This is a genomic window from Paraneptunicella aestuarii (assembly GCF_019900845.1).
GTDB classification, from domain to species: Bacteria; Pseudomonadota; Gammaproteobacteria; order Enterobacterales; family Alteromonadaceae; genus Paraneptunicella; species Paraneptunicella aestuarii.
The window spans coordinates 173,015-288,357 of sequence record NZ_CP074570.1; the positions used below are offsets into that span (position 1 = coordinate 173,015).

A 115,343-nucleotide genomic window follows, 5' to 3' on the forward strand; every position below is an offset into this window, starting at 1 on the left:
TGATATAACTACTCTTGTCATAATTTGCACGATATGAACTTAAGATTGTCATCAACATCATGTAGACTCGTGATTTTTGTACATACCTCATACTAGTTGGAGTGGAGCAGTGATTAACAGGTTGTTTGGGGTCGAGGGCTCTTTTTCTTTTATGCGCTTTTCCGGTTTAGGTTTTTCATTACTGAGCTTATTTACGTTTCCTGTATTGGCAGACGAGACTAGTGCTGCCGTGTTTCAAGATGCTCCCATTGAAATGAAAAGCATTTGGGTAAAAAACAGCGAAGGTAAGGTGGTTGAAGATCCGCAAACTTCTGCCTTGGTGTATTGGCGTGGACGTATTCTGAGTATTGGTGATGGTAGTGCTCGTCATGCCATGCGTTTGCAACTATTGCCTATTGATCCTGCTACCGCGCAGATGTCTGATGAAACGATTTCTCTGGTTCAATCTAAAGAAGTGAAAAATGGCTGTTTTAGCGGTTATCTTTCCTATGGCCCTGATTTGGAAGCGGTTGCGGCAGATCCTGATAATGACAAAGTCTTTATCATCGCAACTGAAGACGCTTATCGTTTTACTCTGAAAGACGAGTGTTTTAGAAAGTACGGTAATACTGGTTCTACTGTTCACCCTACCTTGTTGTTGCGTGCTGAATTGGTGTCAGACACCAAAGCCATGATTACGCATGTTAAGGCGGTGCGTTTTCCAAAAGAATACAAGGTGGGTAATTCACCGAATGATGGTATTGAAGGGCTGGTATTTGGCGCTGGACGAACCCTTTATTTGGGGTTGGAAAAAGATACCAAGGGTAAAGCGCGAGTGTTTGAAGTTAATGTAGATAAAGACTTCTGGAACCGTGATGAAATGGCGGTTGTTGCCGACAGCAAGCTATTAATGCCTGAGATCAACGATGGTGGAAACCATCCAATTAATGCTTTGGCTTATTATCCTACCAGCGACAAAGATGGGTTCTTATTCGCTGCTGCCCGGAACGATAATCAAATCTGGATTTTAGACACGGCGCGTAAAAAGCCGACGACTGTGGTGAAGATGGAATTTTTGGCTCAGTCGCTGGATGATGCTTGTCCTTCCTGGGAGAAGATGAATAACTACTCTATTGAAGGTATGACCTTTATTGATAATACCTTGTACATGATTAATGATCCCTGGAAAGTGAACTACCAAAAAAACGCTACCTGTAAAGCGATGGAGCCTTACTACAAGGCGATGGCGCCGTTGTTGACTCATGTTGATGTTTTGCCTGAGTGGGTGAGTCGCTAAGTGGATTGGCGTCATCCTGAACTTGTTTCAGGATCTTGATTTGCCTATGTGGAGTTAAGAAAGATGCTGAAATAAATTCAGCATGACGAACTCTATCCAGTGCATAGAAACCCCTCCCAACTTCCCTTAATAAGGGGAAGGTCGGGATGGGGTTCATGATTTTCTTACACTCTAACTAGAAAGTATAAGCGCCACGGATGTAGAACAGTCTACCTCTAGGGTCGTGGTGTTTAGGGTCGTAGCTAAAGTTTGCTGCGTCGTATAGCGCTGGTGGCTCTTCATCAAACAGGTTGATAAATCCAACTGTAATCTCCGCTAAATCATCGCCTAATTCCATGTTGTAACGGTACTGCACGTCAACAGGCATAAAGCTGTCGATTTTGTTCGTCAAACCTGTGGATTCAGGTACTACACGCGTGTTGGTGTAGCTGGATACATAGTTCACGCGGGCATAGATACTGTGGCGATCGTTTTGCCATTGCAACGATACATTACCTTTGGTTTCCGGCATGGAGCGAGCAAAGTTATTGTGGTTGAATAAGCCGGCTACGTCTGTATTCACGCCATTGAGCGGGATCTCGTATTTCAGGATATGCGCAATGTTGGTAGAAAGTTCCAACGAGCCACCGGCTAAATCCCACTCGTAGCTGGCTTCAAAATCGATACCGCTGGCGTCGATGGTTTCAGCGTTGAAATAGTTGGTGTACAAGCCTGCCAATTCACTGGTTGGGTCGTTCGGGTCAAGACGAATAATGTCTGATCCATCCGGGTCTGCGAGTAATTTGCCGTTGGCATCTTCAATGGTGATAACGTCTTTGTAATCCACACGCCAGTAATCCAAACGGGTTTGTAATGAATCACCATTCCAGACTACACCCAGGTTGTAGTTGGTGGCTTCTTCCGGTTTTAGATCCAGGCTACCGTTTTGTGTTTCGCGAATAAACAACGTGCCCCCACGAGGGATGATTTGACCGTTTTCATCACGTACAAAGTCGCCGTTAGTGTCCAGAACGAAGTCTTGCACGCCTTTGGTGTTTACGTTTTGCGCGTAAAACTGTGCCAGTGAAGGTTCACGGAATGATGTGCTGACAGAAGCGCGCACAATCATCTCGTCGGTCATTTTATAGCGCAGGGCTAATTTGGGGTCGAAGCTGCTGGCTGTATCCAATTCTTCGTAGCGAACGGCGATGTTTACGTCGAAGCCTTCTGCTACAGGCATCTCAGCTTCGGCAAAAGCCGCGTAGGCTTGGCGCGATTCATCAACCACATTCACGCCGCCCAGAAACAGAAAATCATTAGCGATGGGATTGCCGTTGGCGTCGTAATGAAGCTCGGAAATATCGTCTGGATCGACTTCATAGGTTTCGCGACGAATTTGAGCGCCTACTGCGAAGCTGGCTGTGCCTGCGCCCATTTCCATTAAGTCGCCACTGATCACACCATCCCAAACCAATAAGCTGGTAGAGGTTTCAGAGGAGAAAGCGGTTTTTGCCCATTCTTGAACCAACAGGTTGTCGCTGTCGAGAGGATCAAAGGGATTGTAGAGCAAGTCACCAGATTCTCCACCCATGCCAAGTACGGCCAAATCCAGCTTGGAAGGTGATAGATCTGGCTGTGTGATTTTGTAGTCGTTACCGCTGTAGGCAATAGAGGTTTGCCACTCTAAATCACCAGCCGTTAAGCCTTTTAATGCAGCTTCAACGCGCCATGTGTTGTTTTCCCTTGGTGCTGGTAAGGTGGTGCTTGGATCCAGGAATGGGTAAGGGCGGCCTAGCCAAACCACATCTGTGCCAAATGGGTTGTCTGGATGATCGGCAGAAACCGTTGGGAAGGTCAGGTTTGGATAGGATGGTACGGTGTAGTTATCCAGTACATCGTAGTCGGTGTACATACCCGTTACTGTCAAATCCATATTGTCGAATTCAGAATTAACCGAAACGTAAAACTGCTCGCGCTCTTCTTCGTTCACCACGTTGTAGTGCAAACCGTATTGGTAGCCACAGCGTGAGCCGTTAGGTTGAGGAAGTATGATCCCGCCAAAAGATTCACAGTTGGGTGCTGCCACGTTTTCACCGGCAGTGTATGAACCTGCATAAGGGCCGTCTGCAACGGTGACGGCTTCTGGTATTGAAAAGCTGCTTCCCAGGCTGCTAATCGCACGATTAACCAGTTCGGGACGCTCTCTGGAGTTCAGGTTGCTGCGTCGTAATAGGGTTCCAGCTAGTACAACATGAGTGCTGTTGCCAACGTCAAAGCCGCCTAAGACGCTCAGATTTTTGTCTTGCTGGCTGTCGCTGGTGGTGGTTTGCCACGAGCCTTCAACGCGAATGCCATCGAAGGACTTGCGGGTCATGAAGTTCACAACGCCCGCCACTGCGTCGGAACCGTAGGTGGCAGCCGCACCTTCTTTCAGAATATCGACTTGTTGTAAGGCGATGGCGGGAATTGAGCCTGTATCAACAAAGACACTGCCGTCTTGTGCTTTCGCGCCGCTAATGGTTTGGCGTTTGCCGTTAATAAGAACTAATGTGGATGAAAGCCCTAATCCACGTAAGTTCACGTTCGATGTACCCTGACTATAAAAACTGGTGAACGTGTCCGGTCGGTTCTCAGCACCGCTACTCACGGAGATTTGACTCACGATTTCGGAAACGTCATATGCGCCCAGATTTTTGATTTCGCTAGCATCGAAGATGGAGACTGGATTTGCTTCCGAGGTTTCAGAACCTTTTACGTAGCTTCCTGTTACTCGAATTTGTTCGACTCTATCTTCTTCTGCGGATTGCCCCAAAGCGGCAGGTGCAACGGCAATCGCCGTAGTGCCCAATGCCACAGCGACCGCATGACGAATTGATTTCATTGTTTTACCTATTCTTGTTAAGCCATATATAAGTGAAATTGTTGGTAGATATGCCGTAAATATTTACCGGTGACGTTTATATATAACTGGGCGTGGCTCGGGAATAGTACTTTAGTGCTGCTAATGTATAGCGTAAGTAAATACTTATCTTACACGTTTAATCCTGTTGTGTAGGTTTTATAGGGGATGCGAGCCTTTTCCTATGTGCTTCTGATGAATGTGAAGGGATTTTGCTTCTTTTTCATTTTTAAGTCGCCATTTTTAGGTAACAATGAAGGTATGTTCTGGAAGATATCAACAAAATTATGCTGTATATGCGCCGAATCTTTGTATTTTTAAGCTTTTCTCTTTTACTTGCTGCATCGACAAGTTTTGCCGAAGAGTATTTTCCGAGTCGATTCGAATGGCAGACGATATCACCTGCTCAAGCAGGGTTTAATCCTGAAAAACTGGAACAAGCCAAGCAGTTGTCTATTTCAAAGACGGTTGTAGAACCGCAAGATTTGAATCAGGTATTGCTCGATAACTATACTCCCAAAGAGCCGAATTACCGTGTGTTGGGGCCTACTGTACCAAGGAAAACGCCAGCCGGTATGGTACTAAAGAATGGTAAGGTGCTGACTTCCTGGGGTGATACCCAACGTGTTGATATGACTTTTAGTGTGGTGAAGAGCTATTTGTCCACGTTGGTGGCGATTGCGTTGCGCGATGGGCTTATTAAGGATGTTCATGACCCTGTGGTTAATTATGTACGGGATGGCAAGTTCGACAGCGGGAAAAACCGTGCCATTACCTGGCATCACCTAATGCAACAAACTTCAGATTGGCAGGGGACTTTGTGGGATACGCCTGATTGGGCTGACCGCCCGGTAGGGAAGTCATTAGAAGAATGGCAAAACAGAGAACTTTACCCAGCGGGAACCCACTTTAAATACAATGATGTTAGAGTAAACTTGCTGGCTTACGCGCTCTTGCAAGTCTTCCGTGAACCCTTACCACAAGTGTTACGCCGAGAAGTGATGGATAAGATAGGTGCGTCTAACACTTGGCGCTGGCATGGCTACCATAATTCCTGGATTGAATTAGATGGTCAGAAGATGCAGTCGGTTTCAGGTGGTGGTCACTTTGGCGGTGGCATGTTTATTAGTGCCGAAGATCAAGCGCGTTTTGGTTTGTTATTTTTGCGACATGGTAAGGTGGGAGATAAGCAGGTGATACCTGCTGACTGGGTTGAGAAAATCACAGTGCCTACCGAGGTTCGTCCTGATTATGGTTACATGTGGTGGTTGAACACTAACAAACGAATTAGCAAGGCTCCAAAAACGGCTTACTTTGCAACTGGGTTCGGTGGCAACTATATTTATGTCGATGATACAAACGACTTAGTCATTGTGTTGCGCTGGATACCTGAAATGGCGGATGTGATAAATGCATTCCTGGATGCTCAGGTTGTTGCGTTAAAATGAAATAAATCCATATGATTTTGTATCGGTGGGCACTATAATAGCGCCCTTTTTTATGTGTGCATACTTATGCACATTTTACTCTGATTATATGCGTCCTGATTGTATTGTTGGTTGGGGGTGGAGAATAAGCTTATGACGGATTGGTCTATTGCAGATGCGGAGAAACTCTATCGCGTAAAGCGCTGGGGTGGTGGGTATTTTGAAATCGGTGAAAATGGCAACTTGCAAATCACCCCGGATCCCACTAATCCCAATGTCAGGATAGATTTCAAAGCAATTCTGGAAGAGATTAAAGAAGAAGGCATTCAGATGCCTATCGTGGTGCGTTTCCACGATATTTTGCGCTCTCAGGTTGTTAGCCTTAATAAAACTTTCCGACGTAAGATGGATGAGGCTGGGTACAAAGCTTCATACATGGGTGTATACCCAATCAAAGTCAATCAGATGCGTGAAGTGGTTGAAGAGGTAGTTGATGCTGGCGAACCCTTTAACTTTGGCTTGGAAGCCGGCTCTAAAGCAGAATTACTGACCGTATTGGCATACAACACTAATGCTGAGTCTCTGACCATTCTCAATGGCTACAAAGACGAAGAGTTTATGCGCCTTGCGTTAATGGGACGCAAGATGGGACGTAAGATCATTGTCGTTATCGAAAAGTTCTCTGAATTACTGACCTTGACCAAATTGTCTAAACAGATCGGTGTTGAGCCGCTAATTGGTATTCGTGCCAAGATGTTTGTGAAAGGAAAAGGGCGTTGGGAAGGTTCTGGCGGCGACAAAGCCAAGTTTGGTCTTTCCACTTCTGAAATTATCAGCGCGGTTAATTTTCTGAATGAAAACAACATGGGGCACTGCCTCAAGCTGTTGCATTTCCATATTGGTAGCCAGTTGACCGATATTCGTGCTGTTAAAGATGCTGTGACCGAAGGTGCTCGAATTTACTCAGAACTGCATCATTTGGGCGCCAAGCTGGAGTACGTTGATGTTGGCGGTGGTTTGGGTATCGATTATGACGGTAGCCATTCAACCAGTGAATCTTCTCGTAACTACACCATGGAAGAGTATGTGGGTGACATTGTGTACGGCATGATGGAGCTGTGCGATATGGAAGATGTTCCTCACCCAATACTGGTGAGTGAAAGTGGGCGCGCACTTACTGCACATCACAGCTGTGTTGTGACCGAAGTGGTGAGTGAGATTAAACCGAACTATCAATCATTTGATACTTCTCCTGGTGAAGATGACCACTTAATCGTGAATAATATTCGTGATTTGGCGCAGAATCTGGATAGATACCCCAACTCGCAAGAAGTGTATAACGATGCCAGCGATTGGAAAGAACAAGCCATTAATGCATTCAAACTGAATGTATTGTCGTTGGGTGAGTTGGCGAAGGTTGAGACCCTATACTGGCAAATACTGAAGCAATTAGATAAGCGTCAGTTGAATGTTGATGTGAACGCGGATCTGATGTGGGAATTGGAAGAGCAATTAGCCTCTCAGTATTTGGGGAATTTCTCTGTGTTTCAGTCGGCCGCCGATACCTGGGCTATCGATCAGATATTGCCAGTTGTACCTCTAACACGATTAAACGAGAAGCCGACCATTAACTGTTCATTGGTTGATATTACCTGTGACAGTGACGGTAAAATTGATAATTTCATCGGTGATGGCGAGATCAGTAAAACCATTCCGATGCATCCATTGAAAGAGGATGAGCAATACTATATTGGCTTGTTCCTGACAGGTGCTTATCAAGACGTAATGGGTGATATGCATAACCTGTTTGGCCGTTTGAACGAAGTGCATATATACAGTTACGACGACGATCCGGAAGATTTCTACATCGAGGAAGTGGTCGCGGGCTCTTCGGTGAGTAATGTGTTGTCGATAATGCAATACAATCCTAATGCGATGGCACAAGACGTGAAGCGCATGATTGATAAGTGTATTGCCAATGGTCAAATCAAGCCGCGTGAAGGGGTTAAATGGATCGACTTCTACGAGGATTGCTTGAAGGGCTATACCTATTTGAAGACTAATTCGAAAGGCTCGTTGTCGGTTGAGTGATCTGATTTAGATATGCTTTAACGTCGGCCGCATGGAAGCGGCTGTGAAGCCTCAAGAGTGATTTATAGCAAGTCTCATTTTCTACTTTTCTCTTTCTTGATCCGCTTAATCTTTAATCTATTTCATCGAAATTTCATTAAATTAAATCAATATGCTCAATGTTTAGCCAATTATTTTGGTCATTTCCTAATGCGTGTGCTACATTTTGCAACGGTAATTTTTTGGGTCGCTATTTTCCAAGAGTAGAATAGCGTTGCTGAGAGGAATTCATAATGAAACTAATTATCGATGCTTTGTTAGGTGGAATGTATCTCGCTTCTACAGAATCACAAGGCAACGTTACTCAGGTCAAAGAAAGTTGCGATACCCCCATTTGTTTTCAATGTATTGAGCAAATCAAAGCCTATTTTCATGAGCATTCTTTCGATGAAGTCATCTTGAGAGAAGACTCTCTCATCGATGAACTTATGGGTTTTTCTTCTTCTGAACAGCAAACGGTAACAACATTAAATTGGTAGCTGTTTTTCTGGTTTAATTTTTCACCGTCCGATTCTATTTAGATTAAATAAATAAAAAAAGCCCCGAAACAAGAAATTGAATCGGGGCTTTCTGTATTTGGATAACTTCTATAGCAATTGATTTTATGCTGCTGGCTTATGCTCGAAAGAGCTTTCTTCCTTAGCGTCAGACAACAAATTTAAATCGAAGTCGTATTCATCAACACGTACTGCAACTTTGCGTTTTTCGTTGTAGTCAGTCACGGCTGCAACTTCTGTTGAATCCAAATCACCACGTTTTTGTAATTCAACCAACATGTCGTCGAAGCTGGTTGCTGGTGCAACTGGGTTGCTGCGTAAAGTCTTCTGAATCTTGTTCAAGATAGGCAGCACTTTATGCTTGGCTTCAAACGCTTGAGTATTGATGTCGTAGCCATCGCCTTCAGTAGCTTTAACCAGATGAGAAATTTGCGCTTTGAACGCGTTATTTTCCATGCTGGCTTCTGCCAATTGGCGCACCAAATCGTCAGAGACACCTGTTGTAGCGTTGCTGTAACGCTTGGTGATAAGACGCATCAGGCCACGAGCAGCAGAGTTCGGGAAGTTATCAACGAAGTCTGCTTGAGCTTTTTCGCACTGCTGTAGAGCCCATGCTACACCGTACTCGAAGTAAGGTTTGGCTTGATCTCTGATGCTTGCATCAACTTTTTGCTCGTAGTAACGAATCGCTGCCATTGTCATGTACATGTAGCTCATCATGTCACCCAAGCGAGCAGACAGCATTTCAGCTTTCTTCAAGTTTCCGCCCAGTACACCTAACGCAAGGTCTGCCATAGTCGCCAGGTTAGCTGACAACTTGCTCATACGCTTCTCGTAAGGTCTTACTTCAGCCAGTTTAGAGCTTTGCTTGCGGAACATTGGCAAGTAGCTTTGGAACAAGCTGCGGAAACCATTTGCAACGCCGTAATTAACGGTTTTCATCAATACGCTGTTGAACTTGGAATCGGCACCTTTTTCGTCACTGTGAATGAGTTCAACCATATCTTTCAGGTATGGGTGACAACGCATTGCGCCTTGACCGAAAATCATCAAGCTGCGAGTCAGGATGTTCGCACCTTCTACCGTGATAGCGATTGGCTGTGCCTTATAAGCGCTCGCCAGGGTGTTTTGAGGACCCATTTGAATCGCTTTACCACCTTGAATATCCATCGCAGAGATTAATACATCGCGACCTAATTCAGTAATGTGGTATTTAGCCATTGCTGTAATAACTGAAGGTTTCAAGCCTAAGCCCAAGCCTTCAGTGGTTAGAACACGCATTGACTCAAGCAGGAAGGTTTTGCCAGCCATGTCAGCCAGTTTTTCCTGAATACCTTCAAAACGACCAATTGGAACACCAAATTGTTCACGAACAAATGAGTATTCAACCGCTGATTTCAGTGCGGCTTGTGCTGTTGCTGTACCCATTGCTGGAAGAGAGATACCACGACCAGCACCAAGACAGGCAACCAACATTTGCCAACCACGACCAATGTTTTTCTGACCGCCGATGATGAAGTCCATAGGAATAAAGACGTTTTTACCGCGTGTAGTACCGTTGTAGAAACGAACATCCATAGGATTATGGCGGTTGCCCAATTCAACACCTGGGTGTGATTTAGGGATTAAAGCACAGGTGATACCCAGTTCAACTTTGTCGCCAATCAGACCTTGAGGGTCGAATACTTTAAACGCCAAACCAAGTACAGTAGCAATAGGGGCTAGAGTGATGTAACGCTTGTCCCAGCTTACTGACAAGCCGATAACCTCTTTACCTTCCCACATGCCTTTGGTAACGATACCTGCATCTGGAATTGCACCCGCATCTGAACCTGCGTCAGGCCCAGTTAGTGCGAAACAAGGAATATCTTGACCAACAGCAAGCTTAGGCAGCCAATATTGTTGTTGCTCTGGCGTACCATAATGCATCAGCAATTCACCTGGGCCCAATGAGTTGGGAACCATAACGGTGACCGCAACCGTACTGCTTTTGGATGCCAACAAAGACACAATAGTCGAGTTTGCATAAGGACTGAATTCCAAACCACCGAAGGCTTTAGGAATAATCAATGCAAAGAATTTGTTGGCTGATAGAAAATCAAGAATATGTTGAGGAATATGAGTCTGGTGTTGCAACTCATAATCATCAACCATATCGATAACCTTTTGCACAGGGCCATCGATGAAAGCTTGTTCCTCGGCGGTAAGTGTTGCTGCCGGGATATTACGTAAACCAGCCATATCTGGCTTACCTTGATAAATAGAAGCTTCTAACCAAATATCACCGGCGTCTAAGGCTTCTTGCTCAGTGATTGAAATAGGAGGTAGTACTTTCTTTAAACTCTTACGTATGCTCATAATATTAACTCATCCGACATCCGACCAGTTGGTGTAAGTATGATTCAAACGCGCGTTTTGATCAAAACTTTTAACAACTTTTTTACTAATTTGTTTGAAAATTCAATAAAAACAAATGGTTATTAAGGTTAAAAATTTTCGTGAAATGATACGTTTTTGCTTGTTTCGACTTGAAAAGTGTTGTGTGGAGATGTTTATATATTAAGCGTTTTATCTCTTTTCCGATAAAAATAGCTCTCATAAGGTTCGTGTTTTGGTGATGTTGAAATAATGAAAGTTGCAAATCCACAAGGTAAAGGTTTGGTTGCTGTCTTCAAGGATTGGCATGCGCCTATTGTCATTGAGGAGCAGCGCGACCTTTCTACATTGGTAAAAGACTATCTGTTGTCCTTAATGGTGTTGTCAGCCAAATTCAAATTTCGCCCGGTGAGAGATAAAGAGTATTACCTGTATTTAAAGAGGGGCGAACTCATCATGACCCTGATTGAGCCTGAAAAGTCCGGTGAACGTTTCGGCAAATATGTTGGTAGCTGTTATATAAAGCCAGAGCTTACCTGGGGGCTTGAGTTTTCCGAATTATCTAAAACAGACCCTGACATTCAAGATTACATTCAAAGCTTCTACAGGGGGTTTGAGGATCACCACGGCCAGAATGTCGACTTGCTCTCCCTTCTGCCTTTCTTTGAAGAATCTCTGCCTTTTTATGCACGCATGTATGCCAATGGCTTGGCAAAGAGTATTGAACAGGGAATGGTGAGCTTGGGGATGGGGAAAATAAAAGCTAATTTATTATTGAATAACTCTGAAAGTCTGCAATTTATCTTACCTCATAAGGGATGATAATTCGTACGAAAAAAGCTATATGTGCAACCATCATTTTTTACAAAAAAGATACATTATCAACATTTTTGTAAAAATTTAAGTTGGGATGTGTATCCTAATTAATTTCTTAAAATATCGAATGATTCCAATTTTAGATCCTTTTATTGACCGGATATTAGGTTTTTTATCCTAATTTTTCGTTTTTTTAAATTTGATCGAAATTTGTGCTTGCCCAACGCGAAAGTCTTATGTTATTTCTAAAAAGGTAACGAACAAACGAGATATTCTTTTCATGCAATTAGCCCACGTCACAAAACGCATTTTGAAAGCAAACGCTGCTCGCGTCGTGCTCGTGGTACTCGTGGTGATTATTAGCTCACTGCGGGGACGGCTATTGGCATGAACGAGTAGGTCAGAATAGCGAAACCCCCGCACGAAAGTCCGGGGGTTTTTTCGTTTTAGGGCTCCAAAAATTTTAAACATCGGTGTTAAGGGCACTCAGCAGTAATGAACGGCGCACAATACATATTGAAGTTTCTAGAGCAGCAAAAGATTAAATCGATCTTTGGCTACCCGGGTGGTGCGATCATGCCGTTGTATGATGCGTTACTGGACTCAACCGTTGAGCATTATCTTGCCAGACATGAGCAAGGTGCAGCGTTCTCGGCAATTGGCCATGCCAGAGCAACGAATCAGGTCGGTGTTTGCGTTGGTACGTCAGGGCCTGGTGCTACCAATTTGCTAACCTGTATGGCTGATGCCAAGTTAGATTCCATTCCCTTATTGATTTTAACCGGACAGGTGGCGACTTCTGCGATGGGTTCCGATGCCTTTCAGGAAGTTGACGTGCTGGGATTGTCTTTGAGCATCTGCAAGCATAGCGAATTGGTAACAGACATTGCTGATTTACCCAATGCATTGGAAGAGTGCTTCCGATTAACTACCGATGGACGCCCTGGCCCAGTATTACTGGATTTACCAAAAGATGTTTTGTTAGCGGAAGTGCCCGAGGTACTTCTTGAAGCCAAGAAAACCGTTGAAATGTCCTTAATTACTAGTCATTCCGACGAAGTAAAGGCTATCAATAATCTGCTACAACAAGCCCGCAAGCCATTGCTTTATGTTGGTGGTGGAATTGGCATGGCTGGGGCAACGCATGAGTTGAATGCGTTTATTGAAAAATCGGGTATCCCGTCTGTTGCTACATTGAAAGGTTTGGGCTGCGTTGCTTCTGCACATCCTGGGTATTTAGGTATGTTGGGCATGCATGGTTGGCCTGCTGCCAATATTGCTGTTCAAGAGTGTGATGTATTGTTGGTGGTCGGTGCGAGATTAGACGACCGTGCTACCGGTAAATTGGCTGAGTTTGCCCCTCACGCCAAAGTTGTACATATCGACATTGATGAAGCCGAGTTGGATAAGCGCAGAATCGCTGAAATTGCTTTGCAAGCAAATATAAAAGAGATCCTGCCCTTATTAACAACCAATTTGGATATTCAGCCATGGAGCGATGAGCTTCAAGCGTTGAAAGCTGAGAAAGCTTATTCTTATAGTGATTTTTCTGAGCATGGACGACCTGACGCACCTTCGGTATTGCACTATTTGAGCGAGTCATTGCCGGAAGATAACGTTGTGGCTTGTGATGTTGGTCAACATCAGATGTGGGTTGCCCAACATATGACTTTCCGTCGTCCTGTTGATCATTTAAGTAGTGGTGGATTGGGCACAATGGGCTTTGGTCTGCCAAGTGCTATCGGAGCTCAGGTAGCGAGACCAGAGTCTACAGTAGTAACAATATGTGGTGATGGCTCATTCATGATGAATGTTCAGGAGCTTGCCACATTAAGACGTTACCAATTACCGGTAAAAATTGTGGTAATGGACAACCAGCGTCTGGGCATGGTGAAGCAATGGCAAGAGCTATTCCATGAAGAGCGCTACAGCGAAACGGATTTGTCCTGTAACCCACCTTTCAGCGATCTGGCTAAGGTCTTTGGTCTGGAAGCTCGGGTGCTGGAAGACAATGCTGATACCAAAGAGGCATTGGACTGGTTATTACAAACAGAAGGGCCAGCGTTACTACATGTTCGCCTGGATGAACAACAAAACGTTTGGCCCATCGTGCCGCCAAATACAGCAAATCACAAAATGTGGGAGCAACCATCATGCACAGCTTGAAACTAGAGGTATACAACAAACCAGCAATACTAGAACGTGTTTTACAAATTATCCGCTATCGCGGTTATAATCTGATCAGTCTACAAGTTATCCCCGATGGGATGGATATGTTGACAGTCTTGATCACAATTGATGGTATGCAACCTGTTAGCAAACTAACCAATCAGCTAAATAAGTTGTATGATCTGGCGCGCATTATTAATTTGAACCTGGCACAACCAGAAGAAACAACACAACAAAAAGCTTTCCAAACAGCTTAACGCGATTTTTAGAACATCTCATTGCGAGTTGTTGTGTTGCCAGGCGGTATAAAATAGGAACAAAAATGGCTAAGAAACTCGCTGACTTAATTTGGTTTAACGGTGAAATCATTCCTTGGGAAAAGGCGACTGTGCACGTCATGACTCACGCGATTCACTACGGTTCATCAGTATTTGAAGGCATTCGCGCCTACAACACGCCTGACAGAGGTACATGTGTATTTCGTCTGGATGAACATAACCGACGTTTATTGGATTCTGCGAAGATTTATCGCATGACCATTCCATACACGTTGGAGCAAATTAACGACGCTACTAAAGAAATTATTCGTAGTAACAAACTGGAATCTGCTTATATCCGCCCAATCGCTTACTACGGCGATATTGGTATGGGTTTACAAGTTCCTTTTGGCACTGAAACTGATTTGGCAATTGCTGCATTCCCATGGGGCGCTTATTTAGGTGCAGAAGCGTTGGAAAACGGCGTTGATGCAGGTGTTTCTTCCTGGAATCGCCTGGCTGCCAACACTATGCCAACAGGCGCTAAAGCAGGTGGTAACTACCTGTCTTCTCAATTAATTTCTATGGAAGCGCGTCGCCATGGTTATGGTGAAGGTATTGCTTTGGATGTAAATGGCTACGTGAGCGAAGGTGCTGGCGAGAACCTGTTTATTATCCGTAACGGTGTGGTATCAACAACACCAAAAACAGCGGCGATTTTGCCAGGTATTACTCGTGATACCTGTATCACACTAATGAAAGACATGGGATTGGAAATCAGAGAAGAGAATATTCCAAGAGAAGCTCTATATCTGGCTGATGAAATCTTCATGTGTGGTACAGCCGCAGAAGTAACACCAGTACGCAGTGTTGACGGCATTAAAGTTGGCTCTGGTAAACGCGGCAAGATCACAGAGCAAGTACAAAGCACATTCTTTGGCTTGTTCAACGGTAAAACCGAAGATAAATGGGGTTGGTTAACGCCTGTAGAATGAAAGGGTTGAGACTCTATTATTGAGTGTTCGCACTTGCTCTATTCTATATTTACCTCATTAAAGGCTTATTGGCAGCACAGAAAAGATACTCTTCTTGACTGTGCTGTTGTGCTTCCTCGTGCGCTCAAATGCACAGTTGCAGTAACTAAGTCCAATTCACAATTAAAACAGTACGGCTTTTAGAATTATTGTTCTTCTAGCCGTATGGCTACTAACAATTATTTATTAAAGGTGTACTACAGTGGCAAGAAAACTCCGATCAGCTACTACTACTCATGGTCGAAACATGGCTGGTGCTCGTGCTTTATGGCGTGCAACGGGTGTAACTGATAATGATTTTGGCAAGCCCATCATTGCTGTAGCCAACTCCTTTACCCAATTTGTTCCTGGTCATGTGCATTTAAAAGACATGGGGCAACTGGTTGCAAGGCAGATCGAAAAGGCCGGTGGTATCGCAAAAGAATTCAATACTATCGCAGTGGATGATGGCATCGCGATGGGTCATAGCGGTATGTTATATAGCTTGCCTTCTCGTGAACTGATTGCGGATTCGGTTGAATACATGGTGAATGCGCATTGTGCTGACGCTATCGTATGTATCTCTAACTGCGACAAGATCACACCGGGAATGCTAATGGCTTCCATGCGTTTAAATATTCCGGTGATTTTTGTCTCGGGTGGGCCAATGGAAGCCGGTAAAACCAAGCTTTCCGACCAGATCATCAAGCTCGATTTGGTTGATGCCATGGTTGCCGCTGCCGACAGTTCAGTCAGTCAGGAAGATGCCGATCAAATTGAGCGATCTGCATGCCCAACCTGTGGTTCCTGTTCTGGCATGTTCACAGCGAATTCCATGAACTGCTTAACCGAAGCGTTAGGTTTGTCTCTTCCTGGAAATGGCTCTCTTGTTGCCACTCATGCTGATAGAGAAAAGTTGTTCTTAAAAGCGGGCGAGCAAATTGTTGAGCTGTGTAAGCGCTATTACGAACAGGAAGACGATAGTGTTTTGCCACGCAATATTGCTAATTTCAAAGCGTTTGAAAATGCCATGAGCCTGGATATTGCTATGGGTGGATCGACCAACACAGTTCTACATTTGCTAGCCGCTGCCGCTGAAGGCGAAGTGCCATTCACTATGCAAGACATTGATCGCCTTTCTCGCAAAGTGCCTCATTTATGTAAAGTGGCACCGTCGACCAACAAATACCATATGGAAGATGTACATCGTGCGGGGGGGGTTATTGGCATCCTGAATGAATTAGACAAAGCTGGATTACTGCATTCGGACACGAACCATGTTCTTGGAAGTTCATTAAAGAAGGTGCTTACTGATTGGGATGTACTTGAAAATTCAAATGACGGTGCGCGTACATTTTTTCAAGCTGGGCCTGCAGGAATTCGTACCACACAGGCATTCAGCCAGGATTGCCGTTACGACAGTGCCGATATCGACCGTGAAAATGGTTGTATTCGCAGTAAAGAATTTGCCTATAGCCAAGACGGTGGATTGGCCGTGCTATTCGGTAACATCGCTGAAAATGGTTGTATCGTTAAAACGGCTGGGGTGGATGAATCCATTCTGAAATTCAATGGTTCAGCCAAAGTCTTTGAAAGCCAGGAAGATGCCGTTAACGGCATTTTGAACGACGAAGTGAAAGCGGGCGACGCCGTTATTATCCGTTATGAAGGACCTAAAGGTGGCCCGGGAATGCAAGAAATGTTGTATCCCACTTCGTACCTGAAATCGAAAGGATTAGGTAAAGCTTGTGCTTTGATTACCGATGGACGCTTCTCTGGTGGCACATCGGGGTTGTCTATTGGACATTGTTCTCCCGAAGCGGCTTCTGGTGGCGCTTTGGCCTTGGTTAAAGATGGCGACCCCATCGAAATTGATATTCCTAATCGTAGTATTAATTTGATGCTTTCAGAGCAGGAATTGGCTGAGCGCCGTGAAGCGATGAACAACAGCGACAAGCCGTGGCAGCCTGCTACTCGGGTTCGTCCCGTTTCAACGGCTCTGAAAACTTATGCATTGTTGGCGACCAGTGCTGATAAAGGCGCAGTAAGAGATACCAGTAAACTGGAAGGTTAGACCCCTGAGGTAGCATATTAATGAGCAATGTAACCGAGTTTGAATATTTACAGAAAATCCTCAGGTCGCCGGTATACGATGTCGCTGTGAATAGCGACTTCGTAAAGCTAAACCGATTTTCGGAAAGCATGGGCAATGAGGTGTGGCTGAAACGTGAAGATCAGCAGCCCGTTAAATCATTCAAATTACGTGGAGCCTACAATCGAATTAGTCAGCTATCGCAAGCTCAGTTAGATGCTGGAGTCGTTGCAGCTTCTGCGGGTAATCATGCTCAAGGCGTTGCTTATTCCGCAGCTCGCAAAGGCATTAAGGCGACTATCGTGATGCCGGAAACCACGCCGGATATTAAGGTGGAAGCGGTTCGAAATTTTGGTGGTGATAACGTCAAAATCGTCCTGTTTGGCAGTAACTTTGATGCTGCCAATGCCAAGGCTTATGAGCTGGCCAAAGAGCAAGGACTGACCATGATCCCGCCTTTTGATAATGACGATGTTATTGCGGGACAAGGCACGATTGGTAAAGAGATTCTGGAGAAAAACCCGGATCTGGATATTTTATTTATTGCCGTTGGTGGTGGTGGTTTGGCCGCTGGCATTGCCACCTATGTCAAAGCCATTCGTCCTGATATTAAAGTGGTTGCTGTGGAAGCCGAAGATTCGGCTTGCCTGAAAGCCGCGTTGGAAGCCGGGCAGCCTGTTGATTTGCCTTCGGTTGGTATTTTCGCTGATGGTGTTGCGGTAAAACGCATAGGTGAAGAGCCTTTTCGACTTTGTCAGCAGTACGTTGACGAAGTGATTACAGTGAATTCCGATGAGATTTGCGCAGCGATTAAAGACATTTTCGATGACACCCGTGTGATAGCTGAACCTGCGGGAGCCTTGTCGATAGCTGCTATTCGCAAATATGTACGTGAAAACGACATCAAAGGGAAAAAGCTGGCGGGGATTTTGTGTGGTGCCAATATCAACTTCCACACATTGCGCTATGTATCAGAGCGTTGTGAATTAGGTGAGCAAAAAGAAGCGGTTTTTGCGGTGAAGATCCCGGAGCAAAAAGGCTCGTTCAAAAAGTTCTGCAAAATTTTGGGTGGTCGTTCCATTACCGAGTTTAATTATCGTTTTGCCAGTGATCGTAATGCGCACGTGTTTGTGGGCATTAAGTTACGAGAAGGGCTCAGTGAATTTAAACAATTAACTGACGCTTTGGAAGCGAACGGTTATCAGTGGTTTGACTTGTCCAATAATGAAATTGCCAAACTGCACGTAAGATATATGGTTGGTGGGCGCCCGCCAACATTGTTGAATGAACATATCTATTCCTTTGAGTTTCCAGAATCACCCGGTGCGTTATTGCGCTTTTTGGAAACCTTGGGCGATCGTTGGAATATCACACTATTTCATTATCGGAATCATGGTGCGGCACAAGGATTGGTATTGGCGGGGTTTGATATTCCGGACTTAGATCAGCAAGAATTTAATCAGTATTTGGAAAAATTATCGGGATATCTCTATCAGGAGCAGACAGATAACCCTGCGTATAAATTCTTCTTATCTGATTTAAACGGTGTGTTTTAATCGATTTTAATAAACATGGGAGTGACTGATGTTCTGGAAGAAGAAAGTCACTCGTTAGAAGAACAATTAGTTTTTAAACGAAATAGCAAAGGTTAAGAAGTAACAAGCCTGGTTAAATTAATATTAGCTGGAGCTTAAAGCTGTTGAGGTAGTAAGTATGAGTTTTGAGCTTTGGGTGACGTTTACACTGGCGACCTTGGTGATTCTGATGATTCCAGGGCCAACTATTATTTTGGTTGTCAGTAAGGCAATGCAGAATGGCTATCGTTCGGTAATGCCTTTGGTTGCCGGTGTGGTACTTGGTGATTTTGTTGCAATGACGCTATCACTACTTGGGCTAGGCGCTATCATGGCAACGTCAGCCACATTATTTTTAGTTTTCAAATGGTTGGGTGCTTTGTACCTGTTGTATTTAGGCTACAAATTATGGAAGACTCCCATTGAAGTAAACCCGGATGTTGTGAGCAAGAATAATGAATCTTCTTTTAAATTATTCCAGCATTCGTTTTGGGTCACTATGTTAAACCCCAAGAGCATCGCGTTCTTCGTGGCCTTTCTACCTCAATTTATACAGCCAGAGCATCCGGCCATTACACAAGTTATAGTGTTGGGCGGAACGTTTTTGGCACTGTCTATCGTTAGTGCGGGATTATATGGATTATTTGCCGGTAAACTGGCGACTAAAATTAAGCGAGCTGGTGTTCGACGCTGGTTTAACCGAATCGGCGCTTCTTCATTGATTGGCGCTGGAGTATTAACAGCAACAATGCAGCGCACTGCTTAGTAGCATTAAGGATCATCATCGAAGATGTAATGTGTGCCAACCGAAGCTGGATTGGTTGGCACGGAATTCAATTTTATCTGTAGGTTAGGCTTTAGGCTGGTTAACCTGTTTTTCTAACTCTTCTACACGCGCTTCCAAAGCTTCCAGTTTCTCTCGGGTGCGTTGCAAAACCATGGTTTGAACATCGAACTCTTCGCGGCTAACAAAATCCAAACGGCTTAGTTGTGACTGTAAAACTTGTTTGACCTTGCTTTCCACGCCTTCAGCCATTGTTTTAACGCCCGGAGGAATGCTATCTGCTACCTGTTTCGCCAGTTCTTCCAATTTTTTTGGTTCCAACATAGATAAAATCTCTTAATCTTTATGAGCCATGCCCGGATTGCTACTATTCCAAGGCTACTAATTTTACGTGTGATATTGGTTTCAGAGTCTAGCAAAAAACCAGGCTCAACAAAATTGATTGAAGCTGAATTGATTGCACTACTGTTTGTGGCAAGTTACAGGTAAAATCGCGCGTCCTAATGAAAGGGGTCTTATGAAACTTAATCCCAAACAGAACGAAGCTGTGAATTACATTTCTGGGCCATGCTTGGTATTGGCGGGCGCGGGGAGTGGTAAAACGCGTGTTATCACTAACAAAATTGCCCATCTTGTACAAAATTGTGATGTTCCTGCTCGCACTATTGTGGCTGTAACCTTTACCAATAAAGCTGCGCGTGAAATGAAAGAACGTGTTGCCGCTACCATGGGTAAGAAGGAAGCGCGTGGACTAAAAGTTTCTACCTTTCATACCTTGGGTTTGAACATCATCAAAAAAGAAGTGAAATCCTTGGGCTTGAAAGCCGGTTTTTCGTTATTCGATGATAGGGACAGCGTTGATCTGATTAAGGATCTCGCTGGAGATGAATTTGGTGACGATAAAGATCAGATTTCTATTCTGCAAAGCACAATTTCTAATTGGAAAAACGATCTGTTACTGCCTCAGCATGTCATTAATCAAACGCGAGATCCTCAGCAGCAGCTCTATGCCAGTATCTATGAAAAATATCAGCAGCATTTGAGATCTTATAATGCACTGGATTTTGATGATCTGATTTTAATGCCCACATTGTTGTTTAAAACCAATGAAGAAGTCAGGCAGCGTTGGCAGAATCGAATTCGCTATATTCTGGTAGACGAATATCAGGATACTAATACCAGTCAGTATGAGCTTATCCGTTTACTTGTGGGTGAAAGAGCGCGTTTTACCGTGGTTGGCGATGATGATCAGTCTATCTATTCCTGGCGTGGCGCTCGTCCGCAAAACCTGGCTTTGTTAAAAGAACACTACCCATCATTACGTTTGATTAAGTTAGAGCAGAATTACCGTTCTTCCGGGCGAATCCTGCACTGTGCCAATATTCTGATTGAAAACAATCCCCACGTTTTTGATAAGAAGCTTTTCTCTGAACTGGGTTACGGTGAGCAACTTCGAGTGCTGGAATGTAAATCGGAAGAGCACGAAGTTGAGCGAGTGGTCGCAGAATTGCTGGCGCATAAGTTCATGAACGGTAGTAGCTACGGAGATTATGCGATTCTTTATCGTGGTAATCACCAATCTCGCACCTTTGAAAAAGCGCTGACGCAAAACAAGATCCCGTACAAAATCAGCGGTGGCATGTCATTCTTCGGGCGTACCGAAGTGAAAGACATCATGGCTTATTTGCGATTGTTGGTGAATCAGGATGACGATACCGCCTTGTTACGTGTGATTAATACCCCTAGTCGCGGTATTGGGCGTGTGACATTAGAGAAAATCGGCGGATTAGCGCACCACTTGGAATGCTCCATGTTTGAAGCGGCATTGTCAGATCATATTAACCATGTGCTGAGTGGAAAAGCGCTAGATGCGGTCAAGGAATTTGGGCGTTGGATGGTTGAGCTTTCTGATAATGCTCAGCGAGGGGATACTGTTGCCGCTATTCGTGATTTGATTAAAACCAGCCGTTACGAAGAATGGCTGTACGAGACAAGTAGTAGCCCGAAAGCGGCTGAAATGGCGATGGCAAACATCAGTACGCTGTTTGGCTGGGTCAATGGCATGTTGGAAGGCAGCGATTTAGATCCGCCCATGACCTTGCAAGAAGTCGTCAACCGCTTGATGTTACGCGACATGATGGAAAAAGGGGAAAGTGAAGAGGATGTTGAAGCCGTGCAATTGATGACCTTGCATGCTTCAAAGGGGCTGGAATTCCCTTATGTTTTCATGGTGGGTATGGAAGAAGGCTTGCTTCCGCATCAAGCCAGTATCGATGAAGACAATATCGAAGAAGAGCGTCGCTTAGCCTATGTCGGTATTACCCGGGCACAACGAGAATTGTATTTCAGTTTCGCCAAAGAACGCCGCCAGTATGGAGAATTGATCCGTACTGAACCAAGTCGTTTCCTGTATGAATTACCTCAAGATGATTTGTCCTGGGAGCAGAAGCGTAAAAAGGACAGTAAGGAAGTGCGACAGAAGAAGGCTGAAATCGGGATCGCTAATCTTAGGAATATTTTGAAAGATTAGAGTCTATTTAATCTGAACTATGCCGATGCAGGGATGAATTCGGCGTCATCATAAGCTTCGCTTTCCACAGGAAGATGTTCGGCTTCCGCCAAAAACTTACCTTGTCCAAAACGGCAGTTAGCCGCTATCAGTGCTTTGCATTGCTCGTCATTTTCAATACCGTTGGCAATAACTTCAAAGCCAAAATGTTCTGAAATTTGCTGTACAGATTGAATGATTTTCAGGTTTTCGATACTGGCTGGCAGTGAACGTACAAATTTTCTGTCTATTTTGACGTAATCGAACGGGAAGGTGCACAGTGAATTTAACGAAGCCATACCATTACCGAAGTTGTCCAGTACCAGCGTCACGCCAGCTTCTTTCAGCTGCTGAACTGCTGCAAGCACCTGTTGAGATTTGCGATTGATATGTGTTTCGTCTATTTCTAACACCAGTTTTTCTGGATCAATGCCAGCATCAACAATGCGCTCAACAAGTTGGCTGACTTGCTTCGCCTGGATCAGATGATTGATCGATAAGTTAATGGCAACACGATGATTACGTTCCTCTCCCCCCGCATCTTTCCATACACGTAGCATCTGACAGGCTCGCTCAATCATGAAACGATCGATTTCCATTGTCATGCCAATATGTTCTGCTACACGCCAGAATTGTTCACGCTTGATTTTACCCAAAGTGGAATGTTGCCAGCGAACATAACATTCGAGATAAATAGGCTTATTGGTCGCCATATCGACAATGGGCTGGAAATAACAATCAAAGCTGCGAGTTTTCAGTGTCCGTCGGAACTCATTTTCCAGTTCCAGTTCTTCCAGTAAGCGTTCACGCATACTCTGGTCGAACATCACGTAACGACCACGTCCCATAGACTTGGCTTGGTACATGGCTGCATCGGCATCCCGAATGAGTTCACCAGCGTTTTTATACCAAGGTTCGATAAAGGCAATACCGATGCTACCGCCGGAATACATTTCTGTACTATCCAGACAGAATGCTTCACTCATGGCTTCGAGGATGCGTGATGCGACTTCTTCGGCATCTTCCTCGTTGTCAAAATTGTCGAGTAAGATAACGAATTCATCACCGCCCAAGCGAGCCAAAAGATCGTGGCCTCGAATGCAGCGAGCTATACGTTTACTGACTTCAATCAGGAACTTGTCACCTGCTTGATGGCCCAATGTGTCGTTAATCAGCTTGAAGCGATCCAGATCGATAAACAGGACGGCGAATTTGTTCTTGGGATAGCGTTTTTTGTTTGCGATGGCTAATTCAACCCGGCTGGTGAAAAGTGCCCGGTTGGGTAATCCTGTCAGGGTATCGTGATGAGCGTCGTGGATTAGCTTCAGCTCAATGTGCTTTCTTTCTTCAATCTGTTCTTTCAAGCTGGCATTGGCGCGGTGCAGCTCGTCGGTTCGCTCTTTGACTTTTTCTGCCAAATGCAGGTTATAAGCCTGAATGGATTCTTGAGCATGTTTTCGTTCCAGCGCTACCGCAATGTGGTGGGAGATATATCTCAGTAATTCCAAATCTCGTGGTTGATATTTGTATTTGTCATCGTAGGATTGAATTCCCACAACGCCAGACACTTCACCGTCTACAACTAAAGGTGTTCCTACCCAATAATTCCTTTCTTTCTCCATGCGCATGGCTACATCTCGATCAAGCTCGCCAGCATCGGCCAATTCAGTGGCTCGAACCGGGCCTATAAGTTCAGCTCGACCATGTCGAAGTACATATTCGGTGAGTCCTCGTCCTAAAGGCCGGGATTCAGCAGAAGCATTATTTTCGTCGTAGAAATATGGGAAATTCAGCATTCCCTTATTTTGATCCAGCGTTGCAATATAACAGTTTGGAGCATGAACCAAGCGCGCGAGGATCATGTGCAGGTTTGCATAGAAGTTTTCCATATCGCCATCAACTGAGGCTGAAAGCTCGGAAATTTCAAACAGTGCCTGTTGCAGATCTTCAATCTTTTGGCGTTCTTGAATTTCTTCCTGCAACTCGTCGTTAATTTGTCGTAATTGCTTGGTGCGTTCACGAATGGTTCGCTCAGTTAATTCACGGTTTTTAACTCTGTCTACCGAAGTCACAATGTGTTGCGACACGAATTGCAACACTTCCAAATCTTCTTCGCTGTAGCGAACCGATTCGTCATAACTTTGCACGACCATCGCACCGATGCATTTACTGCCTCGCTTTAACGGTACGCCTAACCAGTCTACTGAGGTTGTACCCAGGTCTGCGGCACCGACCTGCCTTTTTTTGTCTTCGTAATTTTCTTTGGTGAGGAAGAGGGGTTCACCAGTGGTAAGAACGTGCCCGGTAAAGCCTTTTTTCAGCTGTGAGGCTGGGATTTCATTGACTGTTAGCTCGTCAAACTCATCAACGAAATAAACAATATCTACCAGATCAGAGACTTCGTCATAGAAGGCGACGTAGAAGTTTTTGGCGTCCATGAAGCCACCGATAATTTCATGGAGAGCAGAGTACAGGCGTGGCAATTCGCTAACCGAGCTTGCTAACTCGGAAATTTGGAATAGAGCTTTTTGGATCAGCTCTTTCCGTTTGTACTTATCGGTGATCTGCTGTAACTGTGGAACAAGTTCCCGCAATTCCTCTTCGGAAAGTACTCCAGCAGGTATTTCTGTTGCCATATTACAAAAACGTTATACTCAAAAAATCGCCACTACAGCATTATACATAAACTACAACTAACAAAAAGGCTACATAAATGTAGCCTTTCGTGAAAGATCACGTAGTTTATCCACTTCTTACTACTAAATTGATTCCTTTCAAATACTTAAATCTTAGTTATATTCAAGCATATAATCGATCGCAGCTTTAATTTCGTCTTCGCTACAATCTGAACAAGCACCCATAGGTGGCATTGCATTAAAACCTTTCAATGCGTGCTCTAGTAGTTTATCTAAACCACGAGCATCTATACGAGGTTGCCATTCGGCTTTGCTAAAAGAAAGAGGTGCGCCAAGTGCTTTACTAGCGTGACAGCCAACACAGGAAGATTGATAAACTTGTTGACCAGTACGTGCGCCACCAGAACCTGCCGCCGCCGCACCTTTAACATGTACTTGTCCAACTGGTTTAATTCGATCAATCATCGCTTGATTATCATCAGCTGCAAATGCTGAACCTAAACCAATACCCGCTGCTACTAACATCAACACTAATTTTTTCACATTTCTCTCCAAATGAGGGTGCGCGTAGATATGTTAAATTTTTAGGGGCAAGATTATAACGCCTTATTGCCCCGTAACAAGAAATTAATCAGAAAATAAGCGATCTTGAACGGTCGTTACTTTCCATCTTTCGCGTTATATTTTGAAGTGTAAAAATATATTTACCATTTTTTCGTAAAAACAACATCTTTCCGTGCAGCAAAACTTTCAAAAATATCTACAGTAAGGAGTTGAGAATTTGCCGTCCGTTGTTCGTCGGCAGGTGTCGGGAACAATAAAATTCTCATGTAACACATTCAAAAAATGTTAAAGAGGACACGGAATATGGCTAACCACTATCATGGTTTAGCGCCCTTTAAAGGGCTAGAATTGCTACAGAGTTTTAATGACAGTGAACCCGGTCGCTTCGCGAGGCTTCTGCCAGAATTACCCCCACTCTATGTCAACCCACTTACGCTACATAAAATTGGTGAGGCCAATGGTGTGATGGAAGATAGAGGGCTACCTAATTTATCCAAAACAGTAGAGCTGGGACTTATCTTTTTTGGCCAGTTTATCGATCACGATATTACGCTGGACGACAGTTCATCTCTAAGTTCAAACAATGTCCCTTCTAAAGTCGATAATGTCAGAACGCCTACACTGGATCTGGATTCTGTTTATGGTGAAGGACCTGAAGCAAGTCCTTACTTATACAAAGACGGCTTATATTTGTTAACCGGTGCAGACTACGCTGGCAATTTTACCGATGAGCAATGGCTGAGACTGGCAGCGAAAGATTTGCCACGTAACCCGCTGGGTACAGCTATCATTGGTGATCCGCGAAATGATGAAAACCGCGTTATTTCTCAAATGCAGCTTGGCTTCTTGCGCTTTCACAACGCGGTTGTTGATAGCCTTAAAGATAGACCGGGTGCGCCAACGGGTTCTAAATTGTTTGAAGACGCTCGCCGAGTCGCAACCTGGCACTACCAGTGGGTAGTTCTGAATCACTTCTTGCGCACCATTTGTGGTGACTGGATCGTGGACGACATTTTGGCAAATGGGCGCAAGATCTATGTGCCTGAATACGAAGCTGATGGTGATGTTGAACCTTTCATTCCCATTGAGTTTGCGACTGCTGCCTATCGTTTCGGACATAGCATGATCGTGGAAAAATTCCGTGTTCAGCAGGGCGAAGATCAATTCCCATTGTTTGGAGACCGCTATGGTAATGGTTTCACTCCTTTGCCAAATTTGCGTGCTGTTGTGGACTGGGAAACCTTGCTGGATAGCGGTAACGGTGATTTTGAGCGTGCAGGTCAGCTAGACACCAAACTTGCCAGCACATTGCTTAACTTGCCATTCTTGCCTGCAGAACTTCCGGCTTTTGAACGTTCATTGGCAACAAGAAACTTGTTAAGAGCGCAAAGCTTCTTAATCCCTTCCGGTGAGCAAGTGGCTAACTTGATGATCCAGTATGGTGCAAAAGAAATCACATCCGAGATGATCGAGCATGTTAGTGAAGCTGCAAAAAGATTGGGCGATCTGGATAAAGGCACACCATTATGGTTGTACTTGTTGCAAGAAGGCCAAACGATTGGTCGCATGAATAATGATGGTAAATTCGAGAGAGGAGAAGGTTTAGGCCCTGTAGGAGCTCGATTTGTCGCTGAAACCATTATTGGCCTGATGGAATTGGATGATCGTTCTTTCCTTGGCACAAATCGTAACTGGTCACCAATGGATTCTCATGACAAGTTGGGGCCCAATGGCGTGACTAACTTGTATGATTTGCTGACTTTTGGCGATAACTAAGAAGCTTTTTAGCTTTTAACCAGGCTGCCGGGAGATTCCGGTGGCCTTTCTCTTTTCTGATTTTATACAAATGCATTCATAATCCTCCCTGCATATTCGCTAAGCTGGAATAAAAACTGGGCGATGAAGATATTATTCACTTTATTAAATATGAAGGTATGCTGCAAAGACCCACTGCCAGGAAGTATTTAAGAGGAGAAATTAACATGCGAATTTTATTAGTAATAATAGGCTTATTATTCACAGTCAGCTCTTTCGCACATCATGATGACATTGTAGGTGAAGGGCTTGAACATGAACTTTTCCACGCGTTGTTATGGCTAGTGGTTGCTGTGGCGTTATATAAAGGTATTCGGTGGTTACAGCAGAATAGAGACCGTTAAATCACTACAGCTCTCTGTCTATTTTTACACCCTATTGATGTGCGGTGAGTGTTAGGCACTCATCTATGAACCTATCCGGTATTAATGGTTGATGTCACCTTGGGACATCAGTATGATAAGCGCCGCTTCATACCTACGGTATATCCTACATTTAACCACCCGTAGCTCAGCTGGATAGAGCGCACCCCTCCGGAGGGTGAGGCCAGAGGTTCGAATCCTCTCGGGTGGGCCATTAAGCCTGTATACAAATTTTGGTTTACATAAGATTCCAAATCTAATAAGAATTATTTTTATTTAGATTTGATTCTGGCTGCTAACCTTATATAGAATCAGCGACTACAGTGTCTGTTGTTTGTTTAAACGGGTACGCGTCGTCTTGCGAAAGACCTTAACAACCCCATTTATCAAATTATTCAGATGCCATGCCTTGTCTTAGGCAATTTTGCGGATCACCTGTTAGAAGGTGTGCCTTTCAACAGGAGGTAAACAGCCTCCTTTGAGAGAGTTTCACAACCCAATGCAAGAGCATATTTCTATGACAGTGTGGGATTTACCCAAGAAGACCAGTGCTTATGTTAGCCACATTAGTGATCATTTAGAGATGGTCGTGGTGAGTCGTCTTCAGGAAATGGGATTCAATATTGACTGTGAAGTCTTGTGTTTGCGTCGTAGCCCCTTTTCTGGGCCTATCGTTATTCAATTGGGCGATAGTGTTATCTCACTTGAAAAAGATATCGCGGATAAGATTTATCTTCATCATTCATAATTTCAGCGCATTCTCATAAGAATCAGGTTCAGTAATGCAGCGAATAATATTAGTTGGTAAGCCCAACTGTGGTAAGAGTTTGCTCTTTAACCAGCTAACAGGATTACGTCAAAAAGTTGCTAATTTTCCCGGTGTGACCGTTGAGTTAAGAAGTGGTCAATTTGGGCAGTTTGAAGTTGTCGATTTTCCTGGAACCTATTCATTAAATACCTTATCCCGAGACGAAGAAATCGCGGTTGAAAAGATTAACGACGCACTTGCTCACGCTGACACTCATATGTTGGTGTGCGTGTTAGACGCTACTCGCCTTGAGCGCAGCTTGGTCTTCGCTTTGCAAGTTTTGTCTCTGGCACGCAAACATCATAAAAACATTATGTTTGTGTTGAATATGGCGGATGAATTACAGCGCTTTGGGCACACGATTGATGTTGATAAATTGTCTCAGCAACTGGGTGTGCCAGTGTGCGCTTTATCTGCCAAAACCTTGCAAGGGGTCGATGCCTTTAAGAACAAACTGTTAGCCAGTGCTACTGAAGAGGTTGAAGCCTTACCAGAACCTCAAGTTGATATAGACGATGTCGTTACTACCAGTCGTCAACTTGCGAAAGAACACGCCCCCGCAGCCAGTATCGTTTTAAAAAATCAGAATAGAATTGATAGTTTCCTGCTTAATAATGTATTAGGAAGCGTGGCCTTTTTTGTCATTATGTTTTTGTTGTTCCAGAGTATTTTTAACTGGGCAGAACCCTTGATGGATGGTGTAGAAGCGATTATTGAAGGTTTGGCTGGTGCTGTGACCAGTGTGTTGCCTGATGGCATAGTGAATGATTTTGTTTCAGATGCGCTATTTGGTGGTGTGGGATCGTTTCTGGTTTTTGTACCACAGATTATGGTACTGACTTTTATCATTGGCTTGCTTGAAGATAGTGGTTATTTGGCAAGGGCGGCGCTGATTTGTCATAAGCCGCTTAGCTATTTTGGCTTGTCCGGGCGCAGCTTTATTCCGTACTTGTCCGGTCATGCCTGTGCTATTCCAGCCATTATGGCGGCGCGAACCATTGAGTCGCCACGTAAGCGTTTGATTACCATGATGACCATTCCGTTAATGTCCTGTTCTGCTCGCTTGCCTGTTTATGCCTTGTTGATCGCGGCTTTTATTCCCGCAGATCAGTATTGGCTCGGTGTGTTTAACATGCAGGGTTTAACCTTCTTCGCGCTATATATGTTCGGTATTTTCACCGCATTAGTGGTGAGTGCGTTGCTTAATAAGCTTTCATTAAATCATGATAAAACGGAAATGCCGTTTATTTTGGAGCTACCCACTTATCGTTTGCCACACTGGAAACCGCTAATGCAGAGGGTAATTAATAGTGGTTGGCAATTCATCAAACGTGCTGCTCCCGTGATTTTCATGGTGTCACTGGTGCTTTGGGTATTGGGTTATTTCCCTCTGGATTCTAACCTTGAAGGTTCATGGCTAGGACAAATAGGCCATGTGATTGCGCCTGTTTTCGAGCCACTGGGTTTAGATTGGCGCTATGGTGTCGCTATTATGATGTCTTTCCTTGCGCGTGAGGTTTTCGTGGGTGTATTGGGGACGTTATACGGTATTGAAGGTGCAGACGAAAATATCGCAGGACTTGCCGATAATATTGCCGCCGATGGTTTAACTTTGGGCACAGGTATCGGCTTGTTATTGTTCTACGTAGTTGCCTTGCAGTGCGTGGCAACAGTGGCGACATTAAGAGCAGAAACAGGCAACAACAAGCTAGTTTGGAGCCTGTATATTATGTACGGTGTACTGGCTTATTGTCTGGCGTTGTTAGCGGCTAATTTTATTTAGAAAATTAAAACACTGGGATTGCATGGAAGAACAGGAAATTAATCCTGTTCTTTGTTAACCAGTGTTTGTATTAGCTCATCTTCATAACTGAATCTTTCTTCCATCTGTTGACCAAGTACGGCCAGATTCAGGTCGAAACTTTTCATTTCAACGTCATCGTCGTCTGTGATGTTGGCGTAGCGATCATTGAATGAAAGTGCAGTGTCTGTGCTGTCTGAGAACTTGGGGAACAGTTCTTCGGCTTTGGCTAAATCGTCGGTGTCAGACAGGATCTTCTCGTATATTTCAAAGTGGCCTGCTGAAATATAGTCCATCAAAATTTCACAGAAAGATTCGATTTCCTTGGCATCTGGAAGGGCTTTGTCTGCACGTTCAAATGGTGGCAGCCCTGCTAATTGGCAGTATTGCACCAGTAATTGTTTGCGTTCTTGCAACCATGTATCAATTGCAGAATTAAAGCCGCTCCATTTTTCAGTCGCTTGTTGTACTTTTGTCAGCATGATGTCTTATCTCCGACTTTTTTACTGGTGAATATCAACACGTTTTTGAAAGTATAACAAAAAGCGACTGTTACAAAAGTTAACTTAAGTCGAATGGGAAAAAACATTGCTTGATGCTACATTGCACGCAGGTTTTATAGGGAATTCAAGCAGATGATGATTTATAACCCCGACATTAAAACAACTGAACATGCGCATTGGCTGGTGGTTTCTGGCAGTCACCTCGTTATCAATGCCATTGATAACAGCTTGATCGAAGGAACTTGGGAAAAAGTGCCTTTTATCCATGAATATCGGAATGAGCTGGTACAGGTTGGGGAAATCGACGGTAAGCCATGTTATTTGGTCGATATGGGGAGTGAGCAGATTGAAAGCGATGAGCTAACGACTCTTAATTTGCGAGCCATGATGATGCAAATGGGCGTTGACTGGTTTTCGATTTTGGCTCGTGCCTGGCAGGTTGCGCTGTTTCTTCGCACTCACCGGTTTTGCGGACAATGTGGTTCTCGCATGGAGCATGTTGGTTGGGAAATGGCGATGCAATGCCACACTTGTTCCCATCGTTGTTATCCAAGAGTTTCTCCTTGCATTATTGTGGCTATACGTGATGGCGAACGTATTTTGTTGGCGCAGGGGCGTAATCATAAAAACGAAATGCATTCTACCCTGGCTGGCTTCGTGGAAAGTGGCGAGAGCCTGGAAGAAGCGGTGCACAGAGAAGTGTTTGAGGAAGTTGGGGTGAAAGTGAAAAATCTGGAATACTTTTCCAGTCAACCTTGGCCGTTCCCTCATTCGTTAATGGTTGGGTTTCTGGCTGAGTATGATAGTGGTGATATTCAGGTGGATGGCGATGAGATTTTACGTGCTGATTGGTTTACTGCTGATAACCTTCCCAATATTCCACCGACGTTTTCCATTGCTGGGCAGTTAATTCAGGAAACGCTTAAAAAAATGAAATAGCTGGAATTGGATATTTAGAGTCAAAAGGTAGAAATAAAAAAGCCCTACCCGGAGGTAAGGCTCGAATATTTTAGCGTCTTGGTCCCGTTTTACAGGCTTCTTTATTCTTCTATAACGCTAAGCGCAAATAATGTATAGCAGAGTTTTTTTTAGATTGACAAGTAATTTTTTAAAAAAATGTTAAATCTTGCCCAAAAAACGGGAAATTTCTCTGTAAAGTGTGCGTAGCCGCCTTCTGTTGTGTAAACTACCGCAGTTTTTTATCTACCCGGAATTGCGTCAAATTTTATGCAAACACTTAAGAATGATCGTTACCTGAGAGCACTTCTAAAACAGCCTGTTGATAAAACGCCAGTTTGGATGATGCGTCAGGCGGGGCGTTACCTTCCTGAGTACAAGGAAACCAGAAAGCAAGCCGGAGATTTTATGTCTCTGTGCAAAAATGCTGAGTTAGCTTGTGAAGTAACATTACAGCCTTTGCGTCGTTATGAGTTGGATGCCGCGATTTTGTTTTCAGATATTCTGACCATTCCTGACGCAATGGGCTTGGGTTTGTACTTCGAACAAGGTGAAGGCCCTCGTTTCGAACGTCCTATCAATACTAAAGCGGATGTTGATAAAATCGGCATTCCTGACCCTGAGCAGGAATTACAGTACGTAATGAATGCCGTTCGCACCATTCGTAAGGCGCTGAATGGTGATGTTCCTTTGATTGGTTTTTCCGGTAGCCCATGGACACTGGCAACCTATATGGTTGAAGGTGGCTCCAGCAAAGCCTTTACCAGAATCAAGAAGATGGCCTTTAGTGAACCTGCAACCTTGCATTTGTTGTTGGATAAATTGGCTGACAGTGTCACTAGCTATTTGAATGCGCAAATTGCTGCCGGTGCGCAGAGTGTGATGATTTTTGATACCTGGGGCGGTGTATTGTCGTCAAGAGATTACCAAGAGTTCTCGTTGCAATACATGGAGAAAATTGTTTCTGGCTTGACCCGTGAAAACGAAGGTCGCCGTGTTCCTGTTACTTTGTTCACCAAAAATGGTGGGCAGTGGCTGGAGAAAATCGCTGCGACAGGTTGCGATGCTGTTGGTTTGGATTGGACGATTGATATTGCTGATGCCAAGGCGAGAGTTGGTGATAAGGTTGCGCTGCAAGGTAATATGGATCCTTCCATGTTGTATGCTCAGCCAGAAAGAATTCGTCAGGAAGTGGCGACGATTTTAGCGGGCTTTGGTGAAGGTTCTGGTCATGTTTTCAATTTGGGGCATGGTATTCATCAGGACGTTCCACCTGAACATGCTGGTGTTTTCGTTGATGCTGTTCATGAGCTAAGCGAGCAGTACCACAAGTAAACCTTCTTGCTTTGATTTCTTGAGAAGCCGGAAATAAGTCCGGCTTTTTTTGTCTGAATTTTGCGAATTTACTCAGGTAAGTGACCGGTTTTAACGTAGATGAGTGCGCCATCTTCTTTGGTATAAGGCTGATGTGAGCTCATATGTGGGGAGCGGATCCAGGTGCCTTCTGGATAAGTACCGTGCTCATCATAAAAGGTTCCCTGCAAAACCAGAATTTCTTCTCCGCCCCAATGTTGGTGTGGCTTGAATTCAGTAAAGGGAGCCCATTTTACTAATGCGGTGTGCTCTGTGCCAAAATCGTGTAAAGGCAATACTTGTAAGCCGTCAACCATGCCTTGCTGCCATTGCGCAGTGTTGGTATCCAGAGTGAATTGCTTGTTGTCTTGCAAATGAAACTGGTGCAACTTGACAAAAATTAATGCGCCGGATTTGCCCACTTTGGGACTATGAATGCTACCGATAGGGTTACGCATATAGGTGCCTTTGCTATACATTCCGTGTTCATCGCCGAACTCACCATCTAGCACCAGTAATTCTTCGCCACCGCCATGAACATGTTCAGGAAAGCTGCTATTTGGCGCGTACCTTACCAGACTTGTGGCGCGCCCCACCTCTTTGCCAATGCGATCCAGCATCATTCTCTCCACCCGAGGCATAGGGGACTTAACCCATTCGTACTGATGGGGGTAGACCACTTCTTTTTTGGAAAAATCGGAGCGAATTAGCATGAGACTTGAGAACGCCTAACTGCAACTTTGGGGAATTGTATATGATTTCATACATAAACCAAGAATAAAGCTCTGATAAAGGATATCAGTCTGGTGAATATTTAAACTATTCTTTATGCGTCTCTTGGTAAGCCCTTCTCTATAGAGCGAATTAAACGTAAAGTAATACGTTCTTCATTTGATGAGTTGGAATCCTGAGCTTTCTGTTTTTGCTGCGCCAGTGCCCATTCGATATGTTCGATTACTAATGAGCTACCACTCACGTTTCGTTGCTTTTCGAGCGCTTCTACAATGTTTTCTGAAAAAGGCGCATTGCCCAGAGCAACAGCGATATTGCGTTGCCATTTTTGAAAGCCAATGCGTCTAATTGCGGAACCTTCTGTGTTGCGCAAAAAGGTGTCTTCATCCCAGTTGAATAGGGTTAATAAGTCGGGATTATTGAGTGCGTCACGGGTATGAAAGTCTAACTCTTCAGTGACCTGTGCATATCGGTTCCAAGGGCAAATTAACTGACAGTCATCGCAACCATAAATTCGATTTCCCATTAATGGACGTAGATCTTCAGGAATGGCGTCATCCAGCTCAATGGTGAGATAAGAAATGCAGCGTCTGGCGTCGACAACATAAGGTTCAACGATGGCTTGTGTTGGGCATATTTTCATGCAGGCAACGCAGGAGCCACATTCTTCTTCTACAGGCTTATCAATGGGAAGCGGTAAATTGATGAAAAGTTCACCCAGAAAAAACCATGAGCCAGCTTCACGATTAATCGTCAGTGAGTGCTTACCAGTCCATCCGGTTCCTGCCTTTTCGGCAACCGCGTGTTCTAGAACCGGTGCGGAATCAACGAATGGTCTATATTCTGTATTGGGTAAGACTTGCTGGATTTTTTGTCCGAGTTGTTTCAATCGTTGACGTAACACTTTGTGGTAATCACGGCCATGAGCATAGCGACTGATGTAGGCTTTATTTTTGTTTTTCAGTGTCTTGGCAAATTGAGCGTTGGGTGGCAGGTAATCCATGCGAACGCTAATGACTCGCAATGTACCGGGAACCAATGCCTCTGGTTTGTAACGCTTTTCACCATGAGCACTCATAAAATTCATAGTCCCGTGGTATCCTTTTTCCAACCAGCGCATCAGGGCATCTTTGTGCTGATCCAAATCAATATCGGAGATACCAACTTGTTGAAAACCAAGTTCTTTTCCCCATTTCTTGATATTGGCTGTAAGTTCTTCGAGATCCGGCATTGGGAGGTTGGACATTGAAAACCTATGTAAACATTTTTCCGCAGGAGAGTTTAACACACAAAATCTACAAGGCTGAGCAAGTACGCAAGGTTGAGCCTGTGGCGGCAAAGCAAGCCGGGGTGACTATGTATACCCTGATGGAGCGAGCTGGACAGGCGGTGTTTAATGTTTTGCGTGAACAATATGCAGATGCAAAGACGGTTTTGGTGTTGGCTGGTAAAGGTAATAATGGTGGCGATGCCTATGTCGTCGCGCGCTTGGCGTTGACTCAGGGGCTACACGTTACCTTATGTGAGTTTGCGGATATTGAGCGGCTTTCTGATGATGCTAAAACAGCTAGAGAGAAGTGGCTGGCGACAGGAGAGACTGTACGTAACTGGCAGGATCTGAACTTTGCTGTCTTTGATCTCTGCGTTGATGGCTTGTTGGGTACTGGCATTAGCGGCGAAGTGCAATCGCCATTAAGTGATGTCATCCAGAAAACCAACAACGCCCAGATCCCCATTTTAAGTATTGATATTCCCTCGGGTTTACATGCTGACACTGGCTCTGTATGCGGTGTGGCGATGGAAGCGGAACACACTGTGACGTTCGTGGGTATTAAGTCTGGTCTGGTAACGGGTATCGGTAAGCAATGTACTGGAAAGCTGCATTTTCATGATTTGGGTGTCGGTAATGAGTTCCAGCGCTTGGCGGATTCCATCGGTAGAGTATTCGATTTTCGTCAACTTCGTCCTATTCCCAAGCGTGATATCTACAGTCATAAGGGAAGCTATGGGAAATTGTTGTGTATCGGCGGAAACCAGGGGATGCCCGGCTCTATTCGACTAACCGGCGAGGCTGCACTTCGATGTGGCGCAGGGTTGGTGAAGGTTTTTTGTCATCCGGATAATGTTGCCATGGTGTCAAATGGTCGCCCTGAACTGATGCTGGAGCATGAAGAAGAACAACTTGTTGAAGCGTTGAATTGGTGTACTGCAATCGTTATTGGCCCCGGATTAGGCAAAGACGCTTGGGCAATCGATAAATTAAAAGTGGTATTGAACCATGCTTTGGAAAAGCACAAGCATCTTGTGATGGATGCTGACGCCTTGAATTTGTTTTCACAGGATCCCAAATTGGTGATGCCCAAGCACATGGCAATTGTGACACCTCATCCTGCTGAAGCCGCACGTATTTTAAAAACATCGGTGAATGAGATAGAGAACAATCGCTATCATAACGTGCGAGAACTGGCGAACCGTTTTGACTGTGTCGCTTTATTGAAAGGTTCAGGTAGTGTTGTGGCTTCTCAAGGCAACCTGTGGGTTTGTAAAAACGGCAACCCGGGCATGGCAACCGCCGGCATGGGCGATGTACTCAGTGGTGTATTGGGTGCGTTATTGGCTCAAGGCATGGGGTTGCGCCTTACTGCCGTGTACGGTATGTGCCTGCACAGTTATGCCGGTGATTTAGCCAGCAAGGAACATGGAGAACGTGGTATGCTTGCCAGCGATTTATTTCCATATTTACGAAAATTAATTAATCCAGAATAGAGAAGTGTAAAGTGCAAAGTCAGGTTGCATTGTCTTCGGAACAGGAAACCGAATTATTTGCTCAATCTGTTGCTCGCTGTTGCCAGCAAAGTAGTGAACAGATTCGTAGCGGTTTGAATATACATCTGCTTGGTGATCTAGGTGCGGGTAAAACCACGTTTTCACGAGGTTTTATTCAGGCATTAGGCTATGAAGGGCGAGTGAAAAGCCCGACGTATACCCTGGTGGAACCTTATGAGGTCGGAAACTGGTTGATTAACCATTTCGATTTGTATCGATTAGCCGATCCGGAAGAATTGGAATTTATCGGTATTCGTGATTACACCGCAGATAACACCATCAACTTAATTGAGTGGCCGAGCAAAGGCACAGGTATGCTGCCTCCGCCTGATATTGAGATTTGCATTGAGTTTACTGAACAAGGACGTAATATTGTGGTCAAAGGGTTAACGGCAACTGGCGATTCAGTGATACGACTATTACAAGAACAATGAGTGTCATAAGATTCAATTTAGGAAGGTTCAATTTCGCAGTATGGTTATTGCTGATATTCACAGCATTTCCCTTTTTTGCTGTTAGCCAGACTACGAACTCTGTCGATAGCATTCGTGTTTGGCCTTCTCCCAGTAATACTCGAGTGGTGTTTGATTTAAAGAACAAACCCGAGTACAGCTATTTTACCTTAAGTAATCCTCAGCGATTGGTTATTGATCTCGACGCAACCAAGAATGGTGTCGATCTCAATTCCTTGTCTCACGATAGTAAGTTGCTGCATAAAGTTCGTACCAGTAATCCCAAAGAAAAGCATTCAACCCGATTTGTTCTGGATCTTAATAAAGCCGTTAAAGCTCAAGTTTTTGCCTTACCGCCAACGGCTCCCTATGGTAATCGACTGGTTATTGATTTGATGGATTTGGAGCAATCCCAGGCGATTGTCAAAGATCAGCAGTCGAACAACCATAATCGCGATATTGTGATTGCCATTGATGCCGGACATGGCGGTGAAGACCCCGGTTCTATTGGTAGTGCCGGTAGTTACGAGAAGAACATCACGCTCAGCATTGCCAGGAAATTGCAGGAGCTGATTGATGCTGAAAAGGGGATGACAGCGAAATTAACTCGAACCGGCGACTATTATGTTGGATTAAATAAGCGACCTGCCCAAGCAAGAGCGTTCAAGGCTGATCTTCTGGTGTCTATCCATGCTGATGCCTTTACTACTCCGCAACCTAGCGGGGCTTCCGTTTGGGTGTTGTCTGCCAATCGTGCTAACTCCGAATTAGGTCGCTGGATGGAGAAAAGCGAACAGCATTCCGAATTGCTCGGTGGTGCGGCTGAAATTATTCAGGACACGGCAGCTGAGCGTTACTTAACGCAGGCATTGTTGGATATGTCGATGGATCACTCTTTAACAACCAGTTATCAGGTAAGCCGAAGCTTGATTCGAGAATTAAGACAAGTCACCAAGATGCATAAGAAATCACCTCAAGCGGCAAGTTTAGCTGTATTAACTGCGCCAGATATCCCTTCGGTATTAGTTGAAACCGGGTTTATTTCTAATCCCGAAGAAGAGAAGAATCTAAATTGGAGTAAATACCGGGAGAAATTGGCTAATGCCATTTTTACCGGTATTAAAACACATTTTAAAGATACACCACCTGATGGCACGCTTTGGGCCAATCAACGTCATGACAATCGTAAGCGAACTCATCGGGTTGAGAGTGGTGAGTCTTTGTCTCTGTTAGCACAGCGCTACAATGTGTCTGTGACTAGTTTGAAAAGAGCTAATAATTTGAGTTCTGACATGGTTAGAATTGGTCAGGTGCTAACTATTCCGAGTAGTTAGTTTCTAGCAGATAGCCATTATTGTTGCCCAATAACCCGAATGAATAGAGAAGAGAGAATTCTTGAGCATTAAAATATTGCCTGCGCGATTGGCAAACCAAATCGCTGCGGGTGAAGTGGTTGAACGCCCTGCCTCGGTTGTTAAAGAGTTATTGGAAAACAGTCTGGATTCAGGCGCGACCCGTATTGAGGTCGATATTGTTAAAGGCGGCCATAAGCGAGTCTTGATCCGCGATAACGGCGCTGGAATAGAAAAAGATGAATTGGGGCTCGCTTTAAGTCGTCATGCCACCAGTAAGATCCACACTCTGGAAGATCTGGAAAATATTGTCAGTTTGGGGTTTCGTGGCGAAGCGTTAGCCAGTATTAGCTCGGTATCACGATTAACCTTAACCTCCAAACCCGCAGCACAAGAAGAAGCATGGCAAGCTCAATGTGAAGGCCGCGATATGGAAGTGGCGATTACACCCGCTGCTCACCCTAATGGAACCAGTGTTGATGTGCAGGATTTGTTTTTCAATACGCCAGCACGTCGTAAGTTCCTGCGCACAGAAAAGACCGAGTTTACCCATATTGATGAGCTGTTCAAACGCGCAGTTTTAAGCCATTTTGACGTACATTTTGTGCTGAGACACAACGATAAGATTGTGCGCCAGTTTGCGGCTGCGAAAAACGAAGCGGCGAAGTTAAAGCGTGTAGCGCAAATATGCGGCAAAGCCTTTCAAGATACGGCGATTGAGTTTGCCAGCGAGTATCAGGCTATTCAGTTTCATGGCTGGCTAGCGGGTGTTGGCGGTGAAAGAGCGCAGAATGATCAGCAATACGTTTATATTAATGGGCGGATGATGAAGGATAAGCTGATTGCTCATGCTATTCGTCAGGCTTACGAAGGGTTAATTCCATCCGACAGTTATCCAGCTTATGTAGTGTATTTGCAGATGCCCGCATCCATGTTGGATGTGAATGTACATCCAACCAAACAGGAAGTGCGTTTTCATCAAGCTCGTTTGGTACATGATTTTATCTACAAGACCGTAAACGATGCATTGCAACAGCAGATGCAACGGGGGTTTGAGCAAGAGCAAGCTTTCAATTCTGAACCTGTTTGGGGTTCCTCAACATCACAAAAGTCGCAAGAACCGCAAGATTCACACGAGCTTCAAGCACCTCAAGTGCATCAGCTCAATCCGGTGCAATATACTCAATTGTCATCCAATGAGCCGTCGCACCAATATATCAAGCCTTTAACGCATGATGTGTCTCAAGCACCGAACAATACTTCGGATCGAATTACACATGGGGTAAGTGAGCATTCACCTTCGTCAGCCTATTCATCGGGTGCTATGGGGACGGGAAGGCCGCCTTTTGGTGAACGAAGAAATATGGTTGGCAGTAGAAATATTGGGTCAGCGCAGCAGAGAACGGCTTCGAATAATTATCAAAATTTGATGTCTACAGCTGCGCCATCTTTTTCTGCGGAAGCTGCTGGTGTTAGCGTTAGTCATCATGCTGTTAGTGATAAATTGGCAGAATGTGTATTTGTTGAGCCCAGTCATTTATTGCTAAAAAAGCAGGCGTCTTTTTATCTGATCTCGCTGGTGGCTTTGGAGCGTAAGGAGCTAATCACTTCGTGGCGGCAGCAAGTGCCAGTATCACAACCGTTACTGATGCCGATTTCTCTGCCAATGGACAAGTCAATTAAAGAAAACCTGGATGAAAAACGCAGGGCGTTGAGTGAATTGTCTATTGAGCTTATTCCGGTTGATAAACGTTTAGTCTTGCGCAAAGTACCTGCTGGTTATCGTCAGGTTAATTGGGCGATGTATTTGCCTGAACTGTTGCAACATGAGCAGCTACAAACTAATCCTATACTGGCATTTGCAACGGTCATGATTGCTGAAAGCAAAGTGTATGATGATGTTCTGGCAATGTCCTTATGGCAACGGTTTGCGCTCATATTAGGTAAAGAAGATAATTCCCTGAATGGCTTGCTGATGGAAGTGCCAGTTGCCGACTGGGTAGCTCAACACTTAAATTTAACTAAAGAGCCTTCGGTTCAATAACTCGTTAAAAGATATCAATGACTAACACCTCATTACCTCCCGCAATCAGCATTATGGGGCCTACAGCTTCGGGCAAAACCGCATTGGCGATTGCCCTTACCAAGGTGCTTCCTTGTGAAATTATCAGTGTTGATTCAGCGTTGATATACCGAGATATGGATATTGGAACCGCCAAGCCAACGGCTGAAGAGTTGGTTGAAGCTCCACATCGTTTGATCAACATTCTGGATCCGGCGGAAAGTTATTCTGTTGCCGAATTTCGTCGAGACGCATTGCGGGAAATGGCGGACATTACCGCAAAAGGGCGAATTCCGTTATTGGTAGGAGGTACGATGTTGTACTTCAAGTCATTAATTGATGGAATTGCTCAATTACCGGCATCTGATGCCGATATTCGTAAACAGATTGAAAAAGAAGCTGAGCTACATGGATGGGAAAGCTTGCATAAGCAATTGCAAATTGTGGATCCGGAATCGGCACAGCGCATTCATCCTAATGATCCTCAGCGATTAATGCGAGCGATAGAAGTGTATCGTTTGAGTGGTAAAGCGATGAGCGATTTAATGCGAGATAATTGTGACCCGGCTCCTTACCACTTTACTCAGTTTGCAATCGCGCCGCAGGACAGAGCCGTGTTACACCAGTTAATTGAACAGCGTTTTGAACAAATGCTGGCGGCTGGGTTCGAAGCTGAAGTTGCTAAATTGCTTGCTCGTGGAGATTTAAATTTAGATTTACCATCAATGCGTTGCGTTGGTTACAGGCAAATGTGGCAATACTTGACGGGTGAGCTAAACTTGCAAGAAATGAAAGATAAAGCGGTTGCTGCAACACGGCAGTTAGCCAAGCGGCAGATAACCTGGTTACGAGGCTGGAAAGACGTCACTTGGCTTGATACTTTTAATACTGATAATGTAAATGTTGTATTAAATTGTACCAAGTCCTAAATGGGGTCAGTCTTCACTCTATACAGGGATTTTAAATACTGTATACTGGCTTGAATCTCATAAAGCAGTAATAAAAACAATAACTAAATAACTAGAAGATCAAAAAGAGGCACATGATGGCAAAGGGACAATCACTCCAAGATCCTTTTTTAAATGCTCTTCGTAAAGAGCGTATTCCCGTGTCGATTTATCTGGTCAACGGTATTAAATTGCAGGGACAAATTGAGTCATTTGATCAGTTTGTTATTCTGCTCAAAAATACAGTGAGTCAGATGGTTTACAAACACGCGATTTCCACAGTTGTGCCAGCCAGAGCGATACCCATGGCTATTAGCAACAACGATGATGGGGACAACGCCTAAACCTAATGTTTACTGAGGATTCCATGCTTGTTTGACCGTTATGAAGCTGGTGAACAGGCCGTTCTGGTTCATATTAATTTTTCAGATGAAACATCCAGGGAAGACTTGCAAGAACTGCAAATGTTAGTGTCTTCTGCTGGCGTGAATACCGTTGAGGTTGTAACGGGGACGCGCCGCACTCCTAATGCGAAGTACTTTGTAGGTAGTGGTAAGGCAGAGGAAATTGCCAATGCAGTAAGGGCGTCTTCAGCGGATGTCGTTATTTTTAACCATGCCTTAAGTCCCTCGCAAGAACGTAATCTGGAAACAATTTGCAAATGTCGAGTGTTGGATAGAACCACGCTTATTCTTGATATTTTTGCACAACGAGCCAGAACCCACGAAGGTAAACTACAGGTTGAGTTAGCGCAGTTACGACATATTTCCACACGTCTGGTTCGTGGTTGGACTCACCTTGAGCGCCAAAAAGGCGGGATTGGTCTGAGAGGCCCCGGGGAAACCCAGCTTGAAACCGATCGTCGTTTATTGCGTGAGCGTATCAAAAGCATTCAGCGTCGTTTAGAAAAAGTTGAGAAGCAACGTGAACAAGGGCGTAGAGCCAGAGTACGCAATGAAATACCAACAGTGTCATTGGTGGGTTACACCAACGCTGGTAAATCGACTCTATTCAACACGATAACTTCTGCCGGTGTTTATGCAGCCGACCAACTCTTTGCTACGCTAGATCCAACACTTAGAAAAATAGACGTGCAAGATATTGGCTCTGTTATTCTTGCGGATACTGTTGGGTTTATTCGTCATTTGCCCCATGACCTGGTGGCAGCGTTTAAAGCAACATTGCAAGAAACCCAATCTGCCGACTTGTTGCTACATGTGGTGGATTATTCGGACGAGAAGTTTCGCGAAAATATCGATCAGGTTAACGAAGTTCTTGAAGAAATTGGGGCTGGTGAAGTACCCCAATTAGTGATTTGTAACAAAATCGACCGACTGGAAGGAATTGAAGCCCGCATTGATAGGAATGAAGACGGTAAGCCGGAAAGAATCTGGGTTTCGGCGCAGCAAGGTCGAGGTATTGATTTATTATTTAATGCCCTCACTGAGTGTTTGGCGGATAACATGGTGCAATATCAATTACGCATTCCGCCACAACAGGGTAAACTTCGCGGTGCATTATTTGGTTTGAATTGTATCGCTTCGGAAGAATATGCCGAAGATGGTGATTGGCTGGTGGATGTCAGAATGCCAGCCAAAGACTGGCAACGCCTGATTAAGCGCGTTGACGGTGATCTGACTTCGTATTTGGTGCATAAGCACTAAGCAATGTTAAATAATTAATTGACGGAGAAAGAGATGGCTTGGAACGAGCCCGGGAGTAACAACAATAACAAAGATCCCTGGAAGAACCAGGGTGGTCGTGATCAAGGGCCTCCAGACTTAGACGACATTCTCAAGAATGTGTTTAAGAAATTTGGTGGTTCTGGTGGACGTCGTGGAGGCGGTGGTTCTGGAGGGCTGAGTTTCGGCAATCTGGGATTGGGTCTGATCGTCGCTATTCTGGTCGTGATCTGGGGTATCAGCGGTTTCTATACGGTACGTGAAGCTGAGCGTGGCGTTGTGATGCGCTTTGGACAGTTCAACAAATTGGTTGAGCCTGGTTTGCAATGGCGCCCCACATTTATTGATACTGTTGTGCCAGTGGATGTGCAAACTATTCGCTATTTGCCAGCGTCGGGTTTCATGCTAACAGAAGACGAAAACGTGGTTAGTGTGGAAATGGAAGTTCAGTATAAGGTTATTGAACCTTACCAATTTACTTTCTCTGTCACAGACCCATCAAAGAGTTTGCGTCAGGCTTTGGATGCGGCATTACGCTACGTGGTTGGTCATTCCAAGATGGACGACATCCTGACTAGTGGTCGTGAGGTTGTAAGACAACAGGTTCGTGAAGAACTGGATAGCGTTATTGCGCCATACAATATGGGTATAGTGGTCACCGACGTGAACTTTAAAGATGCTCGCCCGCCAGAGCAGGTAAAAGCTGCATTTGACGATGCCATCGCCGCTCAGGAAGACGAACAGCGTTTCATTCGTGAAGCGGAAGCGTATGCCAGAGAAATTGAACCACGTGCTCGTGGTCAGGTTCGCCGTATGGAAGAAGAAGCCCAAGCTTATAAAGAGCGCGTGATTTTGGAAGCGCGAGGTGAAGTAGCTCGTTTTGAGGAATTGCTACCTCAGTACCAGGCTGCTCCTGAAGTAACTCGTCGTCGTATCTATCTGGAAACATTGGAACAAGTCTATTCCAACACCAGTAAAATCATGGTCGACAGTAAAGGTAGTGGCAACATGATGTACTTGCCATTAGACAAGATCATGGAGAATTCCGGCTCAACAGGCACTCCCGCCAAGTCTCGTAGCACTATTGAAGGCCTACGTAATAGTCCAACTTCTGGCACTAATACACCTACGACTTCATCCGATGGTGTCCGCGGCGACCGTTTCAATAGTGGGAGGAACTAGGCAATGAGGAATTTACTGTTAATTATCTTGATTGCATTGGGATTATTGAGCTTTAGTTCGGTTTTCGTTGTTAAGGAAGGTACACGCGGTATCGTTATCCAGTTTGGTAAGGTAAAGCGTGAATCGGAGAGCAATGAAACTATTGTTTACGGGCCTGGATTACATTTCAAATTACCGTTTTTTGATCAGGTAAAACATTTGGATGCACGTATTCAAACTTTGGATGATGCTCCAGACCGTTTCGTTACCTCTGAGAAGAAAGACTTGATCGTTGATTCCTATGTGAAGTGGCGTATCAAGGATTTTGCCAAGTATTATTTGGCAACTCGTGGTGGTGTGAAAGAATTGGCTGAAGCACTATTGAAACAGAAAGTGAACAACGGTTTGCGTACTGAATTCGGTACTCGCACCATTTCACAAATCGTTTCAGGCGAACGTTCTGAATTGATGGATGCAGCATTAGAGCAATCTTCACAAAGTTCGGATGAACTGGGTATCGAGATTGTTGACGTGCGAGTTAAGCAAATTAACCTGCCTGTTGAAGTCAGTAGCTCCATCTTTGAACGTATGAGAGCTGAACGTACTGCGGTAGCGAAAGAGCACCGTTCTCAAGGTCAGGAACAATCTGAATTTCTTCGTGCAGATATTGATCGTCGTGTAACAATTATGCTGGCTGATGCTGAACGTAACGCCAGAAAATTGCGCGGTGAAGGTGACGCAGGCTCAGCAAAAATATATGCAGAAACATACTCGAAAGATCCTGAATTTTTCAGCTTTTTACGTAGTATGGATGCTTACAAAGAGAGCTTTAACAGCAAGCAAGATATCTTAATTGTTGAACCAGACAGCGATTTCTTCAAATATATGAAGGATGCTAAAGGCAAGTAATCAGCAGCCTTTGTAAGCAAGCTAGCAATTTAGCTTTACACTATTTCAAGAAGCACCCAGCCGGGTGCTTTTTGCTTTTCAGGATAATGCTTCATACTTAGGTGGTTGTATTTAGTTAACCCCATATATGGGATTAGTAGTAAAAGAAGTATCCGCAGTATGTATAAGCAGTATTATCAAGGTTTTCTCAAGCGTCATCCCAACACTCAACATTTTGCCTGTCATAGTCACCATTATTGGCCAGATGTAACCCGCGACGCCATGTTGCAATATTGGGATGATTCAGCTCAATGGGTGGATGATAAATGGAATTATTTCTTTGGGGAAAAGTTGCCTAAATTGCAGCAATTCATTGCTTCTACCCTGAATACAGGAATGCCAGAAAATATCGTTCTGGCTCCCAATACCCATGAATTGTTGTTTCGAGTAATTAGCACGCTAGACTTTACAAAGCCGCAATGCATAGTTACAACCGATAGTGAATTTCACAGTTTTAACCGCCAAGCCGATCGCCTGTCTGAACTCGAAAATTTCACTGTGATTAAAGTGCCTGTTCAGCCCATGCAGGATTTTCAGCAGCGATTTGTTGAAACGGTCAGACAGTACAACCCTTCGTTAGTCTTTTTCAGCCACGTATTTTTTAATTCAGGCATGGCGCTTCGCGATTTGAATGGTTTGATCGAAGAGATTAAAGATATAGATGGATTGATTGTGGTGGACGGTTATCACGGGTTCATGGCATTACCTGCTGATTTGCAGCCTATCGCAGAGCGAGTGTTCTATCTGGCTGGCGGATACAAGTACGCACAAGCGGGTGAGGGCGTGTGCTTTATGCATGTACCGAAAGATGCTGATTTTAGACCCGTTTATACAGGTTGGTTTGCGGAATTCGGCGCGCTTTCAGGAGCCAGAGCGGAAAGTGTTCGCTATGCGACGGCAGGTAATCATTATGCTGGCGCAACCATGGATTTATCAGGTATGTATCGTTTACTGGCTGTGTTTGAATGGATGCAGGAGATTGGGCTGTCGGTAGAAAAGATCCATCACTATGTACAGCAGTTGCAAGATCATTTCCTGAGGCTTTTATATGCGCTGGATCATCCGGATTTAAACGCTCAAACCTTATTGGCGGATAATCTCAACCATCATGGGCATTTCTTCACGTTTAAGCTGGAAAGTGCAGAAAAAACGCAAGCGCTGGGGGAATATATGAAAGCCAAAGGTGTGCACACCGATTGGCGGGGAGATTGTTTGCGCTTTGGCTTCGCTTTGTATCAGAATGCTGAAGATTTTGATTTAACTTGTTTGGAGGAAATGAATGGCTGACGCTTTTTGGATGGCATTCGCATTTGTTCTGATTATCGAAGGTGCGGGGCCACTCTTGTTCCCGCGTCGATGGAAAAATTACATTATGCAGCTCTCCCAACAGCCTTTATCGCTGTTAAGGCAAATTGGTGGTGTGATGGTGACAATTGGCCTGATGTTTCTCTTTTTTATGCAATGAAACTTGGAGCAAACCAGGCTCAACGTTAAAAAAGACTTAAGAAACAAAAAGCTAAACTTATATTCATCAAAGGTTCGGTCGCGTAGGCGCAAGCCTTAAACGAGCCGTGTTTGGGCGCTGTCGAATCTCTAAGCAAAATATCTGAAATATCTAGGGATAAAAAGATGAATTTTCAGGCGCAAGTTTGTTAGAATCTGCGCCTAATTTACTACTGGATTCAAACTTTTCATGGCAAACAATGTAGTTGTACTCGGCACCCAATGGGGGGATGAGGGTAAAGGCAAGGTCGTTGACTTATTAACTGACAGAGCGGCCTATGTTGTACGTTATCAAGGTGGTCACAATGCCGGACATACTTTGGTAATTGATGGAGAAAAAACCGTATTGCACCTGATCCCATCAGGCGTACTGCGCGACAACGTAAAATGCGTTATCGGCAACGGTGTTGTACTTAGCCCCGAAGCATTGCTAAAAGAAATGCAAATGCTACAAGACAAAGGTGTGCCGGTTACCGAACGTTTGGTCATCAGTGAAGCATGTCCACTTATTCTGCCATTCCACATTGCATTGGATCAGGCTCGTGAACAAGCCCGTGGAAACAAGGCTATCGGGACAACTGGGCGCGGCATCGGTCCTGCATATGAGGACAAGGTTTCACGCCGTGGTTTACGTGTAGGTGACTTGTTCTGTGCGGAAAGCTTCGCTACCAAATTGAAAGAAGTGATGGAGTATCACAACTTCGTGCTGCAACACTATTACAAAGCAGAACCTGTCAGCTACGACATGGTATTGCAAGATGCGTTGGCGATTGCAGACACACTGAAGTCAATGGTTGTTGATGTCACCGACATGCTGGATAAAGCTCACGCTCGTGGCGACAGAATCATGTTCGAAGGCGCACAAGGCACTCTGCTTGATATCGACCACGGTACTTACCCATACGTTACCTCTTCTAATACCACTGTTGGTGGTGTGGCTACTGGCGCTGGATTTGGCCCATTAAAGCTGGACTATGTACTGGGTATCGTAAAAGCCTACACTACCCGTGTTGGTAGCGGCCCATTCCCAACAGAACTACACGATGAAGTGGGTGAGCATTTGGGTGTTAAAGGCCATGAGTTTGGTGCAACAACAGGCCGTAAACGCCGTACAGGCTGGTTTGATGCGGTTGCCATGAAACGTGCAGTACAAATCAACTCAATTACCGGCTTTTGCTTAACCAAACTGGATGTTCTGGATGGTATTGAAACCATCAAGATCTGTACAGGTTATCGCCATGCCGATGGAACGATTAAAGACGTTCCACCAATGGCAGCAGACGATTATGAGAAAATCGAACCAGTATACGAAGAAATGCCGGGCTGGAGCGAAAACACCTTTGGCGTGAAGGTTTACGATGAACTGCCTCAAGCTGCGAAAAACTATATCGCACGTTTGCAGGAAATCACCGGTGTTCCAATCGACATCGTATCAACAGGCCCAGACCGCGTTGAAACTATCGTACTACGTCATCCTTACGACGCGTAATTAGCGAAAGCTGATCGCGATGGTTCTTAAAATGCCGCTCATCGTTGGTGAGCGGCATTTTTTTATTAAAAGCTAACGACTTTTAATGATAATTCACTTCCCCTCAATCAAATTCAACAACCCTTCAATTAACATAAAAGTCCCGGCGACCAGTGTTGTGCGGGGTTTGTCGTAGCCATTGACTACCCAGGTGGTGGCGGTTTGGCGCAGTATGCCAACCACCGAGAGGCCGATGACGGCTTTTTCGTCTTCGGGTTGCTGCCAGTTTGGGTAGGCTTGTTCGATAACCGAGATGTAGGTTTTGGCGATGTTCTGGATGTAGTTGTTATACATCTGGTCTATGTCGGGGCTGATGCCTTCGAGACCAAGCAAGCAGATTTGCGCGATTTGGGGATTTTCCACTTCTTGAAAATAGACATCAATGCCAGCCTTCATGGCTTGGCGAAGTGTGCCATTTTCGATGCCTTTGCCTATGGTTTCCAGTATTTTGGATACCAGTTCATTCATGCAGTGTTCGTACACTGCCATCGACAGCGTTTCCAGGCTGCCGAAGGATTCGTAAAAATAGCGGTCGGTGAGTTTGGCTTCACGGCAAATGCCTCGCACCGTCACTGAATGAAAGCCTTTGCTGCCGAATTGTTCTATACCTGCGGTGATAAATTGCTCTCGACGTTTGGCTTTGCGTTGTTCTAAGGTCAGACCGCTGTAATTCCTTCCGTTGGAACCAGAATGCTCACTGTTTTCACTTTGAATTTCTGCTTTTGCTTCTTTGGGAGCGTCCATTTGAGCCTGTTTAATTTTTACTTTGAAAGCCTGATTTGTTTGATTCTATGCCAGATAAAATCAATTTGACAACACGCGTCATCAGATTTAATTTATTTTGAAGACGTGTGTAGTCAGATTAGTAGGCTTGGATGGTGCTCTCACCTGTTTCAATTGAACAAGCCTCTGACGAGAGGAATGAGCAATGAGTAACGCGCATAGCGATGTTAAACAGAATACAGGCAAAACTTACGAAGCCATTATTATTGGCAGTGGATTTGGTGGGCAAATCGCCGCGCTAAATCTGACAAAAGAGGGGATCACCGATTTTCTCATTTTAGAGCGGCGCGATTTTATGGGCGGAACCTGGTGTCAGAACACCTACCCTGGAGCCGCCGTTGATGTGCCTTCACCTTTGTATTCCATTTCTTCCGAGCCCTATGACTGGTCGCAAATGTTTGCTGAGCAGCATGAGCTACACGAATACACTAACCATGTGATTGATAAACACGGGCTGCGAGAGAAAACGCAAACCAGCGCTAATGTGAATAAGATTCAATGGGATGAAGCGCAGCAACTGTGGTTTATCCATGTCGATGGCAAAGCCGAGCCTTATTGCAGCCGTTTCGTTATTAATGCATCTGGTCCTCTCAGTACGCCTGTTATCCCAAATTTCAAAGGTCGCGATAGTTTCAAAGGTAAGTCCTTCCACACCAACAACTGGGAGCATTCCTACGACTACAAAGGTAAACGTGTCGCCATTATTGGCAGTGGTGCCAGTGCGGCACAGGTGATCCCGGCGATTGCACCGGATGTTGCTCATCTGGATGTGTTTCAACGTACACCACATTGGGTGTTACCCAGACCTGATCGTGTGTTTTCTGGATGGCAACGCAAGCTATTGCGTAACAAGTGGTTTTATAAAGCGTTGAGAACTTCCATTTATTGGGCGTTGGAATTTCGGGTTGTGGGGTTCAAATACTCTCAACTGGCGTTAGAGATCATTGGTGGTCGAAAAGCGCGAGCCTTCATCAAACAACAAATTGCCGACCCCGAGATGCAGCGCAAAGTCACCCCGGATTTCACCCTGGGATGTAAGCGCGTGATCCTGTCCAGCACGCTCTATCCCGCGTATTGTCGAGATAATGTCACTTTGCATGACAAGCATAACGGTATTAAGGAAATCACCGAAAAAGGCATTATCACGCAGGATGGTGTCGAGCATGAGTTGGATTTGATTATCTATTCCACTGGGTATGACGCGACAGATGGCGTGATCTCCTACCCCGTGATCGGTTGCGAAGGGAAAACCATTGCTGAGTTTTGGCAGGATTATCCCAGAGCTTATTTGGGCACTGCGCTACCGGGTTTCCCTAACCTGTTTATTGTTACCGGCCCCAATACGGGCATTGGTCATACATCGGCTTTGTTCCTGATTGAATCGCAGATGCAGTACATCATGCATAGCATTAAAGCGGTGCGACAAGGTGGACACCAAAGCGTTGAAGTAAAGCCTGATGCCGAGCAGAAATACACAGACCATATTCATCAGGAGATGAAGAAAACCGTGTGGCAAACCGGTGGCTGCAACAGTTGGTATAAGAGCAAAAGTGGCAAGGTCATTGCCATGTTTCCTGGCTTTAGTTTCACCTTTCGGCGCTGGGCGAATAACTTTAAAAAGGCGGATCATCAGTTTGCAGATAAATAAGCTGCAAATGAGCTTGGATGAATCTGTCTGGTGATAAAAACAGGTTAGCTGGGCGATAACTTAAAAGAGGCAATAATGAAAACATTCACTGACAAGGTGGTTGTTGTTACAGGAGCTGGTTCCGGTATTGGACGTGCGACAGCGCTGGCATTTGCTAAAAAAGGCGCGTTACTGGCTGTGTGTGATAAAGACGCAAAAGGCTTGGATGAAACCGCAAAAATGCTCACCGATATCAGCGCCAAAGAACCGCTTTCTGTTGTCTTGGATATTACTGATGCAAAGGAAGCGGAACAGTTCGCCGAAGAAGTAAAATCCCGTTTTGGCGGCGCTCATATACTGGTGAATAACGCGGGCATCGAAGGTCGAGCCAAGCCTGTGTGGGCAACGGAAGACGCGGTTTTTCGTCGAGTCATGGAAGTGAATTACTTCGCTGTGGTGAGATTAACCCAATTATTTCTACCGCATATGAGAGCGCGGAATGAGGGCGTGATCGTGAATGTTTCCAGCATTTTTGGCCTAATTGGCACGCCAAATCATGCCGATTATTGCGCCAGCAAATTTGCTGTTCGGGGTTTCACCGAAGCCTTGATGTGCGAACTACAGGAAAGCCCGATTCAGGTTCACTTGCTGCATCCCGGCGGTATCGCCACGAACATTGCTCAAGCCAATGAAAGCCAGCCCTTTGCGCAACATTTCCTAAAAACTCCGCCGGAACAACTCGCGGAACATTTGCTACATAGTATTAGTAAAAACAAGCCCCGTATTGTGTACGGTAGCGGTGCATTTCGCGCCTGGTTAGGTACACGTTTGCTGCCGCTTGGATTGCAATGCAAAGCGGCATGGCTGGAACTTAAAAAGGTGATCGACTTGAGCGATTACCCCCGTCATAAGCAATAAATAAACAATAACCGGATAGCGCGAATGAAAAAGACTTTAGTAATTCTTACCGTGCTTTTGGCATCCATCTTTGTGCTACCCGCCATGTTGCCTTTGAGTGTGAGTCAGGCGGTGGTGAAAGAGGGAATGCTGTTAGAAGCAGAACTCTACGGTTTGCAGCCGTACAAGGTGGATATTGGCGATATGCAAATGACGTATTACGCCAATTTACCCGACAATCACAGCCAACGCCCAACCTTGTTGTTGTTACATGGGTACAGTGCAGACAAGAACGTGTGGCCGCGTTTCGCAAAGCATTTTTTCGACAAATATTATGTGCTGATCCCGGATATGGCAGGGCATGGTGAAACCGGATTTAATCCGGATTGGAGCTATAGAACACCGGTTCAGGCCGAGCGTTTACAGCGTTTCCTCACGGCATTGAATGTGCAAAAGGCTCACTTGGTCGGTAACTCTATGGGCGGCTTGATTAGTGCTCAATTTGCGTTGCATTACCCTCTGCAAACGTTATCCGTGACCTTGTTCAACCCTTCTGGAGTGGTAGCTCCAGAACCAAGTGTGATGGATAACATGCTGCAAAACGGTCGAAATCCGTTTGAGGTGAATAATCGTCAGGAGTTTGACGAGTTTTTTGCTATGACGATGGCTGAGCCGCCCTGGATCCCGGACTTTATGTTGGCAGCGGTTGCTGAAAAATATCGCGAAAGAAAGCTGGAGTTGCGCCACATCTTTGCGCAAATCCATCATCAGGATTTGTTGGAGGACAAGCTTAACCAGATTGCTCCGCCCATGTTGCTGTTGTGGGGTGAACAGGATCAGATCATTGATGTCAGCAGTGTCGAGGTTTGGAAAAACGGCGTGCCGAATATCGAGACTCATGTCTGGCAGAACATTGGTCATATGCCTATGTTGGAAATTCCCGCAGAAAGCGCCAAATTAGTGCGTAACTTCATTGAAAAACAGTCGCTTTAACAGGAAGTCTTAATGAAAGATTTTACAAATAAAGTTGCCGCCATTACAGGTGCCGGTTCTGGCATTGGGCGGGCATTAGCCTTGAATTTAGCGCAGCAGGGATGTCATCTGGCATTGGCGGATATCAATGAACAAGGATTAGTTGAAACAGCAGTTCAGGCTCAGGTTGTTGGAGAAAAGCTGGGCGTGAAAGTGACTCAGACTGTACTTGATGTCTCTGATCAAAAGGCGGTGTTCGCTTGGGCTGATAAAGTGGTTGCGGATCATGGTAAGGTTAATCTGATATTCAACAACGCCGGGGTTGCGCTTTCGGGAACGGTGGCGGCTTTGTCTGTTGAAGATTATCAATGGATCATGAACATTAACTTCTGGGGCGTGATATACGGAACCAAAGCCTTTTTGCCCTATCTGGAACAGTCAGGTGAAGGCCACGTTATCAATATTTCCAGCACTATGGGGCTCGCTGCCCAAGCCATGATGAGTGGTTACAATGCCAGTAAGTTTGCTGTGCGAGGGTTCACAGAATCCTTGCGGCAAGATTTGGATTTAACGGAATCTTGCGTGAGTGCCACCTGTGTTCATCCCGGCGGTATCAAGACTAATATCGCCAAGTCGGCGAGAATGTCGGACAGTGTTCAGGAAGTCACCGGAACCGACAAACAAAAGGCGCTTGCCGAGTTTGAACGCACCTTTATTACCACGCCCGAAAAAGCCGCTGAGATCATTTTGAATGCCGTGAATAAGAATAAGCGCCGAGTATTGATTGGAGCCGATTCCCGCGTTTTTGACTGGTCGGCAAGGCTATTCCCGGCGGGTTATCAACGCTTCTTTAATGCGGTGATTAAGTGGCGGAGTAGGGCGTTGCAAAAAGCTTCCCTATAAACTTTGTTGCTTTATTTTTCGTTAATACTTGATGTCATCCGATGAGTGACATAGTTTAAGGGCTATTACTCATTCGATAACATTTTTATCACAGGCTCTATTTGGGTTGTTATGCAATTAGAAGATATCGCAAAAAACGTCAATCACCTCAGAGAGTATTTCGCTACGGGTAAAACTCGCAGTATTGATTGGCGTATTGCTCAGCTGCAACAAATTAAGAAGATGACAGTGGAGCAGGAAGGGCGCATTAAAGATGCGTTGGTGAAGGACTTAAATAAGTGTGAGTTAGAAGCCTGGAGTGCTGAAGTTGGCTATATCAACTCTGAAATCGATCACGCTTTAAAAGGGCTTCGTAAGTGGATGCAGCCGCGCAAGGTGTCTACGCCAATGGTAGCACAGCCGGGCAAAAGCTATATTCAGCCTCAGCCTTTAGGCACTGTGCTTGTTATCGGTGCCTGGAACTATCCTTATCAATTGGTCATGGCGCCTGTTATAGCTGCCGTTGCTGCGGGTAATTGTGTGGTATTAAAACCGTCGGAATTGGCTGCTCATACCTCTGCTCTCATTGCCGAATTAGTACCTCAATATCTGGATAAAGACGCCTTTGCCGTGGTTGAAGGCGGCGTCGAAGAATCGACAGAATTGTTGAAGCAGCACTTCGATCACATTCTTTATACGGGCGGTGAAGCGGTAGGCAAAATCGTGATGCGAGCTGCGGCTGAATATCTCACACCTGTCACCCTGGAATTGGGTGGCAAGAGCCCGTGTATTGTCGATAGCACTGCAAATCTTGAGGTTACGGTTTCGCGTATTGCCTGGTGTAAGTGGATGAATGCGGGACAAACCTGTGTTGCGCCAGATTATGTGGTGGTCGAAAAGTCATTTGTTGATACGTTTGTCGCAGCAATGAAAGCCAAGATACAGCAGTTTTATGGTGGTGATAATGCCGCAAGTAGTGCTGATTATGCGCGAATTATCAATCATCGCCATTGGCAACGCATTTTAGGCTATCTCGAAGGGCAGAATGTTGTGTACGGCGGTGAACATAATGAAGAATCTTTGTTTATTGCCCCGACGTTAGTCATGGATCCTGATTTGAATTCACCTTTAATGCAGCAGGAAATCTTTGGCCCTGTTTTGCCAATTATCACGGTAGACAAGATTACTGACGCAATACCAATGATTAATGCTCGTCCTAAACCTCTGGCTATGTACATCTTTACTAAGGATCAGAGACTGGAAGATCAAATTCTAAATGAAACTACGGCTGGTAACGTTTGTATTAACGACGGCATGATGTTTATGGCTAATAAGGAATTGCCTTTTGGTGGTGTGGGTACTAGCGGCATGGGAAGTTACAGCGGTAAAGCGGGCTTCGAGACATTTAGTCATATGAAGTCAGTCATGAAACGCAGTTTCATGATGGATGTGGATTTACGATATCCACCCTATACTGACAGCAAATTAAAATGGTTAAAGAGGTTAAGTTAGTTGTGAGCGACGTTATTTCTCCTTCAGATTTGTCACCATTTCATTTAGCGCCCTTTCATTTGGCTATACCGGTAACGGATATTAATGAAGCTGAGCATTTTTACGGCGACATCATGGGGTGTGCACAAGGGCGCAGAAGTGACCATTGGATCGACTGGAATTTTTATGGTCATCAATTGGTCACTCATGAAGTTGAAAATATGCCTGGAGTTGCTGGGTATAGCCAGGTTGATGGTAAAAATGTTCCAGTTCCCCATTTTGGTATCGTGCTTCCCTGGCAGCAATGGCAAGATTTAGCCAATCGCTTTAAAGAAAGGGACTATACTATGTATATCGAACCTTATATTCGGTTCGCTGGTAAGCCGGGCGAGCAAGGAACCTTCTTTTTATTTGACCCATTTGAAAATGCTCTGGAATTTAAAAGTTTCAAAGATATGGGGAAATTGTTTTCCAGCAAGTAGTTTTGCAGTATGCTGCTCAAGGAGTGAAAAATTGGCCTGGCGGATTAATATTCACCAGAAGTAGCAGGCAGCAAAATTATTAATGAAATACCATGATTCTTACGCGGATTCACAGGTAAAAATGCGTCAAGCGTTAGCCTTATTAGATGAGTATCGCTTGGCGAGTAACCCTGTGAATTACGCTGTCGCATATGAATATATTTCCGGGGTCAATCAGGACTTGGTGGATTCGCTTAATGAATATATCCAGACCAAAGCTATTGACCCTTACGCCTTAGAATCTCTATATCAGCAATTTATCAGCAATCGCGTCGAGCGTGATGAAGCCTGTGTTTATCAGTTAAGTGAAACGATAGATGGATTGGGGTCTGCCAGCTCAGAGTCCAGCTCTGCTATTCGCCAACTTGATGAGCATGTGCAAGGTATTAGTGCTGATAATGTTATAGCGTTAGACGAGATTCGAGCGGTAACCGAAGCGATAAAAACTTCACACAAACGTATTGATAAGTTTGTTCAAGAAGCGCAAAAACACGCACAGACGATTAAAGATGAGTTGGCAACAGCACGTATGGAGGCGCTGACCGATCCTCTCACCAAGCTGTTAAACCGTCATGGCTTGACGCGTATGTTCGACTTTTATGTGAACGAATTGTCCAAGTCGAAGCTCAATGCTGCCATTATCGATATTGATCATTTCAAGCAGTTCAATGATGAGTACGGGCACTTAATCGGCGATGTAATTTTGCGCCGTATCGCCAAATTACTTCAGGAAGTCACCAACGATTGTGGGGAAGCGTTCAGGTATGGTGGAGAGGAGTTTTTACTCTTGTTGCCAGATACGGATTTGAAAGCGGCGCAGATGTTTGTTGACGATATTCGAGCTAAAGTTGAAAAACTGCGCTTTGTGAGTGCGAAAACCAAACAGCGCCTACCGCGTCTGACGATTTCGATTGGCGTGAGTGAGCATCGAAAAGGTGAGGCAATGGAGAGTTTGATCTCTCGAGCGGATGAAGCGTTATATCGTGCCAAAAACGGTGGTAGAAATCAGGTGCAATCGGCGTAAGGCTCTGAAATAAATTCAGGGCGACGCTTATTCTGGTTTCGGAGATTTTTCAGATCTTAATTCTGTTCATGCAATAAAAAACGGGAGGCGCTAATGCTAGTGCCTCCCGTTTTGCTATCTATTGTTCAACAATGTTGAACGAGCAATGACGCTTTTAAAAGCAATTACACTCTTTCAAAAATAGTCGCGATACCTTGACCCAAACCGATACACATGGTGGCAAGGCCAATAGACTTGTCTTTGGCTTCCATCAGGTTGATCAGGGTAGTGGTAATACGCGCGCCAGAGCAACCTAGTGGGTGACCCAATGCAATCGCGCCGCCGTTCAGGTTAACCATGTCGTCGTAGTTATCCAGCAAGCCAAGCACCTTAATACAAGACAATGCCTGTGCTGCGAAGGCTTCGTTGAACTCAGCAATTTCGATATCTTTGATATCCATGCCAGCACGTTTCAATGCTTTTTGAGTGGCTGGTACTGGGCCATAACCCATGATGGCAGCGTCACAGCCTGCGGTTGCCATTGCGCGGATCTTCACGCGAGGTGTCAGGCCAAGCTCTTTTGCTTTGTCGGCAGACATTACCAACAATGCCGCAGCACCGTCAGAGATCGCAGAAGAAGTACCTGCTGTAACGCTACCGTTGGCTGGATCGAATACCGGGCGCAGAGCGCTTAAGGATTCAACCGTACATTCTGGACGAATCACTTCGTCTTGCTCAACAAGGATTAATCTGCCAGCTTCGTCGTGGCCTTCAATACCAACGATTTCGTTGTCCCACAAGCCTTCTAAAGCGGCTTTGTGAGCGCGTTGGTGAGAACGAGCACCGAACTCGTCCTGCATTTCACGAGTGATACCGTTTTGCTTGCCCAGCAATTCAGCGGTTAAGCCCATGCTGCCAGACGCTTTTGCTGTGTGACGAGCCAAACCTGGGTGGAAGTCAACATTGAAATCCATCGGTACGTGACCCATGTGCTCAACACCACCTGCCAGATAAATGTCACCCATGCCCATCATGATGCCTTTAGCAGCATCGTGAAGCGCTTGCATGGAAGAACCACACAAACGGTTAACCGTTACCGCGCCAGTAGAGCGGGGGATGTCAGTTAACAATTGAGCGTTACGAGCAATGTTAAAACCTTGTTCTTTAGTTTGCTGTACACAACCCCAGATGATGTCTTCCACTTCTTTGGGATCAACAGAAGGGTTACGCTTTAACAAGCTTGTCATCAAGTGAGCAGATAAGCTTTCTGCTCTTACATTACGGAATACACCGCCTCTTGAGCGCCCCATCGGGGTGCGGATAGCGTCTACGATTACTACGTCTTTCATTCTTCGTTCCCCCGATTACGCTTTAAAGAAAGATTGGCCTTCAGCAGCCATCTGTCTGGTTTTCTCTGTTACCTGATAAATTGCACCCAGGTGAGCGTATTTGTCTGCCAGAGCAACAAAGTTAGCCAAGCCCATAGTGTCAACGTAACGGAAAACACCACCGCGGAATGGAGGGAAGCCCAAGCCGTAAAGCAATGACATATCTGCTTCTTCTGGAGAGCCGATAATGTCTTCTTCTAAACAACGAATCATTTCGTTAGCCATTGGCACCATCAAGCGAGCCATAATTTCTTCGGCGTCGAAGTCTTTCTTCGGTGCGGAATGAGCAGCAATCATTTCATAGGCAGCGTCGGCAGGTGTTTTCACCGGACGGCCTTTCTTGTCCATGCTGTATTCGAAGAAGCCCAAGCCATTCTTCTGACCCAAACGGTTTGCTTTGTACATCAGCGTAACCGGGTCGTTGTCGATTTTCTGCATACGCTCAGGGAAACCTTGCGCCATTACGTCGCTAGCGTGGTCGGCAGTATCAATACCCACAACGTCAAGCAAGTAAGCAGGGCCCATAGGCCAACCGAATTGTTTTTCCATCACTTTATCAACAGCAACGAAGTCAGCACCGTCCAGAATCAATTGGCTGAAACCGGCAAAGTAAGGGAACAATACACGGTTTACCAAAAATCCTGGGCAATCGTTAACCACGATTGGGGTTTTACCCATTTTCAGTGCCATCGCCACTACGTTAGCAATGGTTTCGTCAGAGGTTTTCTCACCACGGATGATTTCAACCAACGGCATTTTGTGAACCGGGTTAAAGAAGTGCATACCGCAGAAACGCTCTGGGTTAGACAGGTTTTCTGCCAAACGGGAAATAGAGATGGTTGAAGTGTTAGAACAGATGATAGCGTCTGCTGCCACTGCACCTTCCACTTCTTTCAACACGCTGCCTTTGATTTTTTCGTTTTCAACTACCGCTTCGATAACGATTTCAGCATCTTTAATAGCTGAATATTCAAGGGTAGGAACGATATTGTTCAAAGTGTTAGCCATTTTCTTGGCGTCAACTTTGCCGCGTTTCATGCCTTTGCCAAGAATGCCAGCAGCAGTGTCTAAACCAAGTTGTAGAGCTGGCTGAGCGATATCTTTCATTACCACTCGAGTACCTTTCAGGGCGGCTTGGTAAGAGATACCACCACCCATGATACCTGCACCTAAAACAGCAGCGTGTTCAAATTTCTTGGTTGCGCCTTTTGCTGTTTTCTTGCCTTTACCTTTAACCATTTGGTCGGCCATGAAAATACCGATTTGCGCAGTGGCAGCATCGGTTTTCGCCAACTTGGCGAAGGCAGCGTTTTCTACTTTCAAAGCACCATCACGATCTAACGTGGCGGCTTTTTCAAGCGTATCCACAACGGCATGAGGAGCTGGGTAATGTTTACCTGCTTTCGCTGCAACCATGCCTTTGGCGGTTGCAAAGCTCATCATCATTTCATTTTTAGGTAGCGTTAGAGGCGACAGTTTCAATGCGCGACGTGCTTGCCAGTCGATTTTGCCTGCAATGGCATCGTGCAACATGGCTAACGCAGATTCACGTAATGCTTCTGGAGCAACAACGGCATCAATTGCACCTTCTGCCAATGCTTGAGCTGCTTTGCGCTCTTTACCTGTGGTCATCCATTCCATTGCGTTATCGGCACCGATAACACGAGGTAAACGAACCGTACCACCGAAGCCTGGGATTAAGCCCAATTTCACTTCTGGTAAACCAATGGCAGCGCTTGTGTCAGCAATACGCATGTCACACGCTAGTGTCATTTCGCAGCCGCCGCCCAATGCGAAGCCATTAATTGCTGCGATAGTAGGGAAAGGAAGATCTTCGAAGGCATCAAACTTCTTCGAAGTAACGTGAGTCCATTGTAATAGTTCGTCTTCAGGCAGCGCGAAGATGCGTCCGAATTCGGTGATGTCTGCGCCAACGATGAATACACCTTTGGCTGAGCGAACTAATGCGCCTTTCACACCACTCTTGTCTTTTAATAGAGCGGTAACTTCAGCCAGCTCTTCAAGCGTTTGTTGATCAAATTTATTGACTGAACCGGTGGCATCAAAAACGATTTCAGCGATCCCGTCGTCAAGTAAGGTTACACAGAGGCTTTTGCCTTCAAAAATCATGTTCTTCTCCTTAGCAGATACCCAGGATTGTGGACTTTAGCTTGCTGACCATTCAGATACCACAGTCCAATAAATTACTCATTGCGATTACCATCCCTGTATGGTCAAGGAACCTTTACAAGTTAAGAGCATGTAAACGTAATACCTTGCCTGTGAATGACATTGGAGCCCAGCTAAAACTTATGACCCTGGAACAGGGAGGCAACATTGTTGTAAAACCCACCGCAAATAGCAATAGAAATTCAAACAATTGTTTAAATTTTTATTTGTCTTTTTATAACAAAATTATCATCTGGTCGGACAAGTTGTTGTAACTTAATGATAAATCGCTTTTTCCCGTGTTTTTAAGGGAAAACAGCGCTAGTTACTTGGGTCAACCAAACCATTATTAATGGCATAGTGGATCATTTCAGCCAGTGAGTCGGCATTGATTTTACTTTTAATATTGCGACGATGGGCTTCAACGGTACGAATACTAATATTCAGGGTGTTGGCGATCTCTTTACTGGAATATCCCTTGGCAATATGAGCCAGTATCATTTGCTCTCGGGTTGTGAGTTTTTCGTTGTCAAATCTTAGTGGCTTTTCGATCAGTATTTTAGCCACTGAATGACTGAAGTAATGCTCTCCGCCATGAACTTGTTTGATCGCCTTGTACACTTCTTCCGTGCTGGTGTCCTTAATAATGTAGCCCGATGCGCCGGCTTGCACGGCGCTGGTAACATACTCAGAGTTCTCGTGCATACTGAAAATCAGCACTTTGGTATTGGGCGATTTCTCCAGCAGTATTTCTGTTGCATCTATGCCATTCATGGTCGGCATACTGATATCCATCAAAACAATGTCGGGGCTTAATTCTTCCGTTGCTGTAATGGCTTCATTTCCGTTAAACACGGTGCCAACAATATTGATATCGTCATAAAAAGATAAACAGGACAGCAATCCCTGTTGCACCATGGGGTGATCATCAACCAGCAAAACGGTAATTTGCTCATTATCTGAATCGGTCATGCTCATGCTGCGTTCCTTGATTGTTCCAGTTTGAAATGGTTGGCAAAACGATGACGTGGAATCTGGGCGCAAATACGCGTACCTTTTTCGCTACTGACAACGTCAAATTCTCCTTCGTTATATTCCACTCTTTCCGACAGGTTTCTTAAACCAATGCCCAGTTGATCCCTGATGCTGTTTGACGTTTGCTTAAATCCGGAACCATTGTCTTCTATGGTTAAAATCAGCTTTGATACCTGTATTTGTAAGTCAATCAACACTTCGGTTGCGTTAGCATGTTTTTCAATATTAATCAGGGCTTCCTGAGCAACACGATATAACGTGGTACTGATACACACAGGCAGGATTTTACGAACTACGGGTTTAGAGAAGGTGACTTTGATGCCTGTTCGATTACTGAAATCTCTAATCAGGTTATCTATGGCTGCACTGAGTCCCAGTTCATCGAGGATCTTGGGGTGTAGATGATGTGAAATTCTGCGTATTTCATTAATTGCCGTACCCAGATCTTTGTGTGCCTGACTGAGTTGTTCAGGTTTCTCTCTGTTGTCTTTCTTTAATTGCAGAGCCGTGGCTTCCAGTGAATACCTCACCGACACCATCATTTGAATAATACCGTCGTGAAGCTCTCGCGATATATGCCGTCTTTCTTCTTCCTGCATGGTAATAATGCGCTGCCCCAGGAGGCTGATTTGCGCGTCGTTTTTGTGTTTTTGGCGCAGGTTATTGATGATGCCAAAAAGAAAAATAGACAGGATCGAAGTGATAGTAACCGTAAGAATAATTTTCTGGGTTTTCTGAATGTGCCGCGTTATTTCATTGTTAATGGTGGCTATTTGGTGATCAATGTCATCCAGGTAAACCCCTGTGCCAATCATCCAGTCCCACTCTTCCAGATAAGTGGTGTAACCCATTTTTTGTGATGTGGTGTTGGTTGAAGGCTTATTCCAGGGATAGATGTGAATGCCGCCACCTGCAAGGGCATTTTCTATCAGAACCTGAATGGTTTTAATGCCTTCGCTGTCTTCCAAATCCCAATAACTACGACCCACTCTAAAAGGTTCTTTGGGGTGAGCAATGGCCGTTCCGGCAGAGTCATAGACAAAGAAGTAACCATCATCACCGCTGTATAACATATTATTAAAAATGCCTGATATTTTATCCTTGGTTATGTCTTGTCGGTCATTGAGATTGTGCGAAACGTATTTCACGGCAGAAACCGAGATATCCAGATAATTCTTCAACTCCTTCTCTTTTTGCTTGAGCAAAAAAGATTCCAAAGAGTCCAAGCTTTGATAGGACAAGGATTGATATTCCTTAGCCACAAAATAGTAGGTGATCCAAGCTGTAATAATGACTTGAGCTATAGCAGCGAAAATCAATTTTAGAGGAAATCTCATGGTCAACGTCTCAGTGATTTGTGATTTGGAAATGAAAAAAGGAGTTTTTGAGACAGCTATAAAAAGACAACTACCTAGGTATTTCTACCTAGTCAATTTACGTACATTCACCAATGGTAAACCAATATACCCACATGGAACAATTTGTTTAACAGTATTTTAACAAGGGTGTATGACTATGAGATTGACTTGCAAACATCTTTTTATCTTTATGTTTGCTTGGTTGTTGTGCTTTCAGGCCAATGCCGCAGATGGAAAAAAGGTTCGCTGGAACTTAGCCGAAACCTGGGGGCCTAATTTCCCAATATTCGGTGATACGACAAAGCGCATGGCTAAACTGGTCGATGAAATGTCCGGCGGGCGTTTTGTTATCACCATTGATTCTTCTAACAAGCACAAATCTCCACTTGGCGTTTTCGATTTCGTTCGTACCGGGCGCTATCAAATGGGACATTCCGCTTCTTATTATTGGAAAGGTAAAGACTTCAATACCATGTTCTTCTCCACCGTGCCTTTCGGTATGACGGCGTCGGAACAGTACGCCTGGTTTTATCATGGCGGCGGTATGGAGTTGATGAAAAAGACTTACGACAAATACGGCATGATGTCTTTCCCCGGTGGGAACACTGGCGTGCAGATGGGGGGTTGGTTCCGCAAGGAAATTAAAACCGTGGATGACCTGAAAGGTCTGAAAATGCGTATTCCTGGATTTGCCGGAGAAGTCTTGGCTGAACTGGGTGCCAAGCCAGTTAACATTCCTGCCGGAGAGCTGTATACGGCCTTGGAAAGAAACACTATTGATGCCCTTGAGTGGGTTGGCCCTTCGCTTGATTTGCGCATGGGATTCCACAAAATCGCACCCTTTTATTACACCGGATGGCATGAGCCAGCTACAGAATTACAGTTTCTGGTTAATCAAAAAGCCTTCGACAAGCTTCCCCCTGACTTGCAGCAAATACTGGTTATTGCTATGCGCGTAAGTGCTTACGATATGTATATCCAAACTGTAGATGCTAGCGCTGTGAACCTTGCCATGCTTCAGGAAGAGTTTCCTGATGTGAAAATTAAGAACTTCCCTCGTCCGGTATTGGCAGCGATCCGCTTGGCAAATGCCAAGATCCTTAAAAGTGCGTCAGATAGTGATCCGGCAACGAAGGAAATTCTCGATTCTATCTACGACTATCAGGACAAGGTTCGTGCATGGACCAACTTCTCTGAACGTGCATACCTTGAAGCATTTGATTAATAGCCTGTAGAAGCCAATTAGAATGCTTACGGTATCAAGGTTTTTAAATAGATTGTTAGACGCATTGGGCACCTTCTGTGCCCTCATCTTCTTACTGATGATTATTAATGTGTTTTACGACGTAGTGATGCGTTACTTCTTCAACGACGTAAGCATTGCTATGCAAGAGTTGGAATGGCATCTGTTCGCCGCGATGTTTATGTTTGGTATCGCTTACACGCTAAAAGAAGATGGGCATGTACGGGTGGATATTCTGTACGCCAACTTCTCACCGAAATTGAAAGCGATTGTTAACCTGATTGGTATGTTGCTTTTTGCGATGCCGATTACGCTGTTTTTGGTCTATTTCGGTTATGAATACACATTCGATGCGTATCAAATGGGCGAAGGGAGTGCGGATCCTGGTGGTTTGCCAAACCGTTGGATTGTGCGCTCGATTATCCCTTTGTCAGCCGTGTTTCTACTTATCAGTATTTTTAATGTTGTGTTAACTCAGGTTATCGAGTTAACCGGTAGAGCAAAAGAGGAAGTGTTGTAATGGAAGGGATTATCCTGTTTGGCTTGGCGCTTGTGTTGTTATTTTTGGGTGCTCAGGTCGCTTTCACTTTTGCGGGTGTCTCAGTCATTGTTGGTTTAATTGTGCTGGGGGCAGATCTGTTTGCGTTCATGCCCTACCGCGTTATGGGCATCATGGAAAACACCACTCTAATGGCGATTCCGCTGTTCATTTTTATGGGCATCGTGTTGCAAAAAAGCGGTTTAGCGGAACGTTTATTAGAGTCGTCGGCTAAGTTGTTTGGTTCCTTTTCCGGGGGCTTGGCAATTTCGACTATCGTGGTTGGCGCCTTCCTCGCCGCTTCCACAGGTGTTGTTGGTGCTAGCGTGGTAGCAATGGGCGTCATTTCACTGCCGTCAATGCTCAAAAATAACTATAACAAACCTGTTGCTACGGGAGTTATTTGTGCCGCAGGCACGCTTGGGCAAATCATACCTCCGTCTATCATCCTGATCATTCTGGGTGATGTGATGGGGGTTCCGGTGGGTGATCTGTTTAAAGCAGCTCTGCTCCCTGGCGCAATTCTTATTATGGCCTATGTGGCCTATATCTCTGTTCTGGGGCTTGCCAAGCCGGAACATTGCCCTCCAGTGCCTAGCGATGAAGATATTCGAGGCTTGCTGCTGGAAGCCGGAAAAAACGTCATCCCTACACTGATCCTTATTCTTGCGGTATTAGGTTCTATCTTTGCGGGCATTGCGACGCCCACGGAATCGGCTGCTATCGGCGCGGTTGGTGCTGTGGTTCTAACTTCTTTTTATCGCTCTTTTTCCTGGAATAGTTTGATGGATTCCTCGAAAGAAACCGTGAAAGTCAGCTCCATGATTTTTGCCATTCTCATTGGTGCAACGGCGTTTTCCATGGTGTTTAGCTATTCCGAGGGCGACTATCTGGTAGAGGAATTCTTCCAGCAGCTTCCCGGTGATGAGTGGACATTTATCGCTATCGCTATGTTGGCGATTTTGGTGCTGGGCTTCTTTATCGACTTTATTGAAATTGCGTTTCTTGTAGTGCCAATTCTTATTCCGGTTGCCAACAGCCTGGGCATTGATTTGGTCTGGTTTGCCATTCTGATCTCTATGAATTTGCAAACTTCTTTCTTAACGCCGCCTTTTGGATTCAGCCTGTTTTATCTCAAAGGCGTCGCTCCGGCGGCTATTAAAACATCCCATATCTACAAAGGTGTTATGCCCTTTATTTTGATTCAAATTGCCGTGCTTTTGCTGTTAATCGCGTTTCCTGAGCAATTGATTATTAGGTGATGGCAAGGTTTTACAGGGCAATGAAAAGTGTGCAGTTATTTTCATTCCTTTTTATCAGGTATGTCGAGAACGCATGCCAATGAACATTAACAAGCTAATCAAAAATAAAATTAGCGGAGGAACACAAATGAACAAGTATGCGTTGGCTGTTGTACCTATGGCGCTTTTATTTACAGGTGCTGCACATGCTGAGGCGAAGGTTACAGCCTATGGTCGAGTGTTATATAACATGATCAGTGACGATACCTCAGATAACATCTATTTTGGGCGCCACGAGTTTGCTGAGTCGAATATTGGTTTAAAAGGCAGTGTTGATTATGATGGCTTGACCATTGGTGCTCAGCTCGAAATTGGTTTGAATGAAGGCGTATCCAACTTGCTGCAAAACGGTAGCAATGGGCGTAACCGTATTCAGGAAATCACCGTAGCTGGCACTTTCGGTAAAGTTAGATTAGGAACCGGTGAATCGACTACCTATATCATTTCTGATGTCGATCAATCTGGAACCTGGTTATCAGATCCCCTAGGCATGAGTTCTCGTTTTGGTTCTACACGCCGAGGCCCCAGTGGCGAAAGCCAAACGCCATTGGTACAAAGCCAGTCTATTTTCAATGAACGCATTCTTTATGAATCACCCAAGGTGTTTGGCGGCGGGCAGTTTTCAGGTCAACTAGGCGAAGACAACAGCTACGAAGTGGCTTTCAAATATCTGCAAGATGGCTGGCGCTTTAATGTTTGGCATGCCGATTTTGGTGATGGCGACAATGATTCTGATCCACAGGCTAATATTGATGGCAACCCGACTCCGGGCTTTTTTGGTGCTGAGAATGGTAGCGGTGTGCTGTTGGGCTACAAGCATGATTCCGGGGTAAACCTGACTGCTGTTTATGGTACTGCTGATTTACTGGATGGTGGTTCTCGTGATTACTTGAATTGGAAGTTGGGTTACAGCATGGACAAACATGCAGTCAGTATCAGCATGGGCACTTTTGATTCTGAAGATGCGATGGGTGTTGATGGCGCTGAACATCAACGCACAACACTGGCGTATCACTTTATTCCTCTTGGCGGTGTGAGATTCTGGTTGCAAGCAACAACGGGTGATACCGATGATCAAGAGAGTTTCAATGCGTTTGCCGCTGGTGGCATGGTTAAGTTCTGATGAGGTTGACCCTGAGAACAAGGAAGTTACCTTCACTCGGGGTCTTTTTCTTACGTAAATGAAGTCGATTGGAGAAAGCGTGATGGTGAATATTCGTAAACTGTTTTTTATGGCATTTGGCGGGTTAGCGTTATTACTAGGCTGTGTGCAAGTTAGCGCGCAAGAAGAATTAACCGATGGGCCAGGATTATTTACTGGTAAAACTGGTGAATTGACCTTGTACCAGTCGAATCAAAACGGTTTCGAGGCTACCAGTCACGAGAGTGCCAATACAGGCGCCAAAGAAGAGCTGAGTAGCAGAGAAGAATTTGAACTTTATAAGCGCTGGCAGTACGCAAAACAAAATAACACCAAGGATTACGGCGAGTTTATGCAATGGCTGGAATTTCAGCGTGTCATCAAGGTTGAAAAATAGTGTTTAGAAAAAGCCATTGGCAGCGCTAAAGCGGCTGCCAATTGAACACCGCTTGATAAGTGATGCATTCGTTCGTGCTATTTGCGGCGTTATCCATATAAATCTGTTGTGAAGCAGAAGTGGGGTAAGTCAGATATTCACTACAATAGGCGCTTTGACCCGTGCCTATGACGATCACAGTGCCAGAAGCGATTTGGCATCTTGTCATCATGTCGATAGGCGACCATTCATAACAAATTTCATAGTTGGTGCGGTATTGCGCAGTGCTTCCTTGTGGTTCATACAATGCCCACCAACTGCCTTTTTCACTACCAGGATTAGTGCTGTTCCAGGCGCGATAAATGGTAAATGCCTGAGTGACTTTATAGACTTTTCCCTGGCATAAGCCGCCTTTAGTGGGTTCACCTAAAGCCGATTGCAGCAATGTATCGTCCGTGGTGGGTGTCAGGTAAGCGGCAAATTCCGCAGGCGGCTCAACTGTGCCAGGGCAGGTAGTTGGCTCTGATACTGTGGGTGGCTGTTGTGAATGTTGAGTCGTTGACACACAACCTGTCATACCCATTGTAGATACTGTGATAAAGGCAAGTAACCATTGCTTAGACATCATAACGCTCCTGAGTTTAGGTTTAAAAAGTAACCCGAAATAATGAAACTTTTATGAAACCTACCCATACAGTTTAGATCAGGGGGAGTATAATTCTATGCTCCGGTAGAAATTTACCGATTCCAAACCGCTGTGGCTTATGAGGACAAGGCGTTATAACAATCTGTACCGACTTATAGTTACTATTTTCACGGAAAATAGCTCTATTTCATCCCGATGTGAGTATAATGCGCCGCCGTGTGGGGGAGATGTTAACGATAACTTCTTGATCGGAAATTTCTTATGTCATCAAATTTACAACAGGAAAGCGGGCATTTTTCAGGTTATTTATTTGCTATCGCCGCTACCATTATTTGGTCTGGCAACTTCGTTATTGCACGAGGTGTGACAGATATTATTCCCCCCGTTAGTGTGGCTTTTTGGCGTTGGGTTGTCGCCGTTGTGGTGTTTATGCCTTTTGGCCTGCCCAAAATGCTCAAAGAGTGGGAGACGATTAAGCAACATTTCCCTTATCTGATCATTACCTCGATCCTGGGGGTGACTCTGTTTAATACGCTTATTTACTTTGCGGGTCACTCGACAACTGCATTAAACCTGTCTCTGATTTCGATTACCTTTCCTGTATTTATCGTCATCATTTCACGCGTATTTTTCGGTGAATTGATCACAACAAACAAGCTATTGGGAATGGTGGCCGTATTGGTTGGGGTGGTGTTATTGGTGACTCGAGGAAATCCCACCAGCTTGCTCAATGTGACCTTTGCTATCGGTGATTTCTGGATGCTATTAGCTGCCATATCCTTTGCCGTTTACAGCATCTTACTTAAGAAAAAGCCACCAATGGGTGTGCGTGCATTCCAGATGGTGACCTTTTTGATTGGCTTCGTCATCCTGACCCCGTTCTACTTGTGGGAAACCGCCATTGCTGCGCCAATAGTGTGGAACCAGGAAATCATCTACTCAATTTTATATTTAGGCGTATTCGCCTCATTGACCGCTTTTATTTTGTGGAACCGAGCAGTTGCCATCGTTGGCCCAGCCAAGGCTGGCATGGTGTATTACTCGCTACCCATATTCAGCGGCTTGCTCGCTAACCTGATTCTGGGCGAGTCTATTCAGTCTTACCACTACCTCTGTGGCGCGCTGATTATCTCAGGGATTGTTACTGCCAACTATGCGCCTAAGCGTAAGTTGGTGCAGGCTTAAAGCTTAAGTCCCCTCTTAATCTCCTCCTTTTAAAAAGGGGGAGAGATTTTCAGTTTCTCGCCATGCTGATGCATATCAGTATCTCTTGCTCGTTGTAAAAGACCCTGAAATGAATTCAGGGCGATGCGTTTTCTATCCTTGATAGTGCAATCGCACAGTGTCGTCATGCTGATGGCTATCAGCATCTTTGCGAGTTGTAAAAGGCCCTGAAACAAGTTCAGGGTGGCGCTATTTCTTTTCAAAGCGAGCTAAAACAACCCCATTTGCAATGAAGTGACTTTGTCAAAGCTGAGGCCGATAAAGGGCAGTATGGCGTCGGCGACGGGGGCGAGTTGCTTTTCGACGTAGTGGTCGTAGTCGATGGGGCTGGTGCGATATTCTTCAGGCTCTGCGCCGTTAACGGTAAAGACGTAGCTGATCCAGCCTTTGTTTTGATATTGCAGAGGGCGGCCGAGTTCTTTGTTTTTAGCGTCGGCAAGGCGGGCTGCCTTTACGTGCGGCGGTACGTTTTTCACGTAAAGGTCGAGTGGTTGCCGTAGTCGTTTTTTGTATACCAGTTTGTCGTCCAGTTCGCCGTTTCGGGTTTGGTTCACAATATTGAGTATGTAGTCGCTTACGGAATCGCCATTGAAAATCATGCCATACAGTTGCTGTTGGAATTCTTTGGCAAGTTCTGTCCAGTCTGAGCGCACAGTTTCCAAGCCTTTGAATACCAGTTCTTCACCATTTTTTGTGGCTTTTAATCCAGCGTAACGTTTTTTACTACCGGTTTCGGCGCCGCGAATGGTTGGCATTAGGAATTGGCTGAAATAGGTTTCAAACTCAATTTCCAAATGGCAGTCCAGATCGAATTCTGTACGTAAGGTTTCATGCCAGCGTTGGTTGATGTGCTCTGCCAGCTTTGAGCCGACTTCATAAGCACTTTCTACCGTGTAATCACCATCCAGCCAGACGAAGGTGGAGTCGGTGTCGCCGTAGATCACCTGATGACCTTGTGCTTCAATCCATTTGGCGGTGGTTTGCATGATGCTGTGCCCGCGCATGGTGATGGAGCTGGCAAGACGCGTATCGTAGAAGCGGCAACCACCTGAACCTAACACGCCATAGAAGGAGTTCATCAGGATCTTGATGGCTTGTGAGCGGGCAGCATCTTTGTCTTTTTTGGCTTGATCTCGTTGTTGCCAGAGTGAGGTGATTATGTCGGGCAAAAAGTGTTTTTCCCGGTCGAACATCGCACCTTTGAATCCGGGAATGGATGCGTCGGGATTCGCCAAGCCTTCAATCAGACCGAGTGGATCGATTTTAAAAGTGCGAATAATTGAGGGATACAGGCTTTTAAAATCCAGCACCAACACATGTTTGTACAATCCGGGACGTGAGTCCATGACATAACCGCCGGGGCTGGCTAACCCGCCATCGGGTGGGCGATTCGGTGCAATGTAGCCTGCACGGTGCAGTTTGGGCAGATACAGGTTGGTAAAAGCGGCAACGGAACCACCAATGCGATCCAGTTCTAACCCGGTGAGTTGGCTGCGTAGAATGAGAAACTCAATGAGTTTAGTGTGCTCAAAAATTTCCAGCACTAGCACGCAGTCTTGCAGGTTGTACTCTGCCAGTTTGATTTTGTTGTGTTTGAAGTCGTGGTTGATGTGCTCCATTCTGTCGTGCACATTTTCAATCTTCTTGCCTTTGCCGAGCAATTCTTGAGAGACAGATTCCAGACTAAAGCTGTCGAAGTGATAGGTGGCGGTTTTTAAGGCGTCGATACCGTCGATAACAACGCGACCTGGAATGACAATAAAGCCCTGTCCGTCACCATCATTGCCTTTGCTACCTTTCGGTTCACGCCAACGAGCTTGCGTGTTTCCTCTACCTATTTTCAGTGCGATGTTTTGTTTTTCAGCCCGTTTTACTAATAAGCGAAAGTCAAAGTTTACTACGCTCCAGCCCACGATGATGTCGGGGTCGTATTGATTGATCTCCGCGACCATTGCTCGCAGCAAATCAGCTTCGTTATTTACCCATTTCAACCAATCTGGCGCGTTACTATTTTCCGTTTGAGTGCCATCGCCAATCATTATCACGCATTGGTAATCATCAGCTGCGAGGCCAACGGAATAGAGGTCGCCGTATTCGCTACATTCGATATCCAGTGACAAAACGCTAAAGTTGGGATGGTAGTGACCGGGTTTAAGCTTGGCATTGACCAGAGTGTGGCTATTGTTTTTTCGGTTGAGTTGTTCGGTGCCAGTGAACTGAGCGCTGGCATAGACAAAGCGTTCCATTAAATAGCGATCAGCCAGTCGGATATCGTCTTCAAAATAGAGGATGTCGATTTTGGTAAGCGCATCGCGCACGGCAAATAATTGCTGATTGCTATTCAGGTAAATGGCGCAAACAGATTCATGTTGAAAGGTTTTCAGGTCGATGGGTTTTATCTCGGAGCGAATTCCTTCATGTTGCAATACTTTTTCAGCCTGAGCTGCATCTGCTTGAGTGATAAAGAGCACAAACTGCTGCGCCGGTGTGAGTACGCGCTGGGCTCCGCTGTCGGTTTTGAACCAGAATTCCAACAGGGTTTGATGGTTTCGCTCAATCTGCTGACGAGTCAGGATAAAGCCTTCCTGGACAGCATTGGTATGGCTTTGGGATTGAGCGAGTGGCATGTATGAGAAATGAATCCTGATTGCAGAAAAGAGGGTATTCTAATTCAGTTTGATGGCCGCTGCATTAGCGCCGCTGTTCGGGGCGGGCTTAATCCTGCTCGCTCAGGTAATGGAAGTCGTCGCTGCGACAGCGATTTATGCGATATTCCAGTAGTTTGCCGTCTTTATCTCGTGTTAAGCGAGTGAAAAGCAGAATTGGATCGCCGGATTTTACTCCTAACTGTTGTGCATCTTTTTGTGTTGCTAAAACGGCCTTTATGCGATCTGTGGTTTCATGCACAGTGTAGTTAAAACGGGTCTGGTAAAAGTGGTACAGAGTGTGAGGAATATCTTCTTCGTCCATAAAGTCCGGGAAGTATTTCTCGGGCAAGTGTATTTCTTCTGAAAGAATATAGGTGCTGCCCAAGGTACGTAGTCGTGACAAGCGGATCACTCTTTCACCGACTCTAAGCTTTAACTGCAACACCACATCGGGAGTTGGGCGAATAAGCTCCATGCCTGTGATTTCAGCTTTGGGAAGTGCGGGTAGCTTGCCGTCTTCGACGATAGGGAAGAAGCGATACAGTGTTTGTCCTGTCTGCTCAGAAAGGAAGGTGCCAACGCCTTGGTGGCGGTGTACTAAGTTGGACTCAGTCAGGCTATTCAGGGCTTTGCGCACTGTGCCCTGGCTAACACCGAACTCTTTTGCCAGTAATAATTCGTTGGGAAGCATGTCCCCTGGCTTCCAGCGCTGTTCCAGAATAAGTTGCTTTATGTGTTCTTCGACTTGCTTGTATAAGGGCAACACTTGCTTAGGCAAAGTGCTGAGCTTATTTTCAAATACCTGGAGTGCCATGATTCCTGTTAACTGTTACCTGGGTTAATGATAAAAGTATAAGCATACATCGGCATTGCTGCTGTAAGATGTATGTGGTTTCTGGCGTGGGTACTGCTATTTATAAGTTATTGTTTTTATGAGGTAAGAGACTTTCTCGTTGCGAGCTCGCCTCGAGTTTCAGTTATACCTTTTTATGGCTGCTTTGTTAACCACAAAATAAGTTCTACAAAACTGTCCGGGGTCATATCCCGTGTAAATTTGGCTTTGTACTTGCCGTTTACAATGAAAGTGGGAACTTCGTTAATGCCTTCGGTTAGCTTGTTATTTCGATTAATTCGGCTTTTCATTCCAAAGCTGTCTGCCAGCTTGAGTACCTTCTCGCCATCGACACCTTGTTCCAGCAAAATCTCTTTTATTGCTTCGACTGAATTGAAGTGTTTTTTGTCTTCATGGATGGCCTTAAACAAGGCTTTGTTGAAGCTATCTTCACGATTAATCGCGCGTGCAACCAACATCATTTTGGTGGCTTCTTGCTGAATATTCACTGGCGCGCTACGCATGAATTCCACGTGAGCTTTCGTGAAGTTGATGTCTTCCGGCAGTTTGGATTTTAGCTGCGAAGCGATGCTTTCAAACTGAAAGCAGTGTGGGCACCAGAAAGAGAATATCTCCACAATGCCCAATCTTGGATTTAATTGTTCATTGATAATGTCGTAGTGTTCGCCTTCTTGCCATTGGGCGGCGGTGTTCTGAGCACTCGCGCTCACACTTGCTACAGAGAACAGGATGGCTGCCAAAAACGCAGCGCTCATGTTCATTATGTTTTTGAAAAATTTCATTTGTTTAGCAAGTTTCATGGCGCAACACTCATGACATTATCAATGACAGAATCATATACCGATGATTATTTCAGTTTGCTTAACCAAACAATCAAATCAACCATATCGTCAGGTGTCATATCACGAGTGAATTTCGCCTGATATTTACCATTAACGATGAAGTTAGGTACACCGCGCAGGTGTTTCATGAACTTTTGAATGGATTGATTGTTTTTCTTTAATTGGCTATTTACACCAAAGCTGTTAGCCAGCTTGTCGAATTCTGCGGCATCGACACCGTTAACGGTGAAGATGTTACGAATATCATCAATACCAGCAATAGGCGCGCGTTGAACGTGGATATAGTTGAAGATTGCGCGATTCATTTCTTTTTCTTTCTTCAATGCACGAGCAATCATTAATCCGCGAGTAGCGTCTTCCTGAATTTCTGTTGTCGTAAACGCCATGAAATTCACATGGACTTTACTGAACTTCACGTCTTCTGGCAGTTTCTTTTCCAGATTCGCTACAATAGGTTCAAAGTTATAGCAGTGGCTACACCAATAGGAGAAAAACTCTAAAACTTCTGGTTTGGCAGTCGCTTCTTCGCCAACAACCACATAATGAGTACCTTCTACCCACTGCTCGACACCTGCAGCCATTGATTTAAGGGGTAACAGCAGGGCAAAAATAAATAAACTTAAGTATTTACGCATAGCAAATTGTTAGTGTTATTGTGAAATGAGGTGGCAAGGTTACCATACCCATTTGTCGGCTGTCCTCTTTTCCGGGGTATATTCTGCCACTACCTGATTATCATTCAGGAAACGTTTAGGTTGGAAAGGGCTAGTTCCTTACTTTTTGGCGTAACTCTTGCTATATCACACCCTATGTTAACCATGCGCAGATGTGTCATTGAATTGACAGGCTGTGTAGTGAACCAATTGTAAATAGTCGGGTGATGTAAGCAATGCGAGTGAATAATCAGGCTATGAACCTGTTTACCTATCTGGACAATCAGGCTGCCGCTGATGACGTGTTGAAAAATGTCGCAGAGAAACAGAAATCGAATAGTTTTCAGGATTTGAATCTGGTTAGTGTCGGGATTACTGGCGGTAACTTCGATGACATGCTCAGCGCCATGGAAAAAGGTGAGTTGAATGTGGACTTGCAAACCATGGGCAACTACGTAGATTTCAATATGCAGAAGATGGAAAAGGAAGTGTATCAATTAGCTCAGAGCTTTGGGGTTTCCATGCCTGTTGAAATCAATATCGAAGACGGTCAGCTGCAAGTGCTCGATGATAGTGATGAAGGGCAAAAGCTACAAGACTATCTGGATCGTGATGAACGCTTAAACAAGCTGGTACAGCAAACCGGGAAGTTGTCGCAATTCTATGAATGGGGATTAGTGCGCGAACAAGCGAGCAAGTATCAGGAAAGTGGCGTCGATGACGGAAATTTACTGGAATTCTTACAAGAAGGTCGCGAAAATATTGTGCATCAAAACCGCCTGTTGATTGACTCCGAAGGCGTTCAATATCTGTCGCAACGGCAATCCCAATCTCTAATTGAAAAGTATTCCGAGAAGTTTGGGTATGGGGAGAAGGGGGCTTCTTAGCGCTGTGCAAGGATTCTTAGCATGAGATGTTCAAGAGGTTCATAATTTCCTCTATGCACTTGCTTGAATGTTTCTACATTTTCCCAGTTATGGACTAAATCCCAGTTAATCATGTAATTAAAAACGTTAGCTAAGGCCGAAATGAATAACCGTTGAGTGCGTCCATTACCCTCAGGAAATGGATGGTATATGTTTATTATGCCTAGGCAACGAGCAAGCTTTTGCGCTGATTCTTCTATAGTAGGTTTGTCAGTGCTTTGGTAATACGAAATGGAACGTTCAAATACCAAAGATTGATATTCTGCCAATTTGTTCGCTGGTGTGAAAATATCACCATCTTTAGCGACATCGTAAGATCTTGGCTTTCCTGCCCATGAGTATAAATCCTGAAATAAATGACGGTGTATGGATTTTAGGTGTTCAAAATCGAAGGTTTGTTCCACCGTATCAGGTTTTTGCAGTAATTCTATTGAGCGAATTGCTGTGAAGGCTGCCTCTTTTTGGCGGAGCTCAGAGGGTTCCTGAATGTCGAGTAAATTAACAAAAACGTGGCTATTGGGGTAAAACGCTGGTTCTACGCTGTCTGGAGGCAGGTTATTTTCCACGTAGCAAGTTAAGAATATAGGTTGTGTCGATAGACTTGTCTTTAAGCGCTTGGCTTATAAGTTTCGATGTTTCTTCTGATAAAGACAGAGATTCAAGCTTAATATTAGCTAGAGCTTGTTTTACAGCATTTGCATCGGTGATAGGCATAAGTAAATACAACACAAGTAAGTTACACGCATTGTAGCTCTATAAGTTGATGCAATCAATCTTGCCTTTCAAGAGCAGAAATCAAAACAGTGGACTTATACTGATCAAGTTAATTCAAAACTCCCAGAGCGCTCTTTAAAGCACTCTGAGGGCGTTTTTTTGTAATTTTCACACAAAAACTGCTTAGAACTGATAACTCACCCCAACATAGGCGCTTCTGCCTTTGCTGTTGTAGCCAAGCACTTCCTGATATTCCCTGTTGGTCACGTTGTCGAGTTTGGCGTTAAAGCGCCAGTGGGCGTTGAGTTCATACAGGGCTGACAGGTTCAGGACGGTGTAATCGTCCAGTTCTTGTCCGCCGATGTCGATAGCGTCTTGTACTGCTCTGGCGTAGGCATTTAGCTGTAATGCGTTGTCGAGCAAGTTGTAGGACAATCCCAAATTAGCCATATGACGAGGGCGGCGTAAGCGCTGATCGCCTTGTGCTGTTTCGGTTTCGTTGTAGGTGTAGTTTCCCCACAGCTCAACAGAGGCAGTGATGTTTTGACGCCAGTCTAATTCCAAACCTTCTGATTTACTGGTTCCGGCGGTTTGCAAATAGCCCTGATAGGCTACCGGGTCGAAAATGATTTCGTCGGTAATGTCCTGTTTGAAATAGGTGATACCAAAGAACATATCGGATTGATAAAATTCAACGCCTAAATCAAAGCCTTTGCTGGTTTCTTCTTTAAGCTGCAAACCTTGAGCTTCGCCCCAGGCAAATGCGCCGTCGTTGTAGCTTTGCTCAAACAAGCTCGGGGCTCTAAAGCCTGTGCCGTAAGAGGCTTTTAGTTTCACATCGCCCAATACGCCAGCATTAACCAGATACGCACTGCTCAAACGAAAGCTGGTGTGTCCACCAAATGTATCGTTGTTATCGTAACGAACGCCCGCGGTGTTGAACCATGTTTTATCGTACTGAAATTGATATTCTGCAAAGGCTGAACGCTGTTTACGAGACTGTGTTTCGTCGTCTTCTTCCTTGATCTCCGCGCCAGCGATGACGCGCTGTGAACCAATGTTAAAGGAGCCCAGATAGTCCAGCTTTTGAATCGTTCCGCCTTGTCCAAAACCGTAGGCTCCATTGGAGAAGAAATCTCTGTCCACATCGGTATTGGCAAATCCAACGCTGTGGTGCTGATTTTCACCGGCATAATCCAATGCCAAGCGGCTGGTTTGCTGTGAGGTTTTGGATACGCAGTCATGGGTTGGTGCAAAGGTGGCGTTGTCATAGCAGCCGTCGTATTGGGCTTCGGTATCAACATCTCTAATAACCAAAGACGCTGACAATTGCTCTGTGAATTTGTGTGCACCTTTGAAATGCGCCGTGGTGTTTTCGTAGCCATCGGCTTCGTTGCTGGTATCGGCTGCTTGCGCGTTGAAACCGTCGGTATCCAAACGAGTTACTGCTAAATACAGGTTGCTATCTTCATTGGTGTAACCAATATTGCCACCAAACTGCTGCGTACTGTACTTGCCTGCTTGCACTTGTACGCCACCAGAGGTTCCAGACTTGGCTGTAGTGCTGGTAATACGGATAACACCACCTGCATCAGCGCCATAAAGTAGCCCTTGGGTTCCACGTAATACTTCTACGCGCTCAACCTGGCTGGTGAGTATGTCGTCGAATAAAGGCATAACCTGTGGTGCTGAAGGATCGGATAGTTCTATCCCATCAATAAGAACGTGGGTACGGAAACCTTCTTCACCACGAATACGTAAAGCTGTGTTTTGACCCAAACCGCCTGAGTTGCTGACGTTAACAGAGGCGATAGTGCGTAAGGTATCGGCTAGGGCAATTTGCCCGGAAGCTGCGATATCTTGCTCTGTGAGAATGGAAACACTGGTCGCCATTTCGCTGACAGGTTGTTCAACCCGACTGGATACGACGCTGATGGTTTCTATTCTTGATGTAGAGGCTGTTTCGTTGCTGATTGCGGAGGCTGAAAAGCCAACAAACGTAGCGCATACACTGGCGCTGATAAGAGATTGTTTAAAAGACATTTAGTTGATTCTCTATGAACACATTCCGCCCGAATGTGATAACAAGACTGCACAGAAAACCGTTGAGTGTTCTGTACCCCAGCTTCTGGCCGGTATCCGGACTCACAAAGAATGCTCGTTGTTACGGCCTTCCCATTCCTGGTTATACCTGAGCGGAACAGTGGCATGGATGTAACAACTAACTTTGCTTACCGTTGCGGGGGCAGTATCGGCTTCGCACCGATTTCCCGTTTAACTGTTGTCAGCCAATAGATTTGACTAACCTCAGCACCAAAAAGCGGGGACATTATAGGGGCTTATGTAGGGTGGGGCTATGGAATTATGAAAAAAGTTGACCAGGTGAGAGGCTTTCTTTGCTCGTATTCATTCTCTCGATCGTCATTATCCCGATCGTCATGCTGATGAATATCAGCATCTTTATCTTTAGCGTCGCCCTGAAATGCATTCAGGGCGACGCTAAAGATATTTCAACGAATCAAAATAGCGATTACTTAAGACTTAACATGCATATTGTGAATCGCGCAGTGAACTTTATCTGTGTCCCCGCTATCGTCGTCCTTACGAATATGAATGGAGTCATAGTCCAGCCCTTTCAGGTCGGCTTTAATCAGTTCTGAAAACGTATCCGCGGCGGCTTCTATCTTTTCACTGTGAATTTCTATTTTTCTGAAATGAGGTTCGTGTGCGGAGACTAGTTGATCGATTTCATCTGCTAATTCTTCCTGTTTTTGAATTAGTGTTTTGTCGATAAAGAGTGAATTTTCATCCTCAACAATCATCACTTTGGTTACGTCTTCAAGCTGTTTGCTGAGCAGCTCAATTTTCACTTCAAACTCTTCAGTGGGAAGCTCCATTGAGTCCATTTTGGTTTCTAAAGCATCAAGGGCGCGCATGGCTTCCTGTTGCTCTTCTGTTAACTTTGCTTGATACACGATTTCACAGTCTTTCAGGGCAATGAGTTGGTAATCCTGTAGATCGTCGTCGTTCATGGCAAATACCGAGAAGGTGGCCAAAGTAGCAAGAGATAAAGCGGTAATAGAAATCGTTGAATGAGAAAGAGTGGAAGCATAGTGGGATATCAGTTTATTCATGATTCATTCTCCAATGGATAATCAAAATGGTGTCATCACTGCGTGTACTGATATATGTCGATAGGCGGAATGAAATAGTTTGGTGGGGCTGATAGTTTTTTGATTAATTTCTATGCTTCATAAATAAGAGCTGACCATTCAGGTCAGCTCTAAACGAAAGCGCTAATTTATTCGCACGCTTTACCACAGTCGGCAAGAGTCACGACTTTTTGTGCCATATAGCTTGGGATGTTGTAGTTATTATTGAAAGCAATTGCTCCAATGGTTTGCCCGTTATACAAAATTCCGGGTGTCCAACCGCTGCTGCTCCAAGCTCCGCTGCTGTAGGCATATTTGTCGATTTGCGAGGCTCCAGGGGCGCTGGCGTAGTAATAGCCGCCTGCACCTGACGTAATTGTCGGAGCAGTTTGGAAGATACTTAGCTGTATTTGGTGAGCATTAGTACCATTTTTATTTCTAAATACACCAACGTACACATTCATTCCTGTAATCAAGTTGTTGATTGTGTTGGTAATATCAATATTCAATTGCTGCTCAATTGCTGCCACTGGTGTTGCTACGGAAGGCTTATCCAGAATGCTTTTAACACCAAACAGGTTTTTCATATTGATAATATCGGTATATTGGCGCAGTCCGCTGTCTACCATGTCATCCACTTTTGCTTCTGCATAATTGCTGGCAAAAATACTGACTAATTGACTAACCCCCGGGAAGGACAGAATTCCGCCTGAACAGCTTAAATCAATATTATTGTTGTAGTTAATGCTAAGGCTGGTGAGTGCCCCGGTGTAAAAGTTGTAAGTCGCTTTAGGGCGCAGGTTTTGTAAAGATACTGTCGCTTTGACTGTTGGGCACAAGATGTCGATGCCATCAAATTTTGCTTGAGCTTTAACGCTAATGCTGCCAACGGTTAATGACACTTTTTGTGAGGCTTCACCAGTAAAGGTTGCACTTAAATTGTCGGTGTTTACGTCGATGTAGGAAATGGATTTTACTTCGTTGATCTTGTTTATTTCTGTACGAAGTTTTGACTCGATGTTCAATTCCATTTGTTTGATGTCATTAAACAATCCATCTGCCAAGGTTCCGATATTGACGGTATACGCATCTTCCCTCGGAGTTGGGCTACCACTGGGTTTACTTAATTTTAAATCGGTTTGGGCTGCGTTGATCCCCGCTGAAAATAAAATGGCGGTGACGAGTCCTGTTATTTGGAGAGTTTTTTTCATAATGTTCATCCTGCATTGAAATTGGAAAAATTTTGCGTAGGAAAGCAAATTTTAATAAAAACAACATGTATTGAATTCTGCCGACCAAGCCAAATTAAGGTAAGTAAATTTAGTTTCACTTATGTGACAATTTCAATTGAAGGAATAAATATATCTATTGGCTTTTTTTGAGTTAAGGTAAGATTTTCGTGTAAATATTGTGTCAGCATATTCTTTCTTCTATAGGGGGAGTTCGAATGAATGATGATAGTGGCAGCAAACGTGATATGGTTGGCGCGCTTAAACGCGCTAGTAGCCGTATTCGATCATTGTCTGATACATCTACCTATCAAACGCCTCCCCCTGTAGATAATGTTCCCAGGCCAAAAAATGCCCCCGAAGTCCAATTGGCAAGTTCCAGTGCCAACAAAGATTTAGTGAAAGCGGCTAGAGAGAGAGTTGCTGATCCTTCATTACCCCAAGCTCCATTGATGCATGGAAGAGATAAACTGGGTGAAGTGGGTCAGAAAGCCTGGGTATATAAACCTAATGGCAAAGATGCGGATAGTTACGCCACTATGGCGACTCGACTTGATACTATTGGTGCAAAAATTCATTCCTCCTATTCTGGAGATAAGCGTAAAGACTATACACCGTCTCAGTTTGCTGCTCATGCAACATTGCTTGCATTCAAGGGCAAAACAGACAAATTGAGAAGTGAGTATCAGTTATCGCATGAGGATATTAATGAACTCAGAACTCATGCCAGTGTCATGATGGGGGCTGAAACTGGGCGCTCTGAGGTTGCGGGGGTGTCCAACTTTTTAATGTTGCATCGCATGAAACATGATGGAAACTTAACCTTTTCTGGTGATAAGGGGACGTTAACGGGGGTGCAAGCTGAACAACTGAGAACCAAAACAACCAGCGTTTCAACGTCATCATTTTTGGCTGCACCTTATGGTTCTATGGAAATGATGGATCAGGTGCAAACAGGTTTGCGTAGTTATCCCGATAATCCTGATGATGTGTATTCGAAGAAGAAAAAGCAGACTATGCGCGATGCCTGGAGTTCAGGGTTTAAGCAAAAAGGTAAGCAGCATGAAGTGACTGAGCGAATTGATGTTGCGAGATCCAAAATTGTACCTAAAGTGGTGAAAGGTCGTTATCAGGCGAAAGATGATACTGTTCCTGGCGGAAGAGTGGACGTCTCTCTTCCCGGTGCTGATGCTGTCATCGGCAATGAAGCTAACAGACTGAGTGAGTTTATTGGCTATAAAGAGCGTAAACATGGGAAGCGAGTTGATCCTGATGCACAACTGGAAAGAAGTGTACTTCGATATTTTGATCGGGCTGAAACGGCTGCTCCCAGAGTGCCGCCACCAGAGAGGGGGTCAATCTATCACTCGCAAAGCGAATTTGCTCGTAACTTGAGTCGAAATATGTTTCGCTCAAAAGAGGCATCCGAGCCAAGTCGTTCTGCTGGTAATGAGTCCCAAAGGGCTGCTACGACCACATCACAACATCATCCTTCAACACCTGGTTCGATTTACGACCCGCGCAGTGATTTTGCTCGTAACTTAAGAGGCATGTATAGCTCGGGAGAAAGCACTCGGCAGCGCAGTATGTCAGTACCCTCTCCTCAGCATGCTCCTTCATCGGCTCCAAGAACTCAATCTCCTGAGCATCAAAGTCAATCATCATCACCTTCTCACTCAATTTATAGTCCAAAGAGTGACTTTGCCAAGAATTTGCGGGGGAAGCTGTTTAAATAACCTGATAAACATCAGGCCGCCAGAGTTCCATATAGCCTTCTGGCTTGGCGAGTGGTTTGAATCCCACTTGTTCATACAAACCGTGCGCATCGGCAGTAACCAGTACCATGCGTCGTAGTCCTTGAAGGTCGGGATGGCGCATAATCTCTTGCATTAGCCATTTACTCAGTCCCTTTCCTCTATAATCTTCGATGATGAACACATCCGCCAAATAGGCAAAAGAGGTGCGGTCGGTGATCATGCGTGCAAAGCCCACTTGCTCGTTGTTGTTTGTGAATACCCCGAAGCAGAGAGAATGCTGAATCGCACGCTCAACCAGATCAAAGGGCACACCCTTCGCCCAGTATGAGTTGGTTAGAAAATGATGGATAACCTTTAAGTCCATATCTGTAGTATTGCTACTAATTTTGAACCCTTGCATTGTGTATTTCCTTGTATCCGTTTGATGGGGGGATGATGAGGTTGCGCTAACGTGCTGTCAAATTTCTCTTATAGTTCGGGATGTTAAATCGGTTAGAAGATATAACGGGCTAAATTTTTACTTCCCTTTATTCTATTCAATTGATTGACAGCATTAAGTAACCTGCCTACTTTTGTTGAGTTGCTATTTTACCGGGTAGGTTTTCTAAGCGAGGTTGTTACATGAATGCTGTGCCCAAGCCGCCAACCAACACACTTAAGGTAACGGATTTATGCAGTCTACTTTTCTAGTATCCAGACCCAGTGAGGTAAACCCTGACAATATCGGCGATGCACTACAACAAGCCATCGAAATCGAAATTGCCACTATCCCGGTTTATCTCTTCACTTACTATTCAATTAACAGAACCCCCACTCAAGACACCATTACTGACGAATTAAAAGCGGCTTTATTGGCGCAAAACAAGCCGGGTAAGCCGAAATACACCGAGCAAGCCGCAAGCGAAATTGCACTGGATTTATCGGCGAAAATCATGGTGTTTGCTAACAAAGCCGGAGCCTCGATTCTGAGTGTGGTGATTGAAGAAATGCTGCATATGTCGTTGTCGTCGAATGTGAAGCAAGCCTTGGTGGGCAACCCTCAATTGGTGGATAAAGGCCCTTCGGTTTGGCCAGCGTATTTACCGGGGCATGAACCGGCATTTCCGATTAATCGTGCCAAATTTAGCCAGGATCAGCTGTTCACTTTTATGCAAATCGAGAGCCCCAAAGAGTTGGAAGGCAAGATGAGCAAAGCCGAGGCTTTGCCTTATATTACGATTGGCCAGTTTTACTCGATGATCGAGAAGTGCATTAAAAAGCACTTTAAAGATGACGATTGCTACCACACTAAACGTCCGCAATTAGTCCCTAAAATGGGCTATTACGCGCAAAACGATATTGATACCCTGTATTACGACAAGCAGCATAAGCCTAAATTTGAAAATGCCGAAGACAGCGGCGATTTAGTGCATGTGGTGGATAAAAAGTCGGCTTTGAAAGCACTTGATATCATTGTTGATCAAGGTGAAGGTCATGCTGGTGGTCATCAGTTTAAAGTGGTCGATGGCAAAGATTGTGTTGATTGTGCTCCGTTTACCGACGGCAGCTTTGACGATAAACAGCGCTCTGAATTAGCTCACTTCGATAAGTTTAATCAGCTTTGGTGTGAAATGGGGCAGTTGGATAAGGAATTTGAGAAATACTTCGGCGATAAAATCGATCCCAAGTCTTATTACATCTACAACTTTGCGGAAAATCCTGTCACGGCGGATTACCCGGAAATTATCCAAAAAGTGTCTACCTTGACTAATGCGGTTTACAGCTATTTGTATGTGATGACACAGGCTTGTTATCACGCAGAGAAAAACACGCAATATGAAATCTTCATGTTTGGTATTCATAAATCCATGATGTGGATTCTGGGTACTCTGTGCGGCACCTTGCCTGGCATGAAGTACATAGACAAGGATGGCTTTCAGCGTAATGCAGCACCTACATTTGAGAATTATTCTTTTAATACAGCCAGTTCACCCAAGCAGCAGATTATTGAGTTGTTTAATCAGGCGGCGGCTGCCTATCCGGGTATTGCACATATAAAAGATCGTATTCATGACTTGCCAAATGTGCCGCTAGAAGGGTATTTGGCAAAACCGGGTCAGCCAATTTTGGCTTGAAGTTAAGCTGCAAATATTGAAATTTACGAGGAAGTTGACGATGTCTAATAAAAATTCAAATGGTTGTGGCGCACCTTCAAGCAATGGTTGCGGAGCACCATCTTCGGGCTCAAATGGTTGTGGTTCGCCTTCTCCAGGTTCTAATCAAACCGATGTGCTGGTGCCTAAAGAACTTCATGCCTGCATGGGTTTAAATGCCTGTAAAGGGCATGACAGATTCGGCACTAACGACTGTGCAGGTAGAGGATTCTGCGCCACGCAACAGCATGTTTGCCATACCTTGAATAACTGCCGCGGGCAGGGCGGTTGTGGTTTATATGGTGATGCCGCAGAACAGTGTCGCCCCGGTGAGAATAACTGTGCCTTTCAAGGCAGTTGCGCTACGCCGATTCAGGCCGAGCGTATCAGCACTATGGGCGCTAACACGGGTAAAAGCGTTTGGTTATTAGCTCGCAGATTGTTTGAAGAGCGCATGGAAAAATCCAAACGGAATGTTGGCCCAGCGCCTATGCCGAATGGCCCGCCACAGCAGTGGCTGGAATCTCTAGGTGAATACGATTCTTGCGGAAATTCAGGTGATAAATACTGTACGTTTGGTTTCAACAGCCCGGCTCAGAATGCGGAAGAAATGATAGAGAAAAGCCGCAAAGATCTGGATAAAACCGTTAAAGACTGTGCTTGCACAAAAGACAAGGACTAAGTTGTTATTGTGAGTAGTGGAGAATCTATCAAGCAGCCTGCTTTTGACGAGCAGGCTGTTTTATCCAAGCGCATTTTATCCCGATTGGGATTAGGGCTGCGTAGCCAACATTTCAATCATATTTTGCAGCATCGTCCCGATGTGGCGTGGTTTGAGATCATTTCCGAGAACTTCATGGATTCGGGAGGGCGGCCTCGTTATATCCTCAATCAAATTGCTGAACATTATCCCATCGCGATGCATGGCGTTTCCCTGTCCATAGGCAGTGTTGATGAACTGGATCGACAGTATTTGGCGTCGTTAAAGAAACTGGTTGATGACATCCAACCCAAATGGGTGAGTGATCATTTGTGTTGGACAGGTGTGTTAAATCTGAATTCCCATGACTTGTTGCCGCTGCCTTTAACCGAGGAGTCGCTGTTGCATGTGTGTTCCCGTATTGAACAGGTTCAGGATTATCTGAATCGGTCATTGGTATTGGAAAATCCAAGTACCTATTTGCAGTTTAAGCACTCGACTATTCCTGAATGGGAGTTTTTCAGCGAAATGGTGGCACGAACGGGCTGCGAAATGCTGTTGGATGTGAACAATGTTTACGTGTCTTCGTTTAACAACCATTTTGATCCGATTGAATATCTGAAAGGTTTGCCACATAAGGCGATTCGGCAGATGCATTTGGCGGGACATGAGCATTGTGGTGATTACATTATTGATACTCATGATCAACCTGTCTCTAGTCAGGTTTGGCCGTTGTTTCAACTGGCATGGCAGTTGACTGGTGGGGTTGATACTTGTCTGGAATGGGACGGTAACATCCCGGATTTTGCCGGATATTTGGCTGAACTGCACAAAGCAAAACAAGTGTTGATGCAGGAGTTAGATATTGGTAGTGAAAGCGCCGGTATGCCCACTGGTAAGGGAGCCGTGGCAACCCCCATTGATTTTATTGTGCCGGATGCCACTGCGGAATGGACGGATACTGACGTTGCGCTGGAAGAGAAGAGCTGGGCTTGAAGTTATTAGAAATCACCTATAAAGCTGAATGCAGACTCGCCGTGAATCAATCCTTTGAGGAGACCTTCTTTCCATTACAGCCGCCTCCCTGCGGCTGAGGGTCTGCTTATCAGTTTATAGGTGACTTAACCGCTATTTGAGAGGATGAATGAGCGAGCAATTAAAGAGTATTCAACAGAGCTTTATCCAGGCGTTATTGAACCCACAAGCAAGTGAGGTTTTTGCTGAACAGGTTGAGTCATCACAAGCGCTGAGTGCTCGACAGCATCTGGCTATTTACCAGAGAAGTTACATCGCTCGCTTGCAACAATGTATGGCAGCGCAGTTTAATGCTTTGAAACAGGCGTTGGGTGAGCAATTGTTCTTTATGTTTACTGCTGAATACCTGCAAGCGAACCCATCAAAAAGCTACACCCTGAATAATCTGGGGGAAGGTTTCGCTGACTTTTTGCGAGCCACTCGACCAGACAAAGATGAGTCTGAACAGGAAGATTGGCCTTCGTTTATTATTGAGTTAGCGGAGTTTGAATACTTGCTCAATGTGCTATTCGATGCTCCCGAACCTCAAGGATATAGCGTTGCAAACTCAGAAACTCCCGAAACAGAATTATTCCTCAACCCCGTTAACCAGATATGCAAACATCAATACCCGGTGTGTCGATATTTCACCATGCTAAAAGCACAACAACAGGTGGATATTCCTATGCCCGAGCCAGAATACTGTATCGTGGTGCGCCACAACTATCGACTCGGTATGGTGGAACTCAAAACGGACCTGGAAAGGCAATTGATGAATGAACTGGCAAGTGGGAAAACTTGGTGTAGTTTGGATAAAGAAAGGCGAGATGTTTTTGCTATTAAAATGAAATGGTTGACGGCGGGAGTATTGGTAAGTTCGAGCGTTTGCTGAAAAGAGTAACGCTCGACCGAATAAAGCATTCGGTCGAGGGATTAATATTCTTAAGGCACTTCCAGAACGCGCTTTTTTGCTAACGACATGGCAAGGTTGTTGTCGTAGTAGGCGGCTTCGTTGATGAAGTGTGGGTATGCCACGTAGTCGCCTTCCCAGCAAATTTCGCCACCGTCAAACAGGGCGATGATCGGATCGCCAGGATTCAGTGCCTTGAAGTCTTGATCCTGCACATTTCTGTGTACCATACCAATACGTTCGCCGTGCTCGTCCATTGGGAGCGTGAGCGTTTCGGTGTATTCATACACTTCTACGCTGGCGGGTAAAGCCGGTAATTTGTCTGCGTTGTATAATTCCAGATAATCAAGAATGTGAGTGGTGAGGGTTTCCATCCATTCCAACACGTCTTGACGAATGACCGATTGCGGCTGCGGGCCTACTTCTACTATCACGCCTTGTTTGGTGATAGAGCACAGGTAAGGTTGTTCATCCATCGGAATTTGATCTTCCATGATGATAACCGCTTCTGGCATGTGTTGTTTCACATAAGCTGCCATTTTAACGTTAAACGCATCAGATTGAAGCAATATTAGCGAAGGGCCCATATTGCTGGTGGTGTTATGCAAATCAATAATAAAGTCAGATTTGGCGGCACCTTTGGGGCCAATTTGTGCGTTGATCACTTTAGCTCTACTTTCTTCGTAGTTGCTTAAGGTGCGATCATTTAAACGTTCATGAGTGAATTGACGATTTAAGTCGCAATCCAGATAGCGTTTGTTGTTTTCGAATGCACTTGTATTGGCGAACAGAGTGTCGACAGTTAATCCTTCTCGTTGGATGGCAGCAGATGATTTTTGCCACTTACGTAAAAGATAAATTCCTGAATATTCGTTACCGTGAGTGCCACCAACAATGGTGACTGAATTGATCTTATCCAATATTCTGCCTTGCAATTGTAAACCGTGAATATGAACTGGTCGTTTGACTGTCCGACAATAAGATAGTCGAAAACTTGACTCAGGCATTAGGTTTTTTTGGCATAATCAATGCTTATAGCAAATGAGTAAAAATTTCATATCGTATTCGTTTCTTGTGGTGTTTAATAAAATCAAACAAAATCAAGAAGATAAAAGTTTATTGTGAGCTGAGAAAAATTAGGAGCCTGTTATCTTACTGTTACAGCTAAAGCAACTTTGTCAGTCGGAGAATTGGGAGAATATTCTACATCCATATTTTTATATTGATGGGTTGGTGTTCGCTATTTCTTCGGCTCCTGAAATTCCCATGCCCGATGTCTGGCTGCCCTGGGTGGTGAAAGGTCAGGGGAAGATTGGGGATAAAGATGTCGATCAGTTGACCAGCTTGCTACTGGCGTTATTGAAATCACGATTGAACGAAATGCGTGATGAGCAGTTTTTCCTGCCGGAAGGTTGTACTTATACGTCGGATAAAAACAGCAGTGACGCGTTAGAATTGTGGCTAACTGGGCTCTTGTTTGGTCATCAACAGCTGGAAGGAGTATGGCAAGATGCCTGGAAACACATTCAGAATAAAGCGCCTGATGAGTTACCTAAATTACAGCGAGATTTGAGTCATTGTTTAAGGATGTTTTCGACCTTTGCTAATCCACAATTGGCGATTGAGCAGGCGCGACAGCGGGGCAATCCTGAGTTGGAAGGGAAGCTACCGATTATCTTTAAATCTTTTCCCAAGGCGTTAAAGCAGTATGTTGATATTGCCGGCAAGTTAGTGGGTTATATTCCCAATCAGTTTGAGATGTATGAGGAAAAGCCCAATTAGATACCGGTGCTTATGTACTTTTAGCGCTTTTAAAAGGGAAGTTAATCATAAACTCTGTGCCTTTTTCTACTTCGCTGGTAACGTGAATTTGTCCTCCCAGAGTTTGCGACACCAGATTATAAACAATATGCATACCTAATCCGCTGCCCCCATTGTCTCGTTTGGTAGTGAAAAAGGGATTAAATATTTTCGTCAGCTTGTCTTCCGGTATTCCATGACCATTATCGCGATATTGAATGTTGATGAATCCATTATTTTCTACAATGTGTATCTCAATCGTTGCTTTCCTGTCGAAAGGTGCTTCAAAGCCATGTAAAAGCGAATTCATGATGAGGTTTGTGAAAATTTGAGACAGGGCTCCCGGATGAGTATAGGTGACTAACGTGTCACTGCATTCGAGAATAATGTTGGGGTTTAGTTTTTTTAGGTTAGGTGACAAGCTGGCAATAATCTCCTGCATATATTCGTGCAATCTTACGTTACGAAGTTCATCACTGGCCTGATCAACGGCTATCTTCTTAAAGCTTTGGATCAGATTGCCTGCGCGATACAGGTTACTCAGAATTAACTGGCAAGCTTGTGTTGTTGAATTGATAAGTTTTTCGAAGTCATCACAGGTCAGCTCATCGTTTTGATATTTTAGTTTGTAGCTGTTCACTTTGTCGGACAGGTGTGATGCTGCGGTGACGCTTACGCCCACGGGCGTGTTAATTTCATGGGCGACACCCGCAACAAGGGCGCCTAATGCCGCCATTTTTTCCGACTCTACCAATTGCACCTGAGTGGTTCTGAGGTCGGCTATCTTCTGCTCAAGTTGAGCAGTTCTTTCTTCCACGATTTTTTCCAGATTGGCATTTATTTCTTCCAGCTTTTTCTCATAGTTTACTTTTTCGGCGCTACTCAGTGCTCTGCCGTAAAGTTCTGCCAATGTACAACCAAATACCACTTCATCGGGTGTCCATTTGCGTAGTTTGTCGCCTTGATATTCACATCGGATAATGCCGACCATTTCACCTTTGTGGCGAATAGGAATATCGAGAATGGAGTTGATGTTGTTGGGCATGAAGTAAGATTGGCTGAATTCAAAGGTAGATTTATTGTTGTGGGCATCGTTGGCAATGATGACTCTGCCTTTGCTTAAGGCTCTAAAATAGATTGGGTAATGGGATTTAATCAGCACAAGAGAATCGGTGGGTTGCCTTTCTCCGTGATCCACCAGAAGTTGGCATTCCATTGTGTTGTCTGTCACTTTCCACATGCTGGAACGTGCAATATTCAGCCCTTCACAGCAAACATCCATAATTTTTTTGCTGGCGACGCCTAGGTTCCCAGAATCAATCTCTTTTGTGGCGCTTAGCTCAAGTAAGAGCATTTCTAATTTTAACAACATGGCTTGGCCTTTAATCTCGTGATTGCGTGGGAAAAGTCACTTCTCATATAAAGGAAGAATTGTTTACAGCGCACTTTCTCTAACTCCCCTTTGCTGTGCATCGGTATGCAGTGGAAAGGTAATGATGAATCCAACACCTTCTTGTTGATTAAGGATTAGGGTGATTGTTCCTTGCAGGGTTTGCGATACCAGGTTATACACAATGTGCATGCCCAAACCGCTTCCGCCGCTGTCTCTCTTGGTGGTAAAGAAGGGGTTGAATATCTTGGCTTTTTGTTCCTCATTCAGTCCTTTACCGTTATCCAGATAGTGTATGGTGACGTTGTTATTATCGTGCTCGACGCTAATACTAATGGTTTCTTTGCGCCCTGTTGGTTCTTCAAAACCATGTACGATCGAGTTCATGACCAGATTGGTGAGTACCTGGGATATAGCTCCGGGATGCGTGTAGAAATTCAGGGACTCATCGCAGTCAATCTGAATATCGGGGTTTAGGCGTTTTAATTGGGGAGTCAGACTGGAAATAATCTCATCCAGATATTGGCGCATGTTTAGCTTTCTTGGTTCGTCGCTGGTTTGATCAACGGCAATCTTTTTGAAACTGCTTATCAGGTTTGCTGCTCGTTCCAGGTTATTTAATATCAGCCCGCAGGCCTTACTGGATGAGTCAATCAGGCGTTCAAAATCATCACAGGTGAGTTCGTCGGCTAAATATTTTTGTTTATAGGTGTTTAATTTGGTTGATAGATGAGAGGCTGCGGTAACGCTGACGCCGACGGGAGTGTTTATTTCATGTGCTACACCTGCCACTAATCCGCCAAGTGCGGCCATTTTTTCTGATTCAACCAGTTGATGCTGTGTTTGTTGTAATTGGTCAAGTGATTGTTGTAACGCCACGTTGCTGGTGTTTAGTGCCGCGGTTCTTTCTTCTACACGTAATTCCAGATCTGCATTCAAAGAGCGGATTTCTTCTTCTGCAAGTTTCTTTTCGGTGATGTCCTGAATTGAACCAATAATCTTGGTTGGCTTGCCATTATCATCATTGAATAGTTTTGCTCTCAGGTTAACTATTTTGGTTGTACCATTCGATTCCAAAACACTGTGTTCAATATTGAGTTCCCCTTGAAGTTGCGCTTTAAAATCCTGAATAGCTTTGTCTAACCCGGCACGCTCCTCTTTGGGGACAAAGGCTAGAAATGCGTTGTAATCAGGGCGAAATAGCTGGGGTTCCAAATCCAAAATTCGATAGACCTGATCTGTCCAATAGATTTCTTCATGCTGTAAGTCCCACTCCCAGCTTCCAATGTTGGCAATGCTTTGTGCTTGTTTAAGGCTTTGTTGGCTTCGTATAAGCTGGGCTTCGGTTGTCTTTCTGACACTTATGTCTCTAAAAGTAATAACTGAGCCACTATTGCCATTCATATCAGAATAAGGAACTAACGTAAGCTCTACGGAAATGAGTGATTTTGATAGGGTTTTAAACGTTGCGTCTTGTGAATCGTGAGAATGCTTTTGATGGTGTGCATCAAGTAATCGTTGGAAAACCTCCTGTTCTGTGGCGTTGCCTGATACCGGGTATAAAATATTAAAAATGCCATGGTCGTTAATTTCTTCCAGTGAGTGACAACCCAGGATGTCCAGACAGACTTTGTTTGCGAATATGCAATGGAGTGACTCATCTACACCAAATATGGCGTCACTTGCTGCATTTAGTATCATTCGAGCTTTTCGTTCTTTTTCTTCCAGTTCTTTTTCTGTTTTGCGTCTGAGCCGGATTTCTTTTTCTTGCTGTTGGGTCTTTGTGGTTAGTGCCTGAAAAGCGGAAATTTGGGATTTATTTTCTGTTAGTCTGAGCATTACTAAAGCATTACATCCATCCTGCTGGGGAATGATGAGGTTTCCTGCACAGGTCATATTGCACGATATATTATCAACCAGGAAATTGAGTTTGGTGGGCGTACTTTTTTTTGATGACAGCCAGCGCTTGAGATTAGGCTGAACTTTCGTTTCGTCCAAGGATGTAAGCAAAGAGGCGACAGGCCGGTTTTCAACCTGTGTCTTTTCACGCTTAAGCAAGGTTAGTGCCGCTGAATTGGCGGATAACACATTGCCACCAGAATCCAACAACAAAATGGCTTCTGGTAAAACGGCAATAATGTCTGCACAGGTTTTGATATTCACGGTTTATTCCGATTTAAAATATTCACGACCGTCAACTGCATCTGCTTCTTCGTTTTCCGTAAAATAAACAGTTACCTGGCACCCTGCTGCACCCTGAGCAATGGTCTCTTTTAAATGTACTTTTGCATAGCCGTTGTTATTGGCGGTAATTGTGCCGAACACATTGGATGTCATCATGCATAGTGAGGGACGATCTTTGACTTTATCGCCAAAAGGACATTGGTGATTGCCGAATACCACCTTGTTTTCATCCATCGTGATCACATAAAACTCGCCTTGTATACGAGCCTTTAGATTCTCCAGTACGTCGGCTATTTGTCCCTTGTTAAGCTGGTTGGTTTGAAGGGCTTGCTTGTATATGGAGTCAATTTCATTGCCCATGTTTTGACCCACAATACTAATGAAACCTTCGGCTTCTTGCAGGCCTACTACTTCTTCAAGAACACCCGATAACTCTCGAACAAGGCTACGCAGGAACACATCACGTTCCAGAGGGACATCTAGCTGACGAACTGGAATGCGTTGTGTCTGATTATTGTTTTCCATAAATACTCCTTCTGGCTCACCATGTGAGCTCAGAATGTTATATTAGTGAGTTAGTAACTTATTGATTTCATTGGATTCAATGGGTTTGCTTAGCAAGAATCCCTGCACAATGTCACAATTTCTTGTAACCAGATAATCCAACTGTTCGTTTGTTTCGACACCTTCTGCTATGACTTTCATACCCAGCGAGTGAGCAAGGCTGATAATGGCGTTGGTAATGGCAGCTCCATCCTCGTTAAGCGTAATGTCTTGAATAAAGCTTTTGTCGATTTTCAGATGGTCGAAAGGTAATCGACGAAGGTAGTTCATTGAAGAATAGCCTGTCCCAAAGTCATCAATTGCCAGGTGAACCCCTAGTTCGTGGAGTTCATGTAATACGCTTTTGGTTTGGGCGATATTCTCAATGAGCAAACCTTCTGTTACTTCTAGCTCTATGTTGTCGGGCTTAACCCCGGTCTCACTCAGCACATTTTCCAGCAGCTTCACTAGCCCTGGGCGTTTGAATTGGCAAATGGATAGGTTAATAGCAACTCTAAAATTTTCATGGTTACTCATGTCTTGCCATTGTTTGGCTTGCTGACATGCTGTTTTTAGCACCCATTCACTGACCGGGATTATCATTCCGGTTTCTTCCAGAAGAGGAATGAAATGAGCAGGGGAGACGGAGCTGAATTGGTTGCTGTGCCAGCGGATCAAGGCTTCAGCGCCATAGATTTTTCTGTCTTTACCTTTGTATTGTGGTTGGTAGTTCAGAAAGAATTCTTCTCTTTCCAGTGCTCGACGTAAGCTGGACTCTAGAGACAGTTTTTCAGCCGTGTTTCTATCATCTTTTTTGGAGTACATCTGGTAGCTGTTTCGGCCAATGTTTTTTGCCCGGTACATTGCAACATCGGCTTTTTTCAGCAAGCCTAGAGTGTCTTCACTGTCTTTGGGAAACAGGCTAATTCCAATGCTGGATGTAACGAATAGCTCTTTATTGTCGAAAACAATGGGTTCTGAAATAGATTTCAGGAGTTTCAGGGCGACTTCCCTTACTTCCTCAACGGACTCAACATCGTTGAGTACAATTGCAAATTCATCACCACCTAATCTTGAAACGGTGTCACCCGGGTGAATGCATAGTGTTAAGCGTTCAGCCATAGTTTGTAGAATGGTGTCGCCAACATTGTGGCCAAGGGAATCATTGATAATTTTGAATCTGTCCAAATCCATGAATAAAACAGCTGCGTTTTTAGGGTGCCATTGTGCGCTGGCGATCATTTGATTTAACCGATCCTGTAGAAGTGCCCGGTTTGGCAAACCAGTTAATGCATCATGATGAGCCAGATAATGTAGCCTTTCCTGAGCTTCCATCCGCTCGGTAATATCTTTTCCTGTTGAGATGTAATGTGTGATTTTTTCTTCGGCGTTGCGCTGTGGCGTGATGGTTTTTTCTTCGTAATAAAATTCCCCGTTTTTCTTGGTGTTGATCACTACATCAGTAAATACCTCGCCTCTTAAAATGGTATTCCACATGCGCTTGTAAAAGGATTGGCTTTGCTTGTCGCTTTTTAAAATTCTGGGGGTTTTTCCTATTACTTCTCGCTGTGAATAACCTGTCATTTGTTCAAAAGCCGAATTGACGTATTCAATTTTTCCGTTCAGGTCGGTAATCATTACGGAGTCGGCAATTTGTTGAATAGCACCAGAGAGCTGGCGCATTCTTTCTTCTGCGATTTTGCGTTCCGTGATGTCCTGCAAAATTCCTGAAAGCTTGGTAGCTTGCCCACTATCATCTCGAGTTATTTCACCTTGTTGTAGAACAAATCTGGGGGTGCCATCGTGCCGATAGATGCTGTGCTCGAATTCATAATGGTGATTTTTGGAGTGAATAATTTGATTGAACAACTGAGTGATGTTCTCGCGCTCATCCTTGGGTACGTGGCTTAGCATGGAGTCAAACCTGGGGGCGCTCTCACTGGGTTCTTCTCCAAGAATACGGAATATTTGATCTGACCAGGTCACTTCGTCCTCTGTTATCTTCCATTCCCAGTGGCCTATGTTGGCAATGAGCTGTGCGTGGGCAAGACGTGATTCGCTTTTCCGCAATTGCTCATTCATGCGGATACGTTGCTGAATTTCTGCTTCCAGGGTTTTATTTATTTGCATGATCTCTTTGGTGCGCTCTTCTACTTTTTCTTCCAGATTGCTGCGTGAAAGCGCGAGATCTTCGATAACTTTTAAGTCGTTATAAGCTCTAAGTGCTGCAACCATGGTTGTATAGAGTTTGTCGGCTGTAAGATCAGCTTTGGCTTTGTAGTCATTGATGTCGTACTGAGTAATGACTTTCTTTTCTGGTACGTCACCAGGTTGCCCAGTGCGCAGAATAATTCTAACGTGATAATTGTGTATTTCTTCGCGAATAAACTTAACCAGTTCTAACCCTGCTTTGTTTGTTTCCATGACCACGTCAAGTAGCAAGACCGCTGTATCCGGATGTTCCACAAGAAGGCGACGTGCATCTTTTCCCGAGTAACCATCAATAATGGTCAACCCTTTATCTTTAAAGGTGAGATCTTCCAGTACCATGTGAGTAACCTGATGTACGGCCTCTTCGTCATCAATGACCATGACTTTCCAGTTTGTCAGCTGCGTATTTTCCTTTGCAGTATCCTCATGCTCTTGCTTGTTGCTTTTGTTTCTACTGAACAACAAACCTTGCTTTTTTCCCTCACTCTTTTCTGGACTCGTCATAAATTAACCCGTTAAAAATTGCCTGCCTACAAAAAGTGTAGCAATGGAATTGGGGTTTAACATGGCAGTGTTTTCTGAATTTTAAGCTTGGGTTTTACGTAATTTTGCGTAATTCAACTAACATTGTTATTACCATCTTGAGTGTCAAGAGGAGGCTCAATCAGCAACCTTTGGAATGTGAGAAATGCATGTTTGAAAGCCAAATCAATGATGTACCCACTGTCTATATTGTTGATGATGATGAGGGGCAGAGAGAGTTATTGGGTTCCATATTGCGGTCGTCATCTTTTCGTGTACAGGAATTTTCTTCGGGAGAACAAATGTTGTCCCATTGTGATCGCAATACACAGGGCTGTGTTGTGTCTGATATGCTCATGCCCGGTATGACTGGCCTGGATATGCAGCAGAAAATGCGTGATAAGGATGTAAACCTGCCAGTCATATTTGTTTCTGCTTATGCTGATGTTGCCACTGTTAAGTTGGCAATGAAGTTGGGGGCTGTTGATTTCTTTGAAAAACCTGTGATGACGGTGGAGCTGATTTCTGCAGTGAAAGAAGCGCTCACTATTGATTCTGAGCTTAGAGCCCGGCAGACGCGAATAAATCATGTGCATGAGAAACTGAATTTATTGTCAAAGCGCGAGAGGGGAGTGTTGGATTTGCTGGTTTCAGGACTATCGAATAAGCAGATTGCCACTGAGCTTAATTTAAGTCTTCGTACTGTCGAAACGCATCGAAATAATATCTTGAATAAGATGGAGGTGGGGTCTTTTAATGAGTTATTGCGCTTACTTTTGTCTATTCCTTGGCAGTAAATTGGAAATAAAAGGCTATTTATTTCGTTAATTTTCTGATCAATAGGATACTTGTCCTAATGAATCGCCCTTTGAATTGAGAATAAATGAATATAAAAATATATATCCATTATTATTTGGTTATAAAAGGGTTGCTAAAATCTTTATTTTTCAAACAGTTATGATTTAACAATTAAGTAACACTTATTTCGCTATTTTTATTAACCATACTTCTACTTTTTTTCAACAACATCACGCTGCAAAAAGCTCTAGTGTTAATTCGTGCCTCACTCAAGAGATAGGCACATTAGATTAAACACACAATAAAGGGGTTGTTAGTCATGAACATGATGAAATTAAAATCAATGAGTGCAGTTTTGTTAGCTGTTGCATCGGTTAGTTCTTTTGCTTCGTTTGCAGATGAAGCCGGTGATTCTCGATTGGTATTTGTTGGCGACACTGAATTTTCCAGTTTTTGCCGAGCTGCGGTTAAAGATGATGTCAGCATGATGCGTCGCAGTTTTACCAATAAGGTTGGCGTTATTGCGCGTGACAAGCGCGATGTTTATGAGATCTTGCTATCAGAGGATAACCTGGCGTGTAACGGTATGGGTATTATCGAGTTCTCTAAACAGCGTAATTCAGAGCAGGTTGTCAGCTATTTGCAGTCTGTCCAGCAAAAGAGCTGATGATGGAAGATCTTCCTCGTACCTTTTTAACAAGAAAAACAAAACCAAAAGTGAAGCCTGCCAATGAACATTAGCAGGCTTTTTTGTGTTTATGTGCTGAGCGCTGAATAGCGCTTATTGATATTTAAAACTCCAGCCTACTTTAGCTTGGTGTTTCTTTTCTGCTGCCAGTTCTGAGCGTATTAGCGGGTGATGAGCCAGCCATTCTTGCGGGAAGTTCACGGTAAGTGCGTCATCGTTCCAGTCAAGATTGATATTTGGCAACACGTCATCTTTTCTGCGAACGCAAAGCAAATCAGCCAAGCGCAATATGCGAATGAGCAATTCAATACTTTTCTTCAAGCCTGGCGCTAATACTTTAAGCGCGTGTAAATCAATTTCCTGACGATGGTTGCGTATCAGAATTCTCACGCAGTCCTGCTGTTGGCGGTTAAAGCCAATTAAAGGCAGGTGTTTGAGAATGTATTCACCATGTAAGTGATGCTTCTTGAATTCGATATGTAGGCCAATTTCGTGCAGTAACGCTGCGACTTGTAAGACGACTTTCAAATCGAAGCCGTTACTATGTGGGAGGGGCGTTTGCTGGAAAAAGTGTAAAGCCAGATTCTTAACCCGGTTGGCTTGGTGAACATCAATGTGGAAACGCTCGACGAGTTGGTCAACGGTTTGTACTCGTTCGTTGCGATCCTGAGTGTTTTCCAGCATGTTGTAGATCAAACCTTCGCGTAATGCGCCGGTTGAGATTTGCATGCTATCAATATTCAGGCTTTCAAACAGTGCAATAAGAATCGCTAATCCACTGGGGAATATGCTGCGACGATGTTCCTGTAACCCTTCCAGTTGCAGCTTGTCGATATGTTTACATTGGCAGCAATCATCGCGGAACTTGTGCATGTGCACTAATCGAATGGCGTCGTTAATACCTTGAGCGCTGATCATTTCGTCCAGAGCTTGCGGTGTTCCTGATGCACCCAGACATTGTTCCCAGCTAAATGCCGTGAATTTGTGCAAATGGGGAGCGAAAATTTCTTTTGCTGCTTTTATGGCGTCATTGAAGGCTTTTTGGGTGAGCTTACCGTCTGGGAAGAAGCGATCCATAAAGGTTACGCATCCCATATTCAGGCTCACCAAATCAATGGGCTCAAAACCGTTACCTACGATGATTTCTGTGCTTGCGCCGCCAATATCGATAACCAGTGTGTTGCCGTGCGATACCGATGTGTAAGTGACACCACGATAGATTTGTTTAGCTTCTTCTTCGCCCGGAATGACTTTTATTTTGTGGTTCAGAATGGTTTCGGCGTGGGCGACAAATTTATCGGCGTTTTTGGCAAGGCGGAAGGTGGCGGTAGCAACAATGCATATATGGTCAGGGTCGATGTCTTGCAAGCGTTCAGCGAACATCGACAAACATTGCCAACCTCGCTGCATACTGGCCTCGTCAAGCATATTGTTTTCATCCAGTCCTGATGCCAGACGAACTTTCTGCTTGATACGATTGATTATTTGAACATGACCTTTGGCTACACTCACAACAACCATATGAAAGCTGTTAGAACCTAAATCAACCGCTGCGTAGAGTTGAGGTTTAGAGAGTTGCGATGAGCGTAGCGATATGTCCATTAATGTCGTTTGGATTGCCTGATTTTGTTGTTACGTTTATCTCTGCTAACCCGTCTTTTTTGATGGCGGTGAGGCTTGGGCACATCAGTGAGTAACTCGTTAGGGTTGTACTCAGTTACGGGGATAGTATGTTGAATATATTCCTCAATGGCAGGTAAATTCAAGGCATATTTTTCACAAGCAAAACTGATGGCGTGTCCGCTTTTACCAGCACGTCCGGTACGACCTATTCGATGTACATAATCTTCGGCGTCGTCAGGCAGGTCGTAGTTGAATACGTGGGTGACTTTATCAATGTGAAGCCCTCGGGCGGCAACGTCGGTTGCGACCAGAAAATCCAGTTGTCCTTTGGAGAATCGATCCAGAATACTCAAGCGCTTCTTCTGAGGTACATCGCCACTTAGCAAGCCAACGCGGTGACCATCGGCAACCAGCCAGTCATTGATATTTTCACAACTATGCTTGGTATTGGCGAAGATAATGGCTTTTTCTGGCCACTCTTCTTCCAGCAAGGTTAGAAGCAGCATCATCTTGTCTTCATCGGAAGGATAAAACAGCTCTTCCTTGACTCGGCTTGCGGTCATTTGCTCTGGGTCAACCTGAACATGAACAGGGTGGTTCATATGTTCATAGGCTAATTCCTGAACTCGGAAAGACAGCGTCGCTGAAAATAACATGCTCAAGCGTTCGGTTGGTGGAGGCATTCTGCGGAATAAAAAGCGAATGTCTTTGATAAAGCCCAGATCAAACATGCGATCGGCTTCATCTAATACTGCTACTTCTATATGTCCTAGCGAAAACGTACCTTGCTTATAGTAATCAAGGATGCGTCCGGTTGTGCCAATAATGATATCAACACCGGCTTCCAGTGATTCTTTTTGGCTTTGATAACCTTCTCCACCGTAAATTAATCCCAGGCTAATGCCGGTGAATTTACTTAATAGAGTGGCATCTTTATGGATTTGAACTGCTAATTCACGGGTTGGTGCCATGATGATGGCTCGGGGTTGACCGTGGTCTGGTTTTGGACTTTTTAGGAGGTGATGAAAGGTGGCAACAAGGAAGGCGATGGTTTTGCCTGTACCCGTTTGGGCTTGGCCGGCAACGTCTTGTCCACTTAAAGACGGTGGCAATGAAAGCGCCTGTATTGGCGTACAATGTTCAAAGCTACCCGCTTTTAAAGCGCTTAGTACGCTTTCGTCTAATCCTAATTCGGAAAAGTGTGTTTCTGTTAAATGTGTTGTTTGCATAGCTTATAGCGTAAGAGTGCTTGCATTAAGTATAGGTTTATATATAAATTAGCGCATCGTAGGAAGCGCCTTGAGAATCCGGCGTTAACAGTATCTCGGAGAAACTAATGAGCGACAATATTATCACCTTGTCAGACGACTCTTTTGAGTCTGATGTTATCAACTCTAACATGCCTGTATTGGTTGATTTCTGGGCTGAATGGTGTGGTCCTTGCAAAATGATTGCGCCTATTCTCTCTACTATTGCAGATGAATTTGACGGCAAGATAACAGTTGGTAAGTTGAATGTCGATGAAAACAATGAAACTCCTGCTAAATATGGTATTCGCGGTATTCCAACTTTGTTGTTGTTCAAAGGTGGTAATGTTGCAGGTACTAAAGTAGGGGCAATGTCCAAGTCACAACTGGAAGAATTTCTAAACGAACATCTTTCTTAGGCTGGAATGCTGCAATTTGTAGGTTAATCGTAATCGTGCAAATTAGCTTAAAAAACCTGACATCTGTCAGGTTTTTTTATGCCTGTTGAGTCACGGATTTAATAAAAATAGAGACAAGTTCGCAAATTGACTGGCCTACGATTCGGTTGCCTTCGGCAATGCCGTTAGTGTGTTTTTCCGGAGCCCCTTCTGCTAAGTGCAAATATTGCACGCTCGGTAGCGCAGCCATTTGGCTGACGTAGTAAAGCGCATCTTGTAGCGAGATACCTGCGGCGGTAATTGCGCTGCTTGGCATATTGCTAATGGCATCCAAATCCAGTTCAACGCCAACCGGTAGACCCGATTCCAACATGTATTTGGCAATTTGTTCCAGGCACTGATCGAAATTATGGCTGTTGCTCCAATGGGTTTGTTGAATGCTGAACCAAGGGAATTTCAAGGCGCTTAGTGCATCCAGGCTTGCCTGATTATTCTTTTGTTCGTGTAAGCCTAAGACGGCATATCGTTCCAGATAACCTGAACTTTGCGCATAACGGAATGGATTACCACTGTGGCGGCCCTCTTCTGCTCGAAAGTCGGAATGAGGATCCAGGTTAGACACTGCTAACGGCATTCCTCTGGTGATTGAACAGGCTTGAATGATGGGGAAGGCATTATTGTGGCCTCCACCGATCACGATAGGAATGAGCCCTGCTTGAAAGACTTCCTGCAAAACACTCACTACTCGTTTATCTAATTCCGCGCAAGCGTGACGTAAGGCTTCGATGGTGTTGTCTTGCGACTGCACCAGTTCATGTAAATCATCACACTCTACGTTGCCCAACAAGAGAATGTTGTTGCCGGGAAGGTATTCGTTGGCTTGCAAATTCAGAAAGTAAGACAGGAACGCTTTCCATGCGCCTCTTGCACCGGGTTGACCGTGATTGCCTCGGGGGCCTATATCTTCAGGAACACCGATCAGCGCAAACTGAAAGCGGGTGTTGATATTGTCTGCATCAAGGGCTGTTGCAAAAGGAAAAGTGTCGCCGAATTGTGAGGCAAGCCCAATGACTTCACCTATTTTTGATTCTCCGGGACGTGTGTTGATCAGTGGTGCGATATCTTGTTCTCTGATCAGGTTAATTGGAAGCATGAGGTCGCTCACTTGTCGTATCCTGCAAGGTTCGGATGTTTCTGAGCCAGCCACCAGTGTAGCTGGCTTCCGTGTTATTCAATATCGAGAGGATCGGGAGATAATACAATGCCCGTGCTATCTGCATAGACATGATCTTCTGGTAGAAAGGTAACGCCACCAAAGTTAACAGCACAATCAACCGAACCCACTTCTTCTACGTCGGCACCAACTGGAATGGCATTAATGGCATGAATACCAATATCAATATCTTCCAAGCGCTCGACTTCTCTAATGCAGCCATAGCAGATAATGCCTTCCCAATTGTTATCTGCTGCGGTTTGCACATTTTTGCTGTCTAGCAGGGCGCGACGAGTAGAGCCGCCACCGTCTATTAACAATACTTTTCCTTCCCCGGGTTGCTGCACAATAATGTCGATCAGACCTTTGTCTTCAAAACATTTCACCGTTGTGACTACGCCGCCATAGGACTCACGGCCGCCGAAGCTGGTAAAAATTGGCTCGACAACGTCAATATTGTCGGCAAATAAATCACATAATTCCGAGGTGTTGTATTGCATAGGAGTTCCCAGTTGACAGACTACACGAATAGAGAGCGTTGTTCCTGATGGCATGGCTATATGTTTTCAAGCCCAGGTCAGGCCAACACACTCTAGTATAAACCTTAAATTGTTACTCGCAATCAGCGGCGTTTTTGAGCTGTGCTCTTTTATTTGTGCTCGCTTTATGAAAACCAGTCTCAATATTATCTTCCTATTCTATTAAACATCTCTAGCGATAACACTATGAAAGATATCGGGGTTTTTGAGGCAGATCATTTTTGCCACTGCTTTCACTGATTGCTTGCGGAATTTACCAGCCTTGTTCCGAGAAATAAACACGCCTTGCGTGTCACTCAAGCATGTAACTTTTATGCAATCTAATTGTCATTCCATTGTCGTGTTTCTGTAACAGGCAGTTCATAAGGGTATTTTAGTATGCATGTATGTTAGAAAAGGGTGCGTACAAAATGAACCTGATAACCCGATATGACACTCAACTATTCTATTGGTTGTTTGGCAAGATGACAGACCGCAGCGGTACTTGGGTCAGGCTGATTTCCAAAACTGGCGACGGATATCTTTATTTGGTGCTCGCGCTATTACTATGGGCGTTTGAGCCCGGTAAAGGCACACTTTTTCTTTACACTGGTTTACTGGCTTATTCCATGGAATTGCCGGTTTTCGTTATCTTGAAAAAGTTGTTTAAGCGCCAACGTCCTTGCGACATCTTCAAGAATTTCAACGCCTACGTAGAGCCGTCCGATAAGTTCAGTTTGCCTTCGGGGCATACAACGGCAGCATTTTTAATGGCCTCGTTACTTGCGCATTTCTATCCCTTTGCTGCCCCTCTTGTTTATTTATGGGCTTCGACAGTGGGCTTATCCAGAGTGTTATTGGGTGTGCATTACCCAACCGATATTCTGGCAGGTGCCTTTTTAGGCTTCTTCATTTCTGAACTGAGTATTCAAATTCTGGTGTAGGCGTTTTTATATAGGCGAAAAAATGATGAAGATTCTTTACGGCGTTCAAGGCACTGGAAATGGGCACATTACTCGCGCTCGAGTGATGGCGAGAGCATTTGCTAACAATCCTGAGATTCAGGTGGATTACCTGTTTTCCGGTCGTGATGCAGACAAGTATTTCGACATGGAAATCTTTGGTGATTACCAAACTCGACGCGGTTTAACCTTTGTTCATTCTAACGGGTCGATCAGTAAATGGTTGACGGTAAAGTCTAATCGTCCTGGTGAGTTTATTCGTGATGTGAAGGCGTTGGATTTGGCTGGTTACGATTTAGTGATAAATGATTTTGAACCTATTTCTGCCTGGGCTTCGCGTCGTCAGAATGTGCCTTCCATTTCTATCAGCCACCAAGCTGCATTTATGCATAAAGTGCCGAAAAGAGGGCAGAAGTTTTTAGATCGTCTTATCACTCAATATTTTGCTCCAACCCAGATTCAATTAGGTGTTCACTGGTATCACTTTGGTCACAATATCATGCCGCCGTTTATTGAAGATGAGTTTCAAAACAGCGAAGCTGGGCAGCACTTTCTAGTCTATTTACCCTTTGAGCATTTAGATTGCATTCGTGAGTTACTGGAAAGCTTAAGTGAGCAAACTTTCGAGGTGTATCACCCTGATGTGGAAGTGGAAACCGATGAGGGCAACTTGAAATGGCGTCGTCCTGGCAAGGATCGATTCCATGAATCTCTACAACACTGTGCTGGTGTTATCGCTAATGGTGGCTTTGAGTTATCTAGTGAGTGCTTACAACTTGGAAAGAAGCTGCTAATCAAGCCTTTGCATGGGCAATTTGAGCAGTTGTCTAACGCGCTTACCCTGGAAACATTAGAGTTGTGCAGCACGATGGATTTTCTGGATGTTGATGCTGTTGAAAAATGGATATCCAAGCCAGAAGGCGAGCCTGTTGAGTTTCCTAAAGACCCCAAAGTATTGGTGGATTGGATATTGTCGCGGCAATGGAATGATACTCAGTCGGTATGCGAGCAGTTGTGGAAACAGGTGAAGTTTCCGGAGAAAGTTCGCCGTAAATTAGTGAAGCTTACATCAGCACCGGTCTAACGAAATCCTTGCATACGGTTATGCGTCTCTATTTAAGAGCGGTTGAACTCATTTTCAGTTCTTGTTATCTACCATTTCAGTCTTCGTACTGATAAGCTCCTGATCCCGCTTTTTTACTCTATATTTATGGTTTCTTTCCCTGCGTTTCATGTTGGGAAGATTGGGTTTATTCATCCTCAAAATGGTAGTTGGTTATGGAACAGGAAATTTATCAATTTAACGATTTTGCACCTAAGCAGTTGTATAAGGTATTGCAGCTCCGAAGCGCGGTGTTTGTGGTTGAACAAACCTGTTACTACCAGGATATGGATGATTTGGATACGCTACCGGAAACACGCCATTTTATGTTGATGGATGGTAATGAGTTAGCTGGATATTCCCGTATATTGGCGCCAGGAGCGTCTTATTCGGGTTATAGCAGTATCGGGCGAATTCTCACCTCAGATAAGCATCGAGGGCAGGGATTGGGGCATGACGTGGTTAGCAATTCCATTCAAATCTGTAAGCAACTTTGGCCTGACTACAACATTAAGATTGGCGCACAGTCTCACTTGCAGGAATTTTATGGGGCGCACGGCTTTAAGGCGATAGGAGAGGAGTATATTGAGGATGGTATTCCTCATATTCATATGGTGAGAGATGGACAAGGTTGAAAAAGTTGGAATTTCTGGTGCATTACTGGCAATTGTCTGGTTGTTGTTGGGGAACCTGTTTGGTGTCGGTGCTGATGCTATCGTAAAGTGGTTTTCAGACACCGCGGGCATTTATCAATACGTATTTATCCGGCAAATAATCATTATTGTCTTTTTGCTGCCTATCTTTTTGCGTCAGCCGTTTTCTCGCCGGCGTTTGGAAACACCAAAGATTTATTTGTTTCGAGGTTTGCTAACGGTGGTTGGTAGCGCTTGTGTGGTTGTTGCCTTAACCAGTTTGCCTTTGGCGACCGCTCATGTGGTTTTTTATGCAGCGCCAGTGTTTACGCTAATTTTAGCGACCCTGTGGATGAGAGAGCCTATCTATCGGCATAGGGTGATTAACGTTTTCTTGTGCTTTTTAGGGGTGATTGTTGCGCTGAAACCCGATGATTTTGGCTGGGGAGCCATTGCCGGGCTTATCGCTGCATTGTGCATTGCTGTCTATAACTTATCAGCGAGATTAGTTCCTACTCACTCATCGTCGATCACCGTTCTTTTCTGGAGTACGCTGTTCTCAATGCCCTTTTTAGGCATTGGTGCATTATTTGATTGGCGAGACATGTCGATGGACTTGCTGTATCTGGGCGTAGGAAGTGCCTTGGGCATAGGAATTTATCAGATTTGTTGTGTTTTTGCTTATCGCCATGCCGACGCAGGAGCCGTGACTATCGCAGAATATTCAGGTTTAGTCTTTGCCGCGCTAATGGGTTGGTTGATATTCCATGAAATTATTGGTTGGCGCACGTTACTGGGGATTAGTTTGATAGTGTTACCGATTTTGTGGCAGTCACGTAAAGAGCACAAACTTTCTATTTTAAAGCTGGAGCAGGAAGGTTGACGAAATCACTTGAAGGGTGAGGAAACGTTTCCCGTTAATAGAGTGTATAAATAACCAGTATTTAAAGGTATAATCCGGGCAATTTTCAGATAAAAACCAGATAAAAGACATATTGCCCATGGATGTATCCCACTTACTGGATAACCTGAACGACAAGCAGCGTGACGCTGTGACCGCCCCTGCTTCCGACCTGCTCATTTTGGCGGGAGCTGGAAGCGGTAAAACCCGGGTGCTAGTACATCGTATTGCATGGCTGGTTCAGGTTGAAGCCATTTCTCCCCGTAACATTCTGGCTGTTACGTTTACCAACAAAGCTGCCCGTGAAATGCGCGGGCGTGTTGAGCATTTGTTGGGCATTCCTTTACAGCATATGTGGATGGGCACCTTCCACGGTTTAGCGCATCGTCTTTTACGCAGTCATTATCAGGATGCGGGCTTACCTGAGCATTTCCAGATACTGGACTCTGACGATCAATATCGCTTAATTCGACGCGTGCTTAAGTCTTTGAATCTGGATGAAAAGCTTTGGCAACCCAAGCAAATTCAATGGTTTATTAATGCTAATAAAGACGAAGGATTACGCCCCAAGCATGTTGATGTGGGGGATAATCCCGAACGTAAACGTATGCGCGATATTTATCAGGCATATCAGGACGCTTGTGATTTGTCGGGGTTAGTGGATTTTGCTGAATTATTGCTGCGTGCTTATGAGCTTTGGTTAAATAATCCGCATATTTTGGCGCATTACCAACAGCGTTTTAGAACGATTCTGGTCGACGAATTTCAAGACACTAACAACATTCAATACGCCTGGTTACGTTTGTTATGCTGCGACAGCAACAATATGATGATTGTCGGCGACGATGATCAATCCATTTACGGTTGGCGTGGCGCAAACGTCGAAAACATACATCATTTTTTGCGTGATTTTCCCAAGGCTCAAACGGTTCGATTAGAGCAGAATTATCGCTCTACCGGCAATATCCTGAATGCCGCGAATGCGGTGATCGATAACAACTCAGGCAGACTTGGCAAGAATCTGTGGACTGAGTCTGGTGATGGTGAGTTGATCCGTTTGTACGCCGGTTTTAACGAAGTCGATGAAGCGCGTTTCGTTGTAGGGCAAATCGAGTCCTGGATTGACAAAGGTGGCTCGCCGGATGAGAACGCCATTTTGTATCGTAATAATGCTCAATCACGGGTATTAGAAGAGGCTTTGTTACATGCAGGGTTGCCTTACCGTATTTATGGCGGCGTGCGCTTTTTTGAGCGTCAGGAAATCAAAGACGCACTAGGCTACATGCGTATGGTTAATAATCCTTTGGATGACGCAGCTTTTGAGCGCATTATTAATGTGCCAGCCAGAGGTTTAGGTGATAAGACTGTAGCGCAAATACGTGAAGCCGCGCGGGCAACGCAGAAGTCGCTATGGCAAGCCAGTATGTTAATGCTGCAAGAAAAACGCTTAACGGGAAGAGCGACCAATGCATTACAAAGCTTTGTGGATTTGATCCTGTCTTTAGAGCAAGCCGTTGGTGGTGCAAGCTTGCAGGAACAAGCGAAAGTTATTATGCAGAAATCGGGAATTTTAGCCATGTATCAGTCTGAGAAGGGCGAAAAAGGCGAAACCCGGGTTGAGAACTTGCAAGAACTTGTCACCGCTTGTGAGCAGTTTGTTCAGGCCGAGGAAGATGAAAATATGACGCCATTGGCGGCTTTCCTGGCTCAGGCTTCGTTAGATGCGGGAGAAACTCAGGCTGATACTCATGAGTCGGCAGTGCAATTAATGACGATCCACTCTGCTAAAGGATTGGAGTTTCCACAGGTATTTTTGACTGGCGTGGAAGAAGGTATGTTCCCCAGTATGCAAAGTGCCGAGGATATTGGGCGATTGGAAGAAGAGCGTCGTTTGTGCTACGTTGGAATGACACGTGCGATGCAAAGGTTGTTTATTACTTATGCCGAGAACCGTCGCTTGTATGGGCAAGATAAATATCACACACCTTCACGTTTTATTCGTGAAATGCCGGCAAAATGTTTAGAAGAAGTGCGCCTGCGCTCAACGGTTTCCAGACCTGTACAGAAAAGTTACAGTAACATGGCATCCCATGAAGCGTTTGAATCGACAGGTTTTAGTTTGGGTGAGCGTGTCAGGCATCCTAAATTTGATGAAGGCGTGGTATTGAACTATGAAGGCAGTGGTGAAAACGCACGAGTTCAGGTGAATTTTGAAAATCATGGGACAAAGTGGCTGTTTTTAGGCTATACCACTTTGACTAAAGTCTAATTAAAAAGACGTAGTTTCTGCGTCATAATCGGGTCTATTTTTCCTCGAAACAAACACTATGCACGAATCAAAGCGCAAAGTTCTGGTGATTGAAGATTCCATTACCAGTATGAAGGTCATCAAGCATCTGCTTAAAGGCGCAGATCTTGAGCCTATTGGTGCTGCGAGCTTAAGGGAAGCCAGAGAGGTATTATCTCGCTCGGGGTCTGATGAGTATTTGTGTGCAGTCGTTGATTACTGCTTGCCTGATGCACCTGAAGGTGAAGCTATCGATTTCTCTATTGAGTATAATGTTCCCACCATTGTTATTACTGGCAGACTGGATGAAGTCACGCGCACTAATGTTTTGGCAAAGGATGTTGTTGATTATATTCCCAAAGAAAACGCTCAGGTTTATGAATATCTGGTGCGTTTGGTGCAGAGACTGGATAAAAACCGGGAAATCGGTGTGCTGGTGGTTGATGATTCAAGATTGAGTCGCACCATGATTTCGTCTTTGTTGAAACGCCATAATTTCAATACCTATGAAGCCGAAGACGGAGAAGAAGGCTTAGCGGCTTTGCGTCAGTATAAAAACATCAAATTGGTGATTACCGACGAAAATATGCCGAACATGACGGGATTAGAAATGGTGGCTGAAATTCGGCGTACTATATCTAAAGATGATTTGGCGATTATTGGTTTGTCCGGGAAGGGTAGTTCGGCGCTATCTGCGCGCTTTATCAAAAGTGGAGCAAATGACTACCTGAACAAGCCTTACTGCCATGAAGAATTCTTTTGTCGGGTAATGCAGAACATCGAATATGTCGAAAGTATTGAGGCCATTCGTAGAGCGTCGAATACCGATTATTTAACGGGGCTGCCGAATCGACGTCACTTCTTTACTCGCATTCAGGCAAACCTTCGAATCGCCCCGGGAAATGTCATTCTAGGTATTGTTGATGTTGATCAGGTGAAGTGGATTAACAAGCAATACGGTTATGAAGCGGGTGATAATGTCTTAAAATCCATCGCCAAGCTAATAGAGAAATATTTCACCGATTGTCATATATCGCGTTTTGGTGGTGAAGAGTTTTGTATTTATTCTTCCGGGCAAGATACGGAGAACCTGCTGGAACAATACCGCACTTTTTGCATGGAAGTGGCGCAAAGCAAAATTGATGTTGGCGGTCAGTTTGTGGGGTTTGCTGTTAATGTTGGCATCAGTGGGCACTTTAACGGCGATATTAAAGAAACCCTGCACTTTGCTGACACCAACCTGCAAAAAGCAAAAGAAAAAGGCGATAACCAGATCGTTTATTCCTGACTTTGTTTCTTTGCTTTTCTATTTCTTCGATAGTGTTTTAGCGAGTCCCAGGTATAAATCGCCAACCCCAACCAAACAAATGCGAAGGTGACTAATCGCGCTTGGTCTAATGGTTCCCCATAGAGTATTACTGCTAATGCAAACATCATACTGGGAGCCAAATATTGGAAAAATCCCAAAGTAGAATATTGAATGCGTTTGGCTGCGGCATTGAAGCAGATCAGCGGTATGGTGGTCACTAGCCCTGCACTGAGTAGAATTAAATTAATTGCCAAATCATTGTTGAGCATATTGCTATTGGCAGAAGCAAAGAAGGCCCAATACCCTAAAGCAATAGGCAGTAGCATAGAGCTTTCGATTAATAATCCTGGGGCTGATTCCACAGGTATCTTCTTGCGCAATAATCCATAAATGCCAAAGCTAAACGCTAGCACTAAGGCTATCCAGGGAAATTTTCCGTAGGACAGGATCAGTATGGCAACGCCCAACGCTGCAGAGCCAACGGCAAGTAGCTGCATAGGGCGTAGTCGTTCACCTAAAAACATATAGCCCAGAAACACATTGAGTAGTGGGTTAATGTAGTAGCCTAAACTGGCGTCCAGCAGGTGATCGTGGTTTACCGCCCAGATAAAGAGTAACCAGTTACCAGCCAATAGAAAACCGCAGAAAAACAACGTCGCGAGAACTCGTTTATTGGCGATAGCTGCGCGTACTCTAGACCAATGACGACTCGCCAGAATGATAATGAGCAACGTCAGTACAGACCATACGATACGATGCATCAGAATATCCATACTGGGAAAGGCTGCCAGCAATTTGAAATACATGGGGGCAACGCCCCAACTGCCATAGGCTGCCAGAGCTAATAAAACGCCTTGTTTGGTTTGATTGGCTTGCAATGAAAACTTCTCTACTCATGAATGGGATAAGCTCGAAAATGGAATGAATGGCTTATCTTGCTTCGGTTTTAGGGGATTTAGAACACAGTGTGATGTGCTCTTGTTTATTATCAACCCCGCCTATTATCTACAGGCAAACTGTGTTGAATCTGAATAGGCTTACTGGCATAGGGCTAAATACCTGTTCCAAACTATCAGTCATCTGTAGAGAATTAGGAGCAAACCCTCAGCCGCAGGGATGCGGCTGTGGAGCCTACATGGAAGTATCCACGGCGAGTTTGCGATAAATCTCTATGGGTGACCGACAATTAAACACAGCTATTTAGGCGATCATATATGTGCCAGTACCAAAAGCAATATGTGTTCCGGATTCATTATGTAACTCCATACGGCAAACCGCGACTCTACTGCCTTTGCGGATCACTTCTGCGGTCGCAATGAATTTCTCGCCCTTCCCGGGGCGCAGATAGTCGATACGCATATCAATGGTGCTCATTTTTCCAACGCGATGATGGAATTCTTCCAATGTAACGTTATCCATTTCGGCTACGGCATGCAGAATTGCCATTAAGCCGCCCACGGTATCCAGAATTGCTGCAGTCACGCCGCCATGAAGTACCTTTTGGATTGGGTTTCCCATGAGGTTATCTTTCCAGGGTAAATGCACTTCAGCGCGTTCAGTGCCCTGATAAATCATTTTCATACCCAGTAGATCGATAAAAGGCATATTGGTTGCAAACATGTTGGTCACGTATTCGCCGAGTTCTTCTGAACGTAGTAGTTTATCCTTTGGAATGGTCATAATTTCATGGTTCTGGATGGGAAATTCTTAACATAGTTTAGATGGCTATGACTTTTTGTGGAATGGCTAAGACGTACTGATTTATATGAGTATGATTTATATGAGGCATATACTGCATTGGCTAGCAAACAAGGTTAAACTACGCCGATAACAACAATAGTCAGTGCGCGAGATTTGAGTTCACAACTTCCACAAGTTGAGGGTGATACGGATTCTGATGCCCTCAGAATATTAAAATCCACATTTGGTTATCCGGCATTTCGTGATGGTCAGGAGCCTGTCATTGAGCAGGTATTGGCTGGGCGAGATGTGTTGGTTTTATTACCTACTGGTGGTGGTAAATCCATTTGTTACCAATTGCCGGCATTGCTACTACCCGGCGTGACCATTGTTGTTTCGCCATTGTTGTCGCTAATGCAGGATCAGGTCGATGCCTTACAGGCAACCGGCATTCCTGCCGCTTTCCTTAATTCCAGCCAAACACCTCAAGAACAACAACAAGTTTGCCAAGGTTTGTCGCAGGGGCTTTATCGTATGTTGTACGTGGCTCCGGAAAGGCTAATGCAACTGGATTTTTTGCGTGCTTTGCAAGACTTGCCAATCAGTTTGTTTGCCATTGACGAAGCTCACTGCGTTTCCCATTGGGGACATGATTTTCGACCTGAATATTGCCAATTGGGTCAGCTAAAGCAGTTTTTCCCTAATAAGCCAATGATTGCGTTAACCGCGACGGCAGATCTGGCAACGCGCGATGATATTGTTCAACAGCTTAATCTGCATGATCCTTACGTGTTCAAAGGCAGTTTCGACCGCCCGAATATTCGTTATATGCAGGCTCAAAAATATAAACCTATGGAGCAATTGCGACGCTTTATTTCACGCCAGGATGGTAGCGGCATAGTGTATTGCAATAGCCGTAAAAAAGTTGAGCAAGTTAGCGCTAATCTGGCTTCTCAGGGTATAAATTGTGCTGCTTATCATGCTGGTATGGAAGCTAAAGTGCGTGAATATGTGCAGCGTGGTTTTATTCGTGATGACATTGATATCATCGTGGCGACGGTAGCGTTTGGCATGGGGATTAACAAATCCAATGTGCGCTACGTCGTGCATTATGACTTGCCGCGAAGTATCGAGTCCTACTATCAGGAAACCGGGCGTGCAGGCCGCGATGGAATGCCTGCGGAAGCCTTGCTGTTATTTGATGAAAAAGAAGTCGCGCGTAATAAAGAATGGATAGGCTTGAATGAAAATGAAAGTCGTCGTCAGGTTGAATTACACAAGTTTAGCGCAATGGTGGCATTTGGTGAGGCACAAACCTGCCGTCGTCAGGTGCTACTGAATTACTTCTCCGAGTTTAGCCCCAAGCCCTGTGGTAACTGCGATATTTGTCTGGATCCGCCCAAACGTTATGACGGTACACAAGATGCGCAAAAAGTGATGTCTTGTATTTATCGTTTAGGGCAGCAGTGTGCCAGCCAATATGTGATTGATGTGTTGAGGGGAAAGCAGCTTCAGGCTATTTCCAAAGCCGAACATGATCAAATACCAACATATGGCGTGGGCAAAGAGCAACCCGATGCCTATTGGTTGAATATTATTAATCAGCTTGTGCATCAAGGGTTGGTGAGAATTGATGTGACTTGCCACTCGGTATTGAGACTTACCGAAGGTGCAAGGGCAGTCCTCAAAGGTGACGTTGCTTTGATGCTGGCGGTGCCCAGATTGAATTTTGTCTGGGACAAAAAGCGTAGCGCGAACACTGAGGACTACGACAAGGTACTGTTCGCTAAACTTAAGAACCTGCGTAAGCGCATTGCAGAGCGTGATGAAGTACCTCCGTTTGTCATCTTCAACGATTTAACCCTGGCTGAGATGGCGCGTTCCGTACCGCAAGATGATGAAGCGTTTTTGGCTATCAGTGGTGTCGGGCAAACCAAGTTAAGCCGTTATGGAGAAGACTTTATGGCGTTAATCAGCAAGCATTGTGAAGGTTAATCAGGCGTCACTGAATATTATCCTTAAAAGAAGAATGATTTTTCTCTTTATACAGGCGCTATTACTTTTCACTGCTCTTTAAATGCTTCAGCAACAACAGCCTCACCTGTTCTGCAAAGGCAGGCAAGGCGATTTGTTGTGCGGAAACATGCCCTAAATAATGTTTTAGTTGGGTACAAGGTGGTGTTGTTTGAGTGGTTGAGATAACAGGTAAATCTGAACTATTTAGCCGCTCTTGTATCTTTTGGGCGGGAATTAGAATTGCTTGAATCTGACTTGGGATAATTTCAGGAAGTTTATTAATGCCTTTTACTGCATAACCTCCCGTTGTGGTAAGAACCAACTCCAAACTTTCGCGTAAGTTTTTGTCTGGTTCAATTAGCAGGATGTGATGAATGTTAGTCACTGTCCTGCTAACTCATTTTGTAAACTGCATACGCTTAAAATTTAATGCTTTATATTAAGGCTTTAAGCTAGCGTAGTAAGCTGCAAGGTTAGCAATATCTTCATCACTTAAGCTTGCTGCCATTGGAGACATAGTAGGGTTCTTGCGGACACCATCGCGGAAGGCTTTTAACTGAGCGTCGGTATAAGGTGCTTTTTGACCAGCAAGATTAGGAAATGTTGGGATAAGCGAAATACCTGCAGCGCCGTGGCAAGAAGCACAAACCGTTGATTTGGCTTTACCTGCTTCAACATCAGCAGCAGAGGCGCTCATGGATACAAGAATAGCACTTGCCAGTGCGATTTTTTTCAATAGGGAACTGGAAATACGCATTTTATGTGATCCTCAAGGGGGTTAGATAGTAAAATCCCCCGAATAGTAGCAAATGATCTCGAGGAATTGTGCAGTTTTTTAATCATTACGCAGAACAATTATCAGATATCGTCAGTGATGTCGCCATTGCGCCATTGCAAGGGGCGAGGGTTGCCTATATCAACCAGCAACTGGCGGATGAATTGTCTCTACCTGAAAGTATGCGCAACCAAGATGATTTGTTAAGTGCATTGTTTGCTGCCTCAGAAGAAAAGAATAATCAATCTTCATTGGCTAACCTATTGAATAAAAAAGTTATAGCCCAGAAGTATGGAGGTCATCAGTTTGGTCATTGGAACCCCGATTTAGGTGATGGGAGAGGCGTTTTACTGGCGGAATATAAGGCGCCGGATGGGCAGCTTTGGGACTTACATCTAAAGGGCGCAGGTGTTACACCGTATTCACGTAATGGTGATGGTCGAGCGGTATTACGCTCGACGATTCGGGAATTTCTTGCCTGCGAAGCACTGCACGCGATGGGTATTCCCTCCTCCCGAGCCTTATGTTTGATTACCAGCCAGGAACCCGTGCAAAGGGAACGACTTGAGCCTGGTGCAATGATGATTCGCATGGCTCACAGTCATATTCGTTTTGGTCACTTCGAGTATTTTTATCACAGTGGGCAACATGACAAGCTACAAGCTCTGTTTGATTTCACCTTTCAACATCATTTTCCACATTTGATCAATGAGCCCGACAAGTATTATCAATTGCTACGTCAGATCGTTGTTGATACCGCATCCCTTATCGCCAAATGGCAGGCTCAGGGCTTTAATCATGGCGTGATGAATACCGACAATATGTCGATTCATGGTATTACCTTTGATTTTGGCCCTTATGCTTTCCTTGATGACTTTCAATCAAACTATATTTGCAATCATTCAGACTACAACGGGCGCTATGCCTTTGATCAGCAACCAGGCATTGGGCTTTGGAATTTAAATGCGTTGGCACATGCTTTTTCTAGCCATTTAGACATTGAGCAAATACGAGATGCCTTGCAACAATATGAAGCAGTTCTTCATAAAGAATATCGCTTCTTAATAGCAAAAAAGATGGGATTCATTGAGAGTACAGATGACGATAAACACGAAGATGGGCAGTTAGTTAACGACTGGTTGATGCAGTTGGATAAAGAAAAAAGAGATTATCATTTGAGCTTTCGCTACTTGTCAGAAGTGGTAACAGGCAGTAACCAAGATCAACGGAACCAAAAGTTACGAGATCACTTTATTGATCAGGTATGGATTTCACAGTGGCTTAATAAATACATTTCACGCGTAAGTAAGCAATCACTTAATGATGTTGAGCGACATAAAGAAATGCTGAAAGTGAATCCCATATACGTGCTGCGTAACCATCTTGCTCAGAAGGTGATTGAAGATGCGTATCGAGATAATTTCGATACCTTTGAATTATTACTTGATGCTCTGCGTTCACCCTTTACAGCACAAGATAAGTATTCAGCATTTGCCAAACCGCCTCCTGATGAGCATAAGGGGATTGCGCTTTCCTGTAGTAGCTAAAAGAGTAGTCAAAAATATACCTTGTCTTCATTTCTTCATCAAAATGCAGCTAAACATTGCTACTAATTTTCGTATACTGAGGGTGCAGGGAATGCACACTTAAGAGATTCATGTTGTAAACATTAAGGATGACAAGCAGTAAAGGTGGTGGGTTGTTTATTCGTTTGGTCTATGCTTTTTGAATTGGTTCTTTCAATAAACTGTTCAGAAAGAAGGCATAGCCAAACAAGCGGCAACATAAATGTATGAATGTAAGTTTACGTATTCCTTTAAACTTTGGATTCTATTTGGCTTTCTTGCTGATGTTGTTTGCTGTGCCTTTTACGCAGGGAGCCCCCAAACTTATTGAAGACGAAAAAGCTAACAATAGCCTGAATGCGGAAGTTGAAATCACTGATGCCACCAATAAAGTGAATGTGGGAGAGCATTTTCGTATTGTGCGCTTGGGTGCGGAAGTTCAACTGTCTGATATTAAGCGCTTTCAAAATTGGGACTCTTCATATTCTGCCTCTCCCTTACAGGATAATCAGGTGTTGTGGGGCAATGTCAAAATAAAGAATCACAACGCTCCTTCATCTCGTTACACCTTTGTCATTGGTAATCCCAATCTGGATTTCGTTGATATCTACATGCTGGATGCGCAAGGACGAATATTGCAGTCGGTAATGACAGGGTCTAAACGTCCTCTTGGCAATCGCCCTTTTGTGTTTCGGGAATTTGTCATTGCGTTCGACTTCCATCCTCAGGAAGAGGTTGAATTCTATTTTCGTATCAAGGAGGACGGGCCTTTGGTGTTTACTACCACCTTGTGGAAGAGCACTGCTCTAATTGCCAAAGAACAACTTAATTTGACTTTTATTGGCGTGTTTACCGGTGCGTTAGCGGTATTGGCTTGCTATTTTCTGGTGACTTATGTGCTTTTACTGAGTCCCGTACGTTTTTGGTTTGCGGTATCCAATATGATCTTCGTGCTGCTGTTCTTGAATGTTGAAGGCATTTTAGGGCAGTTGACCGGACAAACCGCCATTATGTCCACCACGACA

At 44.6% G+C, this 115,343-nt stretch carries 98 protein-coding genes, 1 tRNA gene and 1 riboswitch (1 of these 100 cut by a window edge); of the genes, 63 read left to right on the plus strand and 36 right to left on the minus strand.

Going from position 1 to position 115,343, the window contains the following annotated elements:
* Positions 1-109: 109 nt before the first annotated feature.
* Positions 110-1,276 (plus strand): hypothetical protein, encoded by a 1,167-nt coding sequence (locus KIH87_RS00760; protein ID WP_232359634.1) that lies wholly within the window; start codon positions 110-112, stop codon positions 1,274-1,276.
* Between the two features lie 175 nt (positions 1,277-1,451).
* On the opposite strand, the gene KIH87_RS00765 is transcribed toward KIH87_RS00760, so the two are convergent.
* A complete protein-coding gene (locus KIH87_RS00765; RefSeq protein ID WP_232359635.1) occupies positions 1,452-4,136 on the minus strand; it encodes a TonB-dependent receptor domain-containing protein in 2,685 nt (894 codons plus the stop codon).
* Between the two features lie 314 nt (positions 4,137-4,450).
* Between KIH87_RS00765 and KIH87_RS00770 the strand changes: the two genes are divergently transcribed.
* From KIH87_RS00770 to KIH87_RS00780, 3 genes are all read left to right on the plus strand, one after another.
* Entirely contained in the window at positions 4,451-5,602 is a 1,152-nt protein-coding gene (locus KIH87_RS00770; RefSeq protein WP_232359636.1) for a serine hydrolase domain-containing protein, read from the plus strand.
* Positions 5,603-5,734: 132 nt separating this feature from the next.
* Positions 5,735-7,672 carry a biosynthetic arginine decarboxylase gene (speA, locus tag KIH87_RS00775; protein ID WP_232359637.1) on the plus strand — a complete coding sequence of 646 codons (1,938 nt, stop codon included), beginning with the start codon at positions 5,735-5,737 and terminating at the stop codon, positions 7,670-7,672.
* Between the two features lie 272 nt (positions 7,673-7,944).
* The gene (locus KIH87_RS00780; RefSeq protein WP_232359638.1) at positions 7,945-8,190 is read left to right on the plus strand and encodes a DUF6482 family protein; all 246 of its coding nucleotides are present in this window, start codon (positions 7,945-7,947) and stop codon (positions 8,188-8,190) included.
* Between the two features lie 123 nt (positions 8,191-8,313).
* Here KIH87_RS00780 and KIH87_RS00785 read toward each other — a convergent pair whose 3' ends face one another.
* Positions 8,314-10,566, minus strand: a complete 2,253-nt coding sequence (locus KIH87_RS00785) for an acyl-CoA dehydrogenase (protein ID WP_232359639.1) — start codon at positions 10,564-10,566, stop codon at positions 8,314-8,316.
* A gap of 270 nt (positions 10,567-10,836) precedes the next feature.
* Here KIH87_RS00785 and KIH87_RS00790 point away from each other — a divergent pair, with 270 nt between their 5' ends.
* From KIH87_RS00790 to KIH87_RS00820, 7 genes are all read left to right on the plus strand, one after another.
* Positions 10,837-11,406 (plus strand): hypothetical protein, encoded by a 570-nt coding sequence (locus tag KIH87_RS00790; protein ID WP_232359640.1) that lies wholly within the window; start codon positions 10,837-10,839, stop codon positions 11,404-11,406.
* A gap of 489 nt (positions 11,407-11,895) precedes the next feature.
* On the plus strand, positions 11,896-13,566 hold the full coding sequence (ilvG, locus tag KIH87_RS00795) for an acetolactate synthase 2 catalytic subunit (protein WP_232359641.1): 1,671 nt from the start codon (positions 11,896-11,898) through the stop codon (positions 13,564-13,566).
* Positions 13,554-13,826 carry an ACT domain-containing protein gene (locus KIH87_RS00800; protein WP_232359642.1) on the plus strand — a complete coding sequence of 91 codons (273 nt, stop codon included), beginning with the start codon at positions 13,554-13,556 and terminating at the stop codon, positions 13,824-13,826. The genes ilvG and KIH87_RS00800 overlap by 13 nt, the downstream gene beginning before the upstream one ends.
* A 65-nt stretch (positions 13,827-13,891) precedes the next feature.
* Positions 13,892-14,821, plus strand: a complete 930-nt coding sequence (locus KIH87_RS00805; protein ID WP_232359643.1) for a branched-chain amino acid transaminase — start codon at positions 13,892-13,894, stop codon at positions 14,819-14,821.
* A 286-nt stretch (positions 14,822-15,107) separates the two neighbouring features.
* Entirely contained in the window at positions 15,108-16,913 is a 1,806-nt protein-coding gene (ilvD, locus tag KIH87_RS00810) for a dihydroxy-acid dehydratase (RefSeq protein WP_232361403.1), read from the plus strand.
* 20 nt (positions 16,914-16,933) lie between these two features.
* Positions 16,934-18,487, plus strand: coding sequence for a threonine ammonia-lyase, biosynthetic (gene ilvA / locus KIH87_RS00815; protein WP_232359644.1), 1,554 nt, complete (start codon positions 16,934-16,936; stop codon positions 18,485-18,487).
* Between the two features lie 157 nt (positions 18,488-18,644).
* Positions 18,645-19,271 (plus strand): LysE family translocator, encoded by a 627-nt coding sequence (locus tag KIH87_RS00820; RefSeq protein ID WP_232359645.1) that lies wholly within the window; start codon positions 18,645-18,647, stop codon positions 19,269-19,271.
* A gap of 84 nt (positions 19,272-19,355) precedes the next feature.
* Here KIH87_RS00820 and ubiK read toward each other — a convergent pair whose 3' ends face one another.
* A complete protein-coding gene (gene ubiK, locus KIH87_RS00825; RefSeq protein ID WP_232359646.1) occupies positions 19,356-19,613 on the minus strand; it encodes a ubiquinone biosynthesis accessory factor UbiK in 258 nt (85 codons plus the stop codon).
* 193 nt (positions 19,614-19,806) lie between these two features.
* On the opposite strand from ubiK, the gene rep reads away from it, so the two are divergent.
* Positions 19,807-21,819: a DNA helicase Rep gene (rep, locus tag KIH87_RS00830; RefSeq protein WP_232359647.1), complete on the plus strand. Its 2,013-nt coding sequence runs from the start codon at positions 19,807-19,809 to the stop codon at positions 21,817-21,819.
* A 17-nt stretch (positions 21,820-21,836) separates the two neighbouring features.
* Here the strand turns inward: rep and KIH87_RS00835 are convergent, their stop codons facing one another.
* Positions 21,837-24,473, minus strand: coding sequence for a sensor domain-containing phosphodiesterase (locus tag KIH87_RS00835; RefSeq protein ID WP_232359648.1), 2,637 nt, complete (start codon positions 24,471-24,473; stop codon positions 21,837-21,839).
* A 153-nt stretch (positions 24,474-24,626) separates the two neighbouring features.
* Entirely contained in the window at positions 24,627-25,016 is a 390-nt protein-coding gene (locus KIH87_RS00840) for a c-type cytochrome (protein WP_232359649.1), read from the minus strand.
* Positions 25,017-25,340: 324 nt separating this feature from the next.
* Between KIH87_RS00840 and KIH87_RS00845 the strand changes: the two genes are divergently transcribed.
* The 5 genes from KIH87_RS00845 (at position 25,341) to feoB (ending at position 29,805) form a co-directional block, all read left to right on the plus strand.
* The gene (locus KIH87_RS00845; protein WP_232359650.1) at positions 25,341-26,813 is read left to right on the plus strand and encodes a peroxidase family protein; all 1,473 of its coding nucleotides are present in this window, start codon (positions 25,341-25,343) and stop codon (positions 26,811-26,813) included.
* A 206-nt stretch (positions 26,814-27,019) separates the two neighbouring features.
* Complete coding sequence (locus tag KIH87_RS00850) at positions 27,020-27,196, plus strand: hypothetical protein (RefSeq protein WP_232359651.1); 177 nt, start codon at positions 27,020-27,022, stop codon at positions 27,194-27,196.
* 155 nt (positions 27,197-27,351) lie between these two features.
* Positions 27,352-27,428 (plus strand) — tRNA-Arg (locus KIH87_RS00855).
* A 303-nt stretch (positions 27,429-27,731) separates the two neighbouring features.
* Complete coding sequence (locus tag KIH87_RS00860; RefSeq protein WP_232359652.1) at positions 27,732-27,962, plus strand: FeoA family protein; 231 nt, start codon at positions 27,732-27,734, stop codon at positions 27,960-27,962.
* Positions 27,963-27,996: 34 nt separating this feature from the next.
* Entirely contained in the window at positions 27,997-29,805 is a 1,809-nt protein-coding gene (gene feoB, locus KIH87_RS00865; protein ID WP_232359653.1) for a ferrous iron transporter B, read from the plus strand.
* Positions 29,806-29,843: 38 nt separating this feature from the next.
* Here feoB and rsd read toward each other — a convergent pair whose 3' ends face one another.
* Positions 29,844-30,305, minus strand: coding sequence for a sigma D regulator (gene rsd, locus KIH87_RS00870; protein ID WP_232359654.1), 462 nt, complete (start codon positions 30,303-30,305; stop codon positions 29,844-29,846).
* A 153-nt stretch (positions 30,306-30,458) separates the two neighbouring features.
* On the opposite strand from rsd, the gene nudC reads away from it, so the two are divergent.
* Both nudC and hemE read left to right on the plus strand, forming a co-directional pair.
* On the plus strand, positions 30,459-31,265 hold the full coding sequence (gene nudC / locus KIH87_RS00875; RefSeq protein ID WP_232359655.1) for an NAD(+) diphosphatase: 807 nt from the start codon (positions 30,459-30,461) through the stop codon (positions 31,263-31,265).
* A gap of 288 nt (positions 31,266-31,553) precedes the next feature.
* Entirely contained in the window at positions 31,554-32,618 is a 1,065-nt protein-coding gene (hemE, locus tag KIH87_RS00880) for a uroporphyrinogen decarboxylase (RefSeq protein WP_232359656.1), read from the plus strand.
* Positions 32,619-32,686: 68 nt separating this feature from the next.
* Here the strand turns inward: hemE and KIH87_RS00885 are convergent, their stop codons facing one another.
* Both KIH87_RS00885 and queG read right to left on the minus strand, forming a co-directional pair.
* A complete protein-coding gene (locus tag KIH87_RS00885; RefSeq protein WP_232359657.1) occupies positions 32,687-33,349 on the minus strand; it encodes a cupin domain-containing protein in 663 nt (220 codons plus the stop codon).
* A 113-nt stretch (positions 33,350-33,462) separates the two neighbouring features.
* Positions 33,463-34,614 carry a tRNA epoxyqueuosine(34) reductase QueG gene (gene queG / locus KIH87_RS00890; RefSeq protein WP_232359658.1) on the minus strand — a complete coding sequence of 384 codons (1,152 nt, stop codon included), beginning with the start codon at positions 34,612-34,614 and terminating at the stop codon, positions 33,463-33,465.
* Here queG and KIH87_RS00895 point away from each other — a divergent pair.
* The 12 genes from KIH87_RS00895 (at position 34,614) to KIH87_RS00950 (ending at position 47,790) form a co-directional block, all read left to right on the plus strand.
* Positions 34,614-36,134 (plus strand): NAD(P)H-hydrate dehydratase, encoded by a 1,521-nt coding sequence (locus KIH87_RS00895; RefSeq protein ID WP_232359659.1) that lies wholly within the window; start codon positions 34,614-34,616, stop codon positions 36,132-36,134. The genes queG and KIH87_RS00895 overlap by 1 nt on opposite strands.
* Before the next feature lie 11 nt (positions 36,135-36,145).
* Complete coding sequence (gene tsaE, locus KIH87_RS00900) at positions 36,146-36,628, plus strand: tRNA (adenosine(37)-N6)-threonylcarbamoyltransferase complex ATPase subunit type 1 TsaE (RefSeq protein ID WP_232359660.1); 483 nt, start codon at positions 36,146-36,148, stop codon at positions 36,626-36,628.
* Positions 36,625-37,980 carry an N-acetylmuramoyl-L-alanine amidase gene (locus KIH87_RS00905; RefSeq protein WP_408635776.1) on the plus strand — a complete coding sequence of 452 codons (1,356 nt, stop codon included), beginning with the start codon at positions 36,625-36,627 and terminating at the stop codon, positions 37,978-37,980. Before tsaE ends, KIH87_RS00905 begins: the two co-directional genes overlap by 4 nt.
* A 61-nt stretch (positions 37,981-38,041) precedes the next feature.
* Positions 38,042-40,042, plus strand: coding sequence for a DNA mismatch repair endonuclease MutL (gene mutL / locus KIH87_RS00910; RefSeq protein WP_232359662.1), 2,001 nt, complete (start codon positions 38,042-38,044; stop codon positions 40,040-40,042).
* A gap of 17 nt (positions 40,043-40,059) precedes the next feature.
* On the plus strand, positions 40,060-40,989 hold the full coding sequence (gene miaA / locus KIH87_RS00915) for a tRNA (adenosine(37)-N6)-dimethylallyltransferase MiaA (protein ID WP_232359663.1): 930 nt from the start codon (positions 40,060-40,062) through the stop codon (positions 40,987-40,989).
* Positions 40,990-41,105: 116 nt separating this feature from the next.
* Entirely contained in the window at positions 41,106-41,351 is a 246-nt protein-coding gene (hfq, locus tag KIH87_RS00920; protein WP_232361404.1) for an RNA chaperone Hfq, read from the plus strand.
* Positions 41,352-41,378: 27 nt separating this feature from the next.
* The gene (gene hflX, locus KIH87_RS00925; RefSeq protein ID WP_232359664.1) at positions 41,379-42,671 is read left to right on the plus strand and encodes a ribosome rescue GTPase HflX; all 1,293 of its coding nucleotides are present in this window, start codon (positions 41,379-41,381) and stop codon (positions 42,669-42,671) included.
* Between the two features lie 33 nt (positions 42,672-42,704).
* Entirely contained in the window at positions 42,705-43,871 is a 1,167-nt protein-coding gene (hflK, locus tag KIH87_RS00930; RefSeq protein WP_232359665.1) for an FtsH protease activity modulator HflK, read from the plus strand.
* A gap of 3 nt (positions 43,872-43,874) precedes the next feature.
* Positions 43,875-44,759, plus strand: coding sequence for a protease modulator HflC (hflC, locus tag KIH87_RS00935; RefSeq protein WP_232359666.1), 885 nt, complete (start codon positions 43,875-43,877; stop codon positions 44,757-44,759).
* 159 nt (positions 44,760-44,918) lie between these two features.
* Entirely contained in the window at positions 44,919-46,085 is a 1,167-nt protein-coding gene (locus KIH87_RS00940; protein ID WP_232359667.1) for an aminotransferase class V-fold PLP-dependent enzyme, read from the plus strand.
* Positions 46,078-46,263 carry a DUF2065 domain-containing protein gene (locus KIH87_RS00945; RefSeq protein WP_232359668.1) on the plus strand — a complete coding sequence of 62 codons (186 nt, stop codon included), beginning with the start codon at positions 46,078-46,080 and terminating at the stop codon, positions 46,261-46,263. Before KIH87_RS00940 ends, KIH87_RS00945 begins: the two co-directional genes overlap by 8 nt.
* Before the next feature lie 228 nt (positions 46,264-46,491).
* Positions 46,492-47,790 (plus strand): adenylosuccinate synthase, encoded by a 1,299-nt coding sequence (locus KIH87_RS00950; RefSeq protein ID WP_232359669.1) that lies wholly within the window; start codon positions 46,492-46,494, stop codon positions 47,788-47,790.
* A 93-nt stretch (positions 47,791-47,883) separates the two neighbouring features.
* On the opposite strand, the gene KIH87_RS00955 is transcribed toward KIH87_RS00950, so the two are convergent.
* A complete protein-coding gene (locus tag KIH87_RS00955) occupies positions 47,884-48,573 on the minus strand; it encodes a TetR/AcrR family transcriptional regulator (RefSeq protein ID WP_232359670.1) in 690 nt (229 codons plus the stop codon).
* Positions 48,574-48,757: 184 nt separating this feature from the next.
* On the opposite strand from KIH87_RS00955, the gene KIH87_RS00960 reads away from it, so the two are divergent.
* The 7 genes from KIH87_RS00960 (at position 48,758) to KIH87_RS00990 (ending at position 56,026) form a co-directional block, all read left to right on the plus strand.
* On the plus strand, positions 48,758-50,260 hold the full coding sequence (locus tag KIH87_RS00960) for a flavin-containing monooxygenase (RefSeq protein WP_232359671.1): 1,503 nt from the start codon (positions 48,758-48,760) through the stop codon (positions 50,258-50,260).
* A gap of 75 nt (positions 50,261-50,335) precedes the next feature.
* Positions 50,336-51,157: an SDR family NAD(P)-dependent oxidoreductase gene (locus tag KIH87_RS00965; RefSeq protein ID WP_232359672.1), complete on the plus strand. Its 822-nt coding sequence runs from the start codon at positions 50,336-50,338 to the stop codon at positions 51,155-51,157.
* A 24-nt stretch (positions 51,158-51,181) separates the two neighbouring features.
* Positions 51,182-52,129: an alpha/beta fold hydrolase gene (locus tag KIH87_RS00970; RefSeq protein ID WP_232359673.1), complete on the plus strand. Its 948-nt coding sequence runs from the start codon at positions 51,182-51,184 to the stop codon at positions 52,127-52,129.
* 12 nt (positions 52,130-52,141) lie between these two features.
* Positions 52,142-53,011, plus strand: a complete 870-nt coding sequence (locus KIH87_RS00975; RefSeq protein WP_232359674.1) for an SDR family NAD(P)-dependent oxidoreductase — start codon at positions 52,142-52,144, stop codon at positions 53,009-53,011.
* A gap of 111 nt (positions 53,012-53,122) precedes the next feature.
* Complete coding sequence (locus KIH87_RS00980; RefSeq protein WP_232359675.1) at positions 53,123-54,502, plus strand: aldehyde dehydrogenase family protein; 1,380 nt, start codon at positions 53,123-53,125, stop codon at positions 54,500-54,502.
* Positions 54,481-54,963 (plus strand): VOC family protein, encoded by a 483-nt coding sequence (locus tag KIH87_RS00985; RefSeq protein WP_232359676.1) that lies wholly within the window; start codon positions 54,481-54,483, stop codon positions 54,961-54,963. Before KIH87_RS00980 ends, KIH87_RS00985 begins: the two co-directional genes overlap by 22 nt.
* Positions 54,964-55,045: 82 nt before the next feature.
* Entirely contained in the window at positions 55,046-56,026 is a 981-nt protein-coding gene (locus KIH87_RS00990; RefSeq protein ID WP_232359677.1) for a GGDEF domain-containing protein, read from the plus strand.
* 164 nt (positions 56,027-56,190) lie between these two features.
* On the opposite strand, the gene fadA is transcribed toward KIH87_RS00990, so the two are convergent.
* From fadA to KIH87_RS01010, 4 genes are all read right to left on the minus strand, one after another.
* Positions 56,191-57,354, minus strand: a complete 1,164-nt coding sequence (gene fadA / locus KIH87_RS00995) for an acetyl-CoA C-acyltransferase FadA (RefSeq protein ID WP_232359678.1) — start codon at positions 57,352-57,354, stop codon at positions 56,191-56,193.
* 15 nt (positions 57,355-57,369) lie between these two features.
* Positions 57,370-59,523 carry a fatty acid oxidation complex subunit alpha FadB gene (gene fadB / locus KIH87_RS01000; RefSeq protein WP_232359679.1) on the minus strand — a complete coding sequence of 718 codons (2,154 nt, stop codon included), beginning with the start codon at positions 59,521-59,523 and terminating at the stop codon, positions 57,370-57,372.
* A gap of 360 nt (positions 59,524-59,883) precedes the next feature.
* Positions 59,884-60,540 carry a response regulator transcription factor gene (locus KIH87_RS01005; RefSeq protein ID WP_332460723.1) on the minus strand — a complete coding sequence of 219 codons (657 nt, stop codon included), beginning with the start codon at positions 60,538-60,540 and terminating at the stop codon, positions 59,884-59,886.
* On the minus strand, positions 60,537-61,934 hold the full coding sequence (locus KIH87_RS01010; RefSeq protein WP_232359680.1) for a cache domain-containing protein: 1,398 nt from the start codon (positions 61,932-61,934) through the stop codon (positions 60,537-60,539). The genes KIH87_RS01005 and KIH87_RS01010 overlap by 4 nt, the downstream gene beginning before the upstream one ends.
* A gap of 178 nt (positions 61,935-62,112) precedes the next feature.
* On the opposite strand from KIH87_RS01010, the gene KIH87_RS01015 reads away from it, so the two are divergent.
* The 5 genes from KIH87_RS01015 to KIH87_RS01035 all read left to right on the plus strand — a co-directional run bounded on the left by KIH87_RS01015 (position 62,113) and on the right by KIH87_RS01035 (position 66,575).
* On the plus strand, positions 62,113-63,180 hold the full coding sequence (locus tag KIH87_RS01015) for a TRAP transporter substrate-binding protein (protein WP_232359681.1): 1,068 nt from the start codon (positions 62,113-62,115) through the stop codon (positions 63,178-63,180).
* A 22-nt stretch (positions 63,181-63,202) separates the two neighbouring features.
* Positions 63,203-63,718 (plus strand): TRAP transporter small permease subunit, encoded by a 516-nt coding sequence (locus tag KIH87_RS01020; RefSeq protein ID WP_232359682.1) that lies wholly within the window; start codon positions 63,203-63,205, stop codon positions 63,716-63,718.
* Positions 63,718-64,998 carry a TRAP transporter large permease gene (locus tag KIH87_RS01025; RefSeq protein ID WP_232359683.1) on the plus strand — a complete coding sequence of 427 codons (1,281 nt, stop codon included), beginning with the start codon at positions 63,718-63,720 and terminating at the stop codon, positions 64,996-64,998. Before KIH87_RS01020 ends, KIH87_RS01025 begins: the two co-directional genes overlap by 1 nt.
* A 127-nt stretch (positions 64,999-65,125) precedes the next feature.
* Positions 65,126-66,160, plus strand: coding sequence for a porin (locus tag KIH87_RS01030; RefSeq protein ID WP_232359684.1), 1,035 nt, complete (start codon positions 65,126-65,128; stop codon positions 66,158-66,160).
* A gap of 58 nt (positions 66,161-66,218) precedes the next feature.
* Entirely contained in the window at positions 66,219-66,575 is a 357-nt protein-coding gene (locus KIH87_RS01035; RefSeq protein WP_232359685.1) for a hypothetical protein, read from the plus strand.
* Between the two features lie 25 nt (positions 66,576-66,600).
* Here KIH87_RS01035 and KIH87_RS01040 read toward each other — a convergent pair whose 3' ends face one another.
* A complete protein-coding gene (locus KIH87_RS01040) occupies positions 66,601-67,182 on the minus strand; it encodes a hypothetical protein (RefSeq protein ID WP_232359686.1) in 582 nt (193 codons plus the stop codon).
* 279 nt (positions 67,183-67,461) lie between these two features.
* Here KIH87_RS01040 and KIH87_RS01045 point away from each other — a divergent pair, with 279 nt between their 5' ends.
* On the plus strand, positions 67,462-68,385 hold the full coding sequence (locus KIH87_RS01045) for a DMT family transporter (RefSeq protein ID WP_232359687.1): 924 nt from the start codon (positions 67,462-67,464) through the stop codon (positions 68,383-68,385).
* A gap of 248 nt (positions 68,386-68,633) precedes the next feature.
* Here KIH87_RS01045 and KIH87_RS01050 read toward each other — a convergent pair whose 3' ends face one another.
* From KIH87_RS01050 to KIH87_RS01065, 4 genes are all read right to left on the minus strand, one after another.
* Positions 68,634-71,051, minus strand: coding sequence for a DNA polymerase II (locus KIH87_RS01050; protein WP_232359688.1), 2,418 nt, complete (start codon positions 71,049-71,051; stop codon positions 68,634-68,636).
* Between the two features lie 88 nt (positions 71,052-71,139).
* The gene (locus KIH87_RS01055; RefSeq protein WP_232359689.1) at positions 71,140-71,886 is read right to left on the minus strand and encodes a GntR family transcriptional regulator; all 747 of its coding nucleotides are present in this window, start codon (positions 71,884-71,886) and stop codon (positions 71,140-71,142) included.
* Positions 71,887-72,059: 173 nt separating this feature from the next.
* Complete coding sequence (locus tag KIH87_RS01060) at positions 72,060-72,680, minus strand: thiol:disulfide interchange protein DsbA/DsbL (RefSeq protein ID WP_232359690.1); 621 nt, start codon at positions 72,678-72,680, stop codon at positions 72,060-72,062.
* A 92-nt stretch (positions 72,681-72,772) separates the two neighbouring features.
* Positions 72,773-73,402, minus strand: coding sequence for a thiol:disulfide interchange protein DsbA/DsbL (locus KIH87_RS01065; RefSeq protein ID WP_232359691.1), 630 nt, complete (start codon positions 73,400-73,402; stop codon positions 72,773-72,775).
* Positions 73,403-73,656: 254 nt separating this feature from the next.
* Between KIH87_RS01065 and KIH87_RS01070 the strand changes: the two genes are divergently transcribed.
* The gene (locus KIH87_RS01070) at positions 73,657-74,307 is read left to right on the plus strand and encodes a hypothetical protein (protein WP_232359692.1); all 651 of its coding nucleotides are present in this window, start codon (positions 73,657-73,659) and stop codon (positions 74,305-74,307) included.
* Here KIH87_RS01070 and KIH87_RS01075 read toward each other — a convergent pair.
* From KIH87_RS01075 to KIH87_RS01090, 4 genes are all read right to left on the minus strand, one after another.
* On the minus strand, positions 74,304-74,912 hold the full coding sequence (locus KIH87_RS01075) for a Fic/DOC family protein (RefSeq protein WP_232359693.1): 609 nt from the start codon (positions 74,910-74,912) through the stop codon (positions 74,304-74,306). The genes KIH87_RS01070 and KIH87_RS01075 overlap by 4 nt on opposite strands.
* A gap of 331 nt (positions 74,913-75,243) precedes the next feature.
* Entirely contained in the window at positions 75,244-77,103 is a 1,860-nt protein-coding gene (locus tag KIH87_RS01080; RefSeq protein WP_232359694.1) for a TonB-dependent receptor plug domain-containing protein, read from the minus strand.
* A 70-nt stretch (positions 77,104-77,173) separates the two neighbouring features.
* Positions 77,174-77,393: riboswitch (cobalamin riboswitch) on the minus strand.
* 201 nt (positions 77,394-77,594) lie between these two features.
* Positions 77,595-78,194, minus strand: coding sequence for a hypothetical protein (locus KIH87_RS01085; protein WP_232359695.1), 600 nt, complete (start codon positions 78,192-78,194; stop codon positions 77,595-77,597).
* Between the two features lie 167 nt (positions 78,195-78,361).
* Positions 78,362-79,423: a hypothetical protein gene (locus KIH87_RS01090; protein WP_232359696.1), complete on the minus strand. Its 1,062-nt coding sequence runs from the start codon at positions 79,421-79,423 to the stop codon at positions 78,362-78,364.
* A 236-nt stretch (positions 79,424-79,659) separates the two neighbouring features.
* Between KIH87_RS01090 and KIH87_RS01095 the strand changes: the two genes are divergently transcribed.
* On the plus strand, positions 79,660-81,177 hold the full coding sequence (locus KIH87_RS01095; protein ID WP_232359697.1) for a hypothetical protein: 1,518 nt from the start codon (positions 79,660-79,662) through the stop codon (positions 81,175-81,177).
* Here KIH87_RS01095 and KIH87_RS01100 read toward each other — a convergent pair.
* The gene (locus KIH87_RS01100; RefSeq protein WP_232359698.1) at positions 81,170-81,598 is read right to left on the minus strand and encodes a GNAT family N-acetyltransferase; all 429 of its coding nucleotides are present in this window, start codon (positions 81,596-81,598) and stop codon (positions 81,170-81,172) included. The genes KIH87_RS01095 and KIH87_RS01100 overlap by 8 nt on opposite strands.
* Positions 81,599-81,869: 271 nt before the next feature.
* Between KIH87_RS01100 and KIH87_RS01105 the strand changes: the two genes are divergently transcribed.
* The 4 genes from KIH87_RS01105 to KIH87_RS01120 all read left to right on the plus strand — a co-directional run bounded on the left by KIH87_RS01105 (position 81,870) and on the right by KIH87_RS01120 (position 85,936).
* Positions 81,870-83,312 (plus strand): ferritin-like protein, encoded by a 1,443-nt coding sequence (locus KIH87_RS01105; protein ID WP_232359699.1) that lies wholly within the window; start codon positions 81,870-81,872, stop codon positions 83,310-83,312.
* Positions 83,313-83,352: 40 nt separating this feature from the next.
* Positions 83,353-84,012: a hypothetical protein gene (locus tag KIH87_RS01110; RefSeq protein WP_232359700.1), complete on the plus strand. Its 660-nt coding sequence runs from the start codon at positions 83,353-83,355 to the stop codon at positions 84,010-84,012.
* 9 nt (positions 84,013-84,021) lie between these two features.
* The gene (gene bufB / locus KIH87_RS01115) at positions 84,022-85,026 is read left to right on the plus strand and encodes an MNIO family bufferin maturase (RefSeq protein ID WP_232359701.1); all 1,005 of its coding nucleotides are present in this window, start codon (positions 84,022-84,024) and stop codon (positions 85,024-85,026) included.
* A 148-nt stretch (positions 85,027-85,174) separates the two neighbouring features.
* Positions 85,175-85,936: an HvfC/BufC N-terminal domain-containing protein gene (locus KIH87_RS01120; protein ID WP_232359702.1), complete on the plus strand. Its 762-nt coding sequence runs from the start codon at positions 85,175-85,177 to the stop codon at positions 85,934-85,936.
* Positions 85,937-85,986: 50 nt separating this feature from the next.
* Here the strand turns inward: KIH87_RS01120 and KIH87_RS01125 are convergent, their stop codons facing one another.
* Complete coding sequence (locus tag KIH87_RS01125; protein ID WP_232359703.1) at positions 85,987-86,874, minus strand: aspartoacylase; 888 nt, start codon at positions 86,872-86,874, stop codon at positions 85,987-85,989.
* A gap of 313 nt (positions 86,875-87,187) precedes the next feature.
* On the opposite strand from KIH87_RS01125, the gene KIH87_RS01130 reads away from it, so the two are divergent.
* Entirely contained in the window at positions 87,188-87,736 is a 549-nt protein-coding gene (locus KIH87_RS01130) for a UPF0149 family protein (protein WP_232359704.1), read from the plus strand.
* A 10-nt stretch (positions 87,737-87,746) separates the two neighbouring features.
* Here KIH87_RS01130 and KIH87_RS01135 read toward each other — a convergent pair whose 3' ends face one another.
* The 4 genes from KIH87_RS01135 to KIH87_RS01150 all read right to left on the minus strand — a co-directional run bounded on the left by KIH87_RS01135 (position 87,747) and on the right by KIH87_RS01150 (position 94,586).
* Positions 87,747-89,126 carry a GAF domain-containing sensor histidine kinase gene (locus tag KIH87_RS01135; RefSeq protein WP_232359705.1) on the minus strand — a complete coding sequence of 460 codons (1,380 nt, stop codon included), beginning with the start codon at positions 89,124-89,126 and terminating at the stop codon, positions 87,747-87,749.
* A gap of 63 nt (positions 89,127-89,189) precedes the next feature.
* Positions 89,190-91,307 (minus strand): PAS domain-containing sensor histidine kinase, encoded by a 2,118-nt coding sequence (locus KIH87_RS01140; protein ID WP_232359706.1) that lies wholly within the window; start codon positions 91,305-91,307, stop codon positions 89,190-89,192.
* A gap of 3 nt (positions 91,308-91,310) precedes the next feature.
* Entirely contained in the window at positions 91,311-91,853 is a 543-nt protein-coding gene (locus KIH87_RS01145; protein ID WP_232359707.1) for a methanogen output domain 1-containing protein, read from the minus strand.
* 42 nt (positions 91,854-91,895) lie between these two features.
* Entirely contained in the window at positions 91,896-94,586 is a 2,691-nt protein-coding gene (locus KIH87_RS01150) for an EAL domain-containing protein (RefSeq protein ID WP_232359708.1), read from the minus strand.
* A gap of 188 nt (positions 94,587-94,774) precedes the next feature.
* On the opposite strand from KIH87_RS01150, the gene KIH87_RS01155 reads away from it, so the two are divergent.
* Together KIH87_RS01155 and KIH87_RS01160 are read left to right on the plus strand one after the other, a co-directional pair.
* Positions 94,775-95,401, plus strand: a complete 627-nt coding sequence (locus KIH87_RS01155) for a response regulator transcription factor (protein WP_232359709.1) — start codon at positions 94,775-94,777, stop codon at positions 95,399-95,401.
* Between the two features lie 326 nt (positions 95,402-95,727).
* Positions 95,728-96,069 carry a hypothetical protein gene (locus KIH87_RS01160; RefSeq protein ID WP_232359710.1) on the plus strand — a complete coding sequence of 114 codons (342 nt, stop codon included), beginning with the start codon at positions 95,728-95,730 and terminating at the stop codon, positions 96,067-96,069.
* Between the two features lie 114 nt (positions 96,070-96,183).
* Here the strand turns inward: KIH87_RS01160 and KIH87_RS01165 are convergent, their stop codons facing one another.
* The gene (locus KIH87_RS01165; protein WP_232359711.1) at positions 96,184-97,692 is read right to left on the minus strand and encodes a Ppx/GppA phosphatase family protein; all 1,509 of its coding nucleotides are present in this window, start codon (positions 97,690-97,692) and stop codon (positions 96,184-96,186) included.
* Positions 97,692-98,942 (minus strand): ATP-dependent RNA helicase RhlB, encoded by a 1,251-nt coding sequence (rhlB, locus tag KIH87_RS01170; protein WP_232359712.1) that lies wholly within the window; start codon positions 98,940-98,942, stop codon positions 97,692-97,694. Before rhlB ends, KIH87_RS01165 begins: the two co-directional genes overlap by 1 nt.
* Before the next feature lie 107 nt (positions 98,943-99,049).
* On the opposite strand from rhlB, the gene trxA reads away from it, so the two are divergent.
* Positions 99,050-99,379 carry a thioredoxin TrxA gene (gene trxA, locus KIH87_RS01175; protein WP_232359713.1) on the plus strand — a complete coding sequence of 110 codons (330 nt, stop codon included), beginning with the start codon at positions 99,050-99,052 and terminating at the stop codon, positions 99,377-99,379.
* Positions 99,380-99,455: 76 nt separating this feature from the next.
* Here trxA and KIH87_RS01180 read toward each other — a convergent pair whose 3' ends face one another.
* Both KIH87_RS01180 and rraA read right to left on the minus strand, forming a co-directional pair.
* Complete coding sequence (locus tag KIH87_RS01180; protein ID WP_232359714.1) at positions 99,456-100,523, minus strand: formimidoylglutamase; 1,068 nt, start codon at positions 100,521-100,523, stop codon at positions 99,456-99,458.
* 62 nt (positions 100,524-100,585) lie between these two features.
* Positions 100,586-101,071, minus strand: coding sequence for a ribonuclease E activity regulator RraA (rraA, locus tag KIH87_RS01185; protein WP_232359715.1), 486 nt, complete (start codon positions 101,069-101,071; stop codon positions 100,586-100,588).
* 449 nt (positions 101,072-101,520) lie between these two features.
* On the opposite strand from rraA, the gene KIH87_RS01190 reads away from it, so the two are divergent.
* The 6 genes from KIH87_RS01190 (at position 101,521) to KIH87_RS01215 (ending at position 108,261) form a co-directional block, all read left to right on the plus strand.
* Positions 101,521-102,033: a phosphatase PAP2 family protein gene (locus KIH87_RS01190; RefSeq protein ID WP_232361406.1), complete on the plus strand. Its 513-nt coding sequence runs from the start codon at positions 101,521-101,523 to the stop codon at positions 102,031-102,033.
* A gap of 25 nt (positions 102,034-102,058) precedes the next feature.
* Positions 102,059-103,135, plus strand: a complete 1,077-nt coding sequence (locus KIH87_RS01195) for an MJ1255/VC2487 family glycosyltransferase (RefSeq protein ID WP_232361407.1) — start codon at positions 102,059-102,061, stop codon at positions 103,133-103,135.
* A 194-nt stretch (positions 103,136-103,329) separates the two neighbouring features.
* Positions 103,330-103,788, plus strand: coding sequence for a GNAT family N-acetyltransferase (locus KIH87_RS01200; protein WP_232359716.1), 459 nt, complete (start codon positions 103,330-103,332; stop codon positions 103,786-103,788).
* A complete protein-coding gene (locus KIH87_RS01205; RefSeq protein WP_232359717.1) occupies positions 103,775-104,668 on the plus strand; it encodes a DMT family transporter in 894 nt (297 codons plus the stop codon). Before KIH87_RS01200 ends, KIH87_RS01205 begins: the two co-directional genes overlap by 14 nt.
* 118 nt (positions 104,669-104,786) lie before the next feature.
* Positions 104,787-106,955: a DNA helicase II gene (uvrD, locus tag KIH87_RS01210; protein ID WP_232359718.1), complete on the plus strand. Its 2,169-nt coding sequence runs from the start codon at positions 104,787-104,789 to the stop codon at positions 106,953-106,955.
* Positions 106,956-107,013: 58 nt separating this feature from the next.
* Complete coding sequence (locus KIH87_RS01215) at positions 107,014-108,261, plus strand: response regulator (RefSeq protein WP_232359719.1); 1,248 nt, start codon at positions 107,014-107,016, stop codon at positions 108,259-108,261.
* On the opposite strand, the gene rarD is transcribed toward KIH87_RS01215, so the two are convergent.
* Positions 108,252-109,160 carry an EamA family transporter RarD gene (rarD, locus tag KIH87_RS01220; protein WP_232359720.1) on the minus strand — a complete coding sequence of 303 codons (909 nt, stop codon included), beginning with the start codon at positions 109,158-109,160 and terminating at the stop codon, positions 108,252-108,254. The two genes, KIH87_RS01215 and rarD, sit on opposite strands and share 10 nt — an antisense overlap.
* Positions 109,161-109,482: 322 nt before the next feature.
* The gene (locus tag KIH87_RS01225; RefSeq protein ID WP_332460724.1) at positions 109,483-109,962 is read right to left on the minus strand and encodes a thioesterase family protein; all 480 of its coding nucleotides are present in this window, start codon (positions 109,960-109,962) and stop codon (positions 109,483-109,485) included.
* A gap of 174 nt (positions 109,963-110,136) precedes the next feature.
* Between KIH87_RS01225 and recQ the strand changes: the two genes are divergently transcribed.
* Entirely contained in the window at positions 110,137-111,957 is a 1,821-nt protein-coding gene (gene recQ, locus KIH87_RS01230) for a DNA helicase RecQ (protein WP_232359721.1), read from the plus strand.
* A gap of 61 nt (positions 111,958-112,018) precedes the next feature.
* Here recQ and KIH87_RS01235 read toward each other — a convergent pair whose 3' ends face one another.
* Together KIH87_RS01235 and KIH87_RS01240 are read right to left on the minus strand one after the other, a co-directional pair.
* Positions 112,019-112,363: a hypothetical protein gene (locus tag KIH87_RS01235; RefSeq protein WP_232359722.1), complete on the minus strand. Its 345-nt coding sequence runs from the start codon at positions 112,361-112,363 to the stop codon at positions 112,019-112,021.
* 54 nt (positions 112,364-112,417) lie between these two features.
* A complete protein-coding gene (locus KIH87_RS01240) occupies positions 112,418-112,735 on the minus strand; it encodes a c-type cytochrome (RefSeq protein WP_232359723.1) in 318 nt (105 codons plus the stop codon).
* A gap of 68 nt (positions 112,736-112,803) precedes the next feature.
* Here KIH87_RS01240 and KIH87_RS01245 point away from each other — a divergent pair, with 68 nt between their 5' ends.
* Both KIH87_RS01245 and KIH87_RS01250 read left to right on the plus strand, forming a co-directional pair.
* Positions 112,804-114,300 carry a protein adenylyltransferase SelO gene (locus KIH87_RS01245; protein WP_232359724.1) on the plus strand — a complete coding sequence of 499 codons (1,497 nt, stop codon included), beginning with the start codon at positions 112,804-112,806 and terminating at the stop codon, positions 114,298-114,300.
* Between the two features lie 245 nt (positions 114,301-114,545).
* Positions 114,546-115,343 carry the start of an EAL domain-containing protein gene (locus tag KIH87_RS01250; protein WP_232359725.1) on the plus strand. 2,103 nt of this gene lie beyond the right edge of the window, so only the first 798 of its 2,901 coding nucleotides appear in the window; its start codon is at positions 114,546-114,548; its stop codon lies off the right edge, out of view.

Excerpts from the sequence above, each read along its gene's own strand:
- KIH87_RS00765 (WP_232359635.1), bottom strand. The coding sequence starts at position 4,136 with ATGAAATCAATTCGTCATGCGGTCGCTGTGGCATTGGGCACTACGGCG.
- KIH87_RS00770 (WP_232359636.1), top strand. The coding sequence starts at position 4,451 with ATGCGCCGAATCTTTGTATTTTTAAGCTTTTCTCTTTTACTTGCTGCA.
- speA (WP_232359637.1), top strand. The coding sequence starts at position 5,735 with ATGACGGATTGGTCTATTGCAGATGCGGAGAAACTCTATCGCGTAAAG.
- KIH87_RS00780 (WP_232359638.1), top strand. The coding sequence starts at position 7,945 with ATGAAACTAATTATCGATGCTTTGTTAGGTGGAATGTATCTCGCTTCT.
- KIH87_RS00785 (WP_232359639.1), bottom strand. The coding sequence starts at position 10,566 with ATGAGCATACGTAAGAGTTTAAAGAAAGTACTACCTCCTATTTCAATC.
- KIH87_RS00790 (WP_232359640.1), top strand. The coding sequence starts at position 10,837 with ATGAAAGTTGCAAATCCACAAGGTAAAGGTTTGGTTGCTGTCTTCAAG.
- ilvG (WP_232359641.1), top strand. The coding sequence starts at position 11,896 with ATGAACGGCGCACAATACATATTGAAGTTTCTAGAGCAGCAAAAGATT.
- KIH87_RS00800 (WP_232359642.1), top strand. The coding sequence starts at position 13,554 with ATGCACAGCTTGAAACTAGAGGTATACAACAAACCAGCAATACTAGAA.
- KIH87_RS00805 (WP_232359643.1), top strand. The coding sequence starts at position 13,892 with ATGGCTAAGAAACTCGCTGACTTAATTTGGTTTAACGGTGAAATCATT.
- ilvD (WP_232361403.1), top strand. The coding sequence starts at position 15,108 with ATGGCTGGTGCTCGTGCTTTATGGCGTGCAACGGGTGTAACTGATAAT.
- ilvA (WP_232359644.1), top strand. The coding sequence starts at position 16,934 with ATGAGCAATGTAACCGAGTTTGAATATTTACAGAAAATCCTCAGGTCG.
- KIH87_RS00820 (WP_232359645.1), top strand. The coding sequence starts at position 18,645 with ATGAGTTTTGAGCTTTGGGTGACGTTTACACTGGCGACCTTGGTGATT.
- ubiK (WP_232359646.1), bottom strand. The coding sequence starts at position 19,613 with ATGTTGGAACCAAAAAAATTGGAAGAACTGGCGAAACAGGTAGCAGAT.
- rep (WP_232359647.1), top strand. The coding sequence starts at position 19,807 with ATGAAACTTAATCCCAAACAGAACGAAGCTGTGAATTACATTTCTGGG.
- KIH87_RS00835 (WP_232359648.1), bottom strand. The coding sequence starts at position 24,473 with ATGGCAACAGAAATACCTGCTGGAGTACTTTCCGAAGAGGAATTGCGG.
- KIH87_RS00845 (WP_232359650.1), top strand. The coding sequence starts at position 25,341 with ATGGCTAACCACTATCATGGTTTAGCGCCCTTTAAAGGGCTAGAATTG.
- KIH87_RS00850 (WP_232359651.1), top strand. The coding sequence starts at position 27,020 with ATGCGAATTTTATTAGTAATAATAGGCTTATTATTCACAGTCAGCTCT.
- KIH87_RS00860 (WP_232359652.1), top strand. The coding sequence starts at position 27,732 with ATGACAGTGTGGGATTTACCCAAGAAGACCAGTGCTTATGTTAGCCAC.
- feoB (WP_232359653.1), top strand. The coding sequence starts at position 27,997 with ATGCAGCGAATAATATTAGTTGGTAAGCCCAACTGTGGTAAGAGTTTG.
- rsd (WP_232359654.1), bottom strand. The coding sequence starts at position 30,305 with ATGCTGACAAAAGTACAACAAGCGACTGAAAAATGGAGCGGCTTTAAT.
- nudC (WP_232359655.1), top strand. The coding sequence starts at position 30,459 with ATGATGATTTATAACCCCGACATTAAAACAACTGAACATGCGCATTGG.
- hemE (WP_232359656.1), top strand. The coding sequence starts at position 31,554 with ATGCAAACACTTAAGAATGATCGTTACCTGAGAGCACTTCTAAAACAG.
- KIH87_RS00885 (WP_232359657.1), bottom strand. The coding sequence starts at position 33,349 with ATGCTAATTCGCTCCGATTTTTCCAAAAAAGAAGTGGTCTACCCCCAT.
- queG (WP_232359658.1), bottom strand. The coding sequence starts at position 34,614 with ATGTCCAACCTCCCAATGCCGGATCTCGAAGAACTTACAGCCAATATC.
- KIH87_RS00905 (WP_408635776.1), top strand. The coding sequence starts at position 36,625 with ATGAGTGTCATAAGATTCAATTTAGGAAGGTTCAATTTCGCAGTATGG.
- miaA (WP_232359663.1), top strand. The coding sequence starts at position 40,060 with ATGACTAACACCTCATTACCTCCCGCAATCAGCATTATGGGGCCTACA.
- hfq (WP_232361404.1), top strand. The coding sequence starts at position 41,106 with ATGGCAAAGGGACAATCACTCCAAGATCCTTTTTTAAATGCTCTTCGT.
- hflK (WP_232359665.1), top strand. The coding sequence starts at position 42,705 with ATGGCTTGGAACGAGCCCGGGAGTAACAACAATAACAAAGATCCCTGG.
- hflC (WP_232359666.1), top strand. The coding sequence starts at position 43,875 with ATGAGGAATTTACTGTTAATTATCTTGATTGCATTGGGATTATTGAGC.
- KIH87_RS00940 (WP_232359667.1), top strand. The coding sequence starts at position 44,919 with ATGTATAAGCAGTATTATCAAGGTTTTCTCAAGCGTCATCCCAACACT.
- KIH87_RS00945 (WP_232359668.1), top strand. The coding sequence starts at position 46,078 with ATGGCTGACGCTTTTTGGATGGCATTCGCATTTGTTCTGATTATCGAA.
- KIH87_RS00950 (WP_232359669.1), top strand. The coding sequence starts at position 46,492 with ATGGCAAACAATGTAGTTGTACTCGGCACCCAATGGGGGGATGAGGGT.
- KIH87_RS00955 (WP_232359670.1), bottom strand. The coding sequence starts at position 48,573 with ATGGACGCTCCCAAAGAAGCAAAAGCAGAAATTCAAAGTGAAAACAGT.
- KIH87_RS00960 (WP_232359671.1), top strand. The coding sequence starts at position 48,758 with ATGAGTAACGCGCATAGCGATGTTAAACAGAATACAGGCAAAACTTAC.
- KIH87_RS00965 (WP_232359672.1), top strand. The coding sequence starts at position 50,336 with ATGAAAACATTCACTGACAAGGTGGTTGTTGTTACAGGAGCTGGTTCC.
- KIH87_RS00970 (WP_232359673.1), top strand. The coding sequence starts at position 51,182 with ATGAAAAAGACTTTAGTAATTCTTACCGTGCTTTTGGCATCCATCTTT.
- KIH87_RS00975 (WP_232359674.1), top strand. The coding sequence starts at position 52,142 with ATGAAAGATTTTACAAATAAAGTTGCCGCCATTACAGGTGCCGGTTCT.
- KIH87_RS00980 (WP_232359675.1), top strand. The coding sequence starts at position 53,123 with ATGCAATTAGAAGATATCGCAAAAAACGTCAATCACCTCAGAGAGTAT.
- KIH87_RS00985 (WP_232359676.1), top strand. The coding sequence starts at position 54,481 with ATGGTTAAAGAGGTTAAGTTAGTTGTGAGCGACGTTATTTCTCCTTCA.
- KIH87_RS00990 (WP_232359677.1), top strand. The coding sequence starts at position 55,046 with ATGAAATACCATGATTCTTACGCGGATTCACAGGTAAAAATGCGTCAA.
- fadA (WP_232359678.1), bottom strand. The coding sequence starts at position 57,354 with ATGAAAGACGTAGTAATCGTAGACGCTATCCGCACCCCGATGGGGCGC.
- fadB (WP_232359679.1), bottom strand. The coding sequence starts at position 59,523 with ATGATTTTTGAAGGCAAAAGCCTCTGTGTAACCTTACTTGACGACGGG.
- KIH87_RS01005 (WP_332460723.1), bottom strand. The coding sequence starts at position 60,540 with ATGAGCATGACCGATTCAGATAATGAGCAAATTACCGTTTTGCTGGTT.
- KIH87_RS01010 (WP_232359680.1), bottom strand. The coding sequence starts at position 61,934 with ATGAGATTTCCTCTAAAATTGATTTTCGCTGCTATAGCTCAAGTCATT.
- KIH87_RS01015 (WP_232359681.1), top strand. The coding sequence starts at position 62,113 with ATGAGATTGACTTGCAAACATCTTTTTATCTTTATGTTTGCTTGGTTG.
- KIH87_RS01020 (WP_232359682.1), top strand. The coding sequence starts at position 63,203 with ATGCTTACGGTATCAAGGTTTTTAAATAGATTGTTAGACGCATTGGGC.
- KIH87_RS01025 (WP_232359683.1), top strand. The coding sequence starts at position 63,718 with ATGGAAGGGATTATCCTGTTTGGCTTGGCGCTTGTGTTGTTATTTTTG.
- KIH87_RS01030 (WP_232359684.1), top strand. The coding sequence starts at position 65,126 with ATGAACAAGTATGCGTTGGCTGTTGTACCTATGGCGCTTTTATTTACA.
- KIH87_RS01035 (WP_232359685.1), top strand. The coding sequence starts at position 66,219 with ATGAAGTCGATTGGAGAAAGCGTGATGGTGAATATTCGTAAACTGTTT.
- KIH87_RS01040 (WP_232359686.1), bottom strand. The coding sequence starts at position 67,182 with ATGATGTCTAAGCAATGGTTACTTGCCTTTATCACAGTATCTACAATG.
- KIH87_RS01045 (WP_232359687.1), top strand. The coding sequence starts at position 67,462 with ATGTCATCAAATTTACAACAGGAAAGCGGGCATTTTTCAGGTTATTTA.
- KIH87_RS01050 (WP_232359688.1), bottom strand. The coding sequence starts at position 71,051 with ATGCCACTCGCTCAATCCCAAAGCCATACCAATGCTGTCCAGGAAGGC.
- KIH87_RS01055 (WP_232359689.1), bottom strand. The coding sequence starts at position 71,886 with ATGGCACTCCAGGTATTTGAAAATAAGCTCAGCACTTTGCCTAAGCAA.
- KIH87_RS01060 (WP_232359690.1), bottom strand. The coding sequence starts at position 72,680 with ATGAGCGCTGCGTTTTTGGCAGCCATCCTGTTCTCTGTAGCAAGTGTG.
- KIH87_RS01065 (WP_232359691.1), bottom strand. The coding sequence starts at position 73,402 with ATGCGTAAATACTTAAGTTTATTTATTTTTGCCCTGCTGTTACCCCTT.
- KIH87_RS01070 (WP_232359692.1), top strand. The coding sequence starts at position 73,657 with ATGCGAGTGAATAATCAGGCTATGAACCTGTTTACCTATCTGGACAAT.
- KIH87_RS01080 (WP_232359694.1), bottom strand. The coding sequence starts at position 77,103 with ATGTCTTTTAAACAATCTCTTATCAGCGCCAGTGTATGCGCTACGTTT.
- KIH87_RS01085 (WP_232359695.1), bottom strand. The coding sequence starts at position 78,194 with ATGAATAAACTGATATCCCACTATGCTTCCACTCTTTCTCATTCAACG.
- KIH87_RS01090 (WP_232359696.1), bottom strand. The coding sequence starts at position 79,423 with ATGAAAAAAACTCTCCAAATAACAGGACTCGTCACCGCCATTTTATTT.
- KIH87_RS01095 (WP_232359697.1), top strand. The coding sequence starts at position 79,660 with ATGAATGATGATAGTGGCAGCAAACGTGATATGGTTGGCGCGCTTAAA.
- KIH87_RS01100 (WP_232359698.1), bottom strand. The coding sequence starts at position 81,598 with ATGCAAGGGTTCAAAATTAGTAGCAATACTACAGATATGGACTTAAAG.
- KIH87_RS01105 (WP_232359699.1), top strand. The coding sequence starts at position 81,870 with ATGCAGTCTACTTTTCTAGTATCCAGACCCAGTGAGGTAAACCCTGAC.
- KIH87_RS01110 (WP_232359700.1), top strand. The coding sequence starts at position 83,353 with ATGTCTAATAAAAATTCAAATGGTTGTGGCGCACCTTCAAGCAATGGT.
- KIH87_RS01120 (WP_232359702.1), top strand. The coding sequence starts at position 85,175 with ATGAGCGAGCAATTAAAGAGTATTCAACAGAGCTTTATCCAGGCGTTA.
- KIH87_RS01135 (WP_232359705.1), bottom strand. The coding sequence starts at position 89,126 with ATGTTGTTAAAATTAGAAATGCTCTTACTTGAGCTAAGCGCCACAAAA.
- KIH87_RS01145 (WP_232359707.1), bottom strand. The coding sequence starts at position 91,853 with ATGGAAAACAATAATCAGACACAACGCATTCCAGTTCGTCAGCTAGAT.
- KIH87_RS01150 (WP_232359708.1), bottom strand. The coding sequence starts at position 94,586 with ATGACGAGTCCAGAAAAGAGTGAGGGAAAAAAGCAAGGTTTGTTGTTC.
- KIH87_RS01155 (WP_232359709.1), top strand. The coding sequence starts at position 94,775 with ATGTTTGAAAGCCAAATCAATGATGTACCCACTGTCTATATTGTTGAT.
- KIH87_RS01160 (WP_232359710.1), top strand. The coding sequence starts at position 95,728 with ATGATGAAATTAAAATCAATGAGTGCAGTTTTGTTAGCTGTTGCATCG.
- KIH87_RS01165 (WP_232359711.1), bottom strand. The coding sequence starts at position 97,692 with ATGGACATATCGCTACGCTCATCGCAACTCTCTAAACCTCAACTCTAC.
- rhlB (WP_232359712.1), bottom strand. The coding sequence starts at position 98,942 with ATGCAAACAACACATTTAACAGAAACACACTTTTCCGAATTAGGATTA.
- trxA (WP_232359713.1), top strand. The coding sequence starts at position 99,050 with ATGAGCGACAATATTATCACCTTGTCAGACGACTCTTTTGAGTCTGAT.
- rraA (WP_232359715.1), bottom strand. The coding sequence starts at position 101,071 with ATGCAATACAACACCTCGGAATTATGTGATTTATTTGCCGACAATATT.
- KIH87_RS01190 (WP_232361406.1), top strand. The coding sequence starts at position 101,521 with ATGAACCTGATAACCCGATATGACACTCAACTATTCTATTGGTTGTTT.
- KIH87_RS01195 (WP_232361407.1), top strand. The coding sequence starts at position 102,059 with ATGAAGATTCTTTACGGCGTTCAAGGCACTGGAAATGGGCACATTACT.
- KIH87_RS01200 (WP_232359716.1), top strand. The coding sequence starts at position 103,330 with ATGGAACAGGAAATTTATCAATTTAACGATTTTGCACCTAAGCAGTTG.
- KIH87_RS01205 (WP_232359717.1), top strand. The coding sequence starts at position 103,775 with ATGGACAAGGTTGAAAAAGTTGGAATTTCTGGTGCATTACTGGCAATT.
- uvrD (WP_232359718.1), top strand. The coding sequence starts at position 104,787 with ATGGATGTATCCCACTTACTGGATAACCTGAACGACAAGCAGCGTGAC.
- KIH87_RS01215 (WP_232359719.1), top strand. The coding sequence starts at position 107,014 with ATGCACGAATCAAAGCGCAAAGTTCTGGTGATTGAAGATTCCATTACC.
- KIH87_RS01225 (WP_332460724.1), bottom strand. The coding sequence starts at position 109,962 with ATGACCATTCCAAAGGATAAACTACTACGTTCAGAAGAACTCGGCGAA.
- KIH87_RS01240 (WP_232359723.1), bottom strand. The coding sequence starts at position 112,735 with ATGCGTATTTCCAGTTCCCTATTGAAAAAAATCGCACTGGCAAGTGCT.